The organism is Caproicibacter fermentans, assembly GCF_009746625.1.
GTDB classification, from domain to species: Bacteria; Bacillota; Clostridia; order Oscillospirales; family Acutalibacteraceae; genus Caproicibacter; species Caproicibacter fermentans.
Genome location: NZ_VWXL01000108.1, coordinates 1 through 103098, shown reverse-complemented (window position 1 = coordinate 103098; position 103098 = coordinate 1). Strand labels below are relative to the sequence as shown.

Below are 103098 nucleotides of genomic sequence, written 5' to 3'. Positions count from 1 at the left end.
GGACAGCAAATCTGGTATGATTTTGTCATGAGGACTCGTCTCCTTTCGGGAGTACATTGTTTTGTGTCAAAACCATTGTACCAGAAGGGCTGACGAGTCCTCAACTTTCATTTAACTTTACAATACGTGGTTTTGTCTAGGGAGCAAATTGTTATGATGCTTTGGAATAAAATAAAAAAATCAATCAATCGGTCTTTGGAAAAGATGGCAAAGGAAAATAAAAAGGAATTCGGCGACGGCATTCCCGATTGCTGCAAGATGAACCGGCAGGGCGGAAATAAACCGGGGAATCGGTAATTCCTATGCAGAAGGGAAGATACTTATGGTCAGAAAGGAAACAATAAAGATTTCAGGCATGTCCTGCGCGGCTTGCGCGACAAGAATCGAAAAAGGGCTGCGCAGGGTGGACGGGGTAAAGTCCGCAAACGTCAATCTTGCAATGGAACGAGCTACCGTGGAATACGACGACGGCGAGGTCGACCCGGAAAGGCTGGACGGAACGGTTGAAAAGCTGGGATATTCCGTCATCCGCGATCCGGAGCGGCAGTCGGGTAAAACCGTCCTCAATATTACCGGAATGTCCTGCGCGGCATGCTCCGCCAGAATTGAAAAAAAGCTGAGCAGAATGGAAGGCGTTAAAAATGCCGGCGTGAACCTGACGACGGAAAAAGCGACGGTGGAATTTGATCCGGACGCCGTGAAAATATCGGACCTGGTCGGCGCGGTCGAATCCCTTGGGTACGGCGCGGAGCAGGCGGAAGAGGTTTCTAAGGACCACGAGCGAGAAGCCAGGGAAAAAGAAGTAAACAGTTTGAAATATTCCCTGATTGCATCCGTTATTCTGAGCTCGCCTCTGCTGTTGGCCATGATTTTTTCCATGACCGGACTGCATGCGCCGCTGTTACAAAATCAGTACTTTCAATTAATTGTTGCCACGCCGGTTCAGTTTGTGATCGGATTCCGGTATTACCGCAACGCCTATTACGCGCTTCGTTCCGGAAGTGCCAACATGGATGTGCTGATCGCCATGGGTACTTCCGCCGCGTATTTCTTCAGCCTTTATAACGTTTTCTTTGAGGCCCCGGCTGCAAACGGCCATAAAGACCTCTATTTTGAGGCAGCGGCCGTCGTGATCACCCTGATCCTTTTGGGCAAATATTTTGAAGCCGTTGCAAAAGGGAAAACGTCGGAAGCAATTAAAAAGCTGATGGGGCTGCAGGCAAAAACCGCCCGGGTAATCCGGGACGGAAAAGAGGCGGATATTCCGGTCGAAGAAGTCAGAATCGGGGAACGCATCATTGTCAGGCCCGGCGAACGGATTCCCGTCGACGGGAAAATCGTGGAGGGTTCTTCCTCCATTGACGAGTCCATGCTTACGGGCGAGAGCATTCCGGTGGAAAAGAAGCCGGGCGATCTCTGCATCGGCGCGACCGTCAACAAATACGGAACCTTTACGTTTGAAGCGTCCCTCATCGGCAGGGATACGGTTCTTGCCCAAATCGTCAAGATGGTGGAGGATGCGCAGGGTTCCAAGGCGCCTATTCAGAAAATTGCCGATCGTGTTTCCGGCGTTTTTGTTCCAACCGTCATCGGGATTGCCGTCGTGACGTTCCTCGCATGGTTTTTATCGACCGGCGACCTGAACCAGTCTATTGTCAGCGCGGTTTCGGTTCTGGTCATCGCCTGTCCGTGTTCGCTGGGGCTTGCGACTCCCACGGCGATCATGGTCGGCACAGGCCTTGGGGCGGAAAACGGGATTCTCATCAAGGGCGGAGAGCATCTGGAAACGGCGTACCGCCTGAACGCCGTTGTCATGGACAAGACCGGGACTATCACCAAAGGCAAGCCTGAGGTCACCGATCTGGTTGTACTCGGAGATTTAGATAAAACGGAGCTTTTAAAGCTTGCGGCTTCAGCGGAAAAGCGTTCGGAACATCCGCTTGGCGTATCTATTTATGAGTACGGCAGAGATCATTCGGAATCCGTGGCGGATCCCTCTCAGTTTGAAACGATTCCGGGCCGCGGCGTCCGGGCCGTTGTGGAAGGGAAGAGTGTCCTTCTGGGCACGCGAAAATTATTGGATGAAAACGGAATTGATGCTTCCGGTGTCGCGTCCGTTCTGGAAAAGCTGGAGAATGAGGGGAAGACAGCCATGCTGATGACGGTTGACCGTCAGGCGGAAGCTGTATTTGCGGTTGCGGATACGCTGAAAGAGCATTCCGCGGAGGCAATTCGAGAACTTCAGGAGATGGGCGTCGACGTTTACATGATCACGGGAGACAACCGCAGAACTGCCGGTGCCATCGCAAAACAGGTCGGTATCGGGCACGTCCTTGCGGAAGTCTTGCCGGAACACAAGGCGGAAGAGGTAGAAAAGCTCAAGAAGTCCGGAAAAGTGGTTGCCATGGTCGGGGACGGCATCAACGACGCTCCCGCGCTTGCCACGGCGGATATCGGCATGGCGGTCGGCACCGGGACGGACGTCGCGATGGAGGCCGCGGATATTACCCTGATGCGCGGCGATCTGCGCACCATTTCTGCTGCGATCCGTCTTTCCAGACGGACGATGCGCAAAATCCGGCAAAATCTGTTCTGGGCATTTTTCTATAATGCCATCGGAATTCCGTTTGCCGCTTTCGGATTTTTAAATCCGATGATCGCCGGCGCGGCGATGGCTTTCAGCTCCGTGTCGGTCGTCACCAACTCGCTGAGTCTGAAACGGTTTCGGCCGATGGAACGGTCCGTCAAAAATTAAAGGAGGAATTCAAAATGTCAAAAGCTGAATTGGTTCTTAATGTCAATGGAATGTCCTGCAGTCACTGTGAGCACGCCGTCAAGACGGCGGTGGGTGCTCTGGACGGCGTGGAAAGCGTCGCCGTGGATTTACGGGGGAAGAAAGTTACGACTCAATACGACCCCGCAAAGGTCAATCCGGATCAGATTCGCAATGCGATCGAGGATCAGGGATACGACGTAGTCTGAAAAGGGACATCATCTATTCTTGTCAGCCCCGAAAGAGGTACTTGAAAAGTCGGCCGGCGAACCGGCTTTTCAGACTGACCTCAGGGGCTGTTTTTATGCGATGATCTCTTTGCGGCTGAATCCGATCGACGGCAGCTTTGGCGGGCGTCGAGCCAAAAATGAAAGGCGCGGGATGAAAATTCACCCCGCGCCTTTCTTATGCCTATCGGATTTCGATCAGAATTTTGCCCGCAAGCTTGCACTTTTTCAGGTTTTGCCCCGATGTGCAGCGGATTCTTCCGCTTTCACACAGCTGATCGAATTGGCTTCTGGAAACTGCGAGTTTTCCCCGGATGGCTGTTGCCGCTTTAGATTCGGCGGGCCATTCGGCAGTCAGCTCGATGTCAACCGGCTCGGTGAAATCAACCGTATCGCCAAGAATTTCAATTTCCGGAATTCCCGGCTCGGCACCGTTCCTTTTGAGCAGCGCCGTGTCCGTCGCCCAGCGCATTGCCAGGTCTTCGTCATTTGAGTGAAACCCCTGAAGTAAATCCGGCGCCGGCGCGTGAGGATTAACGCGGGACATGATCGTACAGTTCCATGTTGTGTCGCAGTTTTGGCACTTGAAAATCAGCCAGACGTCCAGCGCTTTCTGTTGAGCATTCACCCGAAAAAGGCCGCTGGAGACAAAGACGGTCTTGACGCCGCAATGCTTGCAGTACCTAACCGCTGCCGGCGTGCTGAGATAACGCGCCGTCCATTTTACTTTTTTCAAATTTAATTTTCCTTCCTGTAATGAGCGCTTTCATCAGGAAGGAGCAAAAAGGCGGACTGTAAACATAGAGATTTCTCATGAGTTTTCCTCCTGCAAACAAGAAAAAACCGCGTCAAGGCACAGATACCCTGACGCGGTTTTCGGTTTTTCAAAATTACAGCCAGTAACGGCTTTGAATCCAAACCAAGAATCCGGCAATATCCATTAACCCTTAAAATTGCCTAACACAAACAAGCCGCGCAACACGCAGCAAGTTTTACAAGGCATATTTCTTTGATTAACGGATTGTAGACATCGGTAAGCTCCCATCGGTTTGGATTCCGAATACCAGTATAGAGCCGGAAAGATTGAACGTCAACTGTTTTCTGGATAATTTCCCGGTTCTCTTGCTGAAAATGTACTCCGGCGGCGGTCGCCGTGTTTCCTTATATTTTCCAGATTCCGCTTTTCAAACGGTCCAGCCTGTCCGCCAGCGGCCGGAATAAAAATAACGCGGTGATAAAATTTGACGCGCCGTGAGCCAGGTCGAACGGGATTCCGCTGATCAGATAGGTCAGCGCATAGACCGGCCCGAACAAAACCAGTTTGATCCCGCCGGAGGGCAGGTCGAACAGCAGGCCGAACAGGCCGAGCAGGACGGCGGCGCGCAGTTCCCCGGAACCCTTTTTAAGAAAAACGCGCGTCAGGACCGTCAGCAGCGGCCAGTTGATGTAGTAGAGGACGATCCAGTCGCCCGCCCCGTAATATGCGCTTTCCAGGACGGTAATGCTGGTGAAAACCAACGCGGCGGCAATGCCTCTGCCGAACCCCGCTACCACGGTGAAAACGGCAAGGAGAAGCGAAACAAGTTCGACGCCAATGACGGGGGCAAGCACCAGCTTGACCCCAAAAGTCAGCGCGGCCCATACACCGATCAGCGCAATGTCCCGAATCGCGGGCGTACCCTGCTTCATAAGGACGTTAAGGTGAAAGTGTAAATTTTTCCGTTTTCCAGCGGCAGCTGGGAAACTCCCACCGTCGCGTCGGTTCCGTCCACTTTAAGATGAAAGTATTCTTTTGCGGGGTCGGCTTTGACTCCAAGCATTCCGGAGATAAATTTGCCGTATTGACTGTCCTCCATTTCGGCCTGCAAATCACTCTTTTTATCGTCCAGAAGTTCTGAAACGTAGGATCTGTCCGTCTTGTACTGAAAGGTGCGGTCAATATTTTTTGACGGGATCACTACTTCGATTTTTACCGACTTTTGTCCGCCCTGCGCTTTCGGCGCGAGAAAAGTCAGATAGCCCACAAAAATCAGGGCGCATACGGCAAGTACCGCGGCTGAAATTCCAATTTTCTTTTTCATACCAACTCTCCTTGATGGATCAAGCAGTTTTTCCGTAGAAGGCAATTCTTTGCGCTCTGTCAATTATAAACGGACGAAAGCGCAAAAGCAAGAAAAGAACTTTTCACAGGGAAGCATTGACTTGAAACACCGGGTCGGTTATAATAAAGAAAATTCAATCGTACAAAACGCGATGACAAAGAAAGTAAATCACCCGGAACGTCATACAGAGAGCATTCCACGGCAATAGCCGGGCTGTAAGGAAGCTGGCGCGGGTAAGATTGAACATCACTTTTGAGCGGCGCACCGAGACGGATTCCGTTTAGGCTGCGACGGGGGTTCCCGTTAACGAAACAGGGTATGCGGGCAAGTGCTGCGCGGTTGTACCCGATAAGGCCCGGTGCTTAAGGCGCGGGTGAACGGAAGTGGTACCACGGGATTACAGTCTCGTCTTCTTTTAGGAGAAGACGGGATTTTTGTTTATTTGACGAAAAGCAAATTGGAAGGGAAGGGCGTTTTGTGGGGAAGGAAGAAAAAGAAGCGCTTCGCTACCTTGGCTACCGGGGAAGTCCCGCAGGGGAAGAAGTTCGCCGCAAAATTTGGTACTGCCTTGACGAGTTGACGAAAACATGTCCCGGCAGAAGCATTTGCCGCCGCTTTCCCGTTGCTTTTTCGGACGGTTCCGTTACGGTCGGGCGGCTGGAAATCAAAAGCCGTGATTTGAGCAGGCATCTGGCCGGATGCACGGAAGCGTATTTGTTTGCCGCGACGCTTGGGCCGCAGGCCGACCTCCTGCTGGAGCGATATTCGAAAACGGATATGAGCCTTGCGGCAGTGTTTCAGGCCGCGGCCGCCGCAAGAATGGAGAGCTACTGCGACCGGCAGCAGGAAATTCTGGCGGAGGCGGCGGCGGGACAGGACCTGCATCTTCGGCCGCGGTACAGTCCGGGCTACGGGGACTTTTCCATCCGCCACCAGCGGGGCATTCTGCAGATCCTTGATTCTACGAAACGGATCGGGTTGTCCATGACGGAAAGCTTTCTGCTGGTACCAACCAAGTCGGTGACGGCGGTCATTGGGATAACGGCGGACAAAACAAGCTGCCATATCGGCAAGTGCATGGAATGCGGCGCACAAAACTGCCCGTTCAGAACGGAGGGAACAAATGAATCTGAAACATGATCTGGGACGGCGCATGATTTTTTTCGACGGAGGCATGGGCACGCTTCTTCAGGCAAACGGTTTGGGGGCCGGGGAACTGCCGGAACTATGGAATCTTGAAAAGCCGGATTTGATCGAAGACATTCACAGGCAGTATGCTGAGGCCGGAGCGGATATTTTAAAAACAAACACCTTCGGCGCGAACCGAATCAAGCTGCGCGGCAGCGGGCATGGGGTGGAAGAAATCGTCTCCGCGGCGGTAAGACTGGCAAAAGCGGCGGCAGAAAAAACAGGCGCGCTGGTCGCTATGGATATCGGGCCTACGGGGAAACTGATGAAACCGATCGGAGACCTTGCGTTTGAAGAGGCCGTATCGGTTTTTGCGCAGACCGCCGCCGCCGGAGAAAAAGCGGGCGCAGACCTGATCCTGATCGAAACAATGGGAGATACGCTGGAATGCAAGGCGGCGGCTCTCGCGGCGAAAGAAAACACGTCTCTGCCCGTTTTCGCTACCATGATCGTCGACGAAACCGGACGCCTGCTGACCGGCGGGGATATTCCGGCGTTTGTCGCGTTGCTGGAGGGACTCGGCGTTGACGCGCTGGGTTTGAACTGCGGATTCGGGCCAGACCAGATGAAGAGGCTTCTTCCTCGGCTTTTGGAATGCTGCTCGGTTCCTGTCGTTGTGAACCCGAACGCCGGACTGCCCCGTGTCGTGGATGGAGAAAATGTGTATGACGTCACCCCGGAGGAATTTGCCGCCGATGTGAAAGAAATTGCGGAAAGCGGAGCCTGGGTCGTCGGCGGGTGCTGCGGCACGACTCCGGAATATATCCGCGCGGTGACAAAACAGTGCGCGCGGGTCGTACCGAAGCCGGTTGCGAAAAAGGAGATTACGGTTGTAACCTCTTATTCCCGCACGGTGATGTTCGGGAAGCGGCCCGTGCTGATCGGAGAAAGAATCAACCCGACCGGCAAAAAACGGCTGAAACAGGCGCTTCGGGAAAACGATATGGATTATTTGCTTCGGGAAGCCGTTACCCAGCAGGAGAACGGAGCCCAGGTGCTGGACGTGAACGTCGGCCTGCCGGAGCTGGATGAAACGGCGGTGCTCAGCCGCACGGTTCGGGAAATTCAGGGCGTCACCGACCTGCCGCTTCAAATCGATACCTCCAGTCCGCAGGCAATGGAAGCAGCCATGCGGGTTTATAACGGAAAACCGTTGGTGAATTCGGTCAACGGCAAGGAGGAATCCATGAGGGCGATTTTTCCGCTGGTCAGGAAATACGGCGGCGTGGTCATTGCCCTGACGCTGGATGAGAGCGGAATCCCTGAAACGGCGGAGGGCAGGTTCCGGATTGCCGAAAAAATCCTTTCCACCGCCCGGAAATACGGGTTGGAGAAAAAAGACCTGGTGTTTGACCCGCTTGCCATGACCATCAGCGCCGGGCAGCAGAACGCCGCGGTTACGCTCGAGGCCCTTCGGCTGATTCGGGACCGCCTTGGGGCGCATACTTCGCTGGGCGTCTCCAACATTTCCTTCGGGCTGCCCGGGCGGGAACGAATCAACGCGGCGTTTTTTGTCATGGCGATGCAGAACGGCCTTGGCGCCGCGATCCTCAATCCGGGTTCTGCGGCAATGATGGACGCGTATCGCTCGTTTTGCGCACTCAGCGGGGCGGACGACCGCTGTATGGAGTATATCGGACGGTATTCTCAGCAGGAGGAGATAAAACCCGCAGCCCCGGCCGGCGGAGAGGTTGCGCTGAGCGACGCGATTCTTCGCGGCTTGAAAGAAAGCGCGGGTTCCGCGGCGTCCCGGCTTTTAGCGTCGAGGGAGCCGCTTGAAATCATCAATACCGAAATGATTCCGGCCCTCGACCGGGTCGGAAAGGATTTCGAAAAAGGAACCCTGTTTCTTCCGCAGCTGTTAATGAGCGCGGAAGCCGCCAAATCCGCGTTCGAGGTTCTGAGGGCAAAAATGAGTGAGAGCGGTCAGACGGAGAAAAAGGGGAAAATCATTCTGGCCACGGTAAAGGGCGATATTCACGACATCGGCAAAAATATTGTGAAGGTGCTGCTCGAAAATTACGGATTCGACGTACTTGACCTTGGACGAGACGTCGCTCCCGAAACAATTGTGGAAACAGCGGTCGCTCAGAAGGTGCGCCTGGTTGGCTTAAGCGCACTGATGACCACCACGGTTGTCAATATGGAGGAAACGATCCGTCAGCTGCGAACAGCCGTTCCCGATTGCAGGGTAATGGTCGGCGGCGCCGTTCTGACGCAGGAATACGCGGAACACATTCACGCGGATTTTTATTCGCCGGACGCGATGGGTTCCGTCCGATATGCACAGAGAGTATTTTCATAACGTGTATTTTCAGGCAGGCGGCGAGAAATCGCCGTCCCATACATAATTAACTGCGAGGTGTTATCAATGAACAGTGAAGCATTAACAAAAAGCATGCCAAAACGCGCCCTGCTCCACGCACTTGGGCTGACCAATGAAGAAATCGACCGTCCGCTGATCGGCGTTGTCAGCTCCTACAACGAAATCGTACCGGGGCATATGAATCTGGACAAAGTTGTGGAAGCGGTTAAGCTGGGCGTTTCCATGGCCGGCGGAACCCCGCTTGTTTTCCCCGCGATCGCCGTCTGCGACGGGCTCGCCATGGGGCATCAGGGGATGAAGTATTCGCTTGTTTCCCGCGAGCTGATCGCGGATTCCACAGAATCCATGGCGCTTGCCCACGCGTTCGACGCGCTCGTCATGGTCCCGAACTGTGACAAAAATGTTCCGGGCCTTCTGATGGCGGCGGCGCGCCTGAATCTTCCGACCGTGTTCGTCAGCGGCGGTCCGATGCTGGCGGGGAAGGTAAACGGAAAAAAAGTCAGCTTTTCCAGTGTGTCGGAGGCCGTAGCGGAATACGATACCGGCAAAATCTCCAAAGAAACGCTCTGTGAATTTGAAAACAAGGGGTGCCCGACCTGCGGTTCCTGCTCCGGTATGTATACGGCGAACAGCATGAACTGCCTGACGGAAGCTCTCGGCATGGGGCTCCCCGGCAACGGCACGATCCCGGCGGTCTATTCGGAACGGATTCAGCTGGCGAAACATGCCGGAATGCAGGTGATGGAGCTTCTGCGGAGAAACATCCGTCCGCGCGATATTATGACGGAGGGCGCGTTCCGCAACGCGGTGACCATTGATATGGCGCTCGGCTGCAGCACCAACAGTATGCTTCACCTTCCCGCGATCGCGCACGAATGCGGCATCGAGCTGAACCTTGATTTTGCGAACGATGTCAGCAACCATACGCCCTGTCTGTGCCATTTGGCGCCTGTCGGGCATGCGTATATAGAAGAACTCAACGAGGCGGGCGGTGTTTACGCCGTAATGCACGAGATTAATAAGCTGGGGCTGTTGAAAACGGATTTGATGACCTGCACGGGAAAAACCGTGGGGGAGAATATCGCAAACGCCGTCAACCGGAATCCGGAGGTGATTCGTCCGGTCGAAAATCCGTTCAGCAAAACCGGCGGGATCGCTGTCCTTCGCGGCAATCTGGCGCCGGATTCCTGTGTGGTCAAGCGTTCCGCCGTGTCGCCCGAAATGATGACCCACGAGGGACCGGCGAAAGTCTTCGACTGCGAAGAGGACGCGATTGAGGCAATCAATTCCGGCAAAATCGTCGAGGGAGACGTCGTAGTGATCCGGTACGAAGGCCCGAAAGGCGGACCGGGGATGCGTGAAATGCTCAATCCGACCAGTGCGATCATGGGACGCGGCCTTGGCGGCAGCGTTGCCCTTATTACCGACGGGCGGTTCAGCGGTGCGACCAGAGGAGCGGCGATTGGACATGTATCGCCGGAAGCCGCGGTCGGCGGGCCGATTGCGCTGGTAAAGGACGGGGACAGAATCCGCATTGATATTTCAAGTAACCGGGTCGATGTTCTTGTGGATGACGCGGAGCTGGAAGCGCGCAGAAAGGAATGGAGGCCGAGAAAGCCGAAAATCACAAGCGGATATCTGGCCAGATATGCGGCGCTTGTTACTTCGGGCAACCGCGGAGCGGTCCTGGAGCTTCCCCGCTGATAAAATCGAAAAAACGATTCCTGGTCCGCACCGGATCAGGAATCGTTTTCTTTCTTCGAAACTGAAATAACATTTACGGGACATTCGTCCCTCGCGACCAAAACGGTGCGCTCGGCTTCTCTGGGCACCCTTTCCTGTATGATTTTCGCGTAACCGTCGTCAGCCATACGGAATACTTCGGGACAGGTATATGCGCATAAACCGCAGCCGATACAGTTTTTTCGGTCCAGCAGTGCAGTCATAAACGGTTTCCTCCGTCTCCGCTCGCTGAACTGCGGGCAGCTCAGCTGGTGAGAAAACTGGAAAATTCCTGATTAAACTTTTCCAACTCATCGTAAAATACGGCATGCCCGCTTTGTTCAAACGGGAACAATTTGGAATTTCGAATCTTCCGGTTCAGGGTAAGCGGAAGTTCTTTCGGACATATTTTGTCCAAAACACCGTAAAAAATGCCTGTTGGCACCGTGATTTGTTCAAGGTCCGCGCGCAGATCCGCATCCCGCAGCGTTTCCGCGGTTTTCAGGGTGCTGTATCCCGGGCCGGAAAGGGTAACGGAACGGAACCATTCCGCGAACGGCGGCGTAACCGGCTGCGCAAAAAAATTCTGCCCGAAATCATAGATCGCCTGCGGCCGGTTGCGGCTGATCTGCGCTACTAATGAATTAACCTGCTCAAGAGGCAGCCCTCCCGGACATCCTTCGCGGCTGACAAAACAGGGGGCAGCCGCTGAAAGCAGCGCCAGCTTTGAAATCTTATATTCTTTATACCGCGACATATAACGAATCACAATCGCTCCGCCCATGGAAAAACCGACCAGTGTCATTTCCGAAACGCCGATCATTCGGATCACTTCGTAAAGATCATCCGCAAGGCGGCCGTAGTCATAGCCGTTCCATGGGGCATCCGAGTTTCCAAATCCACGAAGATCAATCGAGATGCAACGGAAACCTAGCTTTGGAAGAAGGTCAAACTGATACTCGAACATCATGTGATTTAAGGGCCAGCCGTGAACCAAAAAAACAGTTTTTTTACCCGCGGGATTCAAATCATAAACCGCAAGTTTCACTCCGCGTTCCACATTGACATAATACATATTTTCACCTCCGAAATACATCTATGTGTCAGCGGGGCAAAATAGTAATTCTGAGAAGAACAGAAATTAAAAAAGCCTCTTTCCCAGAGGAAAAGAGGGGAAAAAGGTCTTTATTTCTTCAGCCTTTTTTGCATTTTTGTCCGCTGAAGACAATTCCGCGCCCTGCGTCAACCGTAACGGCGGTGCCGCTTTTCAGCAGCTGGGTGGCATTCTGCGCGGCTACAATGACGGGCTTTCCAAGCGTCAGTCCTACGATAGCCGCGTGGGAATTCATTCCGCCTCGTTCTGTGATAATCGCGGAGGCCGATTTCAGAATGGAAAGAATATCGTTGGACGTTTCCGGGATAACGAGGATGTCTCCGTCTTTAAAACGCTCATGAGCTTCCTTTTCATCCCTGCAGACGCAGAGGTTGCCGCACACGCTGCCTTTGGATACGCCTCTGCCGGAGACCAGAACATCCCCGACCAGCTGAACTTTGAGTAGGTTCGTTGTTCCGGAGACGCCGAGAGGGACTCCGGCGGTAATGACGACAAGGTCGCCGTCCCGGACAAGGCCGCGCTTTCTCGCGGTTTCCACCACGTGATCAAACAGTTCGTCCGTAGTGTCTTTCTCTTCCACAAGCACCGGGACCACTCCCCAGGAAAGGTTCATCTGGCGAAGAACCGTCGGGTCCGTCGTGCCGCTGATAATGGGGTGGGACGGGCGGTATTTGGAGATCATTCTGGCCGTGCGGCCGGTTTTCGTCACCGTAATAATCGCAACGGCGCCCAGGTCGTATGCCGTCGTGCAGGTTGCGTGCGAAATGGCGGAGGTAACATTCGGCTGTTCGTAAAAATCACGCTTTTTGAACCGCTCAATATAATTGATGTCGTTTTCGGTGCGCTCCGCAATCTTCGCCATGGTTTTCACGGCGAGGACGGGGTACAGTCCCGCGGCGGTTTCTCCGGAAAGCATGATCGCGCTGGTGCCGTCGTAAATCGCGTTTGCGACATCAGTCGCTTCCGCACGGGTCGGGCGTGGATTCTTCATCATGGAATCCAGCATTTGTGTCGCGGTAATTACCTGTAGGCCCGCGTTGGAGGCCTTTTTAATCAGCTTTTTCTGAATAATCGGGATCTCTTCCAGAGGAATTTCAACGCCCAGATCGCCCCTTGCGATCATAATGCCGTCGGAAACCCGAATGATGTCCTCAATATTCTGGACGCCGTCTGTGTTTTCAATTTTTGCGATTATGCGGATGTTATGGCACCCGAGTTTCTGCAATTCAGAGCGAAGTTCGATGATATCCTGCGCGCTGCGGGTAAAGGACGCGGCGATAAAATCAAAATTTTCCTCCACGCCGAAAGCAAGGTCCTGCCGGTCCTTCTCGCTGATGAACGGGAGGGAAAGATGCGCTCCGGGCACGTTGATTCCCTTGTGAGAGGAGATGGTTCCGCCGTTTTCAACGGTGCAGAGCACGTCCGTCTCCGTGCAGGACTCAACTTTCAGCGCGATCAGCCCGTCGTCGATCAGGATCGTTGTGCCGGGGTGAACCTCCTTGGGCAGCCGTTCAAAGGTAACGGAAACGCACTTATCGTCACCGGCAACGTCGCGTGTTGTAAGCGTGAAACGGTCTCCGGTATTCAGGGTGACGGACGGTTTCTCAAATTTTCCGATCCGAATTTCAGGCCCTTTGGTGTCGAGGAGAAGAGCAACCGGAAGATCCAACTCCTGCCTCAGCTTTTTGACCAGATCGACATAGGGCTTCTGATCCGCTCCTGTCCCGTGCGAGAAGTTCAGTCTCGCGACGTTCATACCGGACAGCATCAGCTGACGGATGACCTCTTCCTCTTTTGTTGCGGGTCCCAGTGTACAGACAATTTTTGTTTTTCTCATTTTCTTGCAGCCTCATTCCATTACTGCTTATTTTGTATTAATTACCTATTTTATCTATTACATCATACTAGAATCACGAAAAAAAATCAATTAAGTGCCGATAAATTGGCAGAGATCCCGAAAATGCTCCAACAGTTGCATTCATTTCAGATAAGTTATACAATGAAAAAGAAGAATTGGCGGAATTGGACGGAATGGATGGAGCAAATGCTGAAACGAAGGGAAAAAATTATTAAATCGCGCGCCCAGTGGCGCAGCCAGAATCAGATAAAAAAAATCAAGATTGTGATGACGGTAATCCTGACTGCGCTCTTGCTGTCTGTGGCGGCGGGAGGACTTTTGGCGTGGTCCCAGATGCGGGACTTTTTTGAACAGAAGGCGCAAAATACTTCTCTGCAGGCATCCGGCTCCGCATCATCCGACGTTGACAGTCTGCCCGTCTACGACGATTCTCTGAATCTGATGCTGGTGAATTTATCGCATCCCCTGGAATCCGGATACAAGGCGGAATTGACGGATTATGACGGGTATCGGGTGGATCAAAGAATTTTGCCCGCTCTGAAAAAAATGATGGCTCAGGCGGAATCGGACGGCTGCCCTCTGACATTATCGGGGGGATATGTGGATTCGGATGAGCAAAACCGCCTTTATGAAGCTGAAACTCAGCGCCTGATGCAGAAAGAACATCTTTCCCGCGTTCGCGCGGAAAGTCAGGCGCAGAATACCGTGGGCAAGGGAGGATGCAATGAAAATCAGACCGGTCTGGCCGCGACGTTTTCCGCGGAAGGGAAAAAAGGGTCCGATTTTGCGGCGACCAAACAATATCATTGGCTTTCCGAAAACAGTGTATACTTCGGTTTCATTCTGCGCTATCCCGGCGACAAGGAATCGCTGACGGGAATGGGATCCCAGCCGGATCATTACCGATATGTCGGCACGGAAAATGCGGTTAAAATGAGGGAGTATTCCATGTGTCTGGAAGAATATGTCGCCTATTTGGCTCAACAGCCGCAATATTGAAATGCGGTGGAAATAGTCCTTGCAATTAGCCGTCGTGTATGTTATAATCTTCGCAGTATGGAGTAAGGTTGATAAAGAGGTGACAGGAATGAAGGAAAAGATCCATCCGCAGTATCAGGATACAACGATCACCTGCGCATGCGGAAATGTAATTCATACAAGATCAACGAAGGAAAACATCCGTGTTGAAATTTGCTCCAAATGCCACCCGTTTTTCACGGGAAAACAGAAGCTGATTGATACAAGCGGCCGTGTCGATATGTTTAAAAAGCGTTACGGCATCGGCAAGTAAAAGCGATTTTGTACGGATAGACGGCGAGAAAAGCGCCGTCTATCTTTTTTTTCGGGGGGAGACAGGGGATGGAAGAAGAATATCGAACACTGAAGGCGGCCGTCCGGGTGGAATTTACAGACCGCCGCTCCCGGTTTATCGGTGCCGCCGCGCCTGTTGCCGACGAGGAGGAAGCAATTTCTTTTCTGCGGAGAGAGAAGGCCCTCTACCGCGAGGCAAACCATCATGTTTACGCTTACAGCCTGAGAAAGGGAGGAATAGCCCGGCACTCCGACGACGGAGAGCCACAGGGCACCGCGGGGTTGCCGGTGCTGGATGTTCTCCTGAAATCGGAAATAACGGACGCGGTAGTTGTTGTAACCCGCTATTTCGGCGGAACGCTGCTTGGCACCGGAGGACTGGTCAGGGCATATTCCCATACGGCCGCGATTGCTTTGGAACAATCGGGCGTTGCGGTGATGAAGCCCTGTTCCGTGCTGGATATCAGCTGCGGTTACGCGCGCTACTCCGCGGTTGCAGCGCTGATACCCCAGTATGGCGGCGTGATCGATCATACCGGTTATACCGATACGGTCGAAATCCGGTTCCATATGGAAAGCAAAAATTTAAAAGCTTTTAGCGATGCTTTATCGGATGTAACCTGCGGGGAGTGCGGCACAGAGCTTGTTTCAGAAAAATATTTTGACTTAAATTAACTTTTTTTGTTACGGGAAAGGAAAAGGGAGAGGAATTCGCGTATAATGCAGTGAAATGCACGGAAAGGGGTTTCTTTATGACTGTTTGTGAAAGGATACAAAATCTGGAAGAACAGACGCTTTCACCTTATGCCATGCTTTCAAGAAATTCGGCGGGGCGTGAAACGCAGGAAATGGAATGTGACTTGAGAACGCCCTACCAAAGGGACCGTGACAGAATTATACACTGCAAGGCGTTTCGCCGCCTGAAGCATAAAACGCAGGTATTCCTTTCTCCGGAAGGCGACCATTACCGCACACGGCTGACTCACACGCTTGAAGTCGCGCAGATCGCGCGGACAATCGCCCGGGCGCTGCAGCTGAACGAGGATCTGACGGAAGCGATTTCCCTGGGTCATGACTTGGGACATACCCCCTTCGGGCATGCGGGAGAACGCGCGCTGGATCAGATTTTTCCGGGCGGATTCCGGCACTATGAACAGAGTGTGCGGGTTGTGGAACGCCTTGAAAAAAACGGAAAAGGATTGAATCTGACCAAAGAAGTTCGGGATGGAATCCTGTGTCATACGACCGGGACGGAAGCGCTGACGATGGAAGGCCGCATCGTACGGACCGCGGACCGGATTGCTTATTTGAATCATGATATCGACGACGCGGAACGCGCGGGAGTGCTGACAGAGGGTGAAATTCCAGAAAGAATTACATCGGTGCTGGGTCACAGGAAATCGAAACGGATTGATACTCTGGTTCGGTCCGTGATTGAGGGCAGCCAAAATGGAACCGTCGGCATGAGGCCGGAAGTTCAGGCAGCATTTGATTTGTTAAGGGACTTCATGTTTCAGAGCGTTTATGAGAATCCCTATGCAAAGGGAGAGGAGCGCAAAGTCCCTCATCTGATCGGCGCTTTGTTTGATTATCTGCAAAAGCCGGAGAATCTGCCGGAGGATATGCGTCTGATCGCGGAGCAGGACGGCTGCGCCCGTGCCGCCTGCGATTATATTGCCGGCATGACGGATCATTATGCGGTCGAATTGTTTAAATCCATTTATGTACCGGCATCGTGGAAAATATAAGGCGCCGGCAACTGAATCTGAAAGGGAGGCGGACGTATGCCCTTGCCGGAATCGTTCCTTCAGGAACTGAAGGCGCGCTGTGATCTTGCTGAAATCGCCGCGAACTATGTCAGCCTGAAACGCAGCGGCAGGAATCTGGTCGGGCTTTGTCCATTTCACAGTGAAAAGTCGCCGTCGTTTAATATCTATCCGGAAAACGGTTCGTTTTACTGCTTCGGATGCGGAACGGGAGGCGATGTGATTACGTTTATCCGGCGGATTGAGAATCTCGATTACATGGAAGCGGTTCGTTTCCTTGCTCAGCGCGCCGGATTGCAGGTTCCGGAAGCACAGGTCGATGACGGCATGGCGAAACTGCGCGCCCGGATTCTTGAAATCAACCGGGAAACAGCCCGATTCTTCTATTCCGTGCTGAATTCGGATGCCGGGCGCGAGGGAAGAGAATATTTTAACCGGCGTGAGTTAAAGCCGGAAACTGTCCGGCACTTCGGACTGGGGTATTCTCCTGCTTCCCGCTTCGCTTTGGTCGACATGCTTGAGAAGAAAGGCTACACACAGAATGAAATGATTCTTGCGAACGTGGCTTTTAAAAGCAGAAGCGGAAGGGCGGTCGACCGTTTTTTCGGGCGGGTCATGTTCCCGATTATCGACCTGCGGGGCAATGTGGTGGCATTCGGCGGAAGAACCCTCGGAGATGATAAGCCGAAGTATCTGAACACTTCGGAAACGCCCGTTTTCAATAAGGGCAATCTGCTTTTTGCTCTTAATTTTGCAAAAAACTGCAATTCGGAAAGATTGATTTTATGCGAAGGATATATGGATGTGATCGCTCTGCATCAGGCGGGTTTTCAAGAGGCGGTCGCCACGCTCGGCACTTCGCTGACCGCGCCGCAGGCACGGCTGATGGCCCGGTATGCAAAAGAAATAGTCGTTTGCTATGATTCCGACGAACCGGGGCAGAAAGCGGCCTCTCGGGCAATCCCGATTCTTCGGGACGCCGGACTGGTCGTTCGGGTTCTGACCGTTACCGGCGGAAAGGATCCGGATGAATACATAAAAACGAACGGGCCGATTAAGTTTAAGCAGCTGTTGGACGCCTGCGGCAACGATGTGGAATATCGTCTGCAAAAGGCGAAGCAGGGCCGCAATCTTCAAATCCCCGAACAGCGGGTCGAGTACCTGAATGCGGCAGCGTCCGTTCTTGCCACCCTGGAAAACCGCATTGAACAGGAGGTTTATGCGGGGCGGCTGGCACAGGAGGCCGGAATCGCGACGGCCACGGTCATGAATCAAATTTCAGCGTACAGTAAAAGGAATCGGAAAAAGCAGATGAAAAAGCAATTTCAGGCGGTTCAGCAACAAGCCGCGGGCCTGAGGGATCGTGTAAATCCCGAAAAAGCAGGCAATCTTCGCGCGGCGGTCGCGGAGGAAGCCCTGATTGCTCATTTGCTGAAATTTCCGGAATCCTCCGAAAAAATCGCGGCGATTTTACCGCCTGAAAAATTTATTACGTCATTTAACCGCCGTGTATATGCGATAATTGTGGGCAGAATTACAAAAGGAAATGCAGTCGGCCTTGCCGATCTTTCGGAAGAATTTACCATGGATGAAATTTCATCCGTCTCACGAATTCTTGCGGCTCAGGACGGAATTACACTGACATGGCCGGACGTGCTGAAATATATCAATATTATTTCCCAGGAAAATGATAAATTAACGATAAGCCGGGCCGATTCGGTACGAGCTGAGGAAATAGAAGATTACCTGCAAAAATTAAGGCAGCAAAAGAAATAGGGGGACGCATTATGGCAATGCCTGACAAGAAAACGGTGATCAGGGAACTGATAGAACAGGGAAAAGCAAAAGGGCAGTTGTCCACAAAGGAAATCCTTGACGCGCTTGGCGAATTGGACTTTGACCCGGAACAGATCGAAAAATTTTACGATACGCTTGAGTCGCAGGGAGTTGAAATCGTCGAGGATTTCGGTGACGAACCGCTGGAAGACCTTGAAATTGACCCGAAAATTGTTGAAAGCGAAGACCTTGAAACCACTCTGAGTACGGAAGGAATTGCAATCGATGATCCGGTTAAGGTTTACTTAAAGGAAATCGGTCGGGTGCCCCTATTGAGTCCGGAAGAGGAAATTGACCTTGCCATCCGCATTTCCAGCGGGGACGAGGCGGCGAAAAAAAGGCTTTCGGAAGCAAATCTTCGTCTGGTTGTCAGTATTGCAAAGAGGTATCTCGGCAGAGGAATGCAATTCCTGGACCTGATTCAGGAGGGCAATCTGGGCCTCATCAAAGCGGTGGAAAAATTTGACTATACCAAGGGCTTCAAATTTTCCACTTATGCCACCTGGTGGATTCGTCAGGCGATTACACGCGCGATTGCGGATCAGGCGAGAACAATTCGAATTCCCGTGCATATGGTCGAAACAATCAATAAGGTAAAAAAGGTTTCGAGCCAGCTGCTGCATACCAACGGCCATGAACCCACAGCGGAGGAAATTTCTTACGAACTGGATATGCCGGTTGAAAAAGTGCGAGAAATTATGCGTGTTGCTCAGGAACCCGTTTCGCTGGAAACGCCGATCGGCGAAGAGGAAGACAGCCACCTTGGCGACTTTATTCCGGACGATGACGCTCCGGCCCCGGCGGATGCCGCTTCCCACACGCTTTTGAAAGAACAGCTTGCGGATGTGCTCGACACACTGACGCCAAGAGAAGAAAAGGTTCTTCGGCTGCGGTTCGGCCTGGAGGACGGACGTTCCCGCACACTGGAAGAAGTGGGCAAGGAATTTAATGTAACAAGAGAACGAATCCGTCAAATTGAAGCAAAGGCGCTTCGAAAACTGCGTCATCCAAGCCGAAGCAAAAAGCTGAAAGATTTTTTGGATTAAGGAGCGTTCATCATTATGGTATTGACACTCGAGGCCGACTACGCGGTCCGGATCGTCGACGACCTCGCGCAGTCGGACCGAAAAGTAGACGCCCGCACCCTTTCGGAACATACGCGGGTTCCCCTGAGGTTTGCATTGAAAATTCTGAGAAAGCTGGTTGCCTCCGGGCTGATTGTATCTTATAAAGGCGCGCATGGAGGCTATATGCTTGCCGGCCCGGCGGATTCCATCACGCTTCGTCAGGTCATTGAGTCCGTGGAAGGGCCTTATATGCTGAGCCGATGCCAGCAGGATGCTTACAGCTGCACGCATGATCACTGCTGCAGATTCCACGAGATTTACGACGAAATTTCTACAATCGTAAGGGAAAAACTCGACTCCTATACATTTGACACCCTGAACAATAAGAAAAAGCAGGGTTAGAAATAAAGAACAAAAGCCGGAGCTTTCACTCCGGCTTTTGTATTGAACGTATAAATAATCTAGCTATTTTAAAAAATTACTTGACAACCACCATATATTGTAATAAAATAATATACTGCATCATCATGGCAACTTATACGCAAAATGATTTGTAACTATCATATCACAAGTCCTTTCAAAAGGCAATAGTTTATCTGGAGTATGATAAAATCGTGAGATATATGAAAACTTTTTGTGCTTAATTTATGCCGCGGAATGTCAAATCTATGAATGGAGTGATTGAGCCAATGGTGAATGTCAAACCGGTTAAGGTTGGCAAAAATACTCGAATGAGTTTTGCGCGTATTGATGAAGTCCTTGATATGCCGAATCTTATCGAAGTACAGAAAAAGTCCTATCAGTGGTTCCTCGATGAAGGACTCAAGGAAGTATTCAAGGAAGTCTCCGGCATCACGGATTACACGGGCAATCTCGTACTTGATTTTGTCGATTACAAACTGGATGTCGACAAGCCGAATTACAGCGTGGAAGAATGCAAGGAACGCGATGCTACTTATTCCGCGGCATTACGGGTCACGGCACGGCTGCTTAACAAGGAAAGCGGCGAAATTAAAGAATCCGAAGTATTCATGGGGGATTTTCCCCTGATGACCGACAGCGGAACCTTTGTAATCAACGGCGCTGAGCGCGTCATTGTTTCCCAGCTGGTTCGTTCGCCCGGCGTTTATTATAAAATGGAATACGATAAAACGGGCAAGGAACTTTACAGCTCCACCGTTATCCCGAACCGCGGCGCATGGCTGGAATATGAAAACGACGCGAACGACGTTTTCTATGTTCGTATCGATAAAAACCGCAAAATTCCCGTTACCGTATTTATCCGCTCCCTCGGTCTTGGTTCGGACGAGGAAATCCGCGATTATTTTGGCGTCGACGAGCGGATAGAAGCAACGATTGCCAAAGATCCGTGCAAAAACACGGAGGAAGCCCTGTTTGAAATTTACAGAAAGCTTCGTCCGAGCGAACCGCCGACCATAGAAAGCGCGCAGGCTCACATCAACAGCCTGTTTTTTGATGCGCGCCGTTATGACCTTTCGCGGGTCGGCCGTTACAAATACAACAAAAAGCTGAATCTTGCCGGCCGTATCTCCGGTCAGGTGCTTTCCAAGCCGATCGCGGATCCCCGCACGGGGGAACTGCTTGCGGAGGCGGGTGTGGCCGTGTCCCATGAGCTTGCGGAACAGATTGACGATGCCGGTGTCTCCATCGCGTATGTGCAGGATGGGGACCGCGAAATCAAAGTGATTTCCAACGGCATGGTTAATATTCAGAAATTCGTAAACTTTGACGCCAAAACAGAATGCGATATCAACGAGAGGGTCCGTTTCACCATTCTCAATGAAATTCTTGAGTCCAGTTCCACGGATGAAGAAATCAAGGAAAAAGTCATCGCCAGAATCGACGAGCTGATTCCAAAGCACATTATTATCGATGACATTTTTGCCTCTATCAATTATATGAATTGCCTGGCGGTTGGCCTGGGTACGATTGACGATATCGACCATTTGGGCAACAGGCGAATCCGGTCTGTCGGCGAGCTGCTCCAGAACCAGTTTCGCATCGGCTTTTCCCGCCTGGAACGAGTGATTCGTGAACGCATGACGCTTCAGGCCCAGGATCTGGAGGTTCTTACACCGCATTCTTTAATCAATATCCGCCCTGTGGTTGCGGCAATCCGTGAATTTTTCGGATCTTCTCCGCTGTCTCAGTTTATGGATCAGACCAACCCGCTTGCGGAGCTTACCCATAAGAGACGTCTTTCCGCGCTGGGGCCCGGCGGTCTTTCAAGAGATCGCGCGGGATTTGAGGTACGCGACGTTCATTACACACACTATGGACGCATGTGCCCGATTGAAACGCCGGAAGGGCCGAATATCGGTTTGATCTCCTATTTGGCCACATTCGCGAAAATCAATGATTACGGATTTATCGAAGCGCCGTTTCGCCGCGTTGACAAAAAAACCGGTGTTGTAACAAAAGAAGTCGTCTATATGACGGCGGATGTTGAAGACAATTATATTGTGGCACAGGCGAATGAACCTCTCGATGAAGAAGGCCGCTTCGTAAACCCGAAGGTAAACGGCCGCTATCGCGACGAATTTGTTGAAATAGAGCGCGAACGCGCTGATTTCATGGATGTTTCGCCGCGGATGGTTGTTTCCGTCGCGACCGCGATGATTCCCTTTCTGGAAAACGACGATGCGAACCGCGCGCTGATGGGTTCCAACATGCAGCGGCAGGCGGTACCGCTTTTGAAGACGGAATCTCCGATTGTCGGTACCGGCATGGAGTATAAAGCGGGCGTGGATTCCGGTGTCTGTGTGCTTGCAAAGCGCAGCGGCGTCGTCAGCAGCGTTTCCGCCGACGAAATTAAGATTACTACGGACAACGGGGAAACCGACGTCTATCATGTTATTAAATTTATGCGTTCCAATCAGGGAACATGCATTAATCAGGTCCCGATAGTAGACATTAACCAGCGCGTGGCGGAGGGAGACGTCATCGCAGACGGCCCGGCCACAAAGGACGGGGAAATCAGCCTTGGCAAAAACGCCCTGATCGGCTTCATGACCTGGGAGGGCTACAACTACGAGGACGCCGTCCTGATCAATGAAAAAGTTGTGCGCGACGATGTTTTTACCTCTATCCACATTGAGGAATATGAGACGGAAGCCCGCGACACCAAACTTGGTCCGGAAGAAATTACACGGGATATTCCGAATGTCAACGAAGACCTGCTCCGTGATTTGGACGACGGCGGAATCATCCGCATCGGCGCGGAAGTCCGTGCGGGAGATATTCTTGTCGGTAAGGTAACGCCAAAGGGCGAAACCGAGCTGACCGCGGAAGAGCGTCTGCTTCGTGCCATTTTTGGAGAAAAAGCACGCGAGGTTCGCGATACCTCCCTTCGCGTTCCGCACGGTGAAAGCGGCATTGTTGTCGACGTTAAGGTCTTCACCCGTGAAAACAGCCATGACGAGCTGAGCCCGGGCGTCAATAAAGTGGTTCGCTGCTATCTGGCGCAGAAGAGAAAAATATCAGTCGGCGATAAAATGGCGGGCCGCCACGGAAACAAGGGCGTTGTCTCACGCATTCTGCCGGTGGAAGATATGCCGTTCCTTCCGGACGGGACTCCGCTTGACATTGTGCTGAATCCTCTGGGCGTACCCTCCCGAATGAATATCGGGCAGGTGCTGGAAGTTCACCTGGGTCTTGCCGCAAAAGCACTTGGCTGGAAAATTATGACTCCTGTCTTCGACGGTGCTCACGAAGACAATATTGTGGAGTGCCTGACGCAGGCGGGACTGAGCCCCGACGGAAAGATCCTTTTGAAAGACGGCCGCACCGGGGAGTATTTTGACAACCCCGTTACCGTCGGTTATATGTATTATCTGAAACTCCACCACCTGGTAGACGATAAAATCCATGCCCGTTCCACCGGCCCGTATTCCCTTGTTACGCAGCAGCCTCTGGGCGGCAAAGCACAGTTCGGCGGACAGCGCTTTGGCGAAATGGAGGTGTGGGCGCTTGAGGCTTACGGTGCCGCCTATACGCTTCAGGAAATTCTCACCGTCAAGTCCGACGACGTGGTCGGACGCGTGAAGACGTATGAAGCAATTGTCAAAGGTCAGAATATTCCGACGCCCGGAATTCCGGAATCGTTTAAGGTTTTGATCAAAGAACTCCAGTCCCTCGCGCTCGACGTCAAGGTGCTGGATGTAAATAATGATGAAATAGACCTGAAGCAGAATTTTGACGACGACGACGATATTGGATTCAATCCTTCGGAAGAAAACTTTGATGAACCGACGGTCGCTGAGGGCGACTTTGAAGGCTTCTCCATGGAAGAAGCGGAGGATGACGGAAGTCTGTTTGATGATTCCGATGGTTTTACTGACGAAGGTTCCGGCGATTCCGAAGATCTTGGGAAAGACGATCTGTTCGATATGAGTTCCGATGAAGATAAAATTTGACAGGAAGGGGTCGAAATATGGAATTTAACACCTTTGAATCCATAAAGATTGGACTTGCTTCACCTGAAAAAATTCGTGAGTGGTCGCACGGTGAGGTAAAAAAGCCGGAAACGATCAATTACCGCACGTTAAAGCCGGAGCGTGACGGTTTATTCTGCGAACGCATTTTCGGGCCTACGAAGGACTGGGAATGCCATTGCGGTAAGTATAAGAGAATTCGTTACAAGGGGAAAATCTGCGAACGCTGCGGTGTTGAAGTGACGCGCGCGAAGGTTCGCCGTGAGCGGATGGGCCACATTGAACTGGCGGCCCCCGTTTCCCACATCTGGTATTTCAAAGGGATCCCTTCCCGCATGGGACTGATGCTTGACATTTCGCCCAGAATGCTGGAAAAGGTGCTTTATTTTGCCCTTTATATCGTAACGGATCCGGGCGATGTCAGGGAGCTCCAAAAAAAACAGCTCCTGAATGAAAAAGAATACCGCGACATGCGTGAAAAGTACGAGGACGATTTTGAAGCGGGCATGGGAGCGGAATCTGTTCAAAAGCTCCTTTCCGAAATCGATCTGGACGAGGTTTCGACGGAACTGAAAACTGAGCTTGTCAATGCGACTGGCCAGAAGAAGGTCCGCATTCTGAAACGCCTTGAAGTAGTAGAGGCTTTCCGACTTTCGGGCAACCGCCCCGAATGGATGATTATGGACGCTATTCCGGTTATTCCGCCGGATCTGAGGCCGATGGTGCAGCTGGACGGCGGCCGGTTTGCAACGTCCGACCTGAACGACCTGTACCGCCGTGTCATCAACCGCAACAATCGCTTAAAAAGACTTTTGGAGCTTGGCGCCCCGGATATTATCGTCCGCAACGAAAAGCGGATGCTGCAGGAGGCTGTGGACGCGCTGATCGATAACGGCCGCCGCGGACGCCCGGTTACCGGGCCGAACAATCGCCCGCTAAAGTCTCTTTCCGACATGCTGAAGGGCAAACAGGGCCGTTTCCGCCAAAACCTGCTTGGCAAACGCGTCGACTATTCGGGCCGTTCGGTTATTGTTGTCGGTCCTGATCTGAAAATGTACCAGTGCGGACTTCCCAAAGAAATGGCGCTGGAACTTTTTAAGCCTTTTGTCATGAAACGCTTGGTCGAGACACAGGCTGCCGGCAATATCAAGGCGGCCAGAAAAGCGGTTGAACGAGCCAAGCCGGAAGTTTGGGATGCGCTTGAAATCGTCATAAAAAACCATCCGGTGCTGTTGAACCGCGCGCCGACTCTGCACCGTCTGGGCATTCAGGCGTTTGAGCCGGTCCTGGTTGAAGGAAGAGCGCTTAAGCTGCATCCGCTGGCCTGCACCGCGTATAACGCGGATTTCGACGGAGACCAGATGGCCGTACACGTTCCGCTTTCCTCAGAAGCGCAGGCGGAAGCCCGCTTCCTGATGCTTGCGGCAGGCAACCTGTTAAAGCCTTCCGACGGGCGCCCTGTTACCGTGCCGACGCAGGACATGGTTCTGGGTTCGTATTATCTGACGCTGGATAAGGCCGGAGAGACGGGTGAGGGCAAATGCTTCCGCGACTTTGACGAGGCAATCATGGCTTACAACGAGCATGTAATCGGCCTTCATGCAAAGATCAAAGTCCGCAGGACTTTGGTATTCGACGGCAAGCCCGAAACCCAGATGATTGAAACAACCGTCGGACGCATGATTTTCAATCGCCCGGTCCCACAGGATCTTGGTTATGTGGACCGTTCCAAGCCGGAAAATCGTTTTAAGCTGGAAATTGAATTTCTGGTTGGGAAAAAGCAGCTGGGCCAGATCATTGACCGCTGCATAGAGGTTCATGGCGTGCCGAAAACATCGGAGGTTCTCGACGCAATCAAGGCGCAGGGATACCGGTATTCCACCCGCAGCGGAATCACCGTTTCCGTCAGCGACGCCACGATTCCGCCGCAGAAGAAGGATATCATTGCGGAAGCGGAGAAGAAGATTGACGAAGTTTCCGAGCAATATAAAATGGGCTTGCTGTCCAACGGTGAGCGCTACAACGCGGTTCTGAAAACCTGGACGAAAGCAACGGAAGACGTGTCCACCGCGCTGCAAAAGAACCTGAACCGCTACAACCCGATTTTCATGATGGCTGACTCCGGCGCCCGCGGTTCCATGAGTCAGATTCGTCAGCTGGCCGGCATGCGCGGCCTGATTGCAAATACGTCCGGTAAAACAATCGAAATTCCGATCCGTGCGAATTACCGCGAAGGCCTGAATATTCTGGAATACTTTATTTCTTCGCGCGGCGCCCGGAAAGGCCTTGCCGACACGGCTCTGCGTACGGCGGACTCCGGTTACCTGACCCGCCGTCTGGTCGATGTTTCGCAGGATGTCATTATCCGTGAAGACGACTGCGGAGCAACCGAGGGCCTTGAGATCTTTGATATCAAGGAAGGCAAGGAAATTATCGAGACCATGCACGAACGTCTGATCGGACGTTATCTGCTGGAAGACTTCGTGGACGAAGAAAGCGGAGAAGTGCTGGTTTCCAAGGATAAACTGATGGATGAGAATGACGCCGACATCATCGTTTCAAAGGGCGTTAAGAGAATCAAAATCCGTTCGATCCTGGAATGCCGCGCGAAACACGGCGTCTGCAAAAAATGTTACGGCGCAAACCTTGCGACAAGGATGCCCGTTATGGTCGGCGAAGCGGTCGGTATTATCGCCGCGCAGTCGATCGGCGAGCCCGGCACGCAGCTGACCATGAGAACCTTCCACACCGGCGGTGTTGCCAGTGCGGAAGATATCACACAGGGCCTGCCCCGCGTTGAAGAGCTGTTCGAAGGCAGAAAACCGAAGCATCTTGCCATTATCAGCGAGATTGCCGGTACGGTTTCTTTTGACGAAATCAAAAAGAGCCGCCACGTCGTTGTGACGAACTCCGAAACCGGAGACAGCAAATCGTATTTAATTCCGTTTGGTTCCCGTATTATTGTCAGTGAAGGCGACGAGATCAAGGCCGGTACCCGTCTGACGGAAGGTTCGGTCAATCCGCACGATGTTTTGGCAATCACCGGAACTCAGGCCGTCCAGGATTATCTGATTGAAGAGGTTCAGAAGGTTTACCGGATGCAGGGCGTTGATATCAACGACAAGCATATTGAGGTTATTGTACGCCAGATGCTGAAGAAAGTTCGCGTCGATGAGGCGGGCGACACAACCCTGCTGCCCAGCGCTCTGGTTGAAAAGAGCGAACTGGAGGCCGAAAATCAGATTGTACGCGATCGCATCGCCGCAGGGGAAACCGATCTGCAGGAGGCAACCGCGACCCCGGTTCTTTTGGGTATTACAAAAGCGTCTCTCGCGACGGATTCATTCCTTTCCGCGGCGTCCTTCCAGGAAACGACCCGCGTGCTGACCGATGCCGCGATCAAGGGCAAGGTCGATCCTTTACTGGGCCTTAAGGAAAACGTTATTATCGGGAAGCTCATCCCGGCAGGAACCGGCATGAAATGCTATAGTGACGTGGAAATCGAGCCGACCGGAGAAAACTTGACAAATGATGCGGTTTAGGCTTATAATGTAAAATCGTGATGGCTGCAATTTTTAGCACCAGCTAAAAATAGAGCCGATTGAAAATTTGTTGTTCACGCCGCCCCAAAAAGGGCGGCTTGACATAAATATTTTTGTTAGGAGGTGTCATATGCCAACCTTTAACCAATTGGTCAATACCGGCAGGGAAGTATCCGCAAAGAAAGCGAAGGCCCCCGCACTTTTAAAGGGCTGGAACTCGAAGAAACGTATTTCCATCGATCAGGATTCTCCGCAAAAGCGTGGTGTCTGTACGGTTGTAAAAACCGCGACCCCGAAAAAGCCGAATTCTGCTTTGAGAAAAATCGCAAGAGTCAGGCTTTCCAACGGAATCGAAGTCAGCGCCTATATTCCCGGCGTTGGTCACAACCTGCAGGAACACAGCGTCGTGATGATTCGCGGCGGACGTGTCAAGGACCTTCCTGGCGTGCGTTACCATATCATTCGCGGAACTCTGGACGCGCAGGGCGTTGCTCAGCGTATGCAGGCCCGTTCCAAGTATGGTGCGAAACGGCCGAAGGCCGGTGCTGCCAAAAAATAAGCAGCACGCCAATTTAACGATGACAGAAACCTGACGGCTGCATGTTGAAAAAACTGAAATGCAGCGGCGTTTGACCATATAGAGCGCCTCTGTACTGGCCACGGGAGTTATGTCGCTTTCGAGTACCGATGAATTCATTTCTGTGAAGGAGGGAAGTAAAGTGCCAAGAAGAGGTTCAACCGCGAAACGCGATGTTTTGCCGGATCCACTTTATAATTCCAAAATTGTAACACGATTGATTAATAATATCATGTACGACGGGAAAAAGGGCGTTGCCCAGAAAATCGTTTACGGTGCATTTGATATTATCAGGGACAAAACGGGAAAAGAACCGTTGGATGTTTTTGAGCAGGCCATGGAAAATGTAATGCCTTCTCTGGAAGTCAAGGCCCGCCGTGTCGGCGGCGCCACCTACCAGGTCCCGATGGAGGTCCGTCCGGAAAGACGGCAGACTCTGGGCCTGCGCTGGGTCACCAATTATTCCAGACTGCGCAGCGAAAAGACCATGAGGGAAAGACTTGCCGGCGAAATCCTTGATGCTTTGAACGGTGCTGGCGGCGCTGCCAAGAAGCGTGACGAAACGCATAAGATGGCAGAGGCAAACAGGGCATTTGCACATTACCGCTGGTAATGGCCGGCCTGCACATTTTCAGTATATTTAGGAGGAAATTATGCCAAGGCAGGTATCACTTGAATTAACCCGCAATATCGGCATTATGGCTCACATCGATGCCGGTAAGACTACCACTACCGAACGCATCCTGTATTACACTGGAATCAATCATAAAATCGGTGAAGTTCACGACGGAGCCGCAACAATGGACTGGATGGTGCAGGAGCAGGAGCGGGGCATTACCATCACTTCCGCCGCCACGACCTGCTTTTGGAAGGGCCACCGGATCAATATTATCGACACACCGGGCCACGTTGACTTTACGGTAGAAGTTGAGCGTGCTCTGCGCGTGCTCGACGGCGCCGTAGCGGTTTATGATGCAAAGGGCGGCGTTGAGCCGCAGTCTGAAACCGTTTGGCGTCAGGCGGAACAGTTCAGTGTTCCGCGCATGGCTTACGTCAACAAAATGGACATTATGGGCGCGGATTTTTTCCGCACCGTCCAGATGATGAAAGACCGCCTGAAGTGCAACGCCGTTCCCATTCAGCTGCCGATTGGCAGCGAAGATACCTTTAAAGGAATTATCGACCTGATCGACATGAAGGCCGACGTCTATTATGACGAAATGGGCAAAGACATGAAGGTCGAAGACATTCCTGAGGACATGAAGGAGCTTGCCGAGAAATATCATGCCGAGCTCCTAGAGGCGGTTGCCGAACAGGACGATGATCTGATGGAGAAGTACCTGAACGGCGAAGAAATGACCAAGGCGGAAATTGAAAAGGTGATTCGCAAGGCGACGATCGCAAATAAATTTGTGCCTGTTACCTGCGGAACCTCGTATAAAAACAAAGGCGTGCAGAAGCTGCTCGACGCGATCATCGCGTATATGCCGGCTCCTACCGACATTCCCGCAATTCGCGGCACCAATCCGGACACCGGGGAGGAAGAGGACTGCCATGCGAGCGATGACGAGCCTTTCGCGGCGCTTGCGTTTAAGATTGCCACGGATCCGTTTGTCGGAAAGCTGGCATTTTTCCGCGTATATTCCGGTAAGGTTGATGCCGGTTCCACGGTTTACAACTCCGTCAAGGACAATAATGAAAGACTGGGCCGCATTCTTCAGATGCACGCGAACCACCGTCAGGACCTTGAAACGGTTTACTCCGGCGACATCGCGGCGGCGGTCGGTCTGAAAAACACAACGACCGGCGATACCCTGTGCGATCCGAAGCGCAAAATCGTGCTCGAATCCATGGAATTCCCGGACCCGGTTATCCGTGTTGCAATCGAGCCTAAAACCAAGGCCGGCCAGGAAAAAATGGGCATTGCTCTCGCCAAGCTGGCGGAAGAAGACCCGACATTCAAGGCCTACACGGATGAGGAGACCGGTCAGACTATTATTGCCGGCATGGGCGAACTGCACCTGGAAATTATCGTCGACCGTTTACTGCGGGAATTCCATGTGGAAGCAAACGTCGGTAAGCCTCAGGTTGCTTATAAAGAAACGGTGCGCCGTCTTGCCGACGTCGAAACCAAATACGCAAGGCAGTCGGGCGGCCATGGCCAGTACGGTCATGTTAAGATTAAACTGGAACCGAATCCGGGCAAGGGTTATGAATTTGTCAACGCCGTTACGGGCGGTGCGATTCCGAAGGAATTTATTCCTGCCGTAGACCAGGGAATTCAGGGCGCGATGCTGTCCGGCGTTATGGCGGGCTATCCGGTTGTGGATGCCAAGGTCACGCTTTACGATGGATCGTTCCACGAAGTCGACTCTTCGGAGCTCGCGTTTAAGATTGCCGGTTCAATGGCGTTTAAGGAAGCTATGACGAAAGCCGATCCGGTTATTTTGGAACCGATTATGAAGGTTAGTGTTACCGTTCCGGAAGATTACATGGGCGACGTGATGGGCGACCTGAACTCCCGTCGCGGAATGATCGAAGGAATGGACGCAATCCCGGGCGCGCAGCAGATTCGCGCTATGGTTCCGCTTTCGGAAATGTTCGGCTATTCCACCGATCTGCGGTCTAAAACGCAGGGCCGGGGCCAGTATGTTATGGAGCCCGGCAGCTATACGGAAGTACCGAAGAATATTTCGGAAAAGATTATTACGTCCCGCAGTAAAAAATCGGAATAACCTCGTAAAATATGCTTGCTTTTTAACCTTTTTATTGTTAGAATGTTAAGCATAATGTAAAATCTATCATTCCAGTTCGGATAAATAAAAAGGAGGATCTCCAATGGCAAAAGCAAAATTTGACAGGTCGAAACCTCATGTAAACATTGGCACCATCGGTCACGTTGACCATGGTAAGACCACTTTGACTGCGGCTATCACGAAGGTTCTTAACTTCAAAGGTGAAGCTGATTTTGTCGATTACGCAAACATCGACAAGGCACCGGAAGAAAGATCACGTGGTATTACAATTAATACGGCTCACGTTGAGTATCAAACGGAAGCCCGCCACTATGCTCACGTTGACTGCCCGGGCCATGCCGACTATGTTAAAAATATGATTACCGGTGCTGCACAGATGGACGGCGCGATCCTTGTCGTCTCTGCTGCGGACGGTCCGATGCCCCAGACCCGTGAGCACATTCTGCTTGCCCGTCAGGTAGGCGTGCCTTATATTGTTGTTTATATGAACAAGGTTGACCAGGTTGACGATGAAGAGCTTCTTGACCTTGTTGAAATGGAAATTCGTGATCTGCTGAACGAATATGAATTCCCCGGTGACGATACCCCGATTATTCGCGGTTCCGCTCTGAAAGCGCTGGAATGCACCTCCAAGGATCCCGATGCGCCGGAATACAAATCCATCTGGGAACTGATGGATGCTGTTGACAGCTTCATCCCGACTCCGGAACGCAAGTCTGATCTTCCGTTCCTGATGCCTGTCGAGGATGTTATGACTATCAGCGGCCGCGGCACAGTCGCTACGGGCAGAGTTGAGCGCGGTATGGCCAAAATCGGCGATGAAGTTGAAATTGTCGGTCTTTCTCCGGAGAAGAAGAAGTCTGTTATCACGGGCCTCGAAATGTTCCGTAAGTCCCTCGACTTCGCAGAAGCCGGCGATAACATCGGTATGCTTCTCCGCGGTATTCAGAGAGAAGAAATTGAGCGCGGTCAGGTTATTGCAAAGCCGGGCAGTGTGCATCCGCATACCAAGTTTGTCGGTCAGGTTTATGTTCTGACGAAGGATGAAGGCGGCCGTCATACTCCGTTCTTCAACAATTATCGTCCGCAGTTCTATTTCCGTACAACAGACGTTACAGGTACCATCGATCTTCCGGAAGGAACCGAGATGTGCATGCCTGGCGATAACGTTCAGATGACGGTTGAATTAATTACGCCGATTGCTATGGAAGAGGGACTTCGTTTCGCGATCCGTGAGGGCGGCCACACGGTCGGTTCCGGCGTCGTTTCCAAAATTATTGAGTAATTAGCGGTTGTTAGACTGTTTATCAGCATGGCCCGGTGAGGTAAATTCCTCGCCGGGCCATGTTTTTTTAATAACCCTCGACGACTCAGAAGATTTGTCTGAAAGGCAGCTTTAAAGAGGCGCCCGGGTAGCATTCATTCTTTTGCTTATTAGTCAATTTCCAAAGCTGATACCGGTATCCTGAGCAGTCAGGATTATTTCACTGTCGAGCGGTACAGTCTTTAATTTTCCGGCGACCTCCTGCAGTGGTACGGCAACAATACGGTCGTTTTGAAGCGACACCATGTTTCCATAATTTTCTTCAACGACCAGTTTTGCTGCTGCAGCACCGAACCGTGTGGCAAGGACACGGTCATACGGGCATGGGCTTCCACCGCGCTGAAAATGGCCAGGAACGGTTACTCTTGTTTCCTGTTCCGTCATTTTTTCAATTTCATCTGCAAGGCGGTAAGAAATGGATGGATAAGGCATTTTTACCCGCTCCGCCTTGAACTGTTTTTTGCTGAGTCCGGACTCATCTATGGAGATTGCACCTTCGGCAACAGCAAGTATGGAAAAGCGTTTTCCCTGCTGATTCCTTTTGCGTAGAGATTCCGCAACACTTTCAATATTGTAAGGCATTTCCGGCATCAGAATGACATCGGCTCCGCCCGCGATGCCTGCATACAGAGTCAGCCAGCCTACTTTATGGCCCATGATTTCCACGATAAAGACCCTGCTGTGCGAGGTCGCGGTGGTGTGAATGCAGTCGATGACGTGAGCCGCGTTTTCGACAGCGCTCTGGAATCCAAAGCTCATGTCCGTTCCCCACAGATCGTTATCGATCGTCTTGGGAAGAGTGATAATGTTCAACCCCTCTTCCCAAAGGAGGTTGGCTGTCTTATGCGTACCGTTGCCGCCCAGAATGATAAGACAGTCTAATCCCCATTTTTTGTAATTTGATTTCATTTTTTTGACCTTATCATCGTTTTCCGTCCGCATTTGTTTGAACGGCTGCCTGGATGTTCCGAGAACGGTTCCTCCCAAAGTCAGAATTCCGGAAAAATCATCCGCGTCCATGCGGCGGCAGATTCCCTCCATCAGGCCCCGGTAACCATCCTGAATGCCATATAATTCTATGTTTCGGCCCATTCGGTTGTAAAGAGATTTCGCAATTCCGCGAAGGGCTGCATTCAGTCCCTGGCAGTCGCCTCCACTTGTCAGCAGTCCTATCTTTTTCATGGTTCCGTGATTCCTTTCCGTTTTATTGAGTAAGCAGTTTCAGGTGCTGAAACTTCTCTGTCTAACTGGAAGTGTGCATATTGCTGAGCGATTTTTGCGAACTCATCCTGGCAGCTGAGAGGTGTTTTTCCTCTTCTGTCTACTCTGGAGTAAGTGCCGTCGGCTTCCATGGTGCGCGCGTTCTCGTTGTCGTTTAACAGCAAGTCGACTATCTTCATGATTCTGCCGCGAAGATGTTCGTCTTCCACGGGGAAGACAAGTTCCACACGGCGGTCCAAATTTCGCTGCATCCAGTCGGCGCTTCCGAGAAACACTTTTGTATTTCCGGCGTTTCCAAATACAAAAATGCGGCTGTGTTCCAGCAATCTTCCTACAATGCTTCTTACCGTAATGTTTTCACTGAATCCTGTTTTTCCGGGAATCAGGCAGCAAATGCCGCGTACAATCAGGTGAATCGGAACTCCCGCTTTCGACGCCTGATACAGAAGATCAATGATCTCAGGGTCCACTAGAGAGTTGACCTTGGCGGTAATTCCGCAGGGCAGAGATTTTTTTGCGTTCTCTGTCTCGTTTCGAATCATGCGGAGAAAAAAAGGGCGAAGGGCTGACGGGGCAACGATAAAGCGATTATATTCAGGGGGGCGGGAATAGCCGGTCAAGACATTAAAAAGGGAAGAAGCGTCAACCCCGTATGGTTCCCGACAGGTGAAAATGCCGATATCCGTATAGACTTTCGCCGTTGAATCGTTATAGTTTCCCGTAGCCATGTGTACATACCTTCGGATTCCGTCTTCGTCGCGGCGAACGACAAGCAAAATTTTGCAGTGCGTTTTTAACCCGACAAGCCCGTAAATTACATGGCATCCGGCTTCTTCCAGTTTTTTCGCCCACATAATGTTGTTTTCTTCATCAAAACGGGCTTTTAGTTCAACCAAAACGGTTACCTGTTTTCCGTTCTCAGCCGCGCGGATCAGCGCCGCAACAATGGGGGAATGTCCGCTGACCCGGTATAGCGTCTGCTTAATCGCGAGGACATTTTCATCCTCCGCGGCTGTTCGAACGAAATCGATGACCGTTTCAAAGCTTTCATACGGATGATGAACCATGCGGTCCCGCTCTCGGATCGCTTTGAAAATATCGTCACAGTCGGCAAAATCACTCGCCGGATAAACCGGCTGCAGCGGACGGTAGCAGAATTGCTCGTATTTTGGCATAGAGGCAAAGGAGGAGCAGAAAGTCAAATCCAGCGGGCCCGGTATCTCATAAATTTGATGATCTTCAATCTCCAGCATTTCTTTCAGGAACAATTCCGTTTCATAGTCATGTCCCCGGGAAAGTTCAAGGCGAACGGGTTTGCCGCGTTTACGCTTTTTCAGGAATTTCTGTACTTCAATCAGTAGGTCGTCCGAGTCTTCATCAATATCAAGATCAGAGCTTCTTGTAATGCGGAAGGTACAGGCCGAACGGATTTCATTCAGTTCAAACAGTTCCCCCAACTTATAAATAATGACATTTTCAAGAAGAATGTAGTCGTTTCCGCCCTCCGACGGAATATTTAGAAAACGCGTTAAAATGCCGGGGACCTGAACCACCGCAAAATAAGATTCGTCTTCGCCTTTCAGGCGGACGGCAATATTCAGGCTGCGATTTGCGAGCAGCGGAAACGGCCGGCTTCTGTCTACGGCCAAAGGCGTAAGAACGGGGAACAGAATCTTATCAAAATATTCGGAGATGTATTTTTTCTGACTTTCATTCAACTCGTCAGCTTTCAGAAAACGTATTCCGCTTTTTTTCAGAGCAGGTAAAACGGAGCGGGTAAAACAGGAATACTGCTTTTCAATAAAGCTGTGAATTTTTTGAGATAGAGTCAAAAGCAGTTCGGCGGGCGTATATCCGGAAAGATCGCGCATGAAATAATGGGAATCTACCTGATCTTCCACACCTGCGACGCGCACCATGAAAAATTCATCCAGGTTCGAGGCCGTAATGCCGAGAAAACGCATTCGTTCCATAATCGGATTTTCTTTTCGGAAGGATTCTTCCAGCACGCGATAATTAAAATCGACCCAGCTTAATTCCCGATTGATGTACGGGATCACATGTTTTTCTTCTTTCTCACTCAATGGTCACACAACCTTTTCACAGCAGGTTAGATTTTATGGTAAGTTCGGGATTGTAACCGAAAACCTCTTTAAAATACGGCGCACACTGATCAAACGCCCATTGCTCCAAAAAAAGATTCGCGTCGCTCTGGGCCGAAATCGTCAACCGGTCCTTTTCCAGCCGGACCTTGATATCGGAGAGCTTTTGTTTTTGCGATTTGTCAAGTGCGTTGGATAACCGGAAGATTGCCACCAGCTTTGAAACGATCAGTCTGTTATTTTCACTCAGCAACGCAAAGGTGTGGTTCCGGTGGCTGGGAACGTCGTATTCATTATAGCGCGCAACAAAAGCCGTCAGCAGCATTTCCTCGTCTGTGAGCCCGTAAATATCCGTGTCCTTGATAATATCGAATGAGCTCTGAAGGTGCTGCTTTACCGTAACATAATGCCCGCAGTCATGCAGGATGGAAGCCAGTTCCAAAAGCAGGCGCTCTCTTCTGCCCAAACCGTGCAGGCCCTTCATTTTATCAAAAATTTTACAGGAAAACCCTCTGACACATTCCGTATGCGCTCTGCTGCAATGATAGGAGTCGGAAATTTTCTTTGCGCAGGAGATTGCGCTGACGCGCACATGGTCCTGATATTGCCCCGAGCTTTTCGCAATCAGCATTTGCCGGATTAAAGCGTCCCAAAGCTCCACTTCCGGCGACAGAATTGTTGCGGAATTCGTGTAATGAAGAAGTTTCATTGCGATTGAAAGAGAAGAATACAGCAGTTCCGCCGTTTCTTCGGAAAGATTATATTTGCGGCCGATCCGTTCCTGCGGCATCTTTCGTATTTGTTGGAATAAATCCTTGATTCTCAGGGAATCCAGTTCATATCTCCCGTCCGCCTGCTCAATTCCGCAGATTTTCGCAATCAGTCGGATCCCGCTGCCGGTCAAAATCAGATTATTAGCCTTGCCGTTTTCCAGTGGGATGTTGATATGCCCTAGGATGGAATCCAAATATTCTTCGACGACGGTATAAAAATCCTCCGTCATATTTTGAATATTCCCCAGCATATCGTGCAGCTTTAAAGACCCCATCGGGATGTTCTGAGAAAAAATCATTTGCTTACCGTCATAGACCGAAAAGCCGATGGTGCCGGCCCCGATATAACAAATCAGAGCGCTTTCACCCCGTTTGTTTTCAATTTTATTCAAATAATTTAAAATTTCCCAATAAATCAGGGTCTTTTCCTGATCATCCTCAAGAACTTCAATCTGCAAGCCGTTTTGAATTTTAAGCTGGTCGATAATGAACGATCGGTTTTCCGCTTCTCTCAGAGCCGTCGTTGCAACCGCCCTGTAGTCCGTTACACCATACCCGTTCAGAACGTCTTCATAACCGTGCAGCAGGGAGGACAGTTCGCGCAGGCTTTCAAAGCTGATCCTTCCGTCTGTAAAAACTTCATGGCCAAGGTGCAGCGGATATTCGAGAGTCTCGAGATCGTCGATTTTTCCTTTTTTCAGCTGAGAAATTCGCATTTTCAGCGCATTGGAGTCTATGTCGAGGACAGCGGCAAGTTTGGGGCTTTTTTTGCGGTTCAATCAATCACCTTCCTTCGAATTTGCCAATAAAATACGAAATACTATATCATAAGAATAACAAGTTTAATCTCGCTTTTCTACCTTTTTTTCGATTTTTTAAGATAATTCTGCCGGTGGCGGAAAACACATGACTTTTGATGCCACTTTGATGGCACAGTATGTTATACTATTATCGTTCGGATCCGTTCGGATCCAAGTAAATTAAAGAAGGTATATTGATTGATGCGTAAAAAAAATCATTCCGCGTTCCGCCGGACGGCGGTCATATCCGTTGCCGTAATAGTATGCGCCGCAGCTGCCGCGTTATATTCCGGGCAAATTCCGGGTTTCAACCGCGCCAGGCCATCGTCTTCCGCAGTGCCATCATCGGCTGAACCCTCCTCAGCGGCATCAAGAGCCTCCTCCTCCAAACCGGCTCAAAAGCCGGTTTCCATTACGATTCTGGGTGCCGGGGACGATTTGATTCACAGTTCCGTGTACAACCATGCCCAAAAGCTGGCGGGAGGAAAAGGCTACGATTTTGACCCGATGTATCAACGCGTTGCCGGCACCATACGCGGCGCCGACGTCGCGGTGATTAATCAGGAATCGGTTTTGGCCTCAAAGGCTGCGCCGATTTCAGGCTATCCACTTTTTAATTCACCGACCGAAGTTGGGGACGAGCTGGTCCATTTAGGGTTCGACGTCATTAATCAGGCGAATAACCATCTGCTGGATATGGGCGAGAAAGGAATCAAGGCAACGCTTGATTACTGGGATACCCAGCCGGTCAAGGCTGTCGGGGCCTATCGAAATGATGAGGACCTTCAGAAAATACGGATTGTGGAGGCAAAGGGGATCAAAACGGCCCATATCGGAATCACGGAGATGACCAACGGTTTGTACCTGCCGAAGGGATCGAATTACCGGATCATCTACGCGAGCGATACGGAATTAATTAAAAGCCTGATTCAAAAGGCGAAAAGCATGGCCGACGTCGTTGTAATATCCGTCCATTGGGGGACCGAAGACACTTATACCCTGACGGACAAGCAGAAAAAACTGGCACAGGACATGGTTAACTGGGGCGCTGATATTATATTCGGAAACCACCCGCATGTGGTGCAGAAGCTCACTTTGCTCACGAGAGCGTCGGACGGGGCAGAGTGTCCGGTGATTTTTGCAATGGGAAATTTTATTTCCGGGCAGCTTTACGGAAGAAACATGGTCAGCGGTCTGCTTACCGTGAAAATGACAAAAAACTTCGAAACAGGAAAAACAACATACTCCGGTATGAAATTCGAGCCGATTGTCACGCACTATGAAACCGGATTTGCGAATCTTGCGATTTACCCGCTGAGCGAATATACGGACGCGCTGGCGAAGAAACACAGCGTCCGGAAACGGACTCCGGAGTTCAGCATGCAGTTCATACAGGATATTATCGATCGGAATATTCCAAAGGAATATCAGGCGGAATCTTGACAGAACCTGAATCCCGTGATATACTGTGGACAAATGAATCAGTCTTCGGGGCGAGGTGAAATTCCTCACCGGCGGTAAAGCGGCAGTGAGCCGACAAGCCCGCGAGCGGAAACGCAGATTTTGGTTGAATTCCAAAGCCGACGGTAAAGTCCGGATGGAAGAAGAAAAACGTTTTAATAGCGTTTATTCCGTCCCGCATTTTTGCGGGACTTTTTTTATTTCATTCGTTAACCCTGCCGAGCATCCGAGATGATCTTTTAGAAAAAGGTTCAGGGCGGGGCGGAATTCCCCATCGGCGGTAAAGCGGCGGCAGCAGCCGATCAGTCCGCAAGCGGCAGTCAGCCGCAGATTTCGGTCCGTTTCCAAAGCCGACGTTAAATTCCGGATGAAAGAAGAGGAGAAAAATAGATGAGTTCTATGAACTATGAAAAAGCAGGCAAGAGACAGGGATTAAAGCTGGATGCCCGGAGTATCGCACAGATCGGCGTTCTTTCGGGGATCGCTTTTTTGCTGATGATGTTTGAATTTCCGCTTTGGTTTGCTCCGGCATTTTACCAGCTTGACTTCAGCGAACTGCCGGTCCTGATCGGAGCCTTCGCAATGGGCCCCGCGGCCGGGGCGCTGATTGAGCTGATCAAAGTATTACTCTATATGCTGATTCACGGCAGTTCCACCGCAGGCGTGGGCGACCTTGCCAATTTTTTAATTGGAAGTTCCATGGTGATTCCCAGCGCGATTATTTATCAGCATCATAAATCAAGGCGGTATGCGATTGTCGGATTAATTACCGGAACGCTGGCGTTGATTGTAGTCGGCAGCCTGATAAACGCCTATGTGCTCCTTCCTGTTTATGCGGCTGCTTTTCATATGCCGATGAATGCTTTAATCAGTATGGGTTCCGCTGTTAATCCATCGATTCAGGGACTTACGACCTTTATTCTGTTGGCCGTAGCGCCGTTCAACCTGTTTAAAGGAGTTACCGTTTCCTGCCTGACCATGCTGCTTTATAAAAAAGTCAGTCCCATTTTACACAACAGGATAGGCAAATGACATAGAATATGATGAGCCGGGTATTTATGGTTAACGCTTTACAACTTCTGCGGCCTGTGCTATAATTTGTTTATTAAAAATGAATAGGTCCTTATCAAGAGCGACGGAGGGAACAGGCCCTGTGATGTCCGACAACCTGCTTTTAAGAAAGCAAGGTGCCAAATCCTGCGGGAAAGCCGAAAGATGAGGTGGATCAATACCGTCCGGTTTTCCGGACGGTGTTTTTTTATTTTTCAGGGATGGCCTAAGGCCAACTGAGGAAAGTCAGGAGGAAACAAATATATGTCAAAGCATTTTTTTACGTCGGAATCCGTAACGGAAGGGCACCCCGATAAAATGTGTGACCAGATTGCGGACGCCGTTTTGGACGCGATCATAGCCCAGGACCCGGCGGCGCACGTTGCGTGTGAGGTTACGGCGACGACAGGAATCATTCATGTAATGGGAGAAATCTCGACAAACTGTTACGTGGATATTGCCTCCATTGCAAGGGACGTCGTAAAGGATATCGGATACAATAACCCGGATTGCGGTTTTGACGGAAACACCTGCGGGGTATTAACTTCGATTGATGTGCAGTCGCCGGACATCGCCATGGGTGTGGACCGCTCCTACGAAGCAAAAAACGGCGCAACGGATGAAAGCGACCTGATTGGAGCCGGAGACCAGGGGCTTATGTTCGGTTATGCCTGCGATGAAACCCCCGAACTGATGCCGCTTCCTATTTCACTTGCCCATAAACTGGCCAGGCGGCTGAGCGAAGTGAGAAAAACCGGACTGATTCCTTACCTGAGGCCGGATGGCAAAACTCAGGTTACTGTGGAATACGAGGAAGACAGACCTGTCCGTGTGGACACGGTTGTGGTTTCGGCCCAGCATAGCCCGGATGTCACCTTGGAACAGATTCGCGTCGATGTAATGAAACATGTGATTCAGGCGGTGGTTCCACAGCGGTGGCTGGATGAAAAAACAAAGTATTATGTCAATCCAACCGGAAGGTTTGTAATCGGCGGTCCGGTCGGAGACAGCGGGCTGACCGGAAGAAAAATCATCGTTGACACCTACGGCGGATATGCCCGTCACGGCGGCGGCGCATTTTCAGGGAAAGACCCGACGAAGGTCGATCGCTCCGCGTCCTATGCCGCCCGCTACATCGCCAAAAACCTTGTCGCGGCGGGAATAGCCAGAAAATGCGAGGTGCAGCTCGCCTATGCGATCGGCGTTGCCAGGCCTGTCTCCGTCCGTGTCGACACGTTCGGAACTTCACCTTACACGGGAGAAGAACTTTCCGATGCGGTTGAAAAGACATTTGATTTAAGACCCGGCGCGATCATCCGGGATTTGGACCTTCGGCGCCCCATTTTCCGCTCTGTCTCCAATTACGGCCATATGGGCCGGGAGGACCTCGGCGTTTCCTGGGAAAAATGCGATCGTGTGGATGCACTGAAAGCCGTATTGAAAAAATAATCAAAATTCCGCCCCGGCACATAGAATGTGTTGGGGTGGTTTTTATGTTTGAAATTATTTTCAAAAGTGTTTTTGTGCTGTTTGCCATTCTTGGAATTGTGGAAGCATTCCGGATGTTTTTATTCTGGCTGCTGAAAACAAAAAATCCGGGTGGATTTTTTCTGATCGTTTCCATGACCGGGCATGACGAAGAAGCGGAATTGGTTTTAAGAAGTGCCTGCGAGCGGATTAAATGGTTTCCGGACAGTGCAGCGCAGCTTCTGGTCGTCGATTGTGGTATGGACGAAGAGACCAGACGAATCTGTGAAATCGCTTGCTACGAACTGCCGGAAATCCGGCTCTGCCGGCCGGATGAAGTACAAAAGATCCTTTGCCGTTAATATTTGCAAATACATATCGGATCGTTTATACTAGAGATATTACAACGCGAACAAGAGGGAACTGGATGGCGGAAACAGGACTTCTGGAAATGACCGGAACGGTGGAACAGATTATTTTTCGAAACGAAAAAAACGGATATGCCGTTATTGAAATCAATAACGGCGAAGAACTGGTTACGGCGGTGGGGAATTTGCCGTTTGTCGGTGCCGGCGAGGAATTGCATGTCGTTGGAAACTGGATCACCAGCCAGAATTATGGGGAGCAGTTCCATGTGGAGGCGTTTGAGCGTTCCAAACCGGCCAATGAAGCGGCCATGCTGAAATATCTCTCCTCCGGCGCCGTAAAGGGGGTCGGACCGTCTACGGCGAAAAAAATAGTGGAGCTTTTTGGCGGCACTGCGCTGGAGGTCATGGAAAACGAGCCGGAACGCCTTTGCTCCGTTCGGGGCATTACGAAGCCAAAGGCGGAAAAAATCTGCGAAGAGGTAAAAAGGCTCGGCGGAATCAGGCAGATGATGGTACAGCTTGGCGGATATGGGATTTCTCCCGAGGAGGCCGTGCGCGTCTGGAAATATTACGGCGCGCAGTCAGTAGACCGCGTCAGAGAAAATCCATACTGTCTCTGCGAGGACGGCGTGAGCATCGGATTCGACCGGGCCGACCGGATTGCCGCGTCGCTGGAACGCCCGCAGGACGACATCTGCCGCGTTCGCGCGGGAATCCTTCACGTGATCAAGCACAATATGGGAAACGGACATACCTGTTTGCCTGCGGACAAGCTGACCTCGGCCGCGGCCCGCCTGCTGGGAGTGGAACAGAGCCTGACCCGCGACGTCCTTGAGGATTTAAAAGCGGATACATCCGTTGTCGCCTGTACTTTTCGAGACAGGGAATTTGTTTTTCTTCCCGGTCTTTATCGCTCTGAGGTTTATTCCGCGGAACGGATCAAAATGCTGCTCCGCTTTCCGGCTCCGTCGGTTACGGGAGTTGACGACAGGCTTGCGGAGGTTGAAAGGGAATTCGGAATTCAGTACGCCGAAGGGCAGAAGCAGGCTGTGCGGGAGGCTTTGTCCAAAGGAATTTTGATTCTGACCGGCGGCCCGGGTACCGGAAAAACAACGACGCTGAACGCGATCATCCGCCTGCTGGAGCGCAGCGGTGAAAAGGTTTTGCTTGCGGCGCCGACCGGCAGGGCGGCGAAACGGATGTCGGAGCTGACAGGCAGGGAGGCAAAAACCATTCATCGGCTTTTACAGGTGGAGTGGGACGAAGAGGACAGGCCCGTATTTGCCCGGAATGAAAAAAATTTGCTTGAGTGCGATGCGCTCGTAATTGACGAATTATCCATGGTTGACACCGCCCTTTTTGAAGCTTTTTTAAGGGCGCTTCCGCTTGGACGCAGGCTGATCCTTGTTGGCGACAGCGACCAGCTTCCTTCCGTCGGGCCGGGGAATGTGATCGGAGATCTGATCGCTTCCGGGCTTCTGCCCGTTGTGCAGCTTCGGCAGGTTTTCCGGCAATCCATGCAGAGCCTGATTGTAAGAAACGCTCACCGGATTGTTTCCGGGGAAATGCCGGAACTTGACATCAGAAATGAAGACTTTTTCTTTTTAAAATGCACTGTTCCGGCAAATATCGGCGCAACCATTGTTGATTTATGCAACCGCCGGCTTCCGGAAAGCTACGGTTTTTCTTCCCTGACAGAGATACAGGTTCTTTCGCCGTCACGAAAAGGAGAGCTTGGAACAACGGAATTGAATAAAAAACTTCAACAGGCAATCAATCCACCGGACGGCCGAAAGACGGAAATCCGGGTAAACGGCTCGCTTTTCCGCGAGGGCGACAAAGTCATGCAGGTTCGCAACGATTACAATCTGCCGTGGAACCGCTTGGACGGTTCGGTAGGAGAGGGCGTATTTAACGGCGACCTTGGTATCATTCAGTCGATAGATCGCCGAGCTTCTGTGATCACGGTTCGCATGGACGATCGAATTGTCTCTTACGAGACCGAGACTGCGGCGGAACTGGAACTTGCCTATGCGATGACGGTACATAAAAGCCAGGGCAATGAATTTCCCGCGGTAGTCATGCCGATGTACCGGGGTGCGCCTCAGCTTGCTTACAGAAATCTGCTCTATACTGCGGTGACCCGGGCTAAGTCCCTGCTGATCCTTGTCGGCACTCCTGAAACGGTTCGTTCTATGGTTGAAAACAATCGCAAGACCAGACGGTACACGGGACTGGCCTATCTTTTAACCGGGGGCGGGGAGGATGAAGTTTAAAAAAATAATTTTATTCTGTCTGGAATTGATCTTTCCGCCGCATTGCATTTTCTGCGACAAGATCGTTGCGCCGGGAACAAAAATTTGTCAGGGCTGCGTCTGCGCAATCAAGCCTGTCAGCGCAGTGCGCTGCATGAATCTTCCCGACAGCGGACAGAATATTCCATGTGCCGTCCTCTACTCCTACGAGGATCAGGTTCGTGATTCGATCATAAGATTTAAGTTTTACGGAGAAAAAAGCAACGCGGAATTTTATGCGGATCAGCTTTCTGAATTGATCGGGAACCGAATGAACGCGTCTTCCTTTGATGTAGTAACGGCGGTACCGATTTCCCACGAAAGAAAAAAAGGCCGCGGATATAATCAGTCGGAGTTGATTGCAAGAAAAATCGCTGAAAAGCTGAATCTTCCCTATCGGGAATGCCTTGAGAAAATTCGCGATAATCCGGAGCAGCATCTGCTTCCGCGCACGGAGCGAATGAAAAATGTCAAGGGAATTTACCGAGCCGACAAAGATTTGGCCGCCGGGGAAAGCGTATTGTTGATAGACGATATTGTAACAACAGGCTTTACCCTTTGCGAATGTGCCAGGGTCCTTCTCGAAAACGGAGCCAAAGCCGTTTCGTGTGCCGCAATCGCGCAGGTTGAAAGGACGCCTTGTTGAAATTGAACGTATTTTATTTTATAATAAGCGGGTGAATTTAGTCCGCATTTGCTTCCGAATGTGTTTTTATAAGAAATGGATGTGATTTTGTGCTGGGAACCGACCTTGCGATAGACCTTGGTACGTCTACGACAAAAATCTATCTTGATGGTAAAGGAATTATTCTGAACGAGCCTTCCGCTGCGGCGGTTAATGTTGAAACGGGTGAGGTTGTCGCGACCGGAAAAGAAGCCTACACGATGATTGGGCGGACTTCCGATAAAATTAATGTCTGCCTGCCGCTGGAGGGGGGGGTGATTTCCAATTTTGACCTGGCCCAATACCTGATCGGGACATACTTAAAGAAGATTAATCAGAGCCGCGTTGTAATGCCGCGCGTCGTGGTCAGCGTCCCCTGTAAAATAACGGAAGTGGAAAAGCGAGCGGTTGTCGATGCAATCAGTTCTTCCGGCGTGAGAAAAATCTGTCTGATCGAAGAGCCAGTGGCCGCGGCGCTGGGGGCGGGAGTGGACATTTCAGAGCCTCACGGAACCCTTGTTGTTGACATCGGCGGCGGAACAACGGATATGGCGGTGCTTTCACTCAGCGGTATTGCGATATCCCGCTCTGTCAAAGTGGCCGGCAATGCTTTCAATGAAGCGATTATCAAATACATCAGGAGAAAATACAACCTGATTATCGGGCGGCGCATGGCTGAAAACGCCAAGCTGGCGATCGGGTGCGTTTATCCCAGAAAAGATGTTTCAACATTTCGGGTGAAGGGCCGCAACGCGATGACCGGACTGCCGCAGTGGGCGGACATTACGAGTGACGAAATTCTGGAGGCTTTGATCGACAGTGTCATGCAGGTGATCCGCGTCATTCAGGAAATGCTGGAAAAGACCCCTCCGGAATTGGTCGGGGATGTCTATTCCGACGGGATGATTTTAACGGGCGGTTCCGCTCAGCTGTTTGGTTTCGACAGTCTGATTTCCAAAAAGACAAAAATGCCGGTGCATATTGCCGGCGATCCTCAGAATTGCGTGGCGGTGGGCGCCGGAAAGGCAATTCGCTTTATTGACGATATTGAAAATAAATCTTATGGAATTCTGAATCCGCTGAGCGCGGCTTACTAAGTTGAAGGGATAAAAAAACGCCGCTGCAATCATACAGCGGCGTTCAAAATTCATTTTATTTACTCATCATATAGTTTATAAACATCAACTCGTCTTCTGGGTTTTCTACACTTAATTCCGCCGATACAGTCGAGTTTTTCGTTTTTTCAAGCAAAGCACGCACGCCGTACAGTTGACATAGCTTGCTTTTCAGATTCAGTTTGTTTCCATCATCCGTTACCAGATAAACATTTCCTTTTGACTGGTCCAGCAATTCAATTAATTTAATCACGTCGATATCATATAATTTCATATTTTATACCTCCTGTCCTTATTACTTTATTTCATTATACGATGCCATTTAAAAAAAAACAATGCTTTTTCCGGTAATATCATTCTGGACCGCGGGACAAAGGGATATTCCGATGCATCCCAATAAAATTTACACATTGTTAATTAAATGTCGGTGCGGGGTAGAGTAAAATAAGATTGAACTTGTGGCGATCTCAATAGGAATAAGGATGATCTTTTTGTTTGGCTATGTGAAACCTCAGAAATCGGAACTTCTTGTACGGGAACTTGAAGCGTATAACGGAATTTACTGCTCGCTTTGCAAGATTCTCGGTAAAAAATACGGGATTGCTGCAAGGCTTGCATTGAATTATGACTGTACTTTTTACGCGCTCGTTCTGATTTCGGCTTCTTCAGAACCGATTCCCAAACTAGAAAAGGGAAGATGTGTGGTTAACCCGCTCAAGCAATGCGCATTCTGCGAAAAAGCGGGGCTGGAATTTGAACAGGCTTCCGCTCTTACGATGATATTATTGTATCATAAGCTGAAAGACGATATTTTTGATTCGAAAGGTTTCAAAAAGTATCTGCGCGTTTTTGTTCTGCCGATTGTCAGACATGCCTATCGCAAGGCGGCAGCCGATTATCCGGGACTAGGTGAAATTATATCGGAGGCGATGGACCGGCAGCGTGAGATTGAACATAGGGATTCGCCCGGACTGGATTCCTGTGCGGAACCGACGGCACGGATGATGGAGCGCATTATGGAGTTCTCTTCGGGGGAAGATCCGTCCACGCCAAAATCGCGCGTTTTGAATCGGTTTGGCTATTATATTGGCCGCTGGATTTATTTTATTGACGCGGCGGACGACCTGAGCGACGATCTAAAAGAAGGCGCGTTTAATCCACTTGCGATCCGGTTCCATCTGAACGGCGAAAGCGATCCCGAGGATATCCGAAAAGCGAGGGCTTATGCAAACGAGGTTTTAAACCAAACGCTTTCGCAGCTTGGCGCGGCTTATAATTTGATGGAAATGAATTCAATGGGTTCTATTGTCCGGAATGTCGTTTTTCTGGGCCTGCCGCAGATGCAGAAGGAACTGTTGTTTAAAAAGGAGAAAACGAATGTCTGATCCTTACAGAGTTCTTGGAGTATCGCCGAACGCAACGGATGACGAAATAAAAAGCGCTTACCGGGAACTTGCGAAGAAATATCATCCGGATAATTACGCGGACAGTCCGCTGGCCGATCTTGCCGGAGAAAAAATGAAAGAAGTCAACGAGGCGTACGACCAGATTATCAAAGAACGCAGGCAGCGGAAAAACGGCGGTCAAAGCGGGTATGCGGGGTATTCCGGAACCGAAGGCTATTCAGGCCGGAGCACGGGGTTTTATGATGTACGCAACCTGATTAATTCCGAAAGGATTGCGGATGCCGAACAGATTCTGGACGGCGTTCCGCTGGAAAACCGGAACGCCGAATGGTTCTTTTTGAAGGGCACTGTTCTTTACAGACGCGGATGGCTGGATGAAGCCTATAACGATTTTGCAAACGCCTGCCGGATGGATCCTTCCAATGCGGAGTACCGTGCCGCTTTTAACCAGGTAACGAATCAGCGAAACGGCATGTTCGGCGGATACAATCCCAATGTTCCGCAGTACGGAGGGGTTGGCGGCTGCGATCTGTGCACGTCGCTGTGCCTTGCAAACCTCTGCTGTAACTGCTTTGGCGGAAGCGTTTACCCTTGCTGCTGATCCGTTCGTTTTTTTGGAGGAAGATTGAGTTGAATCACAGCCTTCGATTGGCTTTTTGTTCTGTGGTAACTGCGCTCGGCACCGCGGTGATGTTTCTGACCGGCATGATTCCGGTTGGAACCTATGCGCTTCCTGCTTTTGCGGGGATTCTGATGATTTCCGTTGTGGCTGAAGCCGGAACCGGCTGGGCTTTCAGCGTCTATGCGGCGCAGTCCATTCTTTCCGTGCTTCTTGCCGCGGACAAGGAGGCCGTCTTATTTTTTGTCTTGTTTTTCGGGTATTATCCGATTCTCAAGTCTTTATTGGAAAATCATTTACGCAGGATAGAGCTCCAGACGGCCGTGAAATTGATTGTATTCAATGCTGCGGCCGTACTGGATTTTTGTCTGTCGGTTGCTTTTCTGAGCGTACCCAAAGAGAGTTTTTCGATTTTCGGCTATTATCTCCCCTGGCTGTTCCTTTTGGCCGGAAATGTTGTTTTTCTGATTTATGATTACGCCGTTTCGCTCCTGGTAATCACATACTTTAGCAGGATACATCCAATGATAAAAAAACTGTTCCGGTCAAAATAGGCTGCCTTGTCCTATCAGCGGAAGTTTTACTTGATTTTTAACGACTGCGGAATTAAAATAAGGATTGGACCGGAAATCAATATCCGGCCACTCTTTTTGATGAAAAAGGAGTCCCCGGCTCAAAATGCTCTGGGCGGGCCGTCGGGGACAAATGCAGAGAAAAGGCGGAGTTGGAATGGATAATTTACTTGCGGTAAGAATTCAGAACAAGGTTGACAGTTTTTCAAAAGGTCAAAAGCGTATCGCAGCATATATAGAAGAGCATTATGATAAAGTCGCGTTTATGACGGCCTCCAAGCTGGGAGCCACCGTTGGGGTCAGTGAATCGACGGTTGTGCGTTTTGCCACCCAGATCGGCTATGCGGGATATCCGCAGCTTCAGCAGGCGATACAGGAAATGATCCGCAATAAGCTGACCTCCTTTCAGCGTATGGAGGTTACGACGGAACGGATAGGAAATTCAGATGTTCTTGATTTTGTATTCAATCAGGATATTGACGTAATACGCCGTACGATGGAGGAAACAAATCACGACAGCTTTTACAAAGCCGTAGATTCCATTGTGGCGTCCAGAAAGATCTATATCCTGGCGGCGCGAAGTGCGCTGGCGCTTGGGACTTTTCTTTCTTATTACCTGAACCTGTTGTTCGAAAATGTTCTGTTGGTTCAGGCCACGAGCGAAGGCGAAATTTTTGAGCAGATGATCAGGGTTGATGAAAGTGACACGGTCATTGGGATCAGCTTTCCGCGTTATTCCAGAAAAATCGCGAAAGCGATGAATTTTGCGCATGACAGGGGTGCCAAAGTGATAGGGATTACAGACAGTTCCCTTTCGCCGGTTGCTCAGGCATCCGACTGCGTGCTGCTTGCCAGAAGCGAAATTGCTTCCATTGTGGATTCGCTTTGCGCACCGCTCAGCCTGATCAATGCGCTGATTGTCGCGACTTCCCTGAAAAAGTCTGAAGAGTCTAAAAAAATCTTTCAGAATCTCGAAGATATCTGGGACGCTTACGGCGTTTATGAAAAGGTGGATGACAGCTCGAATTGAAGTTTGATGTTTTAGTAATCGGCGCGGGAGCCGCCGGGATGATGGCGGCCGGGACAGCAGCCCAGAGGGGCCTAAGGGTCTGCCTGCTGGAAAAAAATCAGAAACCGGGCAGGAAGATCGGAATTACCGGCAAGGGAAGATGTAATCTCACGAATCACTGCAGCGTGCCGGAGTTCATCGCTTCAGTACCGACAAACGGCCGCTTTTTATACGGCGCGGCTTCTCGGTTTTCTCCGTACGATACCATGAGCTTTTTTGAAAATTTGGGCGTGCCGCTCAAAACTGAGCGCGGGAACCGGGTTTTTCCCCAGTCCGACAAAGCTGCCGATGTCGTCGGGGCACTGGAGCGGTTTGTCAAAGCATCGGGCGCTCAAATGATAAACAGAGAAGCAAAACAGCTTTTGATTTCAGACGGCCGTATTCAGGGAGTAAGCCTGAAGGACGGCAGCCAAATTTCTGCGCAGAGTGTGGTAGTTTGCTGTGGCGGAAAATCATATCCCGCAACCGGTTCAACAGGGGACGGGTATCTTTTTGCAAGGCAAGCGGGACATACCGTGACGCGGCTTCGGCCTTCACTGGTTCCGCTTGTTGTTCAGGGCACGGATTGCAAAGAAATGATGGGGCTGTCTCTAAAAAATATTTCAATCAGCGTTAAAGATCTGAAATCCGGCAAAATCATCTATGAAGATTTCGGCGAACTGCTGTTTACCCATTTCGGGCTTTCCGGCCCTGTCATCCTCAGTGCCAGCGCTCATCTTCGCGATATGTCGCCGGGCCGTTACCGTATTGCGATCGATTTAAAGCCCGCTCTCAGTCCGGAGAAGCTGGATGCCCGCCTGGTTCGGGAGTTCAGAGAAAATCAGAACCGGGATTTTGAAAATTCACTTTCCTCTTTATTGCCAAGAGCGATGATCCCCGTGGCGGTTCGCAGGTCCGGGATAGAACCTCACATTAAATGTAATTTGATTACCAGGGAAATACGCCATGATTTTGCTTCTCTGCTGAAATCCTTTTCATTTTCGATCGAAGCTTTTCGTCCGATTGAAGAGGCTGTGGTCACATCGGGAGGGGTTTCTGTTCGGGAGGTTGACCCGAAGACGATGCAGTCCAAGCTGATAAAGGGCTTGTATTTTGCAGGCGAAGTTTTGGATGTGGACGCCTATACCGGCGGATACAATCTGCAGATTGCGTTTTCCACCGGCCGGCTGGCCGGAAATTCCGTACCAGTTAGGGGGATCATAGATGATTGCTGTTGCGATTGACGGACCGGCCGGGGCGGGGAAGAGTACGGTAGCCAGGCGGGCGGCTAAAATTCTTGGATTTGTTTACGTTGATACGGGAGCTTTGTACCGTGCGATTGGTCTGTACATGATTAATCACGGGATAGCGCCGGTTAATCGGGAAGCCGTTTGCGCCGCGCTTTCAAACGTGTCTGTTTCCCTTGATTTTCAGGATGGGGAGCAGAAAGTGTTTCTTTGCGGCAGCGACGTAACGCCGGAAATCCGTGCTGAAGAGGTTTCCAACGCCGCTTCTGCGGTTTCAGCAATCCCGGAGGTGCGGCAATTTTTGTTTTCCATGCAAAGAACCCTTGCCGCCGAGCGGAACGTCGTAATGGACGGCCGCGATATCGGCACGGTGGTCCTTCCGAATGCTCAGGTCAAAATATTTCTTACCGCTTCACCGGAAGAACGGGCGCAAAGAAGATACAGAGAATTGCTGCAAAAAGGTAAAAAGGCGGAATACTCCGAGGTTTTAAAGGATATGATTCAGCGCGACTATCATGATTCACACCGCGAGGTTGCTCCGCTGGTTCCCGCGAAAGATTCTGTGCAGATTGACACATCCGGGAATACATTGGAGCAGTCTATAAATCGGGTCGTCAATGTGATACGCTCGGGATTGAAAATCTGAATGGAAATTGGTGAAAGAATGAAACGGACTCCTCTTTATTCTTTTTTAAGAACATTTATGCCTTGGTTTTTTCGCAGTTTGATGCCGATTCTGGTTCGAAACGCGGAAAATTTGCCGAAAGACGGAAAGGCGATTCTTTGCTGCAACCATATGAGCATGACGGACCCACTTCGGCTTGCCTACAGTCAAAAACGCCAGATCTATTTTATGGCAAAGGAAGAATTGTTTCATATTAGATTCCTTGCACCAATCATCAAATCCCTGGGAGCTTTTCCCGTTTCAAGGGGAAAGGGAGATAAAACAGCAATTTATACAGCCAAGGATATTCTGGACACCGGCCGGATTCTGGGGATTTTTATCGAGGGAACCCGTACGAGGGACGGAAATTTTCTGCACCCGAAATCCGGTGCGGTCATGCTGGCGCACAACTGCCATGCTCCGATTGTTCCGTGCTGCATTACGCCTAAAAAAGGCAGAATGCCAAGGCTGTTTCATCCATGCTATGTCTCATTTGGGGCCCCTATTTCAGAGGAAGAGCTTGGAATCAAAAACGGTACTCCGTCGGAATTCCGGAATGCAAGCAAGCTTGTTATGGCCAGAATTGCGGAACTGAGGGAGGCGGATCTCGGGAATTCCCGAGGATGAAAATAAGTCGGTTTTCCGGGGTGACATCATGAAAATTAAAGTGGCAGAATCCGCCGGGTTTTGTTTCGGCGTGGACCGTGCGGTACAAACGGTGTGCAGACTGCTCGATGAGGGGAAGCAGGTTTGCACTCTGGGCCCGATTATCCATAATCCACAGACACTGAGCCGATTTGAGCAGCGCGGAGTAAAAATCGTGAATTCGCCTGCGGAAGTCCCGGAAGGCGCAACTCTGGTAGTTCGTTCCCATGGAGTTTCCGAGGACACTCTGGATGAAATTGCAGAACGTGGAATAGAGTGCTGCAACGCCACTTGCCTCTTCGTGCAAAAAATTCAAAATATTGTGGCTCATGCGTCGAAGGATGGGAAAACTGTTCTTGTTGCCGGAGATGCGGAACACCCGGAGATCAAAGGGATCATAGGCCATTGCAGCGGCCGCTGCCTGGTTTTTAAAAATGCCGACGAGCTGAGAGGAATCATTGACCGGGAAACAGTCAGGCCCGAAGAGCCCGTTTGTGTAGTATCGCAGACAACTTTCAGTGTAAATGAATGGGAAAATTGTTTGGAAATCATCAAAAGGGTATATACAAATGCCGCAGTTTTTGATACAATATGTAATGCAACTGCGATACGCCAGTCTGAAGCGGCTGAATTGTCGCGGCAGTGCGACGCAATGATTATCATCGGCGGAAAGCAGAGTTCCAATACCGCCAAACTTTTTGAATTGTGCAAAAAGAACTGCGCCGCCTATCTTGTCGAATCTGCGGACGAGCTTCCGCTGTCGGCCCTGAGTCGGGCTGGATGCATTGGCATTACTGCGGGCGCGTCGACGCCGGCAAGCATTATAAAGGAGGTACTTGATACCATGTCAGAAATCAACCAGGGTGCCGGTCCCAAAGAAAATACTACCGAGGGAAGCTTTGAGGAAATGCTTGAAGAGTCTCTCAAAAGTTTAAATACAGATGAGAAGGTTCACGGTGTCGTTGTCGGAGTAACGCCAAGCGAAGTTCTGGTAGACGTAGGCAGAAAACAGGCTGGATATATTCCCGCTTCCGAACTTTCGGCTGATCCGAATGTAAAACCTGAAGATTTGGTGAAAATCGGAGACGAGCTGGATCTTCTCATTATGCGTACAAACGATCAGGAAGGAACGATCATGCTTTCCAAAAAGCGCCTGGACGCCACAAAGGGTTGGGAGAAAATCGATGCGGCGGAAGAGGACCAGTCCGTTTTGGACGGCGTCGTCACTGAGATTATCAAGGGCGGTTTAATTGCCGTTACAAACGGAGTGCGCGTTTTCATTCCCGCGTCTCAGGCAACGGCGTCCCGCACGGATCCGATTGAGGCTCTTCTGAAAAAAGAAGTTAAATTCCGCATTATCGAAGTAAACCGTAGCCGTAAGCGCGCCGTTGGGTCCATTCGTTCTGTTCTGAAAGATGAACGCAAGGCTCAGGCCGATAAATTCTGGGAAACCGCTGAAGTGGGAAAAGTATATACCGGTGTTGTCAAATCCCTGACTTCTTATGGCGCCTTTGTCGATCTGGGCGGCATCGACGGAATGATTCACATTTCCGAACTTTCCTGGTCAAGAATTAAACATCCTTCCGAAGTAGTAAATGTTGGCGACAAGGTAACGGTTTATATTAAGGGTTTGGACCAGGAGAAGGGTAAAATCTCTCTCGGCTATAAAAGGCCGGAGGATAATCCGTGGGAAATCCTGAAAAAAGAATATCCGGTCGGAAGTGTTGCTGAGGTAAAAGTAGTCGGTATGACGACATTCGGCGCATTTGCTCAGGTGATTCCCGGAATCGACGGGTTGATTCATATCTCTCAGATCGCCGATCACCGGATCGAAAAGCCGCAGGATGTTCTGAAGATCAATGATATGGTAAAGGTTAAGATTACGGATATTGATTTTGACAAGCATCGCGTCAGTCTTTCCATCCGCGCTTTATTGGAGCCGGAAGAGGAGCCTGAAAAGCCCGCGGAACCCGCCGGAGATGAAACGGCTGAATAATAAATGATTCAACAATAAAAACGGGCACAAAGATTCGCAAGTTTCTTTGTGCCCGTTTTATTCACATAATAATTCCTCCTTGTATATTATGCAGTAATATACTTTGGGAGGTGCGTCCCATGAGGCGGAGAAGACGGAGCCCGATGCCCGCCAGAGGAAGACTCATTCTTTTTCTGTTTGTATTTTTTGCGTTCATACTGATTTTCAACAGCCAGATCAGGCCGGTCATAGAGTCTATTACGGCTAACGAAGCGAAAATCAAGTCCGTGAACACGATAAACAATGCGGTAATGGAAGAGCTGAATCGGGACAACATATCTTATGACGACTTAATTACGGTTCAGCGCGGCAGCGACGGTCAGGTTTTGGCCATTACGACCAATATGATGAAAATGAATGAGCTCAAGGCAAAAATTATTGAAAATATTCAGGATAAGCTAAACAATGATACATATTCTACCGTATGGGTCCCGCTGGGTACTTTAATCGGCGGAGACTTTTTTCACGGAAAAGGTCCCAAAATCGCGCTGAAGGCGTCTCTTTCCGGTAACGTAACAGCCGAATTCAACAGCGAACTGACTTCGGCGGGAATCAATCAGACAAAGCATCAGATTTATCTTGACATTAATACGAGCATCTATTCCTTCTTGCCCGGATTTGATGCGACAACAGATGTCAAAACAAATATTCTGGTTGCGGAAACGGTCGTCGTCGGCTCTGTGCCGCAGGTGGTTGCAAATTGGGACTGAAATTCGCAGGAGGCGGAAAGCTTTGGAATTAGAAGAAGCGAGACAATTATGGCATCGGCTTTCGGAGCAGATCAGTTACCATAACCAAAAATATTATGTCGAGGATTCACCTGAAATCGACGATTTCGAATACGATGAACTTTACAGACGATTGGAACAGATCGAGGGACAGTTTCCGGAACTTGTCACACCGGAATCTCCAACCCAGAAGGTAGGGGGAGAAGCTCTGAATAAATTCTCCCCCGTGATTCATGCGATTCCTATGGAAAGCCTTCACGATTCCTTTTCCGGTCAAGAGATGAAAGATTTTGACCGCCGGGTACGCGCGGCGGTGGGAAATCCAACCTTTATTGTGGAACCGAAATTCGATGGACTTTCTGTTTCCGCTGAGTACCGGGACGGCGTCTTTGTCAGGGGTTCCACCCGGGGAGACGGCGCGGTGGGCGAAGATATTACCGAAAATCTCCGGACGATTCGAAGTCTTCCTAAAAAGCTAACGCAGCCGATTCCGTTTTTGGAAGTGCGGGGCGAGGTCTACATGTCTCATCGCAGTTTCTTTAAACTTGCGGCGCTTCAGGAGCTTGAAGGAGAAAAACCGTTTAAAAATCCGCGTAATGCCGCGGCCGGTTCACTAAGACAGAAAAATGCCAGGATTACTGCCGCCCGCGAACTCGATATTTTTGTATTCAATGTGCAGCAGGTCACGGGGACCGAATTGCACAGCCATAAAGAATCGCTGGACTTCTTAAAAAAATTAGGATTCGCGGTTCCTCCCTTTTACCGCACCTGCAATACCATCGAGGAAGTCCTTGAAGAGGTAGGACGGATTGGAGAATTACGCGGAACTCTTGATTATTCCATTGACGGCGCGGTTGTAAAGGTTGATTCCTTTTCACAAAGACAAATGCTTGGCAGCACTGCTAAATTTCCCAGATGGGCGGAAGCGTTTAAATATCCTCCGGAAGAAAAACAGACAAAACTTTTAAGAATAGAGGTAAATGTCGGCCGAACCGGCGCCCTGACGCCGATCGGGATCTTTGAGCCCGTTGAACTTGCGGGTACAACAGTCAGCCGTGCGACCCTCCATAATCAGGACTTCATTGAAGAAAAAGGAATTCGGGTCGGCGACATGGTTGTGATGAGAAAGGCGGGGGAGATCATTCCGGAAGTGGTCGGCGTGGTCTGCCATACGGAAGATTCTCAGCCCTTTACGATGCCGGAGGTTTGCCCGTCCTGCGGTGCGCCGGTGGTTCGGGAAGAGGGGGAGGCCGCCGTTCGCTGTACGAATCCGGAATGCCCCGCCCAACTGCTCAGGCATCTGATTCACTTTTGCAGCCGTGACGCAATGGATATTGACGGGATGGGACCGGCTGTCATCGAGCAGCTTGTTGAAAAGCATCTTCTGTCGTCCCCGGCCGATCTGTATTTTTTAAAGAAGGAACAAATCCTTGAATTGGACCGCAAGGGCGAAAAATCTGCCGATAATCTGATTGCCGCAATTGACCGTTCTAAAGCGAACGATCTTTACCGCTTGATTTTTGCTCTGGGAATTCCTCACGTCGGACAAAAAGCGGCAAAACTTCTGTCCGCCCGCTTCCGGACCATCGACGGAATTTTTCAGGCGGAAGAGGACGCTCTTGCCTCGGTGGAAGGCATAGGCGGCATTATCGCTCAGAGCGTGCTTCAATTTTTCGCTTTGTCCAATACGGCGCATCTGATTGGCCGCTTAAAAGACGCCGGAGTTAATATGTCTTGTTTGACCGCTGTTTCGGACAGCCGCTTTCAGGGGAAGACTTTTGTGTTGACCGGAACGCTGCCGAACCTGTCCAGAGCACAGGCAACGGAGCTGATCGAAAAGCACGGGGGAAAGGTCAGCGGCAGTGTATCTAAGAAAACGGATTATGTTGTGGCCGGCGAAGACTCTGGCAGCAAACTGACAAAAGCCAACCAGCTTGGTGTAGCCGTAATTTCGGAGCACGAGCTCGAAGAAATGCTTGGCGAAAACTCCTGACTTCGAAAATAACGGAACGTCTAATTTGAAACGGGGGATTTGTCATGAAAGATACAATTTCGAATCAAAATATAACTGCGGATTTTAATACATTCGGTGGGGAACTGATTTCACTTCGCTGTTCGGACTTGGAATATTTGTGGCAGGGAGACAAAACTTACTGGGGCGGGCAAGCGCCGGTTCTTTTTCCGATTGTGGGCTGTCTTCGAAATAAACAGGCTGTAACGGCCTCCCGTCGGATCTGCCGGATGGAGCGGCATGGCGTTGCGCGCAAAAGGGAGTTTGTGCTGAAGGACAAAAGCGAGGATTCTATTACGTTTGCTTTGCGCTCCGATTTGGAAACAAAAGAACGGTTTCCTTACGATTTTGAATTGGAGATTCAGTATTTTCTGCTTGGTAAAAGCCTGACGACCCGGTACACCGTTTGCAATCCGGGCAATTCCGATTTGCCGTTTCAGATCGGCGGACATCCGGGCTTTCGCTGTCCGCTGACCGCCGGGGAGCTTTTCGAGGATTATATCGTGGAATTCGAATATCCGGAGACTGCGGACTGCCCGTCCCCCGATTCACAAACCGGGCTTGTCGATTTATGCCGGCGCCGAGCGATCTTAAAAAATGAATCGGTTCTGAAGTTAAATCATCATTTGTTTGAAAACGACGCGCTGATTTTCGATTCCCTGCGCTCTGACGCGGTAAAGCTGTTTTGCCCGAAGACCGGCCGCGGGATTCAAATGGAATTTCACGATTTCAAATATTTTCTGATTTGGTCCAGTTCGAACGGCGGTCCTTTTGTAGCGCTGGAACCGTGGAGCGGGCTGCCTACCTGCGCGGATGAGGGAGACTCGTTTGAAAAGAAAAGAGGAATGACTCTTCTTCCGCCGGGACAAAGTAAGTCGTTTCACTACACAATAGAAATAATTGGCTCCTAAAATAAATCTCCGGTTCCCAGCAAGGGCCGGAGATTTTTTCGGCCTTTGCCGGCGTTTGGCCCGGAGGCCTATTTTTTTGTTCTAACCTTCCCTTTTTGCCCATATCTATTGGATGAAGGGAGAGGACAAGGTAATGATCGAAGAAAGGGACGAGCGGTTTGACACAGCTTCCAAATGTATCTGTGAAAGAATTAGTACGGCTCTTTTCAATTTGCCAGCCGATGTAAAGAAGCACACACAGGAAATTCGGCTGCGCGTGAACCGTCCGGTTTGCATCTGCTGCGCGGAGGGCACCTATTTTCTTGGCCCCGGCGGGCGCCTTGCGTGCCGTGTGATTCCGGGCTTGTTAGTCGCGGAGCGCAGGGATTTGGAAGAGAGCTTTCGAAATCTGTGCAGCTATTCCATCTACAGCCATGAAAACGAGATTAAAAACGGTTATATCACTCTGAGCGGGGGACATAGGGCGGGCATCTGCGGGACGGCGGTTTTACAGTCTGCGGTCATCGGTTCCGTGCGCGAAATCTCTTCCATCAACTTAAGAATTTCACGCGAAATCCGGGGCGCCGCCGATTTACTGCTGGATCAGCTTGGGAATCGCTTACAGGAAGGACTTTTGCTTGCGGGAGCTCCCTCCAGCGGAAAAACAACAATCCTCCGCGACCTTGCAAGGCAGTTGTCTGGCGGTTCCCGCGGAAACCTGAAGAAGGTTGCCGTCGTTGACGAACGCGGAGAAATAGCCGGGACCTATATGGGGGTTCCGCAGAATGATCTGGGGTGCTGCTGCGATGTGCTGGACGGTTATCCCAAAGCCGATGGAATTTTGCTTGCCGTGCGAACCTTATCGCCGGAAATTATCATCTGCGATGAAATCGGATCTGAAAGTGAAGTAACTGCGGTGGAACAGGGGCTAAATACCGGCGCCACAATGATTGCAAGCATTCATGCCGGGTCCGTTCAGGAACTGATGCGGCGTGTGCAGACGCAAAAGCTGCTGCGCACGGGGGCGTTTGCTTCTGTCGCTCTTTTGGATGCGAAGCACGGGCCAGGAAAAATTGCAGGAATTTATAAAGCGGGTGATTTGCTTGCTGAAGCTGTTGGGGGCGCTTCTACTGATTATGGCGGGAACTCTCTGGGGCTTTATGGAATCGCGTAAGCTTTCTGTAAGGGTAGAAAGCCTGGAATCGTTTCTGCGGTTCCTTTCCGCAGCAAAAACGGAGGTCCGTTATTCCGCCGTTCCTGTCGTTCAGGTCTTAAAAAGGCATGGAACGGATTTTCGTTTTATGCGGGAGTGTGCGAAACAATCTGACGGCGGGAAGGGGTTTGCCGCGGCATGGAAATCCGCCGTGGTTTGCTTTGCAAAATACGACGGATTTACCGCGCGGGACCGGGAAATGCTGCTCTCTTTCGGAGAGGATTTCGGAGCCAGCGATACGGATGGCCAGATTTCGCACCTGGAACTGTTTTCCGGGTTGTTCGGTGCGAATCTGAAATCGGCTCGGGAAGACCGGAACAGGAAATCAAAATTATATCTGATGCTCGGCATATTCGCCGGCTTATCCTCGGCGCTGCTGCTGTGCTGAAAACGGAGGAAGAAAAATGGATGTGGATTTGATTTTTAAAATCGCTGCAATCGGAATCATTGTTGCGGTTTTAAATCAGCTGCTGGAGCGTTCCGGCCGTCAGGAGCAGGCCATGATGACCACTCTGGCGGGATTGATCGTTGTTTTAATGATGATCATCCAGCAGATCAGCACATTGTTTAAGACGATTAAATCCATATTCAGCTTGTAACATGAATATCGTTGGAATTGCGGGAGTAGCCGTTTGCGCGGCGGTAATTGCCGCCATGCTGCGCCGGTATCATCAGGAGTACGCCGTTTTACTGAGCATTGCGGCGGGAGTTGTGATTCTGCTCGAAATTTTTGCAAGCGTCGCTCCCGCCATGCATCAGATTCAAACATTGTTTTCCGCAACGGGATTGACTACGGACTATATCCTGATCTTGCTCAAAACGCTCGGAATCAGCTTTCTGGCGCAGTTTGCGGCAGACTCCTGCCGGGATGCGGGGGAAAACGCGCTGGCCTCTAAAATGGAACTTGCCGGAAAAATTTCTATCGTGATTCTGTCTCTGCCTCTGTTTGAAAAAATAGCGGAGACAGCGGTGAATCTGATCGGTGGGTGAAGAATGAAAAAAGCAGTCTGCCTGATCATTGCGGTTGCCGCCGCGATTGTATTTTCACATCCGGTGTTCGCGGCGGCGACGGAATCCGGGCTGCCTCAGCTGACGGAGGAGTTTTATGAGGACCAGCTGAAGCAGAGCGGAGCGGATGAGTTACCGGACAGCTTGTCTCCGGAAACAAAAAAATTATTGGGCGATCTTGGGGTGGAAGGAACGGACTGGAATACCATCACCTCTATTTCACCTCAGAATTACTTTCAGAAAATCTTAAGCGTATTTACAGGACAGGCTAAAAATCCATTAAAAATTCTATGCGGCGTACTTGCGGTGATTCTGCTCTGCGCGCTTTTGAACGGGATGAAGCTGTCCTTCGGCGAAAAGCCGATGGGCGGGGTAATCGGAATGGTCGGGACGCTCTGCATCTGCACGATCGTGGTTACTCCGATTGTATCCTGTATCCACGACGCCGCGGATGTGCTGAACGCCGCCTCCGGGTTTCTGCTGGCCTGCATTCCGGTCCTTACCGGAATCATGATCGCGGCGGGGCAGCCGGTTTCCGCCGGGTCGTACCATATCCTGATGCTTGCCGCCGGAAATGCGATTTCCATTCTGTCAACGACCTTTTTTATTCCGATGCTGAATATATTTTTGGCACTGTCGATTGTATCGGCGGTTTCTCCCGGCATTAATCTGAGCGGGCTGTGCGCTGCACTCAATAAGATGGTCAAATGGATCATGGGGCTGTGCATGACGCTGTTCACCAGCCTGATCACCATGCATTCCATTGTTGCGTCGTCGCTGGACAACACGGGCTCGAAAGCCGCTAAGTTTGTCGTCAGCAGTTTTGTCCCGGTGGTCGGCAATGCGCTTGGCGAGGCCCTGCAGACCGTAACAGGCTGTGTCAAATTACTGAAATCCGGTGTCAGCGCATTTGGGCTTCTTGCCGGGATCTTTATCTTTCTGCCGATTATCGCGGAATGTATGATCTGGATCCTCACGCTGAATCTGTGCGCGGGCATCGGACAGATTTTTGACCTGAATGAGATCTCCTCGCTGCTGAAAGCCTCATCGGACGTAGTGTCAACAATGTTGGCGGTCCTGCTTTGCAGCATGATGATCCTGATTATCTCAACAGTCATCATGCTTGTTGTCGGGGGCGTGAAATGAACGGGGTCAGGGAATGGGCGACGGTAATTTGCCTTGCCGCTCTGTCCGCCGCCATGCTTCAGAGCCTTGTCCCGAACGGTTCCATGGAACGAATGGCGAAGTTTGTCATCGGCGCTTTTATCATTTGTGCTCTTGCTGCTCCAATCTCCAAGGCTGTTCCGCAGATTCGGGCCGGTCTGGCAACGGAAAGTCATCCGGCAAAAGAAAATGAACGGCTGAAGTCCACGGTGGACCGGCAGTATGAGGACGCCGCGCAGCAGAGTATTACCGGATTGGTCCACTCGGAATTAAAGAGAATGGGGATAAACTGTAAAAATGTTCAGGTGATTATGGATACGGATGAAAACGGCAGCATATCAATTAATAAAGTAATTGTAACCGTTGACGGGGAAGCAGCATCCGGACGCGCCGGTGTTTCGTCCGCGCTGGAAAAGACGCTGGGAATCAAAACGGAGGTCGTTTCCAATGAAGGGTGACGAAAAAGAGGGAAAAGCCCGGGGAACCGGTCTGTTGGACCTTTTGGCAGAGAATGAAAATTACCGTAAAATTATTCTTGGCGCCGGTCTGGTTGGAATCGCGCTCATTTTTCTTTCCGGATTTCTGACAAACAGCGGGAAGACGCAGCAAACAGCGGTCTCGCCATCAAAAACTTATACGGCGGAGGAATACGAGACACATCTTGAAACTGAACTGACGGAGCTGATTACAAAAATTCAGGGGGTCGGCAGCGCGAACGTCATGGTGACCCTGGAACAGACAAAGCAGTCGGTTTACGCAAAAGAAGAAAAGGCCAGCGGCCAGACGACGAAGGACCAGTCGGACGGCACGACCAGAAATGAAACGGATCAAAGCAACGAGACCAATTACATTCTGGTGAAAGGCGCCGACGGTTCCGAACAGGCGCTTGCGGTAACCGAGATCCAGCCGGTTGTCAAGGGCGTCGTTGTGGTCTGCGACGGCGGCGGAAACCCGGTGGTACAGCAGAGCGTCATCGACGCCGTCACGACGGCTCTCGATATCTCTTCCGTACGGGTATGCGTCATAAAAGCAAAATAAAGAAAACAGGGGGAATTCGATTATGACAATGGGCAAACGGCAGCTCGTTCTTGCGTCTTTGGTTGTTGCGCTGGGGGCGGCCGTCTATCTGAACTGGGCGCTGTCGGGGAATACGCAGCTTTCCGCGACGAATGCCGTCACGTCCGGACGGGAGCTGGGTGAAACTCTGCTGGTCAACGCGTCCGGAAACGAAAGCGGCGCAAGTTCCGGCGAAAATTCTTCGGCGGTCGATACCAGCGCGAGCGTCGCGGGAGACGACTATTTCGCATCCGCGAGACTTACGCGGGAAAAAGCCCGGGACGAATCCGTTGAAATGCTGCAAAAGGTTGTAAGCGGCGCCGGAGAAACAGACGCGGCAAAGCAAACGGCTGTGTCGCAGGCGAACACGATTGCCCAGAACATCGTGAAGGAAACTGAGATCGAAAATCTGATTAAGGCGAAAGGTTTTGACGACTGCGTCGTATTCCTGCAGAATGAAGAATGCAGCGTCGTCGTAAAGACCAAGACCAATACGCAGAACGACGCGATCGTGGTCCGGGATATTGTTGCCGATCAGGCCGGTATTTCCTATGATAAAATCAAGATTGTTGAATGCGAATAGTTGTGTTCGCAGGCAAATGTGGTATAATAATTCCCGTGGATGATCGGTAAACGGGTTGAACCCTCCACAGTGTGGAGGGTTTTTCTTCGAAACTATAAACTCACGGGGGAAATCAATGAAAAGACGCGAAGCGCGCGAGCAGGCTTTTGCTCTGATTTTTGCAAGGAGCATCAACCATGAAAACATAGACGACGTCGTAACCGCCGCAAACGAGGCCGGTGACTTTCCTATCGACGATTTTGCGGAAACGGTCGCGGCGAACGTGCAGACAAACGAATCGACGCTGGATGAAACAATCGAAAGTTTTACCCGCGGGTGGAAAGTCAGCCGCCTTTCAAAGGTGTCCCTCTCCATTCTGCGCCTAGCAGTATATGAGATGTTATATGAAAAAGATATTCCAATCAGTGTATCCATCAACGAGGCGGTCGAGCTCGCCAAGAAATATGGAACCGCCGAAGACGCACCGTTTGTAAACGGAGTCCTGGGTTCGCTGGCAAAGACACAGGAAGCGGAACATGCCTAGCGTATTGGGAATCGACACCAGTAACTATACGACCTCCGCGGCTCTCTGGAATGACGGAGTAGTCAGCCAGAATAAAATGCCGCTGCCGGTGAAGAAAGGAGAACTGGGCCTCCGCCAGAGCGACGCTGTTTTTCATCATGTGGTCCAACTGCCGCAGGTGCTCTCCGCGCTTTCTCTTGCTGATTCGGAAATCGAGGCGGTTGGAGCGTCCGACCGGCCGAGAAGCATGGAGAGTTCCTATATGCCCTGCTTCCTTGCCGGCCTTGGGTCTGCGAAAGCAATTTCCCAGGTCTGCCGGTTGCCGCTACATTTGTTTTCCCATCAGCAGGGGCATATTGCCGCGGCACTGTATTCTGCGGGTAAAGTCGATCTTCTTAAGACGCGGTTTCTTGCGTTTCACGTTTCCGGAGGAACGACGGAAGCCGTGCTGGCAACGCCGGAAAAAAAACAGGTTTTTCAGACTGAAATCGTAGCCAGGTCGCTGGACCTGAAAGGCGGACAGGCAGTTGACCGGGTCGGCGCCATGCTTGGACTCCCTTTTCCTGCAGGAAAGGAACTGGAGGCGCTCGCCGGCAGAGTAAAACGCCCTTCAGCCGTTCGGGCAACTTTAAAGGGGGCGGACTGTTCGCTCTCCGGGATTGAAAACCGCTGCAGGGCCATGCTTGACAGGGGCACGCCGAAAGAAGAGATTGCCGCGTTCTGCCTCGCTTCCATTCTGGCGGCATTGGACGGAATGGCGGAAGTCCTTTTAAAGCAGTACGGGGAACTTCCTCTTGTATTTGCGGGCGGCGTCATGAGCGACGGCATTCTTCGAATCGCACTGGAAAAAAAGTACGGAGCATTTTTTGCTGAGCCCGAATATTCCTGTGACAATGCCGCCGGGATCGCCGTGCTTGCCGCGTGGAAAGAAGGTTATTTGCAGTGAACCGGATTACGCCGATGGTTTTGAGCGTTACGCAGCTGAATACGTACATTCGTTCCGTTTTTGAACAGGATCCGCATCTGACGCAGGTTTTTGTCTCGGGAGAAATTTCAAATTTCAAAAATTATTATCGCTCAGGCCATTTATATCTGTCGTTAAAGGATGAAAAGAGCGTCATAAAAGCGGTGATGTTTGCGCGTTATACGGAGCGCCTGCGGTTTGTGCCGGAGGACGGCATGAAAGTAATTGCCCGGGGCCGTGTAAGCGTTTATGAGGCGACCGGTCAATATCAGCTTTACATTGAAGATCTGCAGCCCGACGGAGTCGGCGCTTTGAGCATTGCGTTTGAACAGTTAAAAAGAAAACTGGAGGCCGAGGGTTTATTCGGAAAGAAAAAGCAGATCCCGAAATATCCGGAAAGAATCGGAGTCATCACTTCGCCCTCCGGCGCTGCGGTACATGATATTCTTACGGTGCTGGGCCGAAGATACCCGGCGGCTGAAATTGTTTTTTGTCCTGTGGCGGTTCAGGGGACGGAGGCCGCGCCCCAGATCGCCGATGCGGTTGAACGGTTCAATCGCTTGAACTGCGCCGATGTGTTGATCGTCGGGCGGGGCGGAGGTTCACTGGAAGATTTGTGGCCGTTTAATGAGGAATCGGTCGCCCGTGCGGTTGCGGCCTCCCATATTCCGGTGATTTCCGCGGTCGGGCACGAAACGGATTTCACGATTTGTGATTTTGCCGCCGACCTGCGGGCACCGACGCCTTCCGCGGCGGCGGAATTGGCGGTCCCCGACAGAATGGAGCTGGCAGCGGAGCTTCGCGGTATGAGACAGCGTCTTAATCAGGCGATTGAGTCCGTCCTCTCCGACGCGGGCCGGCGGATCGACCAGCTTTCCGACAGCGGTGTTTTTCGCAACCCGGCAGAGCGGCTGGAACAGAGAAAGCAGGTAATCACACAGTTTTCTTCCGCGTTGAACGGTCATATGTCCCGGAAAATACAGAGCTGCCATACTATTTTGTCATCTGAAAGCGGGCGATTGAACGCACTCAGTCCTCTTGCCGTGCTGTCGCGTGGATACGCGGTGGCCTGTGATGAGAACGGGAGCCCGATCGGCAGTGCTTCCAAAGTAAGGAAGGGCGAATTTCTTTCCATGAAAATGAACGACGGCAATATTGACTGTGTGGTGGAAAATGTCCGCATGAGAAAAAAGAAACGATCGGAGGCTGGAGTGCTGTGAAACAGAAGCTGAGTTTTGAAGAAGCCGCAGCAAGGTTGGAAGAAATCGTCGGGACGATGGAATCGGGGGAAACCTCTCTGGAAGAATCCCTGAAACTCTTTGAAGAAGGTTCCGCCCTGTCCTCGCTCTGTTACCGGAAGCTGACCGAGGCCGAGCAAAAGGTGCGGGAGATCACGGAGATGGATCAAAAGGAAGGAAAAACGGATGAGCAGGATTGAACCGCGGAATTACGCCGAAGCGATTCAGGCGGGACTTGAGAAGTATGTTCCGGAGGAAAAGCTGTTGCAGGGCGGGCTGTTTCAGGCAATGCGATACAGCCTTCTGTTGGGCGGCAAACGGATCCGGCCGATTCTGCTTCTGGAATTCTGCGGCGCTTGCGGGGGCGACCAGGAATCCGCGATTCCGTTTGCCTGTGCTCTCGAAATGATCCATACCTATTCGCTGATCCACGACGACCTTCCCTGTATGGACGACGACTCCATGCGCCGGGGGAAACCGTCAAATCATGTTGTGTTTGGAGAGGCCCGGGCTTTGCTGGCGGGGGACGCGCTTTTGACAATGGCCTTTGAAACCATGCTCTCGCAAGACAGCATTGCTTCAGTCGGCCCGCAGCGTGCTGCGCGGGCGGCCGGTATTCTGGCAAGGGCCTCCGGCGCCTACGGAATGGCGGGCGGGCAGATGATCGACCTGCAAAGCGAGGACCAGAAAATACCGGCCGATACTCTGATTTACATGGATGAGTGCAAAACGGGCACACTCATCGTGGCGGCCGCAAAAATGGGCTGCGTTCTTGCTGATGCAGAGGAGGAAAAACTGCATGCGGCTGAAAAATACGCCAAGTCGATCGGTCTTGCATTTCAGATTCAGGACGATATCCTCGACGTGGAAGGCGAGCAGGACTCGCTTGGCAAACCGATTGGAAGCGATCTGGAAAATGGGAAAAGCACTTATGTATCCATCCTCGGCATGGAGAAGGCCCGCGCCCTTGTACAGAGTCTGACCGATGAGGCGACGGCAGCGCTTTCCTGCTTCGGCGCACGGGGAGATTATTTGCGCGAACTGGCCATTGCACTTTCCTCCAGGAAAAATTGATGCAGGTTTCATTGACAAATTTGACGGAATATGATACCATAGATAGGCCGCTTATTCCGGGCTTTAAGAGGGAAACCCGCCCGTAAATAGCGAGACTAAGAAAAGGCAGGAACTACATTTCATGTTTGCAGTGATTGAGACCGGCGGCAAGCAGTACAAAGTCCAGAAGGACGATGTCATTTTTGTGGAAAAGCTTGCGCTGGAAAAAGATTCCACGGTTCAGTTCCCGGTACTTGCCATTGTCGGCGAGGATGGCGCAAAGGTTGGAGCACCGTATCTTGACGGAGCCACCGTAACGGGCAAAGTACTGAAAGAAGGCAAAGGGAAGAAGATTACGGTCTTTACCTATAAGGCAAAAAAGAATGAAAAGCGCAAAATGGGTCACAGGCAGCCGTACACTCAGGTTCAGATTGCGGAAATCAACGCCTGAAACCTATGATTTGTGTTGAGTTTTTTACGTTTCGCGACGGGAAGAACGCCGGTTTTTGTATCAGCGGCCATTCCGGAGCCGACGAAGCGGGTTACGATATTGTATGTGCGGCGGTATCTTCCGCGGCTTATCTTACGGCAAACACGATTACGGATGTCGTAGGAGTGAACGCTTCGCTGTGCGTAAAGGACGGTTACTTGGACTGTAAAATTGCTTCGGAGGATGCCGAAGCCTGTAAAGTTCCACTAAGGGGGCTGCGGCTTCATTTGACGGCACTCCGTCAGCAGTATCCTCAAAATATTCAGATCATTGATACGGAGGTGTAAAGCATGCTGCAGATTAACATTCAGCTTTTTGCTCATAAAAAAGGAATGGGTTCCACCAAGAACGGCCGTGATTCCGAGTCTAAACGCCTCGGCGTGAAGCGCAGTGACGGTCAGTTTGTTCTGGCCGGCAATATTCTGGTAAAACAGCGCGGTACCCATATTCATCCGGGCAACAATGTCGGCATTGGTTCCGATGATTCTCTGTTTGCCCTGATTGACGGCAAGGTGAAATTCGAGCGTTACGACCGCGACCGTAAAAAGGTCAGCGTTTATGCCGAGGAGCAGTAATTCCGCCTTACGGTACAGAAAAAGATCCCGGGTGGTAAACCCGGGATTTTTTTGCTATTATGGAGCAAAATATGGTATACTGCTACTGGAAAGTTATGGTTGATCCGGCAGAAGCGGGAGTAAAGGAGCTTCACTTATGTTTATAGACCACGCAAAAATCAATATAAAAGCGGGAGATGGAGGCGACGGGGCCGTCGCGTTCCACAGAGAAAAATATGTCGCGTCGGGCGGTCCGGACGGCGGCGACGGCGGCCGTGGCGGAGACATTGTTTTTCAGGTGGACGATAATCAATCAACGCTGTCCGATTTTCGTTACCGCAGAAAGTTTGCGGCGGAAAACGGACAGAACGGGTCAGGAAAGCGCTGCAGCGGGCGGGGCGGCAAAGATCTGGTCATCCGCGTTCCGCGGGGCACGCTTGTGAAAGACGCCCAAACAGGGCGGCTGATTGCCGACCTTTCGGCGGATGAGCCTCAGATTATTGCAAAGGGCGGCCGGGGCGGCTGGGGAAATTCCCACTTTGCGACGGCAACCAGGCAAACTCCCCGATTTTCAAAGCCCGGCGTACCGGGTGAAGCGTTCGAAGTTCAGCTGGAGCTGAAACTGCTTGCGGATGTCGGACTTGTCGGATTTCCGAACGTTGGGAAATCAACTTTGGTTTCCGTTGTCAGCGAGGCGAAGCCTCAAATTGCAGATTACCATTTTACCACTCTTACGCCGGTTCTTGGCGTTGTTCGCATGGGGCCGGAGCGCTCGTTTGTCATCGCCGACATCCCGGGGCTGATTGAAGGGGCGAACGAGGGAGCCGGATTGGGACATCAGTTTCTGCGGCATGTGGAACGGTGCAGGCTGCTGATCCATATTGTCGACGTCTCCGGAAGCGAAGGACGCGACCCGAAAGAGGATTTTCGGGTCATCAATTCCGAACTGAAAAAGTTCAATCCGGAACTTGCGAAACGGCCGATGCTGGTTGCCGGCAATAAATGCGACCTGACGGATGATACCAAGATACAGGATTTTAAAGCGTTTGTCGAGAATCAGGGATTTGAATTTTTCCCGATGATGGCGGCAATCCGCTATCAGGTGGATCCGCTTATGAAGCGGATCGATGAGCTACTGCAGAAGCTTCCGCCGGTGCTGCGTTATGATCCGGAGCCTGAGCCGCAGCGTCCGGTTGAAGAGATCGGCCGGCACGAAGTGAAGGTTGAAAACAACAATGGCGTTTATGTTGTGGAAGGCGAATGGTTGATTCCGGTCCTGCGCTCTGTCAACTTTGACGACGTGGATTCTCTTCGTTATTTCGAAAGAGTGCTGCTTCATACCGGTGTGGATGATGCGCTGCGGAAAGAGGGAGTTCATGAGGGTGACACGGTCAGTATTTACGGGGTTGAATTTGATTATATGGAGTAGGAGTGCGCCGGTTGGAACGATTTTACAATGTTGCGTGTGACCCAAAACGTATGGGGGCTTTGTCCCTGGCATTTATCGGCGACGCGGTATTTGAAGTGTTTGTTCGTGAAAGACTGGTCTGTCAGGCAGAGCGCCCGGTTTCAAAATTACACCGGGCTGCCGTTGAACAGGTCTGCGCACATGCACAGGCCGCATTTGTACAAAAGCTTCTGCCTGTTCTGACCCAGGAAGAGCAGGATATTTTGCGGAGAGGCAGAAATGCCCACAGCAATCATGTCCCCAAAAATTCGGACCCCGCTGAATATCATGCCGCTACCGCCTTCGAGTCCCTTTTCGGATATCTATATCTGAGCGGGAGGCTGGACCGTCTGCGCGAACTGTTTGAAACTGTTTGCGGGGAGGATTAAAAGTTTATGCTGCTGCACCTGAAAAACGGAGCGAAAGAGCTGCTGCTGGATTTTCTTTACTACGCCGCTGCGAGTATTCTATGCGCTGTCAGCGTCAGAATGTTTACCGCCCCGAATCATATTGCGCCCGGCGGTGTGACCGGACTCAGCACGGTGATCAACTATCTGTCCGGTCTGCCGATCGGAATGATGAGTCTGCTTCTCAACATTCCGATTTTTATCTGGGCCGTTCTGCAAATCGGCTACAAGCTGGTTGGAAAGACCATGATTGCTACCGTTTTTGTTGCCAGCGCGATCGATATCCTTTCCGTTTTGATACCGCCCTATAGCGGCAATCCGATGCTTGCTGCAATTTTTGGGGGCCTGTTGGATGGCACAGGCCTATCCCTTGTCTTTATGCGCGGCGCTACGACCGGCGGAACTGATTTGATTGCGCGCCTGCTGAACCGCAGAGTACGGTTTGTTTCGATGGGAAAGCTGATGCTTTGCGTTGACTTTGTCATTGTTGTGATCTCAGCGATCGCCTATCGCAGCATTGAAAGTGCGCTGTATGCTTTGATTGCGATCTTTGTTTCATCCAGAATGATCGACACAATCTTATACGGCACGGATGTTGGGACCGGCAAAGTGATTTTTATCATTTCGGAAAAGAGCGAGCGGATCGCGCAGGAAATTCTGACCGACGTGGAGCGCGGCGTGACGTATCTGGATTCCAAAGGCGCTTATACCGGCAGAAAGGGTGAAGTCCTTCTTTGCGCCGCACGACGTTATGAGGTCGTAAAAATCAAGGATATTGTTCGGACCATTGACAGAAACGCTTTTTTGATCGTTGGAGACGCAGGCGAAATTACGGGCGAGGGTTTCCGGGAAGTAAGACCCGAAGACAAAACGCTTCGCGAACTGATTGAAAGATTAAAATCCGAAAAAAAATAACCGGGCGAATTCAGCAGAATCGTCCGGTACAAGTGTCTTTCAGCCTTTGCTGTTTTGATTGTTCCTGTTGCAAGCCTGGGTGTTTTCTTGGCTTTCCGTACTTTCGCAGGATTTGTTGTTTTTGTTCTGTTTCATATTACTGTCATATTTTGTATTTCGGGAGCATTGTTGATTGTCCTGCCTTGAAGATTGTTTTTCCAAGACTCTTCACCTCCTTTTCAGAGTCTATTATGATTCTTTTTCCTGCAAATATACCATTCTTTTCAAGTAGTGAATTTGAGCGGATCTTTGCCAAAGGAGAATCCTGCTTTGGAGATTGGAATGGAAGAATTGTGTGAATGGTGGAGATTAAAATACGAATCATTGAATTTACGGTACCATCCGGATATCAGGGTGTAAAACTGAAAAGCTTTCTTCAAGGCTATTGTGCGATATCGACTCGACTGCTGGCAAAATTGAAAAGAACGCCCATGGGGATTGCCGTAAACGGAAGACACGCGATTGTAACCGAATGCTTAGGAGAAGGAGACCACATCAGCCTTTGCCTGCCTCAGGATCATAAAATACCCCAAACTGCGGATATTCCGATCTTGGTTGTCTATGAGGACCTGGACTTGATTGTGGTTGACAAACCGGCTGGGATGCCGATGTATCCGTCGCCGGGGCATGACCGCGACAGCCTTTCAAACGCGGTTGCGCATTATTTTTCAGGCCGAGGGGAACAGCACTCGTTTCGGCCGGTCTACCGGCTTGACCGGGATACGACAGGCCTTGTTTTATTGGCAAAGCATTCCTATGCGGCTTCTGTGCTTGCCGGAAATGTAAAAAAGACATATCTGGCCATTTGCGAAGGCGTTTTGACCGGAAGCGGGGAAATTGAGAAACCGATAGGGATTAAAGAAGGCCACAAGCTGCAGCGGGCTGTGCGTTCGGACGGAGAATATGCACTGACCCGATGGCGCAGCCTTTTTTCCGGGCACGGCCACAGCCTGCTGGCTCTAAAATTAAAAACGGGAAGGACCCATCAAATTCGAGTTCATTTATCCAGCGCCGGCCATCCGCTTGCGGGGGATGATTTCTATGGCGGGAATCTTTCAAAAGTAAGCAGACAGGCCCTCGACTGTACTGAAATCAGGTTCCATCATCCGGTTAACCGGCGAACAATGAGATTTGTTCATAGTTTACCAGATGACATGGAAAAGCTTCTGAAATTTATGCGAAATTCCGCATATACCGATTCTTCTGAATAATTTTTCAATATATTTCGTAAAATGACTTGAATTATGAATAATTATGCGGTATAATCCTTTCAGACAATGATTTTCGAATTTAATAAAGGGGTTGTTCGTTATGAAAAAAGCTAAGAGGTTTGCGGCACTTGTCCTTGCGATTGCTATGTCTGCTTCTTTAGCAGCTTGCTCGCAAAGCAGCAGTTCTTCCAGTGAGGCTGCATCAGGTGCTTCTGCGGGAACGCCTTCTTCCGCGAAGGCGGCGTCTTCGGCATCTTCTTCCGGAGCTATAAAGACGATTACAGACGGTACGCTGACCATGTCCACTAATGCGGAATTTGAACCGTTTGAGTATAGAGACAACGACAAGATTGTCGGCATTGACGTGGAAATCGCGAATAAAATTGCTGATAAACTGGGCCTTGAGTTGAAGATCAATGATGTTGAATTTGCATCTTTGATCATGGAATTGCAAACGAATAAATGTGATTTTGTGGCAGCTGGCATGACGGCAACGGATGATCGTAGAAAGAATGTCGATTTTTCTGATCCGTATTTTGACGCGTCACAGGCAATCATTGTCCCAAAGGGCAGTAATATTAAATCCCGTACGGACTTAAATGGTAAAAATGTGGGAGTTCAACAGGGAACGACCGGTGATACTTTTTGCACAAATGAAGACGGAACAAGTGACATTAAGGTAGCTTCCGTGAAGCGCTATAACAAAGGGTCGGATGCCATTTCCGATTTGATCAACGGAAGAATCGACGCGGTTGTCATTGATAATTTCCCGGCGACAAAATTTGTTCAGAAAAACTCTGATAAACTTGTTAAGTTGGACGATTCATTAACCAGCGAACAGTACGCAATCGCAGTTCAAAAAGGAAATACTGCGCTGCTGGATCAAATTGATGAGGTCCTGAAAGAGATGAAATCAAGTGGAGAGTTGGATCAGATTATTGAAAAATATCAATCTTCACTGACTGGGGAATAATTTGAAGAAATAAAATATGCAGGGTGCAGAGTGTTTCTGCGCCCTGCATACTGCTGTTTTCAGCGGGAGGATGCTAATGAACCTACTGTTTTCTTTTTTTTCAATAACTTTAGCGGCGGATACGGGTAGCAAATTTACACGGTTCTTTGTAAACCTATACCTGCGACTGTCCGATCAGCTTTATCAGTGTTTAATCTATAAGAACCGATATCATTACATTATAGATGGCTTGAAAAACACCTTGATTATCACGCTGTTTGCAGTGCTGCTTGGGGTGCTGCTTGGTACACTGGTAGCATTAGTCAAAGTAGGCCATGGAAATAATCCTAAAAAACTACGGATTGCGAATAACATCTGCAGTTTGTACTTAACATTAATCCGTGGAACACCAGTGGTTGTTCAACTGATGATCATGTATTATATTATCCTGAATCAAGCAAAGGTCAGTGACATTACCGCAGCTATTTTAGCGTTTGGAATTAATTCGGGGGCTTATGTGGCGGAGGTCATCCGCAGCGGAATTCAGTCGGTTGATAAAGGACAGATTGAAGCAGGGCGATCGCTCGGCTTAAGCCAGAGAACAACAATGATCAAAATAGTTTTTCCGCAGGCCTTGAAAAATGTCCTTCCCGCAATCGGCAATGAATTTATCGCTCTGCTGAAAGAAACCTCCGTGGCCGGTTATATTGGGATTCAGGATTTGACAAAGGGCGGCTATATTATTCTTAGCATTACTTACCAGCCGTATACGCCGCTGTTAACAACCGCAGCGGTATACTTAGTAATTGTGATAGGACTTACCACTGCTCTTACTCACTTTGAAAGGAGGCTGCACAGAAGTGATAACCGTTAAAAATCTTTCCAAAAGCTTCCATACGCTTGACGGTGACATTGAGGTTCTCAAAGGGATTAATCAGGAGATAGAAAAAGGGGAAAAGGTTGTTGTAGTCGGACCGTCCGGTTCCGGAAAAAGCACGTTTCTGCGCTGCCTGAATCTTCTTGAACAGCCGACGAAAGGCGAAATTTGGTTTGAGGGCCAGCAGATTAATACCCCCAAGTGTGACATTGACCGTCACCGCCGCAAAATGGGAATGGTTTTTCAGCACTTTAATCTGTTTCCTCACCTGACGGTAAGACAGAACATTACCCTCGCTCCCGTCACCTTGAAGCTGAAAGCCCCTAAGGACGCCGAAACGCAGGCGGAACGGCTCTTAGAACGTGTTGGGTTGGCAGACAAGGCTGACGCATACCCGGGGCAGCTGTCCGGCGGTCAGAAGCAGCGTATCGCAATCGTTCGGGCGCTAGCCATGGAGCCGGATGTCATGCTGTTTGATGAACCTACCAGCGCGCTTGACCCGGAAATGGTTGGAGAGGTTCTTCAGGTGATGAAGGAACTGGCCGATGAAGGCATGACCATGGTCGTCGTAACCCACGAAATGGGATTTGCGAGAGAAGTGGCGACCCGGGTTTTGTTTATGTCGGATGGCCAGATTCTGGAGGAAGCCAGGCCCGACGAGTTTTTTACGCGGCCGAAAAATCCGCGGTTGAAAGACTTTTTATCAAAGGTCCTTTAAAATTCTTTGGTCCTGTGCTAAAATGAGGAATGCGGCAGACTGCTGCATTCCTTTCTATTTGCAAAGGAATAAATTTTTCTAGTTGGGACGATGATTGAATTGCCCGCCGCCATTACACATTACTACCATGCGCTACGGGTTCAGAAAAACAATACCCCGAAATCCATGGACGCTTTTCTTTGGGGTGCACAGGGGCCTGATTTTCTTTATTACCACAGGCTTTTTCAGCCGTTTCGGGAAAATCTGCGCACCATGGGCAGCCGGCTGCACCATGACGCGCCGTCCCGGCTGTTATCCGTAATGCGCGATTATCAGCAAACAAGAGGAGATGAAAGGTCGGAGTCTTATCTTTCCGGATTTTTGTGTCATTACAGTCTGGACAGGACCGCCCATCCGTTTGTTTACTGGAATGTCAGAACTTTGCGCAAGAAGTATCCCGGCAGGGGGGACGGATTTCTTCACAATCACGTGGAATCAGTATTGGACGGCATTATCCTGCGCTCCATAACCGGAACTCTTGCGAACGACTTCGATTTAAGAATCACAGTGCCTGAAAATAAGGAAGCACAGGAATCGGTCATGCGGCTGTACTCTTATGTTCTTGAACGGCTCTATGGGGTTCATAACCAGGAAAACGAGCTGCTTCATGCGATGGCGGACTGCAGAAAGATCTGCGGATTTCTCAACGATAAATGGATGATAAAAAAACCGGTTGCGGAAGCGCTGGAAAAGCTGACGAAAAAATATCTTGTTTCCAGCGTGATTCGCGGAATCAGCGAACAGGATGAATTTGATTACGCGAATATCCTGCATTCCGAATGGAAAAGTCCGGAAAAAGATTCGACCGTAAGAAAAGAAAGCTTTTTTGATCTGTTTGATTTGTCCGTTCAGGAAAGTCGGTATTTTTTGCATGAGTTTGAAACAGCCGACCTGACCGAGCTGACACATGATATTCCATTTTGTTAAGGAGGCTTATGATGGAACGCATTGCGAGCTTTTGCGTTGACCACAACAAACTTTTACCCGGTATTTACACCTCACGCGTTGACGGAGATATTGTCACCTACGATATTAGGATGAGAAGACCGAATATTCCGCCGTTTCTTCCAAATCCGGTTCTTCATACCATAGAGCATTTGTTTGCCACATTTGCAAGGAACTCGGAGTTGAAAGATCGTGTGATCTATTTTGGGCCGATGGGATGCAGAACCGGCTTTTATCTTTTGCTTCGGAATACGAAACCGTCCGAAGCGATTCGCCTGATTGTCGATACTTTTCAAAAAATTTCGGAATATGAAGGGCCTATTCCGGGTGCTGCGGCTTCGGAATGCGGCAATTACCTGGAGCATGACCTGTCCGGTACGGTACAGGAAGTGAAAGCCTTTCTGCCGGTTATTGAAAACTGGACGGTTGAAAAATTGAATTACAATTTCTAAGAACAGGAATTCCTTTTAAAGGGTTGCAAACTTGTAACTTTTGTTATATGATAAAGAGCGAGAGTTACAAAGTTGTAATTATTTAAACCTTGAAAGGATTTGTTTGCATGCGGGTTCAAAAGCTGGCCAAGCTGCCGGACCCTGGCTGGGGGGCGGCCCGGCTGAAGTTACAGGATACAGGTACCTGCTTTTGCCGCTTCTTATATATTGTTGGAATACAATCGATCCGGATTCTAAAGCATCAGCGGCGTAAGTTATCAATATTCTTTCGACCGTTTACGAATGTCTGTAAGCGCTTGTACTTTCTTCTGCTAGGCAGAAGATTTCTTTGGTTGAAAACGGAGCTACATTCGATTCGAGAAGGCTTTTCGATCGCGAAAAAGCGATTATCGGATGCCCGGCGTGAGGGCGCGCTGGCTGTTTTAAAAGAATGTTTTCACATTACCGGTATCAGCTTCCGGCTTCACAAAAAATTTGTTTTTTCCATCCTCAATATTGCCGTACCGACCGTGTCTGTTTTAGCTCTGTTTTTCACCGTTCAATACTGGAATCATTTAAGTTATGGACTGGTCCTTGAGAACAACGGGAAACAAATCGCCGTGATACAGAACGAAAACACTTATGAACAAGCCACGGAAATGGTGAACCAGCGAATGGTCCATGATACTGTGGACAGTGAATCGCAACTGAGCTTTAAACCGAATTTTAAGCTTTCCGTAGGGAACAGTGCTTTCGCAACCGCTTCTTTTGTTTGTAACAAGTTGATCGAGCAGTCCAACGGCATTATTGAAGAAGCCAGCGGATTATATGTTGACGGCGAACTGATCGGCGCTGTGAAAAGCAGTGCGGACTTAAGATATTTGATTCAGAATCTGCTGGATGCCGCAAAGGGCAATGATCAAAACGCAACGGCTCAGTTTACACAGAACGTTGAAATTGAAAACGGACTGTACCCAACGATTTCAATCATTTCAACGGATGATATGAAAAAAATCCTGAACAGTACCTCGAAAGCGGGGGTGACTTACACCGTCAAGGATGGGGATACCGTTACATCCATTGCCAAAGCAAATAACATGACGATTTCCGGTCTCAACAAAATCAACGACAATCAACTTGGCGATTCCATCCATCCGGGCGATCTGATTAATCTTGAAATTGCCGAACCAAAGCTGAAGGTTGAGCTCGTTAAGACCGAAACTTATCGGGTCTCGATTCCATTTAAAACGATTACCCAAAATGATGATACCAAATATACGGACTACACGAAAGTCCTGACACAGGGCGCAGATGGATTACAGCAGCGTGTCGATAAGGTATACACCGTAAACGGAGTAGAAACAAAGCGGGAATCCATTAGCAGTACCATACTGTCTCAGCCTGTTGATAAAGTTGTTTTGACGGGTACCAAAAAGAGACCGAAAACGGGAAGCGGTGTCAGCAGCGGAAGTCTGATGTGGCCTGTGCCGTCTTTGCATACGATTACAACTTATTTTACCTGGCGCTGGGGGAGCTTTCATACCGGGATTGACATATCCGGCTCAAGCGCATATGGAAAGACGATTGTCGCCGCGGACGGCGGCGTTGTAACGGCGGCAGGATGGGACGGAGGTTACGGAAACCGGGTTGTCATCCGCCACAACGGCACCATAAGCACTTTGTACGGACATTGCAGCAAAATCCTTGTTACGGTGGGACAAAAGGTCTCAAAAGGCCAGGCAATCGCAAAAGTGGGCAGCACAGGGAATTCCACCGGGCCACATTGTCACTTTGAGGTTATAAAAAATGGAACAAAGGTAAATCCTATGTTATATGTCCACAATTAGATAGGGATTCGCCGTTTCTTCAAACGGCGAATCATTTTTGTGTTGATATTGACTTTTAAAGTTTCCTGTATTATTATCAATAAGGTGTAATATGGCTGAATTCCCTTTTGATTGGATGTAGGCTTATACCATTTTTTATGTTTAAATTTACGTGGTTTTATTCAAATATTTACAAGTGCGGTAAAATGACGAATACTCTAAATATTTGATAAAAACTTGTTATAATAGTATTGTCAATTAAGAGATTGGAGCGACCGCATTGGATAAATTCGTTATTAAAGGTGAATGTCGTCTTTCCGGAGAGGTCAATATCAGCGGCGCGAAGAACGCAGCTGTTGCAATCATACCGGCGGCGATTCTTTCAGACGGTGTTTGCCGAATTGAAAATGTCCCGGATATTACGGACGTATCATCCATTACAGGCATTTTATATGATATGGGCGCTAAAATCCGCACAATCAATAAATCGACATTTGAAATTGATTCCAGGTCCATTCATACACATATCGTGTCTGACGAACTTGCACGGCATATCCGCGGTTCCTATTATTTGATGGGGGCTTTGCTGGGGCGTTTTCATCATGCGGTGGTTACAATGCCGGGCGGCTGTGATTTTGGAGTCCGTCCGATCGATCAGCACCTGAAGGGCTTTTTAGCCCTTGGCGCGAAATACAAGCTGGAAAACGGAATGGTGGACGTATCTGCCGACCAGCTTACCGGATGCAGCATTTATCTTGATGTTGTCTCTGTTGGCGCAACGGTAAATATTATGCTGGCCGCCGTCAGGGCGAAGGGTACGACGGTCATTGAAAATGCTGCCAAAGAGCCGCATATTGTCGATCTGGCCAACTTTTTAAATTCCATGGGGGCCGATGTCAGGGGAGCCGGTACGGATGTCATTAAAATCTACGGCGTTGAGCATTTAAACGGTACCACCTATTCGATTATTCCGGACCAGATTGAAGCGGGGACTTACATGGTGGCCGCGGCGGCAACCCGCGGTGATATACTGGTAAAAAATGTAATTCCGAAACATCTTGAATCAATCTCCGCCAAGTTGGAAGAAATGGGCGTTGAAATCGAAGAATTTGACGATTCTATTCGTGTGGCCCGAAACGGATTACTGAATAAGTGCAATATCAAAACGATGCCGCATCCCGGTTTTCCTACGGATATGCACCCTCAGATCGCAGTGCTTCTCTCTATTGCAAACGGGACGAGCATGATTAACGAGAGCGTGTGGGATAACCGTTTCCGCTATGTTGAGGAGCTGAAACGGATGGGAGCCCAGATATCTGTTGACGGAAAAATTGCCGTCATAGAAGGGATAGACCACCTGAATGCCGCCCCGGTACGAGCTACGGATCTTCGCGCGGGAGCGGCGATGATCATAGCGGCTCTCTGCGCGCACGGAGTAACGCAGATTGAAGATATCCGCCATATTGAACGCGGCTATGAGGATTTGGAAAACAAGTTGCGTTTGCTTGGTGCGGATATTCGTCGGATTCATATTCCCGACAGCGAATCGGCTAAAGTCGTTTAACGATTTTTAGGGAGAAGGGACGGACAAAGGTCGTCCCTTTTTTTTAGGATATGGCAAGAAAAGACAATGGAGGAAATAAATTGGCACGTTTTTGTACCCTTTTCAGTGGAAGCAGCGGGAACAGTTATTACATAGGGTCCGAAGAATCAGGAATTCTGATCGATGCGGGCAGAACCGCAAAACAACTGGATGCAATGCTTGAACACTGCGGAATCAAGTGCGAGGCAGTTAAGGCAATCTTTGTAACGCATGAGCACTCCGATCACATCAAAGGACTCCGGGTTTTTGCCTCGCGCCATCGACTGCCTGTTTTTGCTTCTGCGGGAACCTTATCCGAACTGGAGCTTCTTGACTGTCTCAGCGAAAAATATGAAGCGCAAATGATCGACGGGAACGGCGTGGAATATGCGGGTATGTACATAAAGCCGTTTCATACGTCTCACGACTGTGCGGAGGGCATAGGGTATAGAATTGATACTCGTGACGGCAGAACGGTCGCGGTGTCGACTGACCTTGGCTTTTTGTCGGATGAGGTTCGCCACGAGCTTACAGGCGCTGACATGGTGGTTTTAGAGTCTAACCACGATGTTGGAATGCTGCAAAACGGACCGTACCCATACCCGCTTAAAAGAAGGATCTTATCAAAAACAGGGCACCTGTCCAATACGGATTGCGCTGAAGAATTAAATGGGCTGGCGGCAAGTGGAACAACCCGGTTTGTGTTGGCGCATCTCAGCTCAGAAAACAATACGCCGGAGCTGGCTTATCAAACCTCTCTGTGCGCACTTACCATGTCAGGATTAAAGCAGGGGGTTGACTTTGAGCTTTCTATCGCGCCGAAAGAAAACGCGGAAGGGAAAATAATTATTTTTTAATGTTAAGATGCAATTTGATTAGTATTGGAAGATTAAAGGAAGACTACTGGAGAAAAGCCTGCGAGGAGTATGAAAAACGGCTATGCTCCTTTTGCCGGTTTACGATCACGGAGCTCCCGGAAAGCCGTTTGCCGGATAATCCCGGAAAATCACAGATACTAGCGGCTTTGGAGACGGAAGCCGACCGGGTTTTGAAGCTGACGGGAGATTCCTTCGTCGCGGCTTTGTGCATCGAAGGGGAATCCGTTTCCTCAGAGCGGATGGCGGATTTGATTCGCACTTTAAGCTTGCACGGTACCAGCGAAATCAGTTTTATCATTGGCAGCTCGTTTGGCCTTTCGGACCGAGTCAAAAAACATGCTTCTATTCGCCTTTCTATGTCTGCAATGACCTTTCCGCACCAGCTTGCCAGAGTAATGCTCTGCGAGCAGATTTACCGTGCGTTTCAAATCATCAATCACGGTAAATATCATAAATAAAGGAATCCCAGGTTACAGATTTTCTGCAACCGGGGATTCCTTTATCATGCTGTTAATCGTGAAACCTTTTTGTTAGCGCGTTCAGGGTTTCCTGAAAATCTGCCGCAGTAACCAGAAGCGATATGTCAACTTCAGAAGTGGTAATCAAACGAATATCCGCATGAACAGTAGAAGCAACATCGAAAACCTCTGCTGCAACACCCGGAGAATCGATCATTCCGGCATCGTAAACTGATATTTTGCAGTTGCCGCTGCTGGCAACCGCGCTGACTTGACGTTGGTTGCGAAGCTCTGATGTAAAGCTTAATATCTTGTCAAGATTGTTATCCGAAATTGTAAAGGAAACAGAGGTATAAGCTCCCTGCGTAGGGGCCAGAGAAATCATGTCTACATCAACGCCAAGTTTCGCAATTCTTTGGAAGATGTTTGCAATGAATTTTAGTTCCGACGGGCATTTCTGAAGAGTGATCAGAGTAATGTCGGAGACGGTGGTGATTTTAGGTGACAAATTCATTTTCAGTCCTCCTCTTGAATGAGATCAGCCATACTGTAAAGTCCTTTTTCTTTACGCGCAAGGAATACGGCCGCATTGATCGCACCGTGCGCGAAAATTTCTTTGGACTGCGCGGAGTGAGAGATCGTAAGAACCTCATGCGGACCCGCAAATAGTACCCGGTGCTCCCCAACAATGGTACCGCCCCGAATGGAATGAATTCCGATTTCCCGAACGGAACGTTTTTTTCGCTGTGAATGGCGGTCATACAGATAGTGCATTTGTTTACCGGAGGCCTCGGCAATGGAATCTGCTATCATCAGCGCGGTTCCGCTGGGAGCGTCGATTTTTTGATTATGATGTGCTTCGACGATTTCCACATCAAAGCCGCTGCTGCCAAGGACACGCTCCGCTTTTTTGGCAAGCTCGATTAATAAGTTGATTCCCATGGACATATTGCGGGAATAAAATATCGGGATTTCCCCGGAGGCTTCTTGCAGAGCTTTGACCTGACTTTTATCGTACCCTGTTGTGCAGAGCACAAGAGGCAGTTTTGTCTTTTTGCCAAATTCCAAAAGCGGATTTAAAAGTGCCGGATTCGAAAAATCGACCAGAACGTCGGCGCTGCAGCTGATTTGTTCCGGCGAAGGATAAACCGGAAACGAATGATCGGACCCGGTGTGCAGGTCGATCCCTGCGACAATTTCAATATCATTGCGCTCAGCCGTGCAATGATCAATCACTTTTCCCATTGTGCCGCTGCATCCGCTTAGGATCATTTTTAACATTTTATTTGATTCGTCCTTTTCAATGATTTGCTGTGTTTCTATTCGACTAACTGATATTTTTTCAGTACCTCGAGCAGTTTATGGCTTAGATCATCACTTAAATTAGTCAGGGGAAGACGGCATTCTCCGCAGTCAAATCCCATATCGTTCATTGCGGCCTTGACCGGAATAGGGTTCACATCCCAGAAAAGTGCGTCCATCAGTTCCAGATATTTTAAAAACGATTGACGTGAAGCTTCTGTGTCTCCATTAAGATAATCCATGCAGATCTGCTTCATCACTTTAGGAAGAATATTGGAGAAAACAGAGATTACCCCTTTGCCGCCTAAGGAAAGAATCGGCAGAGTCTGGTTGTCTTCCCCGGAATAAACGGCAAGGTCGTCACCGCACAGAGAGATTGTTTTTGCACAGGCGGCCAGGTCGCCGTTGGCTTCCTTTGTGCCGACGATATTGGGATGCTTTGCCAGTTCCACATAAGTTTCCGGTTTAATATTACAGCCGGTCCGGGATGGAATATTATATAAAATCATTGGAAGATTTACCCGGTCGGCAATGTAATGGAAATGTCTGATAAATCCGGTCTGCGACGTTTTGTTGTAATAAGGCGTAATCAGCAGAAGCGCATCCGCGCCGGCATCCTGAAGCGACTGTGACAATTCCACGGCATATCTGGTATCATTGCTTCCGGAACTTGCGATCACCGGAATCCTCTTATCAACTTTCTTTACGATGAATTCGACGATCCTGCAGTGTTCTTCGTGACTGAGGACGGGGGATTCTCCGGTTGTGGCACAGGCTATAATCGCGTCGGTACCGCTTTTGATGTGAAAATCGACCAGACGCTCCAGTACTTCATAATTAACGGAGCCGTCCTGTTTCATAGGAGTTACCAAAGCAACGCCGGAACCCGTGAAGACAAGCCTTTTCATCATTATTCTACCTCCCGGTTATCAATATATTAATCCATGAATCCCTTTGCACAGAGATATTCAGCCATCAAAACACCGCCCCCGGCGGCACCTCTCAGCGTATTGTGCGACAGGCAGACAAATTTAACGTCGTATTGACTGTCCGGGCGCAAACGTCCGATCGAAACCGCCATACCGTTTTCGAGATTCCGATCCAGGCGTGACTGCGGACGATCCTCTTCCTGAAAATAATACAGAAATTTTTTCGGGGCGCTGGGGAGTCCCAACTTCTGTGGTTCCCCGCTGAAGTTTTCCCAACGCTGAATCATTTCATCAATCGGAATTTTCTTTTCATAGGACAGAAATACGGCAGCCGTATGACCGTCGCTCACAGGAACACGCAGACATTGCGTCGTGATGTTGGGGGCGGGGGCGTTTACAATGGCGCCGTTTTTAACATGGCCCCAGATTTTCATCGGCTCGTTTTCCGACTTACCCTCTTCACCGCCGATAAACGGAATCACATTATCGACCATCTCCGGCCATGTTTCAAAGGTTTTGCCGGCTCCTGAAATTGCCTGATAGGTACATGCGAGTATTTTAGTAACGTTTAAATCCAGAAGGGGAGTGACTGCCGGAACATAAGTCTGAATGGAGCAGTTTGGTTTTACCGCGATAAAGCCGCGTTTTGTCCCGAGCCGTTTCCGCTGTGCCGGAATGACGTCTGTGTGGCCGGGGTTGATTTCCGGAATCAGCATCGGAACATCCGGAACCAGACGATTGGCGCTGTTGTTGGAAACAACGGGGCATTCCGCTTTTGCATACATCTCTTCAAGATCACGGGTTTTCTGTTTATCCATATTAACCGCACAGAAGACGAAATCGACCGCTTCGACAATTTTGTCTTTGTCTTTTTCGGCATCCATGATAATCATGTTTTCCAAATTTTTCGGCATGGGAGAGGTCATCAGCCAACGTTTGCCCACGGCTTCACGATAGGTCTTACCGGCGGACCGTTCACTTGCGGCCAACGCGGTTACGGTAAACCACGGATGATTTTCCAAAAGCACGGCGAAACGCTGCCCCACCATGCCTGTCGCGCCGATAATTCCAACCCGATAATTTTTCATGACAACAGGCCTCCTAAATAATATATGAAAGGATAAGAAAAAATATCTGTGTAATAAAAAAGCCGGTAGAATACCGGTCATCAGAATACTTTTGGTACTGTCGATTTATAAGACGGCAAACGCCGCGTTCATAAAGCCGATAGCTCTCCATCAAAGACTGATGACAGTTAACATGCTGTTCGCAGGTTAACCAGGCGGATCCCCTGCCACGGTGGTATCCCCTTCGGCGATTTTCCCTTTCACGGGTGGTCTTCGGCTCTGGCTGCCTCGCACCCGCTAATTTTGAAATTCGCGCCTCTATCTGTAGTTTGGATAAATCATAAAATATAATAGCATGGGTTGCTATTGCTTGTCAATTTATTTATAATAGACTGTTGGTAGACGAATGCAACTGAATGGGAGAATTAAAAATGGAACTTGATTTAAAAAATCTGAAAACAAAAGATTTTTACTACGATCTTCCAGAGAAATTGATTGCTCAGACGCCGGCGGAGCCGAGGGATTCCTCCCGCCTGCTTACGCTGAACCGCAAAACGGGAGAAATAGAGCATCGGCACTTTTATGATATCATCGATTACCTGAATCCGGGGGACTGTCTGGTGCTCAACGATTCCCGTGTTCTTCCGGCGAGGTTGTTCGGAATAAAAGACGAAACGGGTGCCAAGGTCGAATTCCTGTTGCTGAATCACCGTGAAGGCGATATATGGGAGGTCTTGACCGGACCCGGAAGACGGGCTAAAATCGGATCGAAATTTACGTTTGGAAACGGACTTTTGCGCGCGGAGATCCTGGACATTATAGAAGACGGGAATCGCCTTGCCCGTTTCACCTGTGAAGGAAATTTTTATGAAATACTGGACAAAATAGGACAGATGCCTCTGCCTCATTATATTAAGGAAGAACTGAGAGATAACGAACGGTATCAGACTGTTTATTCAAAAGAAGTGGGGTCGGCCGCCGCGCCGACGGCGGGACTTCATTTTACCCCGGAACTGCTCCGGAAAATCAGGGACAAGGGGATCGAACTCGCCTTTGTTACGCTTCACGTCGGCCTTGGTACTTTTCGCCCTGTCACAGCCGAAAAAATTACGGAGCATAAGATGCATTCGGAGCATTACTATCTTTCCGCGCAGACGGCCGACCTGATCAACAGGACGAAAAAGAACGGAGGGCGGGTGATCGCTGTTGGGACCACAAGCTGCAGAACGATGGAGGCAGTAGGAACCAAAGAAGGCTGTATTCGGGAGTGTGCCGGATGGACGGATATTTTCATTTATCCTGGTTATCGGTTTAAGGTGCTGGATGGGCTGATTACAAATTTTCATCTTCCCGAAAGCACGCTGATCATGCTGGTCTCCGCCCTTGCCGGTTATGAGCATATTATGAACGCTTACCGGACGGCGGTACAAGAGAAATACCGCTTTTTCAGTTTCGGGGACGCGATGTTTATTTATTAATGTATTATTAAAGGATGGCTGCTATGTATCGTCTCATAAAAAACTGCGGCCCAGCCCGGCGCGGCGAATTTGAAACGCCGCACGGAACGATTCAGATGCCAGCGTTTATGAACGTCGCAACCGCCGGTGCGATTAAAGGCGCGGTATCCGCGCTGGATTTAAAAAATCTGAAATGTCAGGTGCAGCTTTGCAATACCTATCATCTGCATCTCCGCCCCGGTGATGAAACTGTCAGAACTTTGGGAGGGCTTCACGAGTTTACCCGCTGGGACGGTCCGATTTTAACGGACAGCGGCGGATTTCAGGTTTTCTCTCTTGCAAAACTGAGAAATATAACGGAAGACGGCGTTACCTTTGCGTCCCATATTGACGGCCGGAAAATTTTCATGGGGCCGGAGGAAAGTATGAAAATCCAGTCGAACCTTGCATCCACGATTGCAATGGCCTTTGACGAGTGCGTGCAGAATCCCGCACCATACGAATATGCGCGGGAATCCTGCGAACGTACCATCCGCTGGCTGAAACGTTCCAAAGCGGCGCTGGACCGTCTGAATCGGGAACCCGGAGCCATTAACCCGCGGCAGATGCTGTTCGGAATTAATCAGGGAAGCACCTATGAAGATCTTCGGATCGACTGTATGAAAAGGATCCGGGAGCTTGATTTGGACGGCTATGCAATCGGCGGTCTGGCTGTCGGGGAACGCAGCGAGGAAATGTATCGCATTATTGATGCGGTTATTCCGGAAATGCCGCAGGATAAGCCGAGATACCTGATGGGCGTTGGGACGCCGGAGAACATCTTGGAAGCGGTCAAAAGAGGCGTGGACCTGTTCGACTGCGTCATGCCCACCCGCAACGCCAGGCATGGGCATGTTTTTACCTGGCAGGGACGGCGGAATCTGTTCAATGCAAAGTACGAGCTGGACGAATCCCCGCTGGACTCGGACTGCGACTGTCCGGTCTGTAGAAATTTTTCCCGTGCTTATCTCCATCATTTATTCAAAAGCGGGGAAATGCTGGCCATGCGGCTTTGCGTTATGCATAATATTTATTTTTACAACAGCCTGTTTGAAAAAATCAGGGCTTCTTTGGACAATGGAACCTTTGAACGTTATTATCAGGATAATCTGAAAGTTTTGAACCGCAGAATTTGAGAAAACCTTGCATGGAAACATTTTTACTGATATAATCTAAACATTAAGAGAGAGGTGTTGGTTACTAATGAACTTTTTACTGACCGGCGGAACTGCCGGAGCGGGCGACAGCCTTTGGATAACTATCCTTTATATGGCTGTAATCGTCGGCATTTTTTACTTCCTTTTGATGAGACCCCAGCAAAAGAAGAAGAAACAGGAAGAAAAAATGCGCAGCAGTGTTCAGATCGGCGATGATATCACGACAATCGGCGGAATTGTAGGCCGTGTTGTAGGAATGAAAGACGATGCGAACACACTGATTATTGAAACCGGTACCGACCGCGCAAAAATGAAAATAAAAAAATGGGCGGTAGGCAGTGTGGATACGGTCCATGATACTGCGGAATAGTCATTTTCAGCAGTAATATCCGCCGCTTTCTCTGAATATCTATTAGTCAGGATATTGGAGGGGGCGGTTACGATAAAAAGTTCTAAGTCAATGAATAGAAAACCTGTTTTGGACGCTGTTCGCGCGATTGTGATCGGCTCCGTTGCAGGGGCTTTCCTATGTGCTGTTTTTCTGGGCGTTTTAGCATTGGCTTTTGTTTCGGCAGAAAGCATCCCGCAGGGGCTTTTATCGCCCCTGGTCATAGCAGTGTCTGTTCTCAGCGCGTTTGCCGCCGGATATATTGCGGCTAAAATTTCGAAAAAACGAGGGCTGTTATTCGGTGCGGCGGCCGGAATGCTTCTTTTTGCGCTGTTTTTGTTCTCGGGACTTGCAATTTCGAATAAGGCGACGGAGCCGGCCCAATCCGGTGTTCGTCTGCTGGTTATGGTTTTGTCCGGTTCTGTCGGTGGTGTTCTGTCGGTCAGCAAGAAAACGAAGCCGAAGCATAAATAATTTTTTGACTATTTCCTGTATCGTTGCTATAATAGTTTCGACCTTATCTAACACAGTGAAACGGAGGCTTTTAAATTGAAGCAGATCAGAACGCTGAATCAAGCGAATCTTAAGGAAAGCGCTGCAAAAGGCGGCTGCGGCGAATGCCAGGCATCCTGCCAGTCGGCATGCAAGACATCCTGCACGGTTGCCAACCAGAAATGCGAAAATAAGAACAGATAATAACAGAATTAAACGGTTTTGAAATAACCGCAAAAGGGACAGGATTCTGTCCCTTAAATTTTGTTCGGATGGAGAAATGTAAATGATTCACAAGTATTCCTTAAACGGCTATCATATCGTTTTGGACGCCAATAGCGGCGCCGTGCATTTGTTTGACGAAGCTCCGTTTGACATGCTGGATTATTTGGAGGAAGGCGAGATCCCCGAGCATCCGCCTGAAGCGATGACGGACGCTTTAAAGGACCGTTATGATGAAGATACCGTGCGGGAAGCATATGAGGAAATACGGGAGCTTAACAGGAAAGGCCAGCTGTATTCTCCGGATGAGTATGAAAAATTTGCGGCTATGCTGAAAAGCGCGCCAATTAAGTCCATGTGTCTGAATATTGCGCACGACTGCAATCTTAGGTGCGAATATTGTTTTGCTGCTCAGGGCGATTTTGGCGGAGAAAGAATGCTGATGCCGTTTGAGGTTGCAAAAAGCGCAATCGATTTTTTAGTTGAGAAATCAAAAGGGCGTCATAATCTTGAGGTCGATTTTTTTGGCGGCGAACCGCTGATGAATTTTGACGTAGTGAAAAAAACTGTGGAATACGCGCGCAGTATTGAAAAAAAATATGACAAGAACTTTCGATTTACCATTACGACGAACGGTCTGCTGTTAAGTGACGATAAGATTGATTTTATTAATCGCGAAATGTCAAACTGTATTTTATCCTTTGACGGCAGAAAGAGTGTCCATGACAGGCTTCGAGTCAGAGTGGACGGATCTGGGTGCTATGACAGCGTCTTGCCAAAATTTCAAAAGCTGGTAAAGGAGCGCAGCAAAGATAAGGATTATTACGTCAGGGGAACTTTTACGAAATATAATCTGGATTTTACAAAGGACATTCAGCATTTGCTGGATCTGGGCTTCAATGAAATTTCCATGGAACCGGTTGTTTCTGAAGAAAAACTGGATTATTCCGTCAAGGAAGAGGACTTGCCCAGAATTTTCGAGGAATATGAAACACTATCCAATTTGATTATTCAGCGCAGTAAAGAGGGAAAAGAGTTTGACTTTTACCACTTTATGATAGATTTGGACCAGGGCCCCTGTGCCATCAGAAGGCTGCGCGGCTGCAGCTGCGGGAACGAATATGTAGCGATAACCCCCACGGGGGATATTTATCCATGTCATCAGTTCGTGGGTCAGGAAGAATGGAAAATGGGCAGTGTCTTGGACGGCAGTCTGAATACCGATATGAAGGACAGCTTTGCGTTAGCCAATGTTTACTCCAAGCCGGAGTGCAAAAACTGCTGGGCGAAATTTTACTGCAGCGGCGGCTGTAACGCAAACAACCTTCAGTACGCGGGAGATATTCATAAGCCGCACGCCATTTCCTGTTCGCTGGAAAAGAAGAGGCTTGAATGTGCTATTATGATTCAGGCGGCTCTGGCAGATCAAAAATAAGTTTCAGATCTGGTCTCATTTTTATGGGTTTACATAAATTTGCGGGTCGAATTTTTACATAATTTATAAAAATGAAAATCCTGTAATTTTTTGTATTGATTCGAGTTGCGAATTGGTTTAGTATAAAGATATAAAATCGTCCGGAGGAAGATAATGGAATTTCAGAAAGTTGGATTTATCGGAGGCGGAAACATGACGTCCGCCATTGTTTGTGGTGTCGTCCAAGCAAACACTTTTCCTGCGGATCACATCTACGTATTTGATATTCATCAGGAAAAAAGGGAGAACCTGCACCGTAAGGCGGGCGTTTTGACCGTGAATTCGGCCCTCGATCTGGTCAGAACATGCGATATTATTTTTCTCGCCGTAAAACCCCAAAGTTTTCCTGAGATGCTTTCGGAAATCCGTCCGGCGGTCAATGAAACAAAGACTTTGGTCTCTATTGCGGCCGGCATCTCTTCGGAGTCCATTACAGGCGCTCTTGCCTGTAGTTGTCCTGTGATACGCGCAATGCCGAACACTCCGCTTTTATTGGGCAAGGGTGCTACTGCTGTCTGCAGAACCGAAAATGTAACGGACCTTGCCTATCAGTTGGTTTTGAATCTTTTTTCTTCCTGCGGTATCGTTTCACAGATTGTCGAAAGCCAAATGGACGCTGTCATCAGCGTAAACGGCAGCAGCCCGGCTTATATCTATCTGTTTGCCAAAGCGGTAATCGAAAGCGCGCAGAAGCAGGGAATAGAGCCGGGCATATCGCTTCCTCTTTTCTGCCAGACGCTGGAGGGCAGTGCTAAAATGCTTTTGGATTCGGGAAATACGCCGGATGAGCTGATTCGGAAGGTTTCTTCCAAGGGAGGCACAACGATTGCGGCACTGGATGTTTTGAAGAAGAGTCAATTCGAAAAGGTTATCGATGCAGCAATGAAAGCTTGTACTGAGCGAGCGATTGAACTGGGAAAGTAAACATAGAATCCGTTTGTCCCTCATACATTTTGATAGGTGCTCCGTTGGGAGGAATGTATGAGTATGAGCAGGGTAATTGTTGTTGCCCGCGGAATTCGTAAAAATTCAACATTCTGCGGGCGTGAGATGTTGAAAGCGGCACGTCTGAACTGGGAACTGGTACTTCTGGCGCTTGTGTTTTTGGTGGGAATGGCCGTGGGGGCCGTTTACGCTAGAAATGCGGATACGCAGGCGTTGGAGCGGATGGATTTTCTTTTTGCCGGAAATTTTAAAGCGCGCCTGACCGCTTCTTTCCTTTCCATTTTTACAGCGTCTTTTGCTTCGGCTTTCCTTTTCGTTTTCGCATGTTTTTTATGCGGTCTTTCCATGTGGGGAGTGCTGCTGATCCCGTTTATTCCTTTTTTCAGAGGATTTGGACTGGGGCTTACTTCCGGGTACCTTTACGCGGCTTACGGCGGGCTTGGGATTTTATTTAATCTGGTCGTGATATTGCCCGGAGCTTTAGTCTGCTGCATATCGGTTTTACTTGCTGCCAGGGAGGGAATTGGTTTTTCCCGTCTGCTGGCATCCTGCGGATCCAAAACGATAAACCAAGCAAAGCTGAAAATTTACGTTTTGCAATTCGGCGCCATTTTGGGAGTCGCTTTTTTATCGGCACTGATTGATTTGCTTTTATCCGCCTGTTTCGGCGGCCTGTTTTCTTTTTAACAAAATTGAGGAGATAGAACAAAATGAAGGATTTTTGTTCAAGTTTCAGTGATTATTTAGTGAACCAGAAATCGGTTTCAGCGAATACACTGGAGTCGTATGTAAGAGATGTGGAACATTTTATTTCTTATTTGACCCAAAATGGGAGGGATGATCCGGCGTCGGTTGATGCGGATCAAATCAACTCTTACATTAAGGACATGAAACAGAACAAAAAGTCCGACGCAACTATCACGCGAAATATTGCATCCATTCGATGCTTTTATCAGTATATGGTTCTTTTCGGCTATACTACGGTTAATCCGGCAAAAGCAATTCACCTGGAGAAAATCGAAAAAAAATTTCCACAGATATTAAGCGGAAAAGAAATTGAACTGCTGTTATCGCAGCCGGATACCAGAGAGCCGAAAGGATGCCGCGATAAGGCGATGCTGGAACTTCTTTATGCGACGGGGATCCGGGCAACCGAGTTGGTGGATTTGGATATCGGCAGCATAAATCTGCGAACCGGAATGCTGCGGTGCAGCACGGCCCGGAGCGAGCGTGTTATTCCGGTATATCCCACCGCGATCAGCGCAATATCCGATTACATTGTCAGGGTGCGTTCCCATATGATCACTCCCGCGGGGGGACAGGCCTTGTTTGTCAACCTGAACGGGCGGCGGTTAACCCGCCAAGGCTTTTGGAAGATCGTAAAGGGGTATGCGGAACAGGCCAAAATTGTGAAAGAAATTACACCGCACACCTTGCGCCATTCTTTTGCGCTTCATCTTCTGGAGAACGGGGCTGAACTGAAGGATATTCAGGCAATGATGGGTCATGCCGACATATCGTCCACACAGGTTTATGTCCATCTATTAAATGATCATTGCAAGGAAGTGTATAATCAATGCCATCCCAGGGCTAAATTAGGGTAGGGGAGAGATACTTTTTGGGACTTTTTCACATTGACTATAATAAACCTGGCCCCGGCGTAAGGAAAGACGAGCCGAAAAAGAATGCGTTTCTCCGTTTCTTTGCGATTTTTTTTCGAAAGTTTACTCAGCTGATAGAACTGAATCTTCTATTCTCTGTTTTTGTTGTCATAGCGCTGGCAATCACGTATTTGCTTCGAAATCTGATTCCTGATTATTTGCTGGTCATCATATCCATCCTGCTGATATCACCGTTTTTAGCGGGTCTGACTTTTGTAACAAGAAATTATGCCCGTGAAGAACACGCGTTTTTAATGGGAGATTTTTTCGATGCGATAAAACAAAATTGGAAGATGTTTCTGGCAAACGGAGTTGTTTGTATTCTTCTGTATTTGGTGCTCAGCGTTTCGATTCGATTTTATTATCATAAACTTATGGATGGAACTTTATATGCGGTTGCTTTATGCCTGTGCATCGCAATAGCATTTTTACTGATATTTGCTCAATATTATGTTCCACTCATGGCTGTCACATTTGACTTAAATCTTCTGCAAATTTACAAGAACGCATTAATCTTTTCAATTATCGGATTATGGCGTAATATTTTGATTACCGTATTATTGGCAGCTTTGACGCTGATTCTTTATTTGTCTCAGATTATGGCGCTCAGTTTAATGATTGGGATCGTATTTGTATTAACGTTGTTTTTTTCTTTCGGAATGTTTCTGATTAATTTTACAATCTATCCGTTGGTTGACAAAACAATGATTCAGCCATACCAGAACAGTCTCCGGGGTGAATCCGATAAAAAGGAATAGCTTCTTGAGAAATAAAGCATAAAGGGGGGTGAAAACCGCCCCTTTATTTTTTATTCTCCTTGTTAATAAGAGGGCCTCTTTGCTTCACATGAGAAAGAGGATTGGCCTGCGCGGCTGTTTCCATCTGTTCACTTGAAAGATGCGTGTAAATTTCGGTCGTGCTTAGATTCTCATGCCCCAGAATGTCCTTTAAGACTCGAATATCAACGTGCCCGTGTTGGTACATTAATGTGGCAGCCGTATGGCGGAGCTTATGTACGGAATAGCCGGGTCCGCCTAAATCAATTTCAGACAGATATTTTTTAACCAGATACTGAACGGTTTTGGGGCTGATCCTTTTTCTCTGTCCGCTGATAAACAGAGCGTTCTTATCAATTAAGCCTTCCCGTGGGCGCACAGCCAAATAACGTTTTATTGCATCGTGGCATGCTTCGTTCAAATAAACAATACGTTCCTTGTTGCCTTTGCCGGTTATTTTTACAGTGGAATTTCCTTCGTGAAGATCCGTTAAATTCAGACCTACAAGCTCTGAAAGGCGCATCCCGCAATTTAAGAAAAGGACTAAAATGCAATAATCTCTTTCCCTTGTTTTTCCTTCAACTTTTGACAGAAGTTCCAAACTTTGCTCAAGCGACAAATACTTTGGAAGCGATTTTTTTGTTTTGGGGGTTTCCAGTTCTTTGACAGGGTTATTTTCAAGTTTTCCTGCTTTGTTGGTCAGGTATTTAAAAAAACTGCGGAGACTTGACACTTTTCGCGATCTGGTGGCCGAACTGTTGCTGCGTTCGGAACTCAGATAATTCATATATTCGAATACCTGCGTCAAATCGATTGTTTTGATCAGATCAATCGTAACATCGGAAATTTTTATCTCCTCAAATTTCGTGCCCGGCGGAACCAATCCGCGCTGCAGTTTTATGTAACGAAAAAACGTACGTAGATCAAGATAGTATTCTTCAACAGTTTTCGGTGATTTTCCGCGAATTGTACCAATGTAGCCCAGAAATTCACGGACTACCGGCGGTGCCTCTGCAAGCATTTCAGGTTTCATTTAGTTACGAATCCTTTCACAAATCGAATAAAATCCTATTTTTAGGCTTTTGAGTCCCCTGAATTATACAAAATATTTATTTTGTATAATTATATCCCGCTTTTTTATTTCTGTCAAGATTCTTTATTTCCTACCGTTCCATCAAAGGGATAATTCCTCCGACGTCTAAAAGAGGTCCGTCGTAGAGAGAAATGATTTCAATTTTTCTACAGTCAAGAAATTCTTTGATTTTTTGGTAATCCGGATGATAAACTGGATTGCCGGCAAATGCTATTTTTCTTTTTCCGATCAGACCGCAGGCTCCGCCCAAAAAGCCATAAGGAAATCCCGCGAGTTTAATGAATCCAGGCTGAATTTTCAGTACGCTGAAACCGGCCTTCAATGCTGCCGCCTGGATTCCGCAATCCGCTGTAATAATGGATTTTTCGTCTGCTATCGCTACCGAGCATTTTGCGTATCCCTGTCTGACGTCAACAAATTTTATATTTTCTTTATTTGAATAATACAAAAGATTCGGATCGATAATTTTTTTATTTGCAATTAGAAATTTTCCGATGCGGGCCGCATTTAAAGCGCAGTCCTTCGGATAAGGACTTTCGATCATGAAAGCTGATTCCGCAATGCGAAATCCGTAATTTTCTAATGCCAATTTCAGGGATTCTTCCCCTTTTGCCGCAATGATTCGGTTAGCTCCCAAAGGCTGGCACAACAGGTCCGCGTGGCTCTGTACCGGGGGCTCAAGAAACTTTGCCGGTTGCACGGGAATTACTTTGACACCAAGACCGGTTAGCCCCGACAGAATACCGGGATATGTATGGGAGACGGCTGCCAAAACGACGTCCGACTCCGGAAGATTCGGGATTTTCAGAAAACGCATGATTACTCCTGCCTCAATGCGTCTACCGGTTTCAAACATGCTGCCTTATAAGCCGGATAAACGCCGAAAATAATACCGGTAAGAACAGAAAAACCTGTTGCCAGTAAAATAATGTCCGTTCGGATGCTGAGTATTACATGAAGGTAGGATGCCCCGGCGAAAGAGACTAAATACCCAACCCCTATTCCAAGAATGCAACCGATTACGGAAATCAGCGCGGCTTCAAACAAGAATTCCAGCATAATAGCTCCACGGGTAGCGCCCAGCGCCTTTTTAATGCCTATCTCCCTGGTCCTTTCGTTTACCGACACAAGCATTACCGTCATAATGCTCAGGCTTGCGACCAGTAATGATATGGAACCCACCGCAGACAGAATTAATGTTACAAGATCGAGAATCTGTATTAACCCGTCTTTTTGCTTTGCAAGGTTATTGGAAACGAACGCGTCTTCAGTACCATTGCTGGCGTCTAAATTACTGACAATCATCTTCCCCACATTTTCAGCGCTATCCCCCGCTTTGATTTTAACCGCTATCTCGTCGAAATCGCTGCGGCCGGCTGAAGCCTGGACGGTCGTATAAGGAACATATACAAATGTAGGAATATAATCGCCGATCAGATTCTGCAAAAGGCCGGTTCCGGTCTTGACTACACCAACGACGGTAAATGCCTGCTCAATACCGCCGCATTGAAAAGAAATACTTTTGCCTATGATGTTGCTTCTTTGGTAAGCGCTTCTGGAAAATTCTTTGTCCACCAAACAAACGTTTGCACAGGCATTGACATCTCTCTTATTGAACAGACGGCCATAAAGAACCTTTACGGAAATGATATCGCTTGCCTTGGTGTCAATGCCCCAAAGCAATGCGGTTGTGGTGCCTTTCCGAAGGGTAATATTGGTGTTTTCCACAAGAATTGGGGAAGCCTGCTGAACCTGACTGATTTTTCGAATCGAATTTAAATCTCCTGAGGTAAGCGAGACGTTCTTTCCCTTTTTTGTGGTAATCGACAAGCCGCTGAGTCCGAGACTGTCCAGCTCCGAGTTTAAGGAATTTGTTCCGCACTGACTGATACTGGCAACGATAATTACGGAAGAAACTCCGATCACGATGCCCAATATGGTCAAAAAGGTTCTGGCGCTTTTTCGTCCCAGATTCCGGAAAGCAGATTTCAGGTAATCAATCACGGCGCATTCACCGCCTTGCTCATGACGGGTACGACATGTTCGCCTTCCGTAAGATTTTCCGCATCCGTTACAATACAATCCCCTTTGGAAACGCCGGATATGATTTCGAAGCCGCTGTCAAATTCTCGTCCGGTTTTCACGGGAGTTTTTACCGTTCTGCCGCCGGAAACACACAGCACATATTCGTTTCCGTTATCATCAGCCTGAACGGCGCTGTATGGCGCGACCAGAACGGAGGAATCATTGGAAGTTATGATTTTTGCCTTTGCTGTAAATCCGGGTTTAATGTCTTCTTTCGGATTGTCTACGCTGACCAGAACCTCAACAACGGTATTCTGCCCGGAGGCAGTCTGCATCTGCTTGGCTTCACTCGATATTTCCTTTACTGTTCCGGAATAACAGGAATTCTTAAACCCAACGCCGCTTATTTCCGCTTTCTGACCCGTTTTAATGTCGGCAATCTGTGACTCGTTCACACTCAAACGGACCTGCAGCGCAGACGAGTCTTGAATCGTAACCGCAGGCTTTGTGGAATCAATATAATAGCCGGTATCCGGTACAGAGATGGAAGCCACCGTACCGCTGACGGGAGCTAATAATGTTTGCGTTTTTTGTTGAGTCATCTGTTCGTCGGAGACGTAGGGAGAATACGTTTCGTACGCTGAATCCGCTGCTGAGGTTGCCGTTACCACCATTAAGGCCTGCCCTTTTTCAACCTGCTGGCCCGTTTTCACATAGATTTTTTTTGAAATGGAATTGGCCGGCGCATATACGTTTCCGTCGGAGATCTCTTCCACTTTTCCTGTACAGGTAATAGACTCGACTTGTGATTCCGGTTCCAGTTTGATTACGTCAATCTTCAAAATGGAATTTTTGATGACATTGCCGGCTGTAAAAATAGCAGCTGCAGCAATGAGCGTAAAAGCGAAAAGCATTACAAAACGTTTCATTTTCATTCCCCCATCTCAGGTTATTTTGTGAGGAGAGATGAAAATTATAACGTCCTGCAGAAAAGTTGCCTTGAATAAATTTTTTTAAACTCAACACAATACTGTTGAGGTGATTTTTCATGAGCATCATTCAATGTGATGTAGACTGCATCTATCAGCGTGACGGTTACTGTACCCTGGAAACGCCATCAGCCATCACAAACTACACCGGCGACGGGTGCGTGCACTGTATCAAAGTGACTCCCCGCTCTCCGGACGATATCATTCAATCGCGGCCTCAAACGCCTCCCTCACATTTTTGACGCCAATCAGCTGGATTCCGCTCCATTTGTTACGGATTCTGTTCAGACTGTGATATGGAAGAATGCAGGATTCAAATCCCAGGCGTTTTGCTTCACTGATGCGGGCGTCGCTATGCGTAACGGAACGTAATTCGCCCGCAAGTCCAATTTCGCCGAATACGATTGCGGAATCGTTGAGCGGCTTATTTTTCAGGCTTGAAACAAGAGCAAGCGCGACTGCAAGATCGCAGGCCGGTTCATCCAATCTTAATCCTCCCACGACGTTTACATAAGCGTCAAGATTCGAAAAATAGTATCCGGCCCGTTTTTCAAGGACTGCAAGCAGGAGAGACATTCGGTTATAGTCAAAGCCGGTAGCCATACGGCGGGGGGTTCCATAACCGGAAGTTGTCGCTAATCCCTGAATTTCAGCTAAGATCGGCCGCGACCCTTCCATCACGCAGGTGACACAGGTGCCGGAAACATGACTAGGCCGGCCTGACAGCATTGCTTTTGACGGGTTGTCCACCGGGTGGAGCCCGTCTTCCTCCATCTCGAAGACACCGATTTCATTTGTGGAGCCGTAACGGTTTTTAATCGCCCGAAGCATTCTGTATGACATTTGCCGATCACCCTCAAAGTAAAGAACCGCGTCGACAATATGCTCCAGAACCTTAGGCCCCGCGATGGCTCCGTCTTTGTTGACGTGACCGACAATGATAACCGGAATTTCCAGTGTTTTGGCCGCACGCATAATTGCATTCGTACATTCTCTTACCTGTGTTACGCTTCCCGGGGAAGAATTTAAATCCGTAAAATTCATTGTTTGAATCGAATCGATCATGACAAGGTCCGGTTTTTGTTCACGGACCTGTTCTATAATCGCCTGAATGTCCGTTTCGGTCAATATGTAAAGATTTTCACAGGTAACCCCAAGCCGTTCCGCGCGGAGTTTGATCTGACGCCCTGATTCTTCTCCTGAAACATAAAGAATTTTCAGGGATTGCCCCAAATACTGACAAATTTGAAGAAGAATGGTTGATTTCCCGATACCCGGTTCCCCGCCGACTAGAATCAGCGAACCCTTTACGATTCCGCCCCCCAGCACACGGTCCAGTTCACTCATTCCCGTATGATACCTTTCTTCTTCGGATGCGGAAAGCGCGCAAAGAGCGACTGCCTGAGGAAGGGATCTCCTTAATCCGCTCTGACCGACCGCTTTTTTCGTAACGGGCTGCACTACCTCTTCGGTCATTGTATTCCATTGGCCGCAGCCGGGACATTTTCCGTACCATTTGGGAGATTCCAAACCACATTCCGAGCAAACATAAACACTCTTGATTTTTCCGCCCATCTTCCCCATCCTGTCGTTTTAATATTATTGTATTCATTATATTCGACTGTTTCTGATAATTCAAGAAGGTTGCCGAATCCCGGAACAATAGTCTAAAAAGCCGCTGTAAATTGCAAAAGCGATTTTTTTCTGGTAAACAGGATCCTTCAGCTTGGTTTCTTCCTCCGCGTTTGATAAAAAACCGCACTCGACCAGAACAGCGGGAACTTTCGCCTCCCATAACAAAAAAATGGAACTTGTTGCCGGTTTTGCCTGTCTTTTGTTATCTTTCTGCAATAATTCCATTACTTTGGCACGAAGATCTTCCGCAAGGGGCTTGCTTTCCGCATTATTCTTTGAATAGAAAATTTGGGTGCCGTTATATTGGCTTTGAGTAAAATAGTTTTGGTGAATGCTGATAAAAATACAGTTTCCCTGCTTTTGCAGAATTTTTAACCTTTCATGCATATCGCTTACTTTTCTCTCACGGATGGTTCCGAGAGTATTGTCACCGATCGAGGTATCGCTTGTTCGAGTCATAACAACATGATAACCTGAAACGGTTAGAAGCTGCTCCAGATCCTTTGAAATTGACAGGTTAATCTCTTTTTCAGGGATTCCGGAACTGCCGGAGGCTCCTCCGTCTTCCCCGCCGTGGCCCGCGTCAATTACCACGGTCTTCGGCGCCTGGCTGCTTTCAAGCGTAGAGGCGATTTGGTCGATTCGGCGATAGGAGAGAAACGATAGCATTAAAAATGCAATGCAGCAAATAATTAATACAAACACAGGGATGGTATTACTCCAGAAATTATTCTTTAATTTGCTCAAAATGATCACCCCGTGTCATATTTATATGCGGAGCTTGATTTATGTTATGCTTTCTTGTTTGTCGCCCAAAGGTCTGGGTGTTCCGTCGGATCCGCGCGGATTCATGTTTGCCAAAAAGACAAAAACCTTGCCTTGCACCTTTTGGAGGTTCGTTTGATCATTGAACCTGAAGTTGCATCTATTGCGGCAGTCCGGGCAACTGAGGAAGACATTCACCGAATAGGTTTACAGTGCGAAAAGGTTAAAAAATTAATATTGCGCGAGAATACATTTCGCTTTCATCAACGGTAAGTCACTGCAATTCGGCAACATATCCACAGGGAGCAAAGTTTGCTATGATCTGTCACCTTTCAGAAAACAGGAAGACCATAGCAGACAGACTTAATTTCGTTATAAATTATAAAAAATTGCAGTTTTACGTTTGATGATTTGGAAAATAAAAATCTCCTTAATAGACAATTACGTTTTATTTTATTGTAAATAATACTAAAATTAGGGCAATATGTTTAAAAACGATTGACAAATCCAAAATGATGAGGTAGGATAAATTTGCGTTCGAGGTTGGATAAATTTTAGTTAGCAAAATGTAAAAAATATAACCTGAATAAATCAGGCTTTTTTTTCGGGCTTTTTATTTACCGATTTCGTATAACGGTTAACTAGTAAAATAACTATATTTTTATTGCTGTTTATAAAAACTATCAGCTATTCCCCATCACATTTTATCCTTTGTTGTTTCTGACTGGTTTCAGCTGGACTCATATTATTTTAGTTATATTGGAGGAAAAAGTTATGATTAGAAAAAAATCCGTATTATCGCTGTTGCTAGCGGGAGCTATGATGGTTTCTGCCACTGCCTGCAGCAGTGCCCCTGCAAGTTCTGCAGCAGGTTCGGGTGTCGCTTCTACGGCATCGACCGCATCCGCAGGTTCTACCAGCTCCGGAAAGGTTGGCAAAACGGTTTTAAAATGTTCTTTCAACCAGTCAAACGACAATCCTGAATTCAAGGCCGTTCAGGAAATGAGCGACAAGCTTTACGACGCTACCGAGGGGCGTTATTCTATTGAAGTTTCGCCCAATGAGTTGCTTGGTTCTCAGAAAGATTCTCTTGAACTCGTTGAAAACGGCGCCATTGAGATGGCAATTATTGCAAATTCTTTGGCTGAGAATGTTAACTCCGATTTTGGTGTAATTGGGTGCCCTTACATGTTTGATACTCAAGATCAACAGAAAAAATTGTTTGAGTCCGGTGCTTTGGACGATCTGTTTGCAACTACGGAAAAATCGGGATTTGATGTTTTGGCTGCTTACAGCCTTGGCCCCCGTTCCATTTATACGGACAAGCAGATTAAGATTCCGGCAGATTTGTCCGGTGAGAAAATTCGCGTAATGCAGTCCGACACTATGGTTCAGATGCTGAATCTGATGGGAGGAGTTGGCACCGCAATGAGCCAGGGCGACGTCTACTCGGCGATTCAGGCTCATACCATCAACGGCGGTGAGAATAATATTATTACCTATACTGAATTGAAACATTACGAAGTTGCTCCATATTATTCTTTTACAAATCATTTGATGATTCCGGACCTGCTCGTCATCAACAGCGATGTTCTGAAAAAAATGAGCAACTCTGACCACGCCGCAATGAAGAAACTTTCAAACGAATCTATTGAAAGCATGTTCTCCATGGCAGATGAAGAAACAGCAAAATGCAAGAAGGAAGCTGAAGCGGGCGGAGCAAAATTCTTTGATGTTGATATTACTCCGTTCAAAACAGCAATGAAGCCTTTAATTGACAAAACTGCCAACCGCAGCGACATGACCAAAAAAATTTATGCAGAGATCCAAAAAATTAAATAAGGTAATTTGGGATTGAAGCCGAGAAGGCCTGCGGTTTTCCGCAGGCCTTCTCGGGCAAACCCGTGACCATAAGGAGGCTCCCTTCTATGAACACGCTAATTTCAATTAAAAAAGTTGTGGATAAGGTAATGGAATGGTGCTGCGTTATCATTCTTGCCTTCATGACCGTTCTGGTAACTTATCAGGTTATTACACGTTATTTTTTCAATAAACCCAGTGCTTTTTCCGAAATCCTTGCGCAAAATCTGTTCGTATGGCTCGTTATGTTCGGCAGTGCCTATGTGTTCGGGCTTCGGGAGCATTTGGCCATTACCATTCTAAAGGATAAAATGTCCGGAGCTCCGCGTCTTGCTGTGGAAATTTTAACGGAGATTGTCATAGCTGCCTTTGCCTGGACCGTTATGATTGTAGGCGGTTATGGCGGTGCTATGAAGCAGATGACTACGTTGGATGCTGCCTTGCAGATTCCGGTAGGCTGGATTTATTCCGCAATTCCTTTCTGCGGTATTATTATTTTATTTTACGTCATTTATAACGTCATCAGCTTGGTGCATCAGTATCGTGCGCCATCCGCTGAAGTCGAGTCTCGCTAAGTAGGAGGACTACGTATGAATACTGCTGCTATTGCCGGTCTGATCATGGTGATTGGCATTGTCATTACTCTGGCTCTCGGCATGCCGATTGCAATCAGCATCGGAGCCAGTTCCACATTGGCAATGCTGGCGATCCTTCCATTTCATCAGTCTATGATTACTTCCGCGCAGCGCGTTTTTACAGGCGCAAATTCTTTTGCGCTGCTTGCTATTCCGTTTTTTATTCTGGCAGGAAATATTATGAATAACGGCGGCATTGCGAAAAGGCTAATCGGCTGCGCAAAGATTCTTGCCCATCGTTTACCCGGATGTTTAGCTCAAACCAACATTGTCGCAAACATGCTTTTCGGTGCCATTTCAGGTTCCGGTGTTGCCGCTGCAGCGGCTATGGGCGGCATTCTAGAACCGCTCGAGGAAAAAGAAGGCTATACCAAGGAGTTTTCGGCGGCCGTAAATATCGCTTCCGGCCCGACCGGCATGATGATTCCCCCCAGCAACTTGATGATTGTTTATTCAACAGTCGCCGGTTCCGTGTCAATTGCCGCCCTATTTATGGCGGGTTATATTCCGGGTGTTTTATGGGGTATCGGCTGCATGATCCTTGTGGCCTTTATGGCAAAAAAACGCGGCTATGTTAATACAGAAAGATATTCTGTAAAAGAAGCATTAAAAACATTTTTAGACGGAATTCCAAGCCTTTTACTGATTGTTATTGTCATCGGTGGTATTCTGGGCGGTGTTTTCACTGCGACGGAAGGCTCCGCGATCGCAGTGGTTTATTCTTTGGTGCTTAGTTTTATTTATCGCACCATTAAAGTGAAAGACTTGCCCAGAATTTTATTGGAATCAGTTAAAACAACTGCTATCGTTGAATTCATGGTATGCGTCTCCTCCATAATGTCATGGGTTATGTCCTTTACAAAAATCCCGCAGCTGATTGCGAGCAGTCTGCTGAGCGTAAGCCATAACTTTGTTCCGATCTTGCTCATTATGAACGTCATTTTGCTGATTGTCGGAACATTTATGGATCCGACTCCGGCCGTACTGATTTTCACCCCGATTTTTTTGCCGATCTGCCAGAGCTTCGGAATGCACCCGGTGCAGTTTGGCCTGATGATCGTGATGAACCTTTGTGTTGGCACAATTACACCTCCGGTCGGCGCGATCCTATTCACCGGATGCAAAATTGCCGATGTCAAAATCGAAAGTGTTATTAAAACGCTGTTGCCATTTTTCTTCGTTGTACTTATTACGCTGTTGATGGTAACATTTATTCCGGATTTAAGTTTGTGGATTCCGAAGATGCTGGGCCTGGTAACCGTTTAATATCCGCGACGGATTTTTTGAAACAAAGAAAGGATTGCTATCTATGGAAAATCCAAAGATTATCATTTGTGACTGTGACCATAAAGATGTTGAAACGGAACGTGATGTTTTTAAAAAATCCGGATTCGATTTTAAGTGGCTGCATTGCAAAACAGAGCAGGAAGTCATTGATCAGTGTCAGGGAGCCGTATGTTTTCTCAATCAGTACGCACCCATGAACGAGACTGTTTTCAAAGCGATTCCCACTTTGAAGATGATTGTGCGTTATGGCGTTGGTGTGGACAATGTCGATGTTCCGATCGCGACGAAATACGGTGTGCAGGTTTGCAACGTTCCGGATTACGGGACAAATGAAGTGGCAGATCAGGCGCTCGCACTGATGCTTTCACTTGTACGCAAGATTCATATGATCGGCAACATGACCAGAAAAGGAATCTGGGATTATCAGGAGGCTATTCCTGTCAAGCGGCTTGCCTGCAGTACGGTCGGTATTATCGGAACCGGAAGAATCGGTGTCGCCTTTGCGAAAAGAGTCCATACGCTGGGCTGCAAAGTCATTGCTTATGATGTCAAGTACGGACAGGATGGATACAGTTTCCCGGACTTCATAGGATATAAGTCCATGGATGAAGTGCTTGCGCAGGCGGATATCCTTTCACTTCACTGTGCCCTAACGGAACAGTCAAAAGAAATGATGAATGACGCCGCGTTTGCAAAAATGAAGGAAGGTTCATACTTCATTAATGTTGCTCGCGGTGGTCTTGTTGACGAGCAGGCTTTGGTACAGGCACTGTCGTCCGGAAAGCTTGCAGGCGCCGGCTTGGATGTAGTTGCGCATGAGCCGCTCTCCAAAGGCAGCCCGATCTTTGAATTTTCCAACGTAGTGGTAACCCCGCATATGGGTTGGTATTCCAAAGAGTCCGCGGAAGAGTTAAACCGAAAATGTGCAGAAGAAACCGTCCGCTTCATGAACGACGAGCCGGTTCATTACCCGATTAATCATATTTAAGGAACCTCTGAACAAATGGCGTAAACAGAGATTTAAGCCAAGTGAGAGCAAGGGAACGCTGCAGACCGGTTGTTAGTGCCGGATTTCGATGCCCACATTACTGGATTCATCCCCACTTTTGCGGAAATGGGCGCACTTCTCCCTTGTCAGGTCTCACTGAAACTTCGACCTGCCATTGCCAGCATATAGAGATTTGCGCACGCGAACATGGCATACAGCCGGTTCTCGTTTTTCATTAA

General features: G+C 49.3%; 102 protein-coding genes and 3 riboswitches. Of the genes, 81 read left to right on the top strand and 21 right to left on the bottom strand.

The window, feature by feature from the left end:
• Nucleotides 1-153: 153 nt before the first annotated feature.
• From CAFE_RS19065 to copZ, 3 genes are read left to right on the top strand one after another with little or no spacing between them, the layout of a single operon-like run.
• On the top strand, nucleotides 154-297 hold the full coding sequence (locus CAFE_RS19065; protein ID WP_156991448.1) for an LDCC motif putative metal-binding protein: 144 nt from the start codon (nucleotides 154-156) through the stop codon (nucleotides 295-297).
• A gap of 25 nt (nucleotides 298-322) precedes the next feature.
• Nucleotides 323-2755 carry a heavy metal translocating P-type ATPase gene (locus CAFE_RS19060; protein ID WP_066644140.1) on the top strand — a complete coding sequence of 811 codons (2433 nt, stop codon included), beginning with the start codon at nucleotides 323-325 and terminating at the stop codon, nucleotides 2753-2755.
• 14 nt (nucleotides 2756-2769) lie between these two features.
• A complete protein-coding gene (gene copZ, locus CAFE_RS19055) occupies nucleotides 2770-2982 on the top strand; it encodes a copper chaperone CopZ (protein ID WP_156991447.1) in 213 nt (70 codons plus the stop codon).
• 202 nt (nucleotides 2983-3184) lie between these two features.
• Here the strand turns inward: copZ and CAFE_RS19050 are convergent, their stop codons facing one another.
• From CAFE_RS19050 to CAFE_RS19040, 3 genes are all read right to left on the bottom strand, one after another.
• Nucleotides 3185-3736 (bottom strand): DUF1062 domain-containing protein, encoded by a 552-nt coding sequence (locus tag CAFE_RS19050; RefSeq protein WP_156991446.1) that lies wholly within the window; start codon nucleotides 3734-3736, stop codon nucleotides 3185-3187.
• A 425-nt stretch (nucleotides 3737-4161) separates the two neighbouring features.
• Nucleotides 4162-4689 carry a hypothetical protein gene (locus CAFE_RS19045; RefSeq protein WP_066644143.1) on the bottom strand — a complete coding sequence of 176 codons (528 nt, stop codon included), beginning with the start codon at nucleotides 4687-4689 and terminating at the stop codon, nucleotides 4162-4164.
• Nucleotides 4686-5081: a DUF4430 domain-containing protein gene (locus tag CAFE_RS19040; RefSeq protein ID WP_066644144.1), complete on the bottom strand. Its 396-nt coding sequence runs from the start codon at nucleotides 5079-5081 to the stop codon at nucleotides 4686-4688. The genes CAFE_RS19045 and CAFE_RS19040 overlap by 4 nt, the downstream gene beginning before the upstream one ends.
• A gap of 498 nt (nucleotides 5082-5579) precedes the next feature.
• Between CAFE_RS19040 and CAFE_RS20545 the strand changes: the two genes are divergently transcribed.
• From CAFE_RS20545 to ilvD, 3 genes are all read left to right on the top strand, one after another.
• Nucleotides 5580-6242 (top strand): vitamin B12 dependent-methionine synthase activation domain-containing protein, encoded by a 663-nt coding sequence (locus CAFE_RS20545; protein ID WP_066644146.1) that lies wholly within the window; start codon nucleotides 5580-5582, stop codon nucleotides 6240-6242.
• A complete protein-coding gene (locus CAFE_RS19030; protein WP_156991445.1) occupies nucleotides 6226-8595 on the top strand; it encodes a homocysteine S-methyltransferase family protein in 2370 nt (789 codons plus the stop codon). Before CAFE_RS20545 ends, CAFE_RS19030 begins: the two co-directional genes overlap by 17 nt.
• A 66-nt stretch (nucleotides 8596-8661) precedes the next feature.
• On the top strand, nucleotides 8662-10320 hold the full coding sequence (gene ilvD / locus CAFE_RS19025) for a dihydroxy-acid dehydratase (protein WP_156991444.1): 1659 nt from the start codon (nucleotides 8662-8664) through the stop codon (nucleotides 10318-10320).
• Between the two features lie 35 nt (nucleotides 10321-10355).
• On the opposite strand, the gene CAFE_RS19020 is transcribed toward ilvD, so the two are convergent.
• The 3 genes from CAFE_RS19020 to pyk form a co-directional block, all read right to left on the bottom strand.
• Nucleotides 10356-10562 carry a ferredoxin gene (locus CAFE_RS19020; RefSeq protein WP_156991443.1) on the bottom strand — a complete coding sequence of 69 codons (207 nt, stop codon included), beginning with the start codon at nucleotides 10560-10562 and terminating at the stop codon, nucleotides 10356-10358.
• 41 nt (nucleotides 10563-10603) lie between these two features.
• Nucleotides 10604-11413 carry an alpha/beta fold hydrolase gene (locus CAFE_RS19015; RefSeq protein WP_156991442.1) on the bottom strand — a complete coding sequence of 270 codons (810 nt, stop codon included), beginning with the start codon at nucleotides 11411-11413 and terminating at the stop codon, nucleotides 10604-10606.
• Between the two features lie 118 nt (nucleotides 11414-11531).
• Nucleotides 11532-13289, bottom strand: a complete 1758-nt coding sequence (pyk, locus tag CAFE_RS19010; protein WP_066644151.1) for a pyruvate kinase — start codon at nucleotides 13287-13289, stop codon at nucleotides 11532-11534.
• Between the two features lie 207 nt (nucleotides 13290-13496).
• On the opposite strand from pyk, the gene CAFE_RS19005 reads away from it, so the two are divergent.
• The 13 genes from CAFE_RS19005 to tuf all read left to right on the top strand — a co-directional run bounded on the left by CAFE_RS19005 (nucleotide 13497) and on the right by tuf (nucleotide 31904).
• Nucleotides 13497-14309: a M15 family metallopeptidase gene (locus tag CAFE_RS19005; protein WP_166525188.1), complete on the top strand. Its 813-nt coding sequence runs from the start codon at nucleotides 13497-13499 to the stop codon at nucleotides 14307-14309.
• Nucleotides 14310-14397: 88 nt separating this feature from the next.
• Nucleotides 14398-14601: a 50S ribosomal protein L31 gene (gene rpmE / locus CAFE_RS19000; protein WP_066644153.1), complete on the top strand. Its 204-nt coding sequence runs from the start codon at nucleotides 14398-14400 to the stop codon at nucleotides 14599-14601.
• 68 nt (nucleotides 14602-14669) lie between these two features.
• Nucleotides 14670-15296, top strand: a complete 627-nt coding sequence (locus CAFE_RS18995) for an IMPACT family protein (RefSeq protein ID WP_066644154.1) — start codon at nucleotides 14670-14672, stop codon at nucleotides 15294-15296.
• Nucleotides 15297-15373: 77 nt separating this feature from the next.
• Entirely contained in the window at nucleotides 15374-16369 is a 996-nt protein-coding gene (locus CAFE_RS18990; RefSeq protein WP_066644155.1) for a deoxyguanosinetriphosphate triphosphohydrolase, read from the top strand.
• A gap of 36 nt (nucleotides 16370-16405) precedes the next feature.
• Nucleotides 16406-18163, top strand: coding sequence for a DNA primase (dnaG, locus tag CAFE_RS18985; protein WP_156991441.1), 1758 nt, complete (start codon nucleotides 16406-16408; stop codon nucleotides 18161-18163).
• Between the two features lie 17 nt (nucleotides 18164-18180).
• Nucleotides 18181-19269 (top strand): RNA polymerase sigma factor RpoD, encoded by a 1089-nt coding sequence (rpoD, locus tag CAFE_RS18980; protein ID WP_175391674.1) that lies wholly within the window; start codon nucleotides 18181-18183, stop codon nucleotides 19267-19269.
• Nucleotides 19270-19284: 15 nt separating this feature from the next.
• Complete coding sequence (locus CAFE_RS18975) at nucleotides 19285-19692, top strand: RrF2 family transcriptional regulator (protein WP_066644158.1); 408 nt, start codon at nucleotides 19285-19287, stop codon at nucleotides 19690-19692.
• Nucleotides 19693-19979: 287 nt separating this feature from the next.
• Nucleotides 19980-23726 carry a DNA-directed RNA polymerase subunit beta gene (rpoB, locus tag CAFE_RS18970; protein ID WP_066644159.1) on the top strand — a complete coding sequence of 1249 codons (3747 nt, stop codon included), beginning with the start codon at nucleotides 19980-19982 and terminating at the stop codon, nucleotides 23724-23726.
• Nucleotides 23727-23743: 17 nt separating this feature from the next.
• Nucleotides 23744-27286, top strand: a complete 3543-nt coding sequence (gene rpoC / locus CAFE_RS18965; protein ID WP_066644160.1) for a DNA-directed RNA polymerase subunit beta' — start codon at nucleotides 23744-23746, stop codon at nucleotides 27284-27286.
• Between the two features lie 130 nt (nucleotides 27287-27416).
• Nucleotides 27417-27845 (top strand): 30S ribosomal protein S12, encoded by a 429-nt coding sequence (rpsL, locus tag CAFE_RS18960; RefSeq protein WP_066644161.1) that lies wholly within the window; start codon nucleotides 27417-27419, stop codon nucleotides 27843-27845.
• A 160-nt stretch (nucleotides 27846-28005) separates the two neighbouring features.
• Nucleotides 28006-28476 (top strand): 30S ribosomal protein S7, encoded by a 471-nt coding sequence (rpsG, locus tag CAFE_RS18955; RefSeq protein ID WP_066644162.1) that lies wholly within the window; start codon nucleotides 28006-28008, stop codon nucleotides 28474-28476.
• Nucleotides 28477-28516: 40 nt separating this feature from the next.
• Nucleotides 28517-30598, top strand: coding sequence for an elongation factor G (fusA, locus tag CAFE_RS18950; protein WP_066644163.1), 2082 nt, complete (start codon nucleotides 28517-28519; stop codon nucleotides 30596-30598).
• Nucleotides 30599-30701: 103 nt separating this feature from the next.
• Complete coding sequence (tuf, locus tag CAFE_RS18945) at nucleotides 30702-31904, top strand: elongation factor Tu (RefSeq protein ID WP_066644164.1); 1203 nt, start codon at nucleotides 30702-30704, stop codon at nucleotides 31902-31904.
• Between the two features lie 153 nt (nucleotides 31905-32057).
• Here the strand turns inward: tuf and CAFE_RS18940 are convergent, their stop codons facing one another.
• Genes CAFE_RS18940 through CAFE_RS18930 form a run of 3 tightly spaced genes read right to left on the bottom strand, consistent with a single transcriptional unit; the run spans nucleotide 32058 to nucleotide 36818 of the window.
• Complete coding sequence (locus CAFE_RS18940; RefSeq protein ID WP_156991439.1) at nucleotides 32058-33125, bottom strand: 6-phosphofructokinase; 1068 nt, start codon at nucleotides 33123-33125, stop codon at nucleotides 32058-32060.
• The gene (locus tag CAFE_RS18935; protein ID WP_156991438.1) at nucleotides 33122-35248 is read right to left on the bottom strand and encodes an RNA degradosome polyphosphate kinase; all 2127 of its coding nucleotides are present in this window, start codon (nucleotides 35246-35248) and stop codon (nucleotides 33122-33124) included. The genes CAFE_RS18940 and CAFE_RS18935 overlap by 4 nt, the downstream gene beginning before the upstream one ends.
• A gap of 16 nt (nucleotides 35249-35264) precedes the next feature.
• Nucleotides 35265-36818 (bottom strand): Ppx/GppA phosphatase family protein, encoded by a 1554-nt coding sequence (locus tag CAFE_RS18930; RefSeq protein WP_066644167.1) that lies wholly within the window; start codon nucleotides 36816-36818, stop codon nucleotides 35265-35267.
• A 222-nt stretch (nucleotides 36819-37040) separates the two neighbouring features.
• Here CAFE_RS18930 and CAFE_RS18925 point away from each other — a divergent pair, with 222 nt between their 5' ends.
• The 7 genes from CAFE_RS18925 to mreB all read left to right on the top strand — a co-directional run bounded on the left by CAFE_RS18925 (nucleotide 37041) and on the right by mreB (nucleotide 45240).
• Nucleotides 37041-38282, top strand: a complete 1242-nt coding sequence (locus CAFE_RS18925; protein WP_066644168.1) for a CapA family protein — start codon at nucleotides 37041-37043, stop codon at nucleotides 38280-38282.
• Nucleotides 38283-38319: 37 nt separating this feature from the next.
• Nucleotides 38320-38452, top strand: a riboswitch (FMN riboswitch).
• A gap of 238 nt (nucleotides 38453-38690) precedes the next feature.
• A complete protein-coding gene (locus CAFE_RS18920; protein WP_233452880.1) occupies nucleotides 38691-39332 on the top strand; it encodes an ECF transporter S component in 642 nt (213 codons plus the stop codon).
• A gap of 88 nt (nucleotides 39333-39420) precedes the next feature.
• Nucleotides 39421-39522, top strand: a riboswitch (SAM riboswitch).
• A 92-nt stretch (nucleotides 39523-39614) separates the two neighbouring features.
• A complete protein-coding gene (metK, locus tag CAFE_RS18915) occupies nucleotides 39615-40799 on the top strand; it encodes a methionine adenosyltransferase (RefSeq protein ID WP_156991437.1) in 1185 nt (394 codons plus the stop codon).
• Nucleotides 40800-40843: 44 nt separating this feature from the next.
• Nucleotides 40844-41179 carry a hypothetical protein gene (locus CAFE_RS18910; protein ID WP_066644171.1) on the top strand — a complete coding sequence of 112 codons (336 nt, stop codon included), beginning with the start codon at nucleotides 40844-40846 and terminating at the stop codon, nucleotides 41177-41179.
• A 65-nt stretch (nucleotides 41180-41244) separates the two neighbouring features.
• Nucleotides 41245-43461, top strand: coding sequence for an SF1B family DNA helicase RecD2 (recD2, locus tag CAFE_RS18905; protein WP_156991436.1), 2217 nt, complete (start codon nucleotides 41245-41247; stop codon nucleotides 43459-43461).
• On the top strand, nucleotides 43451-44125 hold the full coding sequence (locus CAFE_RS18900; RefSeq protein ID WP_066644173.1) for a ComF family protein: 675 nt from the start codon (nucleotides 43451-43453) through the stop codon (nucleotides 44123-44125). The genes recD2 and CAFE_RS18900 overlap by 11 nt, the downstream gene beginning before the upstream one ends.
• 89 nt (nucleotides 44126-44214) lie before the next feature.
• Entirely contained in the window at nucleotides 44215-45240 is a 1026-nt protein-coding gene (gene mreB / locus CAFE_RS18895) for a rod shape-determining protein (RefSeq protein ID WP_330594114.1), read from the top strand.
• A gap of 55 nt (nucleotides 45241-45295) precedes the next feature.
• Here mreB and CAFE_RS18890 read toward each other — a convergent pair whose 3' ends face one another.
• On the bottom strand, nucleotides 45296-45532 hold the full coding sequence (locus CAFE_RS18890) for a hypothetical protein (protein WP_066644175.1): 237 nt from the start codon (nucleotides 45530-45532) through the stop codon (nucleotides 45296-45298).
• A 217-nt stretch (nucleotides 45533-45749) separates the two neighbouring features.
• Here CAFE_RS18890 and CAFE_RS18885 point away from each other — a divergent pair, with 217 nt between their 5' ends.
• The 30 genes from CAFE_RS18885 (at nucleotide 45750) to CAFE_RS18745 (ending at nucleotide 69717) form a co-directional block, all read left to right on the top strand.
• Nucleotides 45750-46643: a DUF5685 family protein gene (locus CAFE_RS18885; protein ID WP_066644243.1), complete on the top strand. Its 894-nt coding sequence runs from the start codon at nucleotides 45750-45752 to the stop codon at nucleotides 46641-46643.
• On the top strand, nucleotides 46636-47265 hold the full coding sequence (locus CAFE_RS18880) for a J domain-containing protein (protein ID WP_066644176.1): 630 nt from the start codon (nucleotides 46636-46638) through the stop codon (nucleotides 47263-47265). The genes CAFE_RS18885 and CAFE_RS18880 overlap by 8 nt, the downstream gene beginning before the upstream one ends.
• Nucleotides 47266-47294: 29 nt before the next feature.
• A complete protein-coding gene (locus CAFE_RS18875) occupies nucleotides 47295-47837 on the top strand; it encodes a hypothetical protein (RefSeq protein WP_207708903.1) in 543 nt (180 codons plus the stop codon).
• 175 nt (nucleotides 47838-48012) lie between these two features.
• Nucleotides 48013-48885 carry a MurR/RpiR family transcriptional regulator gene (locus tag CAFE_RS18870; RefSeq protein WP_156991435.1) on the top strand — a complete coding sequence of 291 codons (873 nt, stop codon included), beginning with the start codon at nucleotides 48013-48015 and terminating at the stop codon, nucleotides 48883-48885.
• On the top strand, nucleotides 48882-50147 hold the full coding sequence (locus tag CAFE_RS18865) for a BaiN/RdsA family NAD(P)/FAD-dependent oxidoreductase (RefSeq protein ID WP_156991434.1): 1266 nt from the start codon (nucleotides 48882-48884) through the stop codon (nucleotides 50145-50147). The genes CAFE_RS18870 and CAFE_RS18865 overlap by 4 nt, the downstream gene beginning before the upstream one ends.
• Nucleotides 50128-50796: a (d)CMP kinase gene (gene cmk / locus CAFE_RS18860; RefSeq protein WP_156991433.1), complete on the top strand. Its 669-nt coding sequence runs from the start codon at nucleotides 50128-50130 to the stop codon at nucleotides 50794-50796. The genes CAFE_RS18865 and cmk overlap by 20 nt, the downstream gene beginning before the upstream one ends.
• Nucleotides 50797-51441 (top strand): lysophospholipid acyltransferase family protein, encoded by a 645-nt coding sequence (locus CAFE_RS18855; protein WP_233452879.1) that lies wholly within the window; start codon nucleotides 50797-50799, stop codon nucleotides 51439-51441.
• Between the two features lie 28 nt (nucleotides 51442-51469).
• Nucleotides 51470-53455: a bifunctional 4-hydroxy-3-methylbut-2-enyl diphosphate reductase/30S ribosomal protein S1 gene (locus CAFE_RS18850; protein WP_066644179.1), complete on the top strand. Its 1986-nt coding sequence runs from the start codon at nucleotides 51470-51472 to the stop codon at nucleotides 53453-53455.
• A gap of 119 nt (nucleotides 53456-53574) precedes the next feature.
• Complete coding sequence (yunB, locus tag CAFE_RS18845) at nucleotides 53575-54204, top strand: sporulation protein YunB (protein ID WP_066644180.1); 630 nt, start codon at nucleotides 53575-53577, stop codon at nucleotides 54202-54204.
• A gap of 22 nt (nucleotides 54205-54226) precedes the next feature.
• Nucleotides 54227-56215, top strand: coding sequence for an NAD-dependent DNA ligase LigA (gene ligA, locus CAFE_RS18840; RefSeq protein WP_066644181.1), 1989 nt, complete (start codon nucleotides 54227-54229; stop codon nucleotides 56213-56215).
• 44 nt (nucleotides 56216-56259) lie between these two features.
• Entirely contained in the window at nucleotides 56260-57144 is an 885-nt protein-coding gene (locus tag CAFE_RS18835; protein ID WP_066644182.1) for an aldose 1-epimerase family protein, read from the top strand.
• 133 nt (nucleotides 57145-57277) lie between these two features.
• Nucleotides 57278-58297 (top strand): stage III sporulation protein AA, encoded by a 1020-nt coding sequence (locus CAFE_RS19720; RefSeq protein ID WP_066644183.1) that lies wholly within the window; start codon nucleotides 57278-57280, stop codon nucleotides 58295-58297.
• The gene (locus CAFE_RS18830; protein WP_166525187.1) at nucleotides 58260-58724 is read left to right on the top strand and encodes a stage III sporulation protein AB; all 465 of its coding nucleotides are present in this window, start codon (nucleotides 58260-58262) and stop codon (nucleotides 58722-58724) included. The genes CAFE_RS19720 and CAFE_RS18830 overlap by 38 nt, the downstream gene beginning before the upstream one ends.
• Nucleotides 58725-58740: 16 nt before the next feature.
• Complete coding sequence (gene spoIIIAC / locus CAFE_RS18825; RefSeq protein ID WP_066644185.1) at nucleotides 58741-58935, top strand: stage III sporulation protein AC; 195 nt, start codon at nucleotides 58741-58743, stop codon at nucleotides 58933-58935.
• A gap of 1 nt (nucleotide 58936) precedes the next feature.
• Complete coding sequence (locus tag CAFE_RS18820; protein ID WP_066644186.1) at nucleotides 58937-59326, top strand: SpoIIIAC/SpoIIIAD family protein; 390 nt, start codon at nucleotides 58937-58939, stop codon at nucleotides 59324-59326.
• 3 nt (nucleotides 59327-59329) lie between these two features.
• A complete protein-coding gene (locus CAFE_RS18815) occupies nucleotides 59330-60490 on the top strand; it encodes a stage III sporulation protein AE (protein WP_156991432.1) in 1161 nt (386 codons plus the stop codon).
• Nucleotides 60487-60966, top strand: coding sequence for a stage III sporulation protein AF (locus tag CAFE_RS18810; RefSeq protein ID WP_066644188.1), 480 nt, complete (start codon nucleotides 60487-60489; stop codon nucleotides 60964-60966). Before CAFE_RS18815 ends, CAFE_RS18810 begins: the two co-directional genes overlap by 4 nt.
• Complete coding sequence (locus CAFE_RS18805; protein WP_066644189.1) at nucleotides 60956-61546, top strand: stage III sporulation protein AG; 591 nt, start codon at nucleotides 60956-60958, stop codon at nucleotides 61544-61546. Before CAFE_RS18810 ends, CAFE_RS18805 begins: the two co-directional genes overlap by 11 nt.
• Before the next feature lie 22 nt (nucleotides 61547-61568).
• Complete coding sequence (locus CAFE_RS18800; protein ID WP_156991431.1) at nucleotides 61569-62147, top strand: SpoIIIAH-like family protein; 579 nt, start codon at nucleotides 61569-61571, stop codon at nucleotides 62145-62147.
• 115 nt (nucleotides 62148-62262) lie between these two features.
• Nucleotides 62263-62670 (top strand): transcription antitermination factor NusB, encoded by a 408-nt coding sequence (nusB, locus tag CAFE_RS18795; RefSeq protein ID WP_066644191.1) that lies wholly within the window; start codon nucleotides 62263-62265, stop codon nucleotides 62668-62670.
• The gene (locus CAFE_RS18790; protein WP_156991430.1) at nucleotides 62663-63595 is read left to right on the top strand and encodes a tRNA (adenosine(37)-N6)-threonylcarbamoyltransferase complex transferase subunit TsaD; all 933 of its coding nucleotides are present in this window, start codon (nucleotides 62663-62665) and stop codon (nucleotides 63593-63595) included. Before nusB ends, CAFE_RS18790 begins: the two co-directional genes overlap by 8 nt.
• A complete protein-coding gene (gene xseA / locus CAFE_RS18785; RefSeq protein ID WP_330594108.1) occupies nucleotides 63592-64833 on the top strand; it encodes an exodeoxyribonuclease VII large subunit in 1242 nt (413 codons plus the stop codon). Before CAFE_RS18790 ends, xseA begins: the two co-directional genes overlap by 4 nt.
• Complete coding sequence (gene xseB / locus CAFE_RS20390; protein WP_066644193.1) at nucleotides 64830-65051, top strand: exodeoxyribonuclease VII small subunit; 222 nt, start codon at nucleotides 64830-64832, stop codon at nucleotides 65049-65051. Before xseA ends, xseB begins: the two co-directional genes overlap by 4 nt.
• The gene (locus tag CAFE_RS18775; RefSeq protein WP_066644194.1) at nucleotides 65038-65925 is read left to right on the top strand and encodes a polyprenyl synthetase family protein; all 888 of its coding nucleotides are present in this window, start codon (nucleotides 65038-65040) and stop codon (nucleotides 65923-65925) included. The genes xseB and CAFE_RS18775 overlap by 14 nt, the downstream gene beginning before the upstream one ends.
• A 121-nt stretch (nucleotides 65926-66046) precedes the next feature.
• Nucleotides 66047-66355: a 50S ribosomal protein L21 gene (gene rplU / locus CAFE_RS18770; protein ID WP_066644195.1), complete on the top strand. Its 309-nt coding sequence runs from the start codon at nucleotides 66047-66049 to the stop codon at nucleotides 66353-66355.
• A gap of 5 nt (nucleotides 66356-66360) precedes the next feature.
• A complete protein-coding gene (locus tag CAFE_RS18765; RefSeq protein ID WP_066644196.1) occupies nucleotides 66361-66681 on the top strand; it encodes a ribosomal-processing cysteine protease Prp in 321 nt (106 codons plus the stop codon).
• Nucleotides 66682-66684: 3 nt separating this feature from the next.
• On the top strand, nucleotides 66685-66969 hold the full coding sequence (gene rpmA, locus CAFE_RS18760; RefSeq protein WP_066644197.1) for a 50S ribosomal protein L27: 285 nt from the start codon (nucleotides 66685-66687) through the stop codon (nucleotides 66967-66969).
• Between the two features lie 136 nt (nucleotides 66970-67105).
• Nucleotides 67106-68377 carry a GTPase ObgE gene (obgE, locus tag CAFE_RS18755; RefSeq protein ID WP_156991429.1) on the top strand — a complete coding sequence of 424 codons (1272 nt, stop codon included), beginning with the start codon at nucleotides 67106-67108 and terminating at the stop codon, nucleotides 68375-68377.
• A gap of 11 nt (nucleotides 68378-68388) precedes the next feature.
• Nucleotides 68389-68784, top strand: a complete 396-nt coding sequence (locus CAFE_RS18750; RefSeq protein WP_066644199.1) for a Mini-ribonuclease 3 — start codon at nucleotides 68389-68391, stop codon at nucleotides 68782-68784.
• A 6-nt stretch (nucleotides 68785-68790) separates the two neighbouring features.
• Nucleotides 68791-69717, top strand: coding sequence for a YitT family protein (locus CAFE_RS18745; protein WP_083209999.1), 927 nt, complete (start codon nucleotides 68791-68793; stop codon nucleotides 69715-69717).
• A gap of 142 nt (nucleotides 69718-69859) precedes the next feature.
• Here the strand turns inward: CAFE_RS18745 and CAFE_RS18740 are convergent, their stop codons facing one another.
• On the bottom strand, nucleotides 69860-70012 hold the full coding sequence (locus tag CAFE_RS18740) for a hypothetical protein (protein WP_156991428.1): 153 nt from the start codon (nucleotides 70010-70012) through the stop codon (nucleotides 69860-69862).
• Nucleotides 70013-70055: 43 nt separating this feature from the next.
• Here CAFE_RS18740 and CAFE_RS18735 point away from each other — a divergent pair, with 43 nt between their 5' ends.
• The 10 genes from CAFE_RS18735 (at nucleotide 70056) to CAFE_RS18690 (ending at nucleotide 79673) form a co-directional block, all read left to right on the top strand.
• Nucleotides 70056-70967 (top strand): RluA family pseudouridine synthase, encoded by a 912-nt coding sequence (locus CAFE_RS18735; RefSeq protein ID WP_066644200.1) that lies wholly within the window; start codon nucleotides 70056-70058, stop codon nucleotides 70965-70967.
• Nucleotides 70968-71067: 100 nt separating this feature from the next.
• A complete protein-coding gene (locus tag CAFE_RS18730) occupies nucleotides 71068-71940 on the top strand; it encodes a basic amino acid ABC transporter substrate-binding protein (RefSeq protein WP_156991427.1) in 873 nt (290 codons plus the stop codon).
• Between the two features lie 76 nt (nucleotides 71941-72016).
• Nucleotides 72017-72793: an amino acid ABC transporter permease gene (locus CAFE_RS18725; RefSeq protein WP_083210000.1), complete on the top strand. Its 777-nt coding sequence runs from the start codon at nucleotides 72017-72019 to the stop codon at nucleotides 72791-72793.
• A complete protein-coding gene (locus tag CAFE_RS18720) occupies nucleotides 72780-73514 on the top strand; it encodes an amino acid ABC transporter ATP-binding protein (protein WP_066644202.1) in 735 nt (244 codons plus the stop codon). The genes CAFE_RS18725 and CAFE_RS18720 overlap by 14 nt, the downstream gene beginning before the upstream one ends.
• Nucleotides 73515-73604: 90 nt before the next feature.
• Complete coding sequence (locus tag CAFE_RS18715; RefSeq protein WP_156991425.1) at nucleotides 73605-74480, top strand: zinc dependent phospholipase C family protein; 876 nt, start codon at nucleotides 73605-73607, stop codon at nucleotides 74478-74480.
• An 11-nt stretch (nucleotides 74481-74491) separates the two neighbouring features.
• Nucleotides 74492-74950 (top strand): S-ribosylhomocysteine lyase, encoded by a 459-nt coding sequence (locus CAFE_RS18710; protein ID WP_066644204.1) that lies wholly within the window; start codon nucleotides 74492-74494, stop codon nucleotides 74948-74950.
• 332 nt (nucleotides 74951-75282) lie between these two features.
• Nucleotides 75283-76776: a peptidoglycan DD-metalloendopeptidase family protein gene (locus CAFE_RS20385; RefSeq protein WP_267901569.1), complete on the top strand. Its 1494-nt coding sequence runs from the start codon at nucleotides 75283-75285 to the stop codon at nucleotides 76774-76776.
• Between the two features lie 259 nt (nucleotides 76777-77035).
• Nucleotides 77036-78319 (top strand): UDP-N-acetylglucosamine 1-carboxyvinyltransferase, encoded by a 1284-nt coding sequence (locus CAFE_RS18700; RefSeq protein WP_066644205.1) that lies wholly within the window; start codon nucleotides 77036-77038, stop codon nucleotides 78317-78319.
• Nucleotides 78320-78399: 80 nt separating this feature from the next.
• The gene (locus CAFE_RS18695) at nucleotides 78400-79194 is read left to right on the top strand and encodes an MBL fold metallo-hydrolase (protein ID WP_083210002.1); all 795 of its coding nucleotides are present in this window, start codon (nucleotides 78400-78402) and stop codon (nucleotides 79192-79194) included.
• A gap of 14 nt (nucleotides 79195-79208) precedes the next feature.
• Nucleotides 79209-79673, top strand: coding sequence for a 23S rRNA (pseudouridine(1915)-N(3))-methyltransferase RlmH (locus tag CAFE_RS18690; protein ID WP_413814450.1), 465 nt, complete (start codon nucleotides 79209-79211; stop codon nucleotides 79671-79673).
• Between the two features lie 52 nt (nucleotides 79674-79725).
• Here the strand turns inward: CAFE_RS18690 and CAFE_RS18685 are convergent, their stop codons facing one another.
• The 4 genes from CAFE_RS18685 to asd are packed head-to-tail and all read right to left on the bottom strand — an operon-like array spanning nucleotide 79726 to nucleotide 82992.
• On the bottom strand, nucleotides 79726-80187 hold the full coding sequence (locus CAFE_RS18685) for an ACT domain-containing protein (RefSeq protein WP_066644208.1): 462 nt from the start codon (nucleotides 80185-80187) through the stop codon (nucleotides 79726-79728).
• Between the two features lie 2 nt (nucleotides 80188-80189).
• A complete protein-coding gene (gene dapB / locus CAFE_RS18680; RefSeq protein WP_066644209.1) occupies nucleotides 80190-80954 on the bottom strand; it encodes a 4-hydroxy-tetrahydrodipicolinate reductase in 765 nt (254 codons plus the stop codon).
• 38 nt (nucleotides 80955-80992) lie between these two features.
• Nucleotides 80993-81883: a 4-hydroxy-tetrahydrodipicolinate synthase gene (gene dapA, locus CAFE_RS18675; protein WP_066644257.1), complete on the bottom strand. Its 891-nt coding sequence runs from the start codon at nucleotides 81881-81883 to the stop codon at nucleotides 80993-80995.
• 29 nt (nucleotides 81884-81912) lie between these two features.
• Nucleotides 81913-82992: an aspartate-semialdehyde dehydrogenase gene (gene asd / locus CAFE_RS18670; protein ID WP_066644210.1), complete on the bottom strand. Its 1080-nt coding sequence runs from the start codon at nucleotides 82990-82992 to the stop codon at nucleotides 81913-81915.
• A 132-nt stretch (nucleotides 82993-83124) separates the two neighbouring features.
• A riboswitch (Lysine riboswitch) is annotated at nucleotides 83125-83300 on the bottom strand.
• Between the two features lie 123 nt (nucleotides 83301-83423).
• Between asd and queA the strand changes: the two genes are divergently transcribed.
• The 10 genes from queA to CAFE_RS18620 all read left to right on the top strand — a co-directional run bounded on the left by queA (nucleotide 83424) and on the right by CAFE_RS18620 (nucleotide 91564).
• Nucleotides 83424-84449, top strand: a complete 1026-nt coding sequence (gene queA, locus CAFE_RS18665) for a tRNA preQ1(34) S-adenosylmethionine ribosyltransferase-isomerase QueA (protein ID WP_066644259.1) — start codon at nucleotides 83424-83426, stop codon at nucleotides 84447-84449.
• A 23-nt stretch (nucleotides 84450-84472) separates the two neighbouring features.
• Complete coding sequence (gene tgt, locus CAFE_RS18660) at nucleotides 84473-85603, top strand: tRNA guanosine(34) transglycosylase Tgt (protein ID WP_156991423.1); 1131 nt, start codon at nucleotides 84473-84475, stop codon at nucleotides 85601-85603.
• Between the two features lie 67 nt (nucleotides 85604-85670).
• Entirely contained in the window at nucleotides 85671-85994 is a 324-nt protein-coding gene (gene yajC, locus CAFE_RS18655) for a preprotein translocase subunit YajC (RefSeq protein WP_066644212.1), read from the top strand.
• A gap of 90 nt (nucleotides 85995-86084) precedes the next feature.
• A complete protein-coding gene (locus CAFE_RS18650) occupies nucleotides 86085-86486 on the top strand; it encodes a TIGR04086 family membrane protein (protein WP_156991422.1) in 402 nt (133 codons plus the stop codon).
• A 75-nt stretch (nucleotides 86487-86561) separates the two neighbouring features.
• A complete protein-coding gene (scfA, locus tag CAFE_RS18645) occupies nucleotides 86562-86708 on the top strand; it encodes a six-cysteine ranthipeptide SCIFF (RefSeq protein ID WP_066644214.1) in 147 nt (48 codons plus the stop codon).
• Nucleotides 86709-86790: 82 nt separating this feature from the next.
• Nucleotides 86791-88161, top strand: a complete 1371-nt coding sequence (scfB, locus tag CAFE_RS18640; RefSeq protein WP_066644215.1) for a thioether cross-link-forming SCIFF peptide maturase — start codon at nucleotides 86791-86793, stop codon at nucleotides 88159-88161.
• Between the two features lie 153 nt (nucleotides 88162-88314).
• Nucleotides 88315-89124 carry a pyrroline-5-carboxylate reductase gene (proC, locus tag CAFE_RS18635; RefSeq protein WP_066644216.1) on the top strand — a complete coding sequence of 270 codons (810 nt, stop codon included), beginning with the start codon at nucleotides 88315-88317 and terminating at the stop codon, nucleotides 89122-89124.
• 63 nt (nucleotides 89125-89187) lie between these two features.
• Nucleotides 89188-89832 (top strand): stage II sporulation protein M, encoded by a 645-nt coding sequence (locus tag CAFE_RS18630; protein WP_233452877.1) that lies wholly within the window; start codon nucleotides 89188-89190, stop codon nucleotides 89830-89832.
• A 23-nt stretch (nucleotides 89833-89855) separates the two neighbouring features.
• Nucleotides 89856-90749, top strand: coding sequence for a tyrosine recombinase (locus CAFE_RS18625; RefSeq protein ID WP_066644217.1), 894 nt, complete (start codon nucleotides 89856-89858; stop codon nucleotides 90747-90749).
• Between the two features lie 14 nt (nucleotides 90750-90763).
• Nucleotides 90764-91564, top strand: coding sequence for a DUF624 domain-containing protein (locus tag CAFE_RS18620; RefSeq protein ID WP_156991421.1), 801 nt, complete (start codon nucleotides 90764-90766; stop codon nucleotides 91562-91564).
• A 43-nt stretch (nucleotides 91565-91607) separates the two neighbouring features.
• On the opposite strand, the gene CAFE_RS18615 is transcribed toward CAFE_RS18620, so the two are convergent.
• The 6 genes from CAFE_RS18615 to CAFE_RS18590 form a co-directional block, all read right to left on the bottom strand.
• Nucleotides 91608-92615, bottom strand: a complete 1008-nt coding sequence (locus CAFE_RS18615) for a tyrosine recombinase XerC (RefSeq protein ID WP_066644219.1) — start codon at nucleotides 92613-92615, stop codon at nucleotides 91608-91610.
• Nucleotides 92616-92745: 130 nt separating this feature from the next.
• Nucleotides 92746-93492 carry a DUF6873 family GME fold protein gene (locus CAFE_RS18610; protein WP_066644220.1) on the bottom strand — a complete coding sequence of 249 codons (747 nt, stop codon included), beginning with the start codon at nucleotides 93490-93492 and terminating at the stop codon, nucleotides 92746-92748.
• A 2-nt stretch (nucleotides 93493-93494) separates the two neighbouring features.
• A complete protein-coding gene (locus tag CAFE_RS18605; RefSeq protein WP_330594103.1) occupies nucleotides 93495-94679 on the bottom strand; it encodes an ABC transporter permease in 1185 nt (394 codons plus the stop codon).
• The gene (locus CAFE_RS18600; protein WP_066644222.1) at nucleotides 94676-95629 is read right to left on the bottom strand and encodes an efflux RND transporter periplasmic adaptor subunit; all 954 of its coding nucleotides are present in this window, start codon (nucleotides 95627-95629) and stop codon (nucleotides 94676-94678) included. Before CAFE_RS18600 ends, CAFE_RS18605 begins: the two co-directional genes overlap by 4 nt.
• A gap of 261 nt (nucleotides 95630-95890) precedes the next feature.
• Complete coding sequence (gene radA, locus CAFE_RS18595) at nucleotides 95891-97264, bottom strand: DNA repair protein RadA (RefSeq protein ID WP_066644223.1); 1374 nt, start codon at nucleotides 97262-97264, stop codon at nucleotides 95891-95893.
• Nucleotides 97265-97324: 60 nt separating this feature from the next.
• On the bottom strand, nucleotides 97325-98080 hold the full coding sequence (locus tag CAFE_RS18590) for an N-acetylmuramoyl-L-alanine amidase (RefSeq protein ID WP_066644224.1): 756 nt from the start codon (nucleotides 98078-98080) through the stop codon (nucleotides 97325-97327).
• A gap of 3 nt (nucleotides 98081-98083) precedes the next feature.
• On the opposite strand from CAFE_RS18590, the gene CAFE_RS20540 reads away from it, so the two are divergent.
• The 5 genes from CAFE_RS20540 to CAFE_RS18565 all read left to right on the top strand — a co-directional run bounded on the left by CAFE_RS20540 (nucleotide 98084) and on the right by CAFE_RS18565 (nucleotide 102859).
• The gene (locus tag CAFE_RS20540; protein WP_139104035.1) at nucleotides 98084-98362 is read left to right on the top strand and encodes an FCD domain-containing protein; all 279 of its coding nucleotides are present in this window, start codon (nucleotides 98084-98086) and stop codon (nucleotides 98360-98362) included.
• A gap of 501 nt (nucleotides 98363-98863) precedes the next feature.
• Nucleotides 98864-99931 carry a TRAP transporter substrate-binding protein gene (locus CAFE_RS18580; protein ID WP_066644225.1) on the top strand — a complete coding sequence of 356 codons (1068 nt, stop codon included), beginning with the start codon at nucleotides 98864-98866 and terminating at the stop codon, nucleotides 99929-99931.
• Nucleotides 99932-100017: 86 nt separating this feature from the next.
• Nucleotides 100018-100524 carry a TRAP transporter small permease gene (locus CAFE_RS18575; RefSeq protein ID WP_066644226.1) on the top strand — a complete coding sequence of 169 codons (507 nt, stop codon included), beginning with the start codon at nucleotides 100018-100020 and terminating at the stop codon, nucleotides 100522-100524.
• Between the two features lie 15 nt (nucleotides 100525-100539).
• On the top strand, nucleotides 100540-101850 hold the full coding sequence (locus tag CAFE_RS18570; protein ID WP_066644227.1) for a TRAP transporter large permease: 1311 nt from the start codon (nucleotides 100540-100542) through the stop codon (nucleotides 101848-101850).
• A gap of 43 nt (nucleotides 101851-101893) precedes the next feature.
• Nucleotides 101894-102859 carry a C-terminal binding protein gene (locus CAFE_RS18565; protein WP_066644228.1) on the top strand — a complete coding sequence of 322 codons (966 nt, stop codon included), beginning with the start codon at nucleotides 101894-101896 and terminating at the stop codon, nucleotides 102857-102859.
• Nucleotides 102860-103098 lie beyond the last annotated feature (239 nt).

Bases quoted from the DNA above. Each gene is read 5' to 3' on its own strand.
- CAFE_RS19065 (WP_156991448.1), top strand. From the start codon at position 154: ATGATGCTTTGGAATAAAATAAAAAAATCAATCAATCGGTCTTTGGAA.
- CAFE_RS19060 (WP_066644140.1), top strand. From the start codon at position 323: ATGGTCAGAAAGGAAACAATAAAGATTTCAGGCATGTCCTGCGCGGCT.
- copZ (WP_156991447.1), top strand. From the start codon at position 2,770: ATGTCAAAAGCTGAATTGGTTCTTAATGTCAATGGAATGTCCTGCAGT.
- CAFE_RS19045 (WP_066644143.1), bottom strand. From the start codon at position 4,689: ATGAAGCAGGGTACGCCCGCGATTCGGGACATTGCGCTGATCGGTGTA.
- CAFE_RS19040 (WP_066644144.1), bottom strand. From the start codon at position 5,081: ATGAAAAAGAAAATTGGAATTTCAGCCGCGGTACTTGCCGTATGCGCC.
- CAFE_RS19030 (WP_156991445.1), top strand. From the start codon at position 6,226: ATGAATCTGAAACATGATCTGGGACGGCGCATGATTTTTTTCGACGGA.
- ilvD (WP_156991444.1), top strand. From the start codon at position 8,662: ATGAACAGTGAAGCATTAACAAAAAGCATGCCAAAACGCGCCCTGCTC.
- CAFE_RS19020 (WP_156991443.1), bottom strand. From the start codon at position 10,562: ATGACTGCACTGCTGGACCGAAAAAACTGTATCGGCTGCGGTTTATGC.
- CAFE_RS19015 (WP_156991442.1), bottom strand. From the start codon at position 11,413: ATGTATTATGTCAATGTGGAACGCGGAGTGAAACTTGCGGTTTATGAT.
- pyk (WP_066644151.1), bottom strand. From the start codon at position 13,289: ATGAGAAAAACAAAAATTGTCTGTACACTGGGACCCGCAACAAAAGAG.
- CAFE_RS19005 (WP_166525188.1), top strand. From the start codon at position 13,497: ATGCTGAAACGAAGGGAAAAAATTATTAAATCGCGCGCCCAGTGGCGC.
- rpmE (WP_066644153.1), top strand. From the start codon at position 14,398: ATGAAGGAAAAGATCCATCCGCAGTATCAGGATACAACGATCACCTGC.
- CAFE_RS18995 (WP_066644154.1), top strand. From the start codon at position 14,670: ATGGAAGAAGAATATCGAACACTGAAGGCGGCCGTCCGGGTGGAATTT.
- CAFE_RS18990 (WP_066644155.1), top strand. From the start codon at position 15,374: ATGACTGTTTGTGAAAGGATACAAAATCTGGAAGAACAGACGCTTTCA.
- dnaG (WP_156991441.1), top strand. From the start codon at position 16,406: ATGCCCTTGCCGGAATCGTTCCTTCAGGAACTGAAGGCGCGCTGTGAT.
- rpoD (WP_175391674.1), top strand. From the start codon at position 18,181: ATGCCTGACAAGAAAACGGTGATCAGGGAACTGATAGAACAGGGAAAA.
- CAFE_RS18975 (WP_066644158.1), top strand. From the start codon at position 19,285: ATGGTATTGACACTCGAGGCCGACTACGCGGTCCGGATCGTCGACGAC.
- rpoB (WP_066644159.1), top strand. From the start codon at position 19,980: ATGGTGAATGTCAAACCGGTTAAGGTTGGCAAAAATACTCGAATGAGT.
- rpoC (WP_066644160.1), top strand. From the start codon at position 23,744: ATGGAATTTAACACCTTTGAATCCATAAAGATTGGACTTGCTTCACCT.
- rpsL (WP_066644161.1), top strand. From the start codon at position 27,417: ATGCCAACCTTTAACCAATTGGTCAATACCGGCAGGGAAGTATCCGCA.
- fusA (WP_066644163.1), top strand. From the start codon at position 28,517: ATGCCAAGGCAGGTATCACTTGAATTAACCCGCAATATCGGCATTATG.
- tuf (WP_066644164.1), top strand. From the start codon at position 30,702: ATGGCAAAAGCAAAATTTGACAGGTCGAAACCTCATGTAAACATTGGC.
- CAFE_RS18940 (WP_156991439.1), bottom strand. From the start codon at position 33,125: ATGAAAAAGATAGGACTGCTGACAAGTGGAGGCGACTGCCAGGGACTG.
- CAFE_RS18925 (WP_066644168.1), top strand. From the start codon at position 37,041: ATGCGTAAAAAAAATCATTCCGCGTTCCGCCGGACGGCGGTCATATCC.
- CAFE_RS18920 (WP_233452880.1), top strand. From the start codon at position 38,691: ATGAGTTCTATGAACTATGAAAAAGCAGGCAAGAGACAGGGATTAAAG.
- metK (WP_156991437.1), top strand. From the start codon at position 39,615: ATGTCAAAGCATTTTTTTACGTCGGAATCCGTAACGGAAGGGCACCCC.
- CAFE_RS18910 (WP_066644171.1), top strand. From the start codon at position 40,844: ATGTTTGAAATTATTTTCAAAAGTGTTTTTGTGCTGTTTGCCATTCTT.
- recD2 (WP_156991436.1), top strand. From the start codon at position 41,245: ATGGCGGAAACAGGACTTCTGGAAATGACCGGAACGGTGGAACAGATT.
- CAFE_RS18900 (WP_066644173.1), top strand. From the start codon at position 43,451: ATGAAGTTTAAAAAAATAATTTTATTCTGTCTGGAATTGATCTTTCCG.
- CAFE_RS18890 (WP_066644175.1), bottom strand. From the start codon at position 45,532: ATGAAATTATATGATATCGACGTGATTAAATTAATTGAATTGCTGGAC.
- CAFE_RS18880 (WP_066644176.1), top strand. From the start codon at position 46,636: ATGTCTGATCCTTACAGAGTTCTTGGAGTATCGCCGAACGCAACGGAT.
- CAFE_RS18870 (WP_156991435.1), top strand. From the start codon at position 48,013: ATGGATAATTTACTTGCGGTAAGAATTCAGAACAAGGTTGACAGTTTT.
- cmk (WP_156991433.1), top strand. From the start codon at position 50,128: ATGATTGCTGTTGCGATTGACGGACCGGCCGGGGCGGGGAAGAGTACG.
- CAFE_RS18855 (WP_233452879.1), top strand. From the start codon at position 50,797: ATGGAAATTGGTGAAAGAATGAAACGGACTCCTCTTTATTCTTTTTTA.
- CAFE_RS18850 (WP_066644179.1), top strand. From the start codon at position 51,470: ATGAAAATTAAAGTGGCAGAATCCGCCGGGTTTTGTTTCGGCGTGGAC.
- yunB (WP_066644180.1), top strand. From the start codon at position 53,575: ATGAGGCGGAGAAGACGGAGCCCGATGCCCGCCAGAGGAAGACTCATT.
- CAFE_RS18835 (WP_066644182.1), top strand. From the start codon at position 56,260: ATGAAAGATACAATTTCGAATCAAAATATAACTGCGGATTTTAATACA.
- CAFE_RS19720 (WP_066644183.1), top strand. From the start codon at position 57,278: ATGATCGAAGAAAGGGACGAGCGGTTTGACACAGCTTCCAAATGTATC.
- CAFE_RS18830 (WP_166525187.1), top strand. From the start codon at position 58,260: ATGGCGGGAACTCTCTGGGGCTTTATGGAATCGCGTAAGCTTTCTGTA.
- spoIIIAC (WP_066644185.1), top strand. From the start codon at position 58,741: ATGGATGTGGATTTGATTTTTAAAATCGCTGCAATCGGAATCATTGTT.
- CAFE_RS18820 (WP_066644186.1), top strand. From the start codon at position 58,937: ATGAATATCGTTGGAATTGCGGGAGTAGCCGTTTGCGCGGCGGTAATT.
- CAFE_RS18815 (WP_156991432.1), top strand. From the start codon at position 59,330: ATGAAAAAAGCAGTCTGCCTGATCATTGCGGTTGCCGCCGCGATTGTA.
- CAFE_RS18810 (WP_066644188.1), top strand. From the start codon at position 60,487: ATGAACGGGGTCAGGGAATGGGCGACGGTAATTTGCCTTGCCGCTCTG.
- CAFE_RS18805 (WP_066644189.1), top strand. From the start codon at position 60,956: ATGAAGGGTGACGAAAAAGAGGGAAAAGCCCGGGGAACCGGTCTGTTG.
- CAFE_RS18800 (WP_156991431.1), top strand. From the start codon at position 61,569: ATGACAATGGGCAAACGGCAGCTCGTTCTTGCGTCTTTGGTTGTTGCG.
- nusB (WP_066644191.1), top strand. From the start codon at position 62,263: ATGAAAAGACGCGAAGCGCGCGAGCAGGCTTTTGCTCTGATTTTTGCA.
- CAFE_RS18790 (WP_156991430.1), top strand. From the start codon at position 62,663: ATGCCTAGCGTATTGGGAATCGACACCAGTAACTATACGACCTCCGCG.
- CAFE_RS18775 (WP_066644194.1), top strand. From the start codon at position 65,038: ATGAGCAGGATTGAACCGCGGAATTACGCCGAAGCGATTCAGGCGGGA.
- rplU (WP_066644195.1), top strand. From the start codon at position 66,047: ATGTTTGCAGTGATTGAGACCGGCGGCAAGCAGTACAAAGTCCAGAAG.
- CAFE_RS18765 (WP_066644196.1), top strand. From the start codon at position 66,361: ATGATTTGTGTTGAGTTTTTTACGTTTCGCGACGGGAAGAACGCCGGT.
- rpmA (WP_066644197.1), top strand. From the start codon at position 66,685: ATGCTGCAGATTAACATTCAGCTTTTTGCTCATAAAAAAGGAATGGGT.
- obgE (WP_156991429.1), top strand. From the start codon at position 67,106: ATGTTTATAGACCACGCAAAAATCAATATAAAAGCGGGAGATGGAGGC.
- CAFE_RS18745 (WP_083209999.1), top strand. From the start codon at position 68,791: ATGCTGCTGCACCTGAAAAACGGAGCGAAAGAGCTGCTGCTGGATTTT.
- CAFE_RS18735 (WP_066644200.1), top strand. From the start codon at position 70,056: ATGGTGGAGATTAAAATACGAATCATTGAATTTACGGTACCATCCGGA.
- CAFE_RS18730 (WP_156991427.1), top strand. From the start codon at position 71,068: ATGAAAAAAGCTAAGAGGTTTGCGGCACTTGTCCTTGCGATTGCTATG.
- CAFE_RS18725 (WP_083210000.1), top strand. From the start codon at position 72,017: ATGAACCTACTGTTTTCTTTTTTTTCAATAACTTTAGCGGCGGATACG.
- CAFE_RS18715 (WP_156991425.1), top strand. From the start codon at position 73,605: ATGATTGAATTGCCCGCCGCCATTACACATTACTACCATGCGCTACGG.
- CAFE_RS18710 (WP_066644204.1), top strand. From the start codon at position 74,492: ATGGAACGCATTGCGAGCTTTTGCGTTGACCACAACAAACTTTTACCC.
- CAFE_RS18685 (WP_066644208.1), bottom strand. From the start codon at position 80,187: ATGAATTTGTCACCTAAAATCACCACCGTCTCCGACATTACTCTGATC.
- dapB (WP_066644209.1), bottom strand. From the start codon at position 80,954: ATGTTAAAAATGATCCTAAGCGGATGCAGCGGCACAATGGGAAAAGTG.
- dapA (WP_066644257.1), bottom strand. From the start codon at position 81,883: ATGAAAAGGCTTGTCTTCACGGGTTCCGGCGTTGCTTTGGTAACTCCT.
- asd (WP_066644210.1), bottom strand. From the start codon at position 82,992: ATGAAAAATTATCGGGTTGGAATTATCGGCGCGACAGGCATGGTGGGG.
- tgt (WP_156991423.1), top strand. From the start codon at position 84,473: ATGTATCGTCTCATAAAAAACTGCGGCCCAGCCCGGCGCGGCGAATTT.
- yajC (WP_066644212.1), top strand. From the start codon at position 85,671: ATGAACTTTTTACTGACCGGCGGAACTGCCGGAGCGGGCGACAGCCTT.
- CAFE_RS18650 (WP_156991422.1), top strand. From the start codon at position 86,085: ATGAATAGAAAACCTGTTTTGGACGCTGTTCGCGCGATTGTGATCGGC.
- scfB (WP_066644215.1), top strand. From the start codon at position 86,791: ATGATTCACAAGTATTCCTTAAACGGCTATCATATCGTTTTGGACGCC.
- proC (WP_066644216.1), top strand. From the start codon at position 88,315: ATGGAATTTCAGAAAGTTGGATTTATCGGAGGCGGAAACATGACGTCC.
- CAFE_RS18630 (WP_233452877.1), top strand. From the start codon at position 89,188: ATGAGCAGGGTAATTGTTGTTGCCCGCGGAATTCGTAAAAATTCAACA.
- CAFE_RS18625 (WP_066644217.1), top strand. From the start codon at position 89,856: ATGAAGGATTTTTGTTCAAGTTTCAGTGATTATTTAGTGAACCAGAAA.
- CAFE_RS18615 (WP_066644219.1), bottom strand. From the start codon at position 92,615: ATGAAACCTGAAATGCTTGCAGAGGCACCGCCGGTAGTCCGTGAATTT.
- CAFE_RS18610 (WP_066644220.1), bottom strand. From the start codon at position 93,492: ATGCGTTTTCTGAAAATCCCGAATCTTCCGGAGTCGGACGTCGTTTTG.
- CAFE_RS18600 (WP_066644222.1), bottom strand. From the start codon at position 95,629: ATGAAACGTTTTGTAATGCTTTTCGCTTTTACGCTCATTGCTGCAGCT.
- radA (WP_066644223.1), bottom strand. From the start codon at position 97,264: ATGGGCGGAAAAATCAAGAGTGTTTATGTTTGCTCGGAATGTGGTTTG.
- CAFE_RS18580 (WP_066644225.1), top strand. From the start codon at position 98,864: ATGATTAGAAAAAAATCCGTATTATCGCTGTTGCTAGCGGGAGCTATG.
- CAFE_RS18575 (WP_066644226.1), top strand. From the start codon at position 100,018: ATGAACACGCTAATTTCAATTAAAAAAGTTGTGGATAAGGTAATGGAA.
- CAFE_RS18570 (WP_066644227.1), top strand. From the start codon at position 100,540: ATGAATACTGCTGCTATTGCCGGTCTGATCATGGTGATTGGCATTGTC.
- CAFE_RS18565 (WP_066644228.1), top strand. From the start codon at position 101,894: ATGGAAAATCCAAAGATTATCATTTGTGACTGTGACCATAAAGATGTT.